The 109,433-nt window shown below is 68.2% G+C and carries 103 protein-coding genes and 1 other RNA gene (1 of these 104 running past the window's edge); 42 read left to right on the forward strand and 62 right to left on the reverse strand.

Going from position 1 to position 109,433, the window contains the following annotated elements; translation table 11 throughout:
• The 3 genes in view from pdxA to MKD38_RS20740 are tightly spaced (at most 49 nt apart) and all read right to left on the reverse strand, a layout consistent with a single transcriptional unit that may run on beyond the window.
• A protein-coding gene (gene pdxA, locus MKD38_RS20730) for a 4-hydroxythreonine-4-phosphate dehydrogenase PdxA (protein WP_252679546.1) crosses the window boundary here: on the reverse strand, positions 1 to 630 show its 5' portion. Its footprint begins 459 nt before the window's first position; the window shows 630 of its 1,089 coding nt (coding positions 1-630); its start codon is at positions 628 to 630; its stop codon lies off the left edge, out of view.
• A gap of 49 nt (positions 631 to 679) precedes the next feature.
• Positions 680 to 2,161, reverse strand: coding sequence for a peptidylprolyl isomerase (locus MKD38_RS20735; RefSeq protein ID WP_252679548.1), 1,482 nt, complete (start codon positions 2,159 to 2,161; stop codon positions 680 to 682).
• A gap of 9 nt (positions 2,162 to 2,170) precedes the next feature.
• Complete coding sequence (locus MKD38_RS20740) at positions 2,171 to 4,612, reverse strand: LPS-assembly protein LptD (RefSeq protein WP_252679550.1); 2,442 nt, start codon at positions 4,610 to 4,612, stop codon at positions 2,171 to 2,173.
• 252 nt (positions 4,613 to 4,864) lie between these two features.
• Between MKD38_RS20740 and MKD38_RS20745 the strand changes: the two genes are divergently transcribed.
• The 17 genes from MKD38_RS20745 to MKD38_RS20825 all read left to right on the forward strand — a co-directional run bounded on the left by MKD38_RS20745 (position 4,865) and on the right by MKD38_RS20825 (position 20,266).
• Complete coding sequence (locus MKD38_RS20745) at positions 4,865 to 5,899, forward strand: aminoglycoside phosphotransferase family protein (protein WP_252679552.1); 1,035 nt, start codon at positions 4,865 to 4,867, stop codon at positions 5,897 to 5,899.
• 4 nt (positions 5,900 to 5,903) lie between these two features.
• Positions 5,904 to 6,707 carry an AzlC family ABC transporter permease gene (locus tag MKD38_RS20750; RefSeq protein ID WP_252679554.1) on the forward strand — a complete coding sequence of 268 codons (804 nt, stop codon included), beginning with the start codon at positions 5,904 to 5,906 and terminating at the stop codon, positions 6,705 to 6,707.
• Complete coding sequence (locus MKD38_RS20755) at positions 6,704 to 7,030, forward strand: AzlD domain-containing protein (RefSeq protein ID WP_012351792.1); 327 nt, start codon at positions 6,704 to 6,706, stop codon at positions 7,028 to 7,030. Before MKD38_RS20750 ends, MKD38_RS20755 begins: the two co-directional genes overlap by 4 nt.
• Complete coding sequence (gene murU / locus MKD38_RS20760) at positions 7,027 to 7,752, forward strand: N-acetylmuramate alpha-1-phosphate uridylyltransferase MurU (RefSeq protein WP_252679556.1); 726 nt, start codon at positions 7,027 to 7,029, stop codon at positions 7,750 to 7,752. The genes MKD38_RS20755 and murU overlap by 4 nt, the downstream gene beginning before the upstream one ends.
• Positions 7,753 to 7,835: 83 nt before the next feature.
• Positions 7,836 to 9,248 (forward strand): aminopeptidase P N-terminal domain-containing protein, encoded by a 1,413-nt coding sequence (locus MKD38_RS20765; protein ID WP_252679558.1) that lies wholly within the window; start codon positions 7,836 to 7,838, stop codon positions 9,246 to 9,248.
• Positions 9,245 to 9,724: a hypothetical protein gene (locus tag MKD38_RS20770; RefSeq protein WP_252679559.1), complete on the forward strand. Its 480-nt coding sequence runs from the start codon at positions 9,245 to 9,247 to the stop codon at positions 9,722 to 9,724. Before MKD38_RS20765 ends, MKD38_RS20770 begins: the two co-directional genes overlap by 4 nt.
• Entirely contained in the window at positions 9,705 to 10,943 is a 1,239-nt protein-coding gene (locus MKD38_RS20775) for a UbiH/UbiF/VisC/COQ6 family ubiquinone biosynthesis hydroxylase (RefSeq protein ID WP_252679560.1), read from the forward strand. The genes MKD38_RS20770 and MKD38_RS20775 overlap by 20 nt, the downstream gene beginning before the upstream one ends.
• Before the next feature lie 321 nt (positions 10,944 to 11,264).
• Positions 11,265 to 12,326, forward strand: coding sequence for a tRNA dihydrouridine synthase DusB (dusB, locus tag MKD38_RS20780; protein ID WP_252679711.1), 1,062 nt, complete (start codon positions 11,265 to 11,267; stop codon positions 12,324 to 12,326).
• Positions 12,323 to 12,556, forward strand: coding sequence for a Fis family transcriptional regulator (locus tag MKD38_RS20785; RefSeq protein WP_010813887.1), 234 nt, complete (start codon positions 12,323 to 12,325; stop codon positions 12,554 to 12,556). Before dusB ends, MKD38_RS20785 begins: the two co-directional genes overlap by 4 nt.
• A gap of 22 nt (positions 12,557 to 12,578) precedes the next feature.
• Positions 12,579 to 14,153 carry a bifunctional phosphoribosylaminoimidazolecarboxamide formyltransferase/IMP cyclohydrolase gene (purH, locus tag MKD38_RS20790; RefSeq protein ID WP_252679561.1) on the forward strand — a complete coding sequence of 525 codons (1,575 nt, stop codon included), beginning with the start codon at positions 12,579 to 12,581 and terminating at the stop codon, positions 14,151 to 14,153.
• 165 nt (positions 14,154 to 14,318) lie between these two features.
• Positions 14,319 to 14,864 carry a crossover junction endodeoxyribonuclease RuvC gene (ruvC, locus tag MKD38_RS20795; RefSeq protein WP_018008809.1) on the forward strand — a complete coding sequence of 182 codons (546 nt, stop codon included), beginning with the start codon at positions 14,319 to 14,321 and terminating at the stop codon, positions 14,862 to 14,864.
• A 51-nt stretch (positions 14,865 to 14,915) separates the two neighbouring features.
• On the forward strand, positions 14,916 to 16,157 hold the full coding sequence (locus MKD38_RS20800; RefSeq protein ID WP_252679566.1) for a glycerophosphodiester phosphodiesterase: 1,242 nt from the start codon (positions 14,916 to 14,918) through the stop codon (positions 16,155 to 16,157).
• Between the two features lie 69 nt (positions 16,158 to 16,226).
• The gene (gene ruvA, locus MKD38_RS20805; protein ID WP_252679570.1) at positions 16,227 to 16,808 is read left to right on the forward strand and encodes a Holliday junction branch migration protein RuvA; all 582 of its coding nucleotides are present in this window, start codon (positions 16,227 to 16,229) and stop codon (positions 16,806 to 16,808) included.
• Between the two features lie 58 nt (positions 16,809 to 16,866).
• Positions 16,867 to 17,931, forward strand: a complete 1,065-nt coding sequence (gene ruvB, locus MKD38_RS20810; protein ID WP_252679577.1) for a Holliday junction branch migration DNA helicase RuvB — start codon at positions 16,867 to 16,869, stop codon at positions 17,929 to 17,931.
• Positions 17,932 to 18,127: 196 nt separating this feature from the next.
• Complete coding sequence (locus MKD38_RS20815; RefSeq protein ID WP_252679579.1) at positions 18,128 to 18,721, forward strand: hypothetical protein; 594 nt, start codon at positions 18,128 to 18,130, stop codon at positions 18,719 to 18,721.
• Between the two features lie 44 nt (positions 18,722 to 18,765).
• On the forward strand, positions 18,766 to 19,350 hold the full coding sequence (locus MKD38_RS20820) for a BPSL1445 family SYLF domain-containing lipoprotein (RefSeq protein WP_252679580.1): 585 nt from the start codon (positions 18,766 to 18,768) through the stop codon (positions 19,348 to 19,350).
• Between the two features lie 190 nt (positions 19,351 to 19,540).
• Positions 19,541 to 20,266, forward strand: coding sequence for a queuosine precursor transporter (locus MKD38_RS20825; protein ID WP_252679581.1), 726 nt, complete (start codon positions 19,541 to 19,543; stop codon positions 20,264 to 20,266).
• An 8-nt stretch (positions 20,267 to 20,274) separates the two neighbouring features.
• Here MKD38_RS20825 and MKD38_RS20830 read toward each other — a convergent pair whose 3' ends face one another.
• From MKD38_RS20830 to tyrS, 4 genes are all read right to left on the reverse strand, one after another.
• Complete coding sequence (locus MKD38_RS20830) at positions 20,275 to 20,949, reverse strand: histidine phosphatase family protein (protein ID WP_252679582.1); 675 nt, start codon at positions 20,947 to 20,949, stop codon at positions 20,275 to 20,277.
• Positions 20,950 to 21,032: 83 nt separating this feature from the next.
• Entirely contained in the window at positions 21,033 to 21,692 is a 660-nt protein-coding gene (locus MKD38_RS20835) for a YbhB/YbcL family Raf kinase inhibitor-like protein (RefSeq protein WP_252679583.1), read from the reverse strand.
• A gap of 52 nt (positions 21,693 to 21,744) precedes the next feature.
• Positions 21,745 to 22,206 (reverse strand): D-aminoacyl-tRNA deacylase, encoded by a 462-nt coding sequence (dtd, locus tag MKD38_RS20840; protein WP_115708196.1) that lies wholly within the window; start codon positions 22,204 to 22,206, stop codon positions 21,745 to 21,747.
• 7 nt (positions 22,207 to 22,213) lie between these two features.
• Complete coding sequence (gene tyrS / locus MKD38_RS20845) at positions 22,214 to 23,455, reverse strand: tyrosine--tRNA ligase (protein ID WP_252679584.1); 1,242 nt, start codon at positions 23,453 to 23,455, stop codon at positions 22,214 to 22,216.
• Between the two features lie 263 nt (positions 23,456 to 23,718).
• Here tyrS and MKD38_RS20850 point away from each other — a divergent pair, with 263 nt between their 5' ends.
• Both MKD38_RS20850 and MKD38_RS20855 read left to right on the forward strand, forming a co-directional pair.
• Positions 23,719 to 25,110, forward strand: coding sequence for a M23 family metallopeptidase (locus MKD38_RS20850; protein WP_252679585.1), 1,392 nt, complete (start codon positions 23,719 to 23,721; stop codon positions 25,108 to 25,110).
• A gap of 50 nt (positions 25,111 to 25,160) precedes the next feature.
• A complete protein-coding gene (locus tag MKD38_RS20855; protein ID WP_252679713.1) occupies positions 25,161 to 26,261 on the forward strand; it encodes an anhydro-N-acetylmuramic acid kinase in 1,101 nt (366 codons plus the stop codon).
• Here the strand turns inward: MKD38_RS20855 and MKD38_RS20860 are convergent.
• Positions 26,249 to 27,166, reverse strand: coding sequence for a LysR substrate-binding domain-containing protein (locus MKD38_RS20860; RefSeq protein ID WP_252679587.1), 918 nt, complete (start codon positions 27,164 to 27,166; stop codon positions 26,249 to 26,251). The two genes, MKD38_RS20855 and MKD38_RS20860, sit on opposite strands and share 13 nt — an antisense overlap.
• A gap of 89 nt (positions 27,167 to 27,255) precedes the next feature.
• On the opposite strand from MKD38_RS20860, the gene MKD38_RS20865 reads away from it, so the two are divergent.
• Positions 27,256 to 28,053: a phytanoyl-CoA dioxygenase family protein gene (locus MKD38_RS20865; RefSeq protein ID WP_252679588.1), complete on the forward strand. Its 798-nt coding sequence runs from the start codon at positions 27,256 to 27,258 to the stop codon at positions 28,051 to 28,053.
• A gap of 60 nt (positions 28,054 to 28,113) precedes the next feature.
• Here the strand turns inward: MKD38_RS20865 and erpA are convergent, their stop codons facing one another.
• From erpA to rplM, 4 genes are all read right to left on the reverse strand, one after another.
• Entirely contained in the window at positions 28,114 to 28,482 is a 369-nt protein-coding gene (erpA, locus tag MKD38_RS20870) for an iron-sulfur cluster insertion protein ErpA (RefSeq protein WP_010813904.1), read from the reverse strand.
• 100 nt (positions 28,483 to 28,582) lie between these two features.
• Complete coding sequence (locus MKD38_RS20875) at positions 28,583 to 29,071, reverse strand: bactofilin family protein (RefSeq protein ID WP_252679590.1); 489 nt, start codon at positions 29,069 to 29,071, stop codon at positions 28,583 to 28,585.
• A gap of 260 nt (positions 29,072 to 29,331) precedes the next feature.
• Complete coding sequence (gene rpsI, locus MKD38_RS20880; RefSeq protein WP_012351769.1) at positions 29,332 to 29,724, reverse strand: 30S ribosomal protein S9; 393 nt, start codon at positions 29,722 to 29,724, stop codon at positions 29,332 to 29,334.
• Positions 29,725 to 29,736: 12 nt separating this feature from the next.
• Positions 29,737 to 30,165 (reverse strand): 50S ribosomal protein L13, encoded by a 429-nt coding sequence (gene rplM / locus MKD38_RS20885; RefSeq protein ID WP_010813907.1) that lies wholly within the window; start codon positions 30,163 to 30,165, stop codon positions 29,737 to 29,739.
• Here rplM and MKD38_RS20890 point away from each other — a divergent pair.
• Together MKD38_RS20890 and MKD38_RS20895 are read left to right on the forward strand one after the other, a co-directional pair.
• Entirely contained in the window at positions 30,164 to 30,445 is a 282-nt protein-coding gene (locus MKD38_RS20890; RefSeq protein WP_252679592.1) for a hypothetical protein, read from the forward strand. The two genes, rplM and MKD38_RS20890, sit on opposite strands and share 2 nt — an antisense overlap.
• Before the next feature lie 436 nt (positions 30,446 to 30,881).
• A complete protein-coding gene (locus tag MKD38_RS20895; RefSeq protein WP_252679594.1) occupies positions 30,882 to 31,304 on the forward strand; it encodes an OsmC family protein in 423 nt (140 codons plus the stop codon).
• Between the two features lie 55 nt (positions 31,305 to 31,359).
• On the opposite strand, the gene rnpB is transcribed toward MKD38_RS20895, so the two are convergent.
• From rnpB to MKD38_RS20920, 5 genes are all read right to left on the reverse strand, one after another.
• Positions 31,360 to 31,700, reverse strand: an RNA gene (gene rnpB / locus MKD38_RS20900) — RNase P RNA component class A.
• Between the two features lie 44 nt (positions 31,701 to 31,744).
• Positions 31,745 to 32,581 (reverse strand): DUF3025 domain-containing protein, encoded by an 837-nt coding sequence (locus MKD38_RS20905; RefSeq protein ID WP_252679596.1) that lies wholly within the window; start codon positions 32,579 to 32,581, stop codon positions 31,745 to 31,747.
• A 4-nt stretch (positions 32,582 to 32,585) separates the two neighbouring features.
• Complete coding sequence (pyrC, locus tag MKD38_RS20910) at positions 32,586 to 33,620, reverse strand: dihydroorotase (protein WP_252679597.1); 1,035 nt, start codon at positions 33,618 to 33,620, stop codon at positions 32,586 to 32,588.
• Between the two features lie 46 nt (positions 33,621 to 33,666).
• Complete coding sequence (locus MKD38_RS20915) at positions 33,667 to 34,974, reverse strand: glycerate kinase type-2 family protein (RefSeq protein ID WP_252679598.1); 1,308 nt, start codon at positions 34,972 to 34,974, stop codon at positions 33,667 to 33,669.
• Positions 34,971 to 36,044, reverse strand: a complete 1,074-nt coding sequence (locus tag MKD38_RS20920; RefSeq protein WP_252679599.1) for a tartrate dehydrogenase — start codon at positions 36,042 to 36,044, stop codon at positions 34,971 to 34,973. Before MKD38_RS20920 ends, MKD38_RS20915 begins: the two co-directional genes overlap by 4 nt.
• Before the next feature lie 136 nt (positions 36,045 to 36,180).
• On the opposite strand from MKD38_RS20920, the gene MKD38_RS20925 reads away from it, so the two are divergent.
• Positions 36,181 to 37,011 carry a class II glutamine amidotransferase gene (locus MKD38_RS20925; protein WP_252679600.1) on the forward strand — a complete coding sequence of 277 codons (831 nt, stop codon included), beginning with the start codon at positions 36,181 to 36,183 and terminating at the stop codon, positions 37,009 to 37,011.
• A gap of 63 nt (positions 37,012 to 37,074) precedes the next feature.
• Here the strand turns inward: MKD38_RS20925 and MKD38_RS20930 are convergent, their stop codons facing one another.
• The 7 genes from MKD38_RS20930 to MKD38_RS20960 all read right to left on the reverse strand — a co-directional run bounded on the left by MKD38_RS20930 (position 37,075) and on the right by MKD38_RS20960 (position 44,872).
• On the reverse strand, positions 37,075 to 37,809 hold the full coding sequence (locus MKD38_RS20930; protein ID WP_252679602.1) for an amino acid ABC transporter ATP-binding protein: 735 nt from the start codon (positions 37,807 to 37,809) through the stop codon (positions 37,075 to 37,077).
• Positions 37,806 to 38,489: a glutamate/aspartate ABC transporter permease GltK gene (gene gltK / locus MKD38_RS20935; RefSeq protein WP_018008787.1), complete on the reverse strand. Its 684-nt coding sequence runs from the start codon at positions 38,487 to 38,489 to the stop codon at positions 37,806 to 37,808. Before gltK ends, MKD38_RS20930 begins: the two co-directional genes overlap by 4 nt.
• Before the next feature lie 9 nt (positions 38,490 to 38,498).
• Positions 38,499 to 39,227, reverse strand: a complete 729-nt coding sequence (locus MKD38_RS20940; protein ID WP_112773771.1) for an amino acid ABC transporter permease — start codon at positions 39,225 to 39,227, stop codon at positions 38,499 to 38,501.
• Between the two features lie 63 nt (positions 39,228 to 39,290).
• Positions 39,291 to 40,190, reverse strand: coding sequence for a glutamate/aspartate ABC transporter substrate-binding protein (locus MKD38_RS20945; protein ID WP_252679604.1), 900 nt, complete (start codon positions 40,188 to 40,190; stop codon positions 39,291 to 39,293).
• A gap of 266 nt (positions 40,191 to 40,456) precedes the next feature.
• Positions 40,457 to 41,764 carry a Glu/Leu/Phe/Val family dehydrogenase gene (locus MKD38_RS20950; RefSeq protein ID WP_252679605.1) on the reverse strand — a complete coding sequence of 436 codons (1,308 nt, stop codon included), beginning with the start codon at positions 41,762 to 41,764 and terminating at the stop codon, positions 40,457 to 40,459.
• Between the two features lie 117 nt (positions 41,765 to 41,881).
• A complete protein-coding gene (locus MKD38_RS20955; protein ID WP_111518352.1) occupies positions 41,882 to 42,826 on the reverse strand; it encodes a LysR family transcriptional regulator in 945 nt (314 codons plus the stop codon).
• Positions 42,827 to 42,973: 147 nt separating this feature from the next.
• Complete coding sequence (locus tag MKD38_RS20960; protein WP_252679607.1) at positions 42,974 to 44,872, reverse strand: ABCB family ABC transporter ATP-binding protein/permease; 1,899 nt, start codon at positions 44,870 to 44,872, stop codon at positions 42,974 to 42,976.
• 114 nt (positions 44,873 to 44,986) lie between these two features.
• Between MKD38_RS20960 and MKD38_RS20965 the strand changes: the two genes are divergently transcribed.
• A complete protein-coding gene (locus MKD38_RS20965; RefSeq protein ID WP_062796782.1) occupies positions 44,987 to 45,391 on the forward strand; it encodes an acyl-CoA thioesterase in 405 nt (134 codons plus the stop codon).
• Between the two features lie 44 nt (positions 45,392 to 45,435).
• On the opposite strand, the gene MKD38_RS20970 is transcribed toward MKD38_RS20965, so the two are convergent.
• From MKD38_RS20970 to clsB, 7 genes are all read right to left on the reverse strand, one after another.
• Positions 45,436 to 46,212 (reverse strand): enoyl-CoA hydratase, encoded by a 777-nt coding sequence (locus MKD38_RS20970; RefSeq protein ID WP_252679609.1) that lies wholly within the window; start codon positions 46,210 to 46,212, stop codon positions 45,436 to 45,438.
• A gap of 20 nt (positions 46,213 to 46,232) precedes the next feature.
• Positions 46,233 to 47,189, reverse strand: coding sequence for a DegV family protein (locus tag MKD38_RS20975; protein ID WP_252679611.1), 957 nt, complete (start codon positions 47,187 to 47,189; stop codon positions 46,233 to 46,235).
• 112 nt (positions 47,190 to 47,301) lie between these two features.
• Complete coding sequence (locus MKD38_RS20980) at positions 47,302 to 48,501, reverse strand: acetyl-CoA C-acyltransferase (RefSeq protein WP_252679715.1); 1,200 nt, start codon at positions 48,499 to 48,501, stop codon at positions 47,302 to 47,304.
• 19 nt (positions 48,502 to 48,520) lie between these two features.
• The gene (locus MKD38_RS20985; RefSeq protein WP_252679613.1) at positions 48,521 to 50,944 is read right to left on the reverse strand and encodes a 3-hydroxyacyl-CoA dehydrogenase/enoyl-CoA hydratase family protein; all 2,424 of its coding nucleotides are present in this window, start codon (positions 50,942 to 50,944) and stop codon (positions 48,521 to 48,523) included.
• A 76-nt stretch (positions 50,945 to 51,020) separates the two neighbouring features.
• Positions 51,021 to 52,808, reverse strand: coding sequence for an acyl-CoA dehydrogenase C-terminal domain-containing protein (locus MKD38_RS20990; RefSeq protein ID WP_252679615.1), 1,788 nt, complete (start codon positions 52,806 to 52,808; stop codon positions 51,021 to 51,023).
• Between the two features lie 75 nt (positions 52,809 to 52,883).
• Positions 52,884 to 53,474: a TetR/AcrR family transcriptional regulator gene (locus tag MKD38_RS20995; protein ID WP_025583452.1), complete on the reverse strand. Its 591-nt coding sequence runs from the start codon at positions 53,472 to 53,474 to the stop codon at positions 52,884 to 52,886.
• Between the two features lie 347 nt (positions 53,475 to 53,821).
• Entirely contained in the window at positions 53,822 to 55,168 is a 1,347-nt protein-coding gene (clsB, locus tag MKD38_RS21000; protein ID WP_252679617.1) for a cardiolipin synthase ClsB, read from the reverse strand.
• Between the two features lie 92 nt (positions 55,169 to 55,260).
• Here clsB and mobB point away from each other — a divergent pair, with 92 nt between their 5' ends.
• The gene (mobB, locus tag MKD38_RS21005) at positions 55,261 to 55,791 is read left to right on the forward strand and encodes a molybdopterin-guanine dinucleotide biosynthesis protein B (protein ID WP_252679717.1); all 531 of its coding nucleotides are present in this window, start codon (positions 55,261 to 55,263) and stop codon (positions 55,789 to 55,791) included.
• 12 nt (positions 55,792 to 55,803) lie between these two features.
• Here mobB and MKD38_RS21010 read toward each other — a convergent pair whose 3' ends face one another.
• The 17 genes from MKD38_RS21010 to MKD38_RS21090 all read right to left on the reverse strand — a co-directional run bounded on the left by MKD38_RS21010 (position 55,804) and on the right by MKD38_RS21090 (position 75,773).
• Entirely contained in the window at positions 55,804 to 56,586 is a 783-nt protein-coding gene (locus tag MKD38_RS21010; RefSeq protein WP_252679620.1) for an endonuclease/exonuclease/phosphatase family protein, read from the reverse strand.
• The gene (gene nudB, locus MKD38_RS21015; protein WP_252679622.1) at positions 56,583 to 57,101 is read right to left on the reverse strand and encodes a dihydroneopterin triphosphate diphosphatase; all 519 of its coding nucleotides are present in this window, start codon (positions 57,099 to 57,101) and stop codon (positions 56,583 to 56,585) included. The genes MKD38_RS21010 and nudB overlap by 4 nt, the downstream gene beginning before the upstream one ends.
• Before the next feature lie 103 nt (positions 57,102 to 57,204).
• Positions 57,205 to 58,116 carry a hypothetical protein gene (locus tag MKD38_RS21020; RefSeq protein WP_252679719.1) on the reverse strand — a complete coding sequence of 304 codons (912 nt, stop codon included), beginning with the start codon at positions 58,114 to 58,116 and terminating at the stop codon, positions 57,205 to 57,207.
• 209 nt (positions 58,117 to 58,325) lie between these two features.
• Positions 58,326 to 60,131, reverse strand: coding sequence for an aspartate--tRNA ligase (aspS, locus tag MKD38_RS21025; RefSeq protein WP_252679627.1), 1,806 nt, complete (start codon positions 60,129 to 60,131; stop codon positions 58,326 to 58,328).
• A 65-nt stretch (positions 60,132 to 60,196) separates the two neighbouring features.
• The gene (locus MKD38_RS21030) at positions 60,197 to 60,919 is read right to left on the reverse strand and encodes a DUF502 domain-containing protein (protein ID WP_252679630.1); all 723 of its coding nucleotides are present in this window, start codon (positions 60,917 to 60,919) and stop codon (positions 60,197 to 60,199) included.
• 14 nt (positions 60,920 to 60,933) lie between these two features.
• Entirely contained in the window at positions 60,934 to 61,281 is a 348-nt protein-coding gene (locus MKD38_RS21035) for an FmdB family zinc ribbon protein (protein ID WP_252679632.1), read from the reverse strand.
• Positions 61,282 to 61,445: 164 nt separating this feature from the next.
• The gene (locus MKD38_RS21040) at positions 61,446 to 62,882 is read right to left on the reverse strand and encodes a high affinity choline transporter 1 (protein ID WP_252679634.1); all 1,437 of its coding nucleotides are present in this window, start codon (positions 62,880 to 62,882) and stop codon (positions 61,446 to 61,448) included.
• 292 nt (positions 62,883 to 63,174) lie between these two features.
• On the reverse strand, positions 63,175 to 63,795 hold the full coding sequence (locus MKD38_RS21045; protein ID WP_252679635.1) for a methyltransferase domain-containing protein: 621 nt from the start codon (positions 63,793 to 63,795) through the stop codon (positions 63,175 to 63,177).
• A 36-nt stretch (positions 63,796 to 63,831) separates the two neighbouring features.
• The gene (ubiB, locus tag MKD38_RS21050; protein WP_252679638.1) at positions 63,832 to 65,409 is read right to left on the reverse strand and encodes a ubiquinone biosynthesis regulatory protein kinase UbiB; all 1,578 of its coding nucleotides are present in this window, start codon (positions 65,407 to 65,409) and stop codon (positions 63,832 to 63,834) included.
• Between the two features lie 67 nt (positions 65,410 to 65,476).
• Complete coding sequence (locus tag MKD38_RS21055) at positions 65,477 to 66,175, reverse strand: ubiquinone biosynthesis accessory factor UbiJ (RefSeq protein ID WP_252679640.1); 699 nt, start codon at positions 66,173 to 66,175, stop codon at positions 65,477 to 65,479.
• 127 nt (positions 66,176 to 66,302) lie between these two features.
• On the reverse strand, positions 66,303 to 67,274 hold the full coding sequence (locus MKD38_RS21060; RefSeq protein WP_252679642.1) for a Tim44 domain-containing protein: 972 nt from the start codon (positions 67,272 to 67,274) through the stop codon (positions 66,303 to 66,305).
• A 62-nt stretch (positions 67,275 to 67,336) separates the two neighbouring features.
• A complete protein-coding gene (ubiE, locus tag MKD38_RS21065; RefSeq protein ID WP_252679644.1) occupies positions 67,337 to 68,068 on the reverse strand; it encodes a bifunctional demethylmenaquinone methyltransferase/2-methoxy-6-polyprenyl-1,4-benzoquinol methylase UbiE in 732 nt (243 codons plus the stop codon).
• Positions 68,069 to 68,099: 31 nt separating this feature from the next.
• Positions 68,100 to 68,516, reverse strand: coding sequence for a gamma-butyrobetaine hydroxylase family protein (locus MKD38_RS21070; protein WP_252679646.1), 417 nt, complete (start codon positions 68,514 to 68,516; stop codon positions 68,100 to 68,102).
• 79 nt (positions 68,517 to 68,595) lie between these two features.
• Positions 68,596 to 70,461, reverse strand: coding sequence for an ABC transporter ATP-binding protein/permease (locus tag MKD38_RS21075; RefSeq protein ID WP_252679648.1), 1,866 nt, complete (start codon positions 70,459 to 70,461; stop codon positions 68,596 to 68,598).
• 131 nt (positions 70,462 to 70,592) lie between these two features.
• Entirely contained in the window at positions 70,593 to 71,030 is a 438-nt protein-coding gene (locus MKD38_RS21080) for an HIT family protein (protein WP_252679649.1), read from the reverse strand.
• 9 nt (positions 71,031 to 71,039) lie between these two features.
• Positions 71,040 to 75,014 (reverse strand): DUF3683 domain-containing protein, encoded by a 3,975-nt coding sequence (locus tag MKD38_RS21085; protein ID WP_252679650.1) that lies wholly within the window; start codon positions 75,012 to 75,014, stop codon positions 71,040 to 71,042.
• Between the two features lie 180 nt (positions 75,015 to 75,194).
• The gene (locus MKD38_RS21090; protein ID WP_252679651.1) at positions 75,195 to 75,773 is read right to left on the reverse strand and encodes a YqaA family protein; all 579 of its coding nucleotides are present in this window, start codon (positions 75,771 to 75,773) and stop codon (positions 75,195 to 75,197) included.
• A 319-nt stretch (positions 75,774 to 76,092) separates the two neighbouring features.
• Between MKD38_RS21090 and MKD38_RS21095 the strand changes: the two genes are divergently transcribed.
• The 8 genes from MKD38_RS21095 to MKD38_RS21130 all read left to right on the forward strand — a co-directional run bounded on the left by MKD38_RS21095 (position 76,093) and on the right by MKD38_RS21130 (position 84,255).
• Entirely contained in the window at positions 76,093 to 76,581 is a 489-nt protein-coding gene (locus MKD38_RS21095; protein WP_252679652.1) for a (2Fe-2S)-binding protein, read from the forward strand.
• Between the two features lie 11 nt (positions 76,582 to 76,592).
• Positions 76,593 to 78,974 carry a xanthine dehydrogenase family protein molybdopterin-binding subunit gene (locus MKD38_RS21100; protein WP_252679653.1) on the forward strand — a complete coding sequence of 794 codons (2,382 nt, stop codon included), beginning with the start codon at positions 76,593 to 76,595 and terminating at the stop codon, positions 78,972 to 78,974.
• A 26-nt stretch (positions 78,975 to 79,000) separates the two neighbouring features.
• Positions 79,001 to 79,801, forward strand: coding sequence for an FAD binding domain-containing protein (locus MKD38_RS21105; RefSeq protein ID WP_252679654.1), 801 nt, complete (start codon positions 79,001 to 79,003; stop codon positions 79,799 to 79,801).
• Between the two features lie 97 nt (positions 79,802 to 79,898).
• Positions 79,899 to 80,795, forward strand: a complete 897-nt coding sequence (locus MKD38_RS21110) for an AAA family ATPase (RefSeq protein WP_252679655.1) — start codon at positions 79,899 to 79,901, stop codon at positions 80,793 to 80,795.
• A 9-nt stretch (positions 80,796 to 80,804) separates the two neighbouring features.
• The gene (locus tag MKD38_RS21115; protein WP_252679721.1) at positions 80,805 to 82,064 is read left to right on the forward strand and encodes a vWA domain-containing protein; all 1,260 of its coding nucleotides are present in this window, start codon (positions 80,805 to 80,807) and stop codon (positions 82,062 to 82,064) included.
• Positions 82,055 to 82,621, forward strand: coding sequence for an SRPBCC family protein (locus MKD38_RS21120; RefSeq protein WP_018008751.1), 567 nt, complete (start codon positions 82,055 to 82,057; stop codon positions 82,619 to 82,621). Before MKD38_RS21115 ends, MKD38_RS21120 begins: the two co-directional genes overlap by 10 nt.
• A complete protein-coding gene (locus tag MKD38_RS21125) occupies positions 82,594 to 83,631 on the forward strand; it encodes an XdhC family protein (RefSeq protein ID WP_252679659.1) in 1,038 nt (345 codons plus the stop codon). Before MKD38_RS21120 ends, MKD38_RS21125 begins: the two co-directional genes overlap by 28 nt.
• An 18-nt stretch (positions 83,632 to 83,649) precedes the next feature.
• The gene (locus tag MKD38_RS21130) at positions 83,650 to 84,255 is read left to right on the forward strand and encodes a nucleotidyltransferase family protein (RefSeq protein ID WP_252679661.1); all 606 of its coding nucleotides are present in this window, start codon (positions 83,650 to 83,652) and stop codon (positions 84,253 to 84,255) included.
• Positions 84,256 to 84,272: 17 nt separating this feature from the next.
• Here the strand turns inward: MKD38_RS21130 and MKD38_RS21135 are convergent, their stop codons facing one another.
• The 4 genes from MKD38_RS21135 to otsB all read right to left on the reverse strand — a co-directional run bounded on the left by MKD38_RS21135 (position 84,273) and on the right by otsB (position 88,821).
• On the reverse strand, positions 84,273 to 84,629 hold the full coding sequence (locus tag MKD38_RS21135) for a 4a-hydroxytetrahydrobiopterin dehydratase (RefSeq protein ID WP_252679663.1): 357 nt from the start codon (positions 84,627 to 84,629) through the stop codon (positions 84,273 to 84,275).
• A gap of 32 nt (positions 84,630 to 84,661) precedes the next feature.
• Positions 84,662 to 86,053 carry an alpha,alpha-trehalose-phosphate synthase (UDP-forming) gene (gene otsA, locus MKD38_RS21140; RefSeq protein ID WP_018008747.1) on the reverse strand — a complete coding sequence of 464 codons (1,392 nt, stop codon included), beginning with the start codon at positions 86,051 to 86,053 and terminating at the stop codon, positions 84,662 to 84,664.
• A gap of 82 nt (positions 86,054 to 86,135) precedes the next feature.
• Positions 86,136 to 88,001: a glycoside hydrolase family 15 protein gene (locus MKD38_RS21145; RefSeq protein WP_252679665.1), complete on the reverse strand. Its 1,866-nt coding sequence runs from the start codon at positions 87,999 to 88,001 to the stop codon at positions 86,136 to 86,138.
• 13 nt (positions 88,002 to 88,014) lie between these two features.
• Positions 88,015 to 88,821 carry a trehalose-phosphatase gene (otsB, locus tag MKD38_RS21150; protein WP_111518286.1) on the reverse strand — a complete coding sequence of 269 codons (807 nt, stop codon included), beginning with the start codon at positions 88,819 to 88,821 and terminating at the stop codon, positions 88,015 to 88,017.
• A 302-nt stretch (positions 88,822 to 89,123) separates the two neighbouring features.
• Between otsB and ilvA the strand changes: the two genes are divergently transcribed.
• The 7 genes from ilvA (at position 89,124) to MKD38_RS21185 (ending at position 97,113) form a co-directional block, all read left to right on the forward strand.
• Positions 89,124 to 90,662: a threonine ammonia-lyase, biosynthetic gene (ilvA, locus tag MKD38_RS21155; RefSeq protein WP_252679666.1), complete on the forward strand. Its 1,539-nt coding sequence runs from the start codon at positions 89,124 to 89,126 to the stop codon at positions 90,660 to 90,662.
• A gap of 16 nt (positions 90,663 to 90,678) precedes the next feature.
• Positions 90,679 to 91,512, forward strand: coding sequence for an NADPH-dependent 7-cyano-7-deazaguanine reductase QueF (gene queF / locus MKD38_RS21160; RefSeq protein WP_018008743.1), 834 nt, complete (start codon positions 90,679 to 90,681; stop codon positions 91,510 to 91,512).
• Between the two features lie 262 nt (positions 91,513 to 91,774).
• Positions 91,775 to 92,512 carry a TetR/AcrR family transcriptional regulator gene (locus MKD38_RS21165; protein ID WP_252679667.1) on the forward strand — a complete coding sequence of 246 codons (738 nt, stop codon included), beginning with the start codon at positions 91,775 to 91,777 and terminating at the stop codon, positions 92,510 to 92,512.
• A complete protein-coding gene (locus tag MKD38_RS21170; RefSeq protein WP_252679670.1) occupies positions 92,509 to 93,498 on the forward strand; it encodes an HlyD family secretion protein in 990 nt (329 codons plus the stop codon). Before MKD38_RS21165 ends, MKD38_RS21170 begins: the two co-directional genes overlap by 4 nt.
• Positions 93,495 to 94,466: an ABC transporter ATP-binding protein gene (locus MKD38_RS21175; RefSeq protein ID WP_252679672.1), complete on the forward strand. Its 972-nt coding sequence runs from the start codon at positions 93,495 to 93,497 to the stop codon at positions 94,464 to 94,466. Before MKD38_RS21170 ends, MKD38_RS21175 begins: the two co-directional genes overlap by 4 nt.
• Entirely contained in the window at positions 94,463 to 95,608 is a 1,146-nt protein-coding gene (locus MKD38_RS21180) for an ABC transporter permease (protein WP_252679674.1), read from the forward strand. The genes MKD38_RS21175 and MKD38_RS21180 overlap by 4 nt, the downstream gene beginning before the upstream one ends.
• A gap of 11 nt (positions 95,609 to 95,619) precedes the next feature.
• A complete protein-coding gene (locus MKD38_RS21185; RefSeq protein WP_252679675.1) occupies positions 95,620 to 97,113 on the forward strand; it encodes an efflux transporter outer membrane subunit in 1,494 nt (497 codons plus the stop codon).
• A 20-nt stretch (positions 97,114 to 97,133) separates the two neighbouring features.
• Here the strand turns inward: MKD38_RS21185 and MKD38_RS21190 are convergent, their stop codons facing one another.
• The 6 genes from MKD38_RS21190 to MKD38_RS21215 form a co-directional block, all read right to left on the reverse strand.
• A complete protein-coding gene (locus MKD38_RS21190) occupies positions 97,134 to 100,349 on the reverse strand; it encodes a pilus assembly protein (RefSeq protein WP_252679723.1) in 3,216 nt (1,071 codons plus the stop codon).
• 131 nt (positions 100,350 to 100,480) lie between these two features.
• A complete protein-coding gene (locus MKD38_RS21195; RefSeq protein ID WP_252679677.1) occupies positions 100,481 to 101,032 on the reverse strand; it encodes a pilus assembly PilX family protein in 552 nt (183 codons plus the stop codon).
• 38 nt (positions 101,033 to 101,070) lie between these two features.
• Positions 101,071 to 102,132, reverse strand: coding sequence for a PilW family protein (locus MKD38_RS21200; RefSeq protein ID WP_252679679.1), 1,062 nt, complete (start codon positions 102,130 to 102,132; stop codon positions 101,071 to 101,073).
• Entirely contained in the window at positions 102,129 to 102,749 is a 621-nt protein-coding gene (pilV, locus tag MKD38_RS21205) for a type IV pilus modification protein PilV (protein WP_252679681.1), read from the reverse strand. The genes MKD38_RS21200 and pilV overlap by 4 nt, the downstream gene beginning before the upstream one ends.
• Positions 102,746 to 103,240 (reverse strand): GspH/FimT family pseudopilin, encoded by a 495-nt coding sequence (locus MKD38_RS21210; RefSeq protein ID WP_252679683.1) that lies wholly within the window; start codon positions 103,238 to 103,240, stop codon positions 102,746 to 102,748. The genes pilV and MKD38_RS21210 overlap by 4 nt, the downstream gene beginning before the upstream one ends.
• Before the next feature lie 2 nt (positions 103,241 to 103,242).
• Positions 103,243 to 103,659: a type IV pilin protein gene (locus MKD38_RS21215; RefSeq protein WP_252679692.1), complete on the reverse strand. Its 417-nt coding sequence runs from the start codon at positions 103,657 to 103,659 to the stop codon at positions 103,243 to 103,245.
• A 399-nt stretch (positions 103,660 to 104,058) separates the two neighbouring features.
• Between MKD38_RS21215 and MKD38_RS21220 the strand changes: the two genes are divergently transcribed.
• Entirely contained in the window at positions 104,059 to 104,976 is a 918-nt protein-coding gene (locus tag MKD38_RS21220; RefSeq protein WP_252679694.1) for a MurR/RpiR family transcriptional regulator, read from the forward strand.
• A gap of 33 nt (positions 104,977 to 105,009) precedes the next feature.
• On the opposite strand, the gene MKD38_RS21225 is transcribed toward MKD38_RS21220, so the two are convergent.
• From MKD38_RS21225 to MKD38_RS21240, 4 genes are all read right to left on the reverse strand, one after another.
• Positions 105,010 to 105,369, reverse strand: coding sequence for a hypothetical protein (locus tag MKD38_RS21225; protein ID WP_252679695.1), 360 nt, complete (start codon positions 105,367 to 105,369; stop codon positions 105,010 to 105,012).
• Between the two features lie 48 nt (positions 105,370 to 105,417).
• The gene (locus MKD38_RS21230; protein WP_252679703.1) at positions 105,418 to 106,863 is read right to left on the reverse strand and encodes an HdeD family acid-resistance protein; all 1,446 of its coding nucleotides are present in this window, start codon (positions 106,861 to 106,863) and stop codon (positions 105,418 to 105,420) included.
• A 107-nt stretch (positions 106,864 to 106,970) separates the two neighbouring features.
• On the reverse strand, positions 106,971 to 107,480 hold the full coding sequence (locus tag MKD38_RS21235; protein ID WP_252679705.1) for an ion channel: 510 nt from the start codon (positions 107,478 to 107,480) through the stop codon (positions 106,971 to 106,973).
• A gap of 216 nt (positions 107,481 to 107,696) precedes the next feature.
• Positions 107,697 to 108,701: a collagen-like protein gene (locus MKD38_RS21240; protein ID WP_252679707.1), complete on the reverse strand. Its 1,005-nt coding sequence runs from the start codon at positions 108,699 to 108,701 to the stop codon at positions 107,697 to 107,699.
• Between the two features lie 444 nt (positions 108,702 to 109,145).
• Here MKD38_RS21240 and MKD38_RS21245 point away from each other — a divergent pair, with 444 nt between their 5' ends.
• Entirely contained in the window at positions 109,146 to 109,394 is a 249-nt protein-coding gene (locus tag MKD38_RS21245) for a PA2433 domain-containing protein (protein ID WP_116381887.1), read from the forward strand.
• Positions 109,395 to 109,433: the final 39 nt, after the last annotated feature.

Raw genomic sequence — 109,433 nt, forward strand, 5'->3', positions numbered from 1 at the left:
GCCGAAGCAGCGGCGCAGGTCGGCATCGATGATCGCCAGGGTCTCCACCAGCAGCGGCACCGACAGCGCATCGGGCACCGCGCGCAGCGGCAGGTGGGTGGTGGCCAGCGCCACGCGCAGCATGGCGTCGTCGTGCGCCGGCTGCGGGCCGGCCAGCATCATCACCACGCGCGGCACGCCGGCGCTGTCGGCAAGGTATTCGGTATGGCCGGTGAAGGGCACGCCGGCGTCGTTGATGGTGCTTTTCTGCACCGGCGCGGTGACCATCGCGGCATAGCGGGGCGCGGCGCCGCCGTGGGCGCGGCAGCCGTCGATGGCGGCATCGAGCAGCTTCAGCACATAGCGGCCGTTGCGCGCGTCGAGCCGTCCGGCCTCGCACGCCACCGCCAGCGCGATGTCCTCGACCACCACGCCGCCGTCGGCAAGGCGCCGCTCCCAGGCGTGGGTGACGCCCAGCGCCTCGGCCCGCTCGGCCAGCAGGCGGGCATCGCCCAGCACATGGAAGCGGTAGGCTCCGCCGTCAAAGCCATGGTTGGCGCCCGCCAGCTGCAGCAGCGCCGCGATGGTGATGTCGGGGCCGATGCCGGCGGGTTCGCCGGTGGAAATGGCCAGGGCTAGCGGGTCGGGCATGTCGGCTTGGCGCTGAGGGGCTGACGGGCGGGCGGACGGGACCGGCGCGTCAGCGCTGCCGGTTGACCCGGTACTCCACGTACGCCTGCGAGCGCAGCTGGCGCACCCAGTCATCATAGGCGGCGCGCAGCTTCTGTTCGCGCACTTCGGCACGGGCGAAGTCGCGCTGCTTCTCCGGCGACAGCTCGGTCTCGCGGCGATTCAGCACCTGGATCAGGTGCACGCCGAACTGCGTGACCACCGGCTCGGAAATCTCGTTCGGGCGCAGCCGGCTCATGGCCTGCTCGAACTCGGGCACCAGCTCGCCCGGCGACACCCAGCCCAGATCACCGCCGTTCTGCGCCGAGCCGTCCTGCGAGAAGCGCTTGGCGGCATCGGCAAAGTCGCCGCCATGGGTGATGCGGTCGCGCAGCGTGCCGAGCTGGCGGCGCGCCTCGGCCTCGGGCATGTTGGGGCCGGTGCGGATCAGGATGTGGCGCACTTGGGTCTGCGTGATCTTGCCGGCCGCGGCCGGGCTCGAGGCCGGCGCCGCGCGCTTGGCCACCAGCTTGACCACGTGGAAGCCGGCGGCGCTCTCGACCACCTGCGGCGCCACCGCGCCCGGCTGCAGGTCGACCACGGCATTGGCGAACAGCGCCGGCAGGCGGCCGATTTCGCGGAAGCCCATGGCGCCGCCCTGGGCCGCTTCCGGGCCTTCGGAACTGGTTTGCGCCAGTTGTGCGAAGTCGGCACCGCCCTGGGCCTGCTTGAGCAGCTCCTCGGCCTTGGCGCGCAGCGCCTGCTTCTGCGCGTCCGAGGCATTCTCGGGCACGCGCACCAGGATCTGCGCCATGTTGTATTCGGTCGGGCCGCCGGCCGCGCCCTGGCCGCCGCGCGCCGCCAGGTAGTTGTCGATCTCGCCGTCGTAGACCTGCACCTTGGAGTCGACCTCGCGCTCGCGCAGGCGGATCACCTGCACCTGCTTGCGCAGCTCGTCGCGGTACTTGGTCCAGGTCATGCCGCTGCCCTCGACCCGGCGGCGCAGCTCGGCCGCGTTCATCTGGTTCTGCTGCGCCACCGATTCGATGGCGCGGTCGACTTCCTGGTCGGTCACGCGGATGCCGGCGTCCTGCGCGGCCTGGGCCTGCACGCGCTCCATCACCAGGCGCTCGAGCACCTCGCCCAGCAGGTCAGCGCGCGCGGGCACCGGACGGCCGCCGGCACGCAGCTGGCTCTCGATCTCGTCGGCCCGGTCAAGCAGTTCGCGCCGCGTGATCACGCTGTTGTTGACCACCGCCACCACTTCGTCGATCAGCTGCGAGCGCTTCTGGCCGCCGGCCTGCGGCACGCCGAGCTTGGGCTGGCTGGACGGCGCGGTGACGTCGGACGCCTGCGGCACGAAGATGCCGCTGGCGCGCGGCGCCCCCGACGATCCCGGCGCCTTCAGTTGCGCGGCAGCCGGCACCGCCATCGCGGCCAGCACGGCCGGCAGCAGCAGCCGGTGCCAGGACGTCAGCAAAAAGGAAAACACGGCGAATTCTTGACGTTTCATCGTAATCCGTCATTCATAGTGATCGAACTGGGTCGTCGGCACCGGCTTGGCCGAGACCGGCTCGTAGCCCGGCACGTTCAGGCGCAGGATGTTCAACGGGTTGGACCCGATCTTGGAAAGGCCACGGAACTCCACCTGCAGGAAGACCCGCCCGGTGTAGCCCTGGGTGGTGTTGCGGAAACGCTGGTAGACCACGCGGCCGACCCAGCAGTCCGCGGCGTACTCGACGCCGGCGAGCGCATCGACCATCTGGCTGGCGGTCAGGTCGAAGGCGAAGCGCGCGATGCCGTAGGCCCGGCGCGTGATCGGCCACTGGCTCGACAGCTCGAACTGGTCGATCGCGGTATTGTCGGTCACCGAGGTCGGCCGGCGGTAGCGGTAGCCGGCGTTGAACACCTTGCGCGACTCGGGGCGGTAGGTAAACGCCACGTTGCCGTAGCTGATCCGGTCCGAATCGGGGTTGTACTGCACCCCCGCATCCAGATAGTAGCCGCGGAACAGCTGGATGGTGGTGGCGGCGAGCAGGTCCGACGAGCCCGACTTGGGATCGGCCAGCGTGCCGTTGAGCTGCACGCGCTGCCCGGTGAAGTCATAGCGCTGCGCAATGGTGCCGCGGAAGCGTTCGATGCCGGTATCGGACTCGATCAGGCGCGTGGTCACGCCGCCGGTCAGCTTGTTGTTGTCGGCAATGCGGTCGTAGCCGGTGAACGGGTTCTCGCTGAAGATCTGCCCGTAGCCGAAGTCGGACTGCACCGTGTCGAACAGCGGGAACTGGCTCTGGTCGCGGAACGGCGTGTAGACGTAGAACAGGCGCGGCTCCAGCGTCTGCACGTAGTTGACCCCGAACAGGCGGCTGATGGTCGGCGCGTCGCGCTCGAAGGTCATGCCCGAATCCAGGCTGACGGTCGGGATCGCGCGCGACAGGTTGTTCTGCGCGGTCGGCGTATTGGTGGCCGCTTCCATCTGGTACTGCGCGGCGTTGAACGACACCTTGGGCGTCACGTACCAGCCCGCGCGCACGATCGGGTAGCTGATGCTCGGCTGGAAATACATGCGCTCGCCCTGCGGCTGCTGGAAGCCGGTGGACGTCAGCGGGATGCGGAAGCGGGTGTAGTCGGCTTCCATCTGCACGTCGAAGCCGCCCAGGTCATAGCGGATGTACTTGCCGTTCAGCTGCGGCACGCGCTCGTACGAGGGCTCGCTGGGCCGCAGCGTCTGGAACTTCTGCACCCGCGCCAGCAGGGTGAAGTCCTGCCAGTTGTAGGTGACGCCACCCTCCTGCGTGTACTGCCGCAGCGTCGATTGCGACACGCTGCGGTTGAAGTCGTCCGGGTAGCGGTCGTCGGACACCCGGTTCAGGTTCAGGTAAGCGGCCAGGCCCGGCGCCAGCCGCTGGGTGTGCTGCAGCGAATAGGCCCAGCGGTTCGAGTTGGTCTTCTTGTCGTCCGGCAGGAACTCCGCGCGCAGGCGCCCGGAGTAGGTCTCGCTCAGGTAGCGGTATTCGCCGCCGAGCTGCAGCCCGCGTTCGGTCATCAGCCGCGGGTAGATGGTCAGGTCGCGGTTGGGCGCGATATTGACGTAGTACGGCGCGGTCACGTCGAAACCCGACTTCGAGCTGTAGCCCATCAGCGGCGGCAGGAAGCCGCTGCGGCGGTCGTCGTTCAGCGGGAAGCTGAACGCGGGCGCGGCCGCGACCGGCACGCCGAAGAAGTTCAGCACGCCGCCGTAGGCCACGCCCACCTGGCGGTCGCTGTCCAGGTCGATCCGGTTGGCGCTGAAATACCAGTCGGCATTGTCGGGCGAGCAGGTGGTGTACGACGCCTGCCGGGCCATGCTGCGGTTCTGGTCGAGGAAATCGATGCGCTCGGCCTTGCCGGTGCCGCCGGTCTGCTGGAAATAGTAGTCCGGCGACAGCATGTAACCTTCGTTGGCCTCGACCCTGAGCCGCGCTTCCGGGCCCACCGCCAGCGTGCCGCCGCGCGACATGCGCACATTGCCCTGCGCGAAGGCCTCGTCGGTGTCCTGGTCGTAGCTCAGCTTGTCGCCCTTGACCACGCCGCCGTCGCGGCGCAGTTCGGCATGGCCTTCGAGTTCGACGCCGCGCTCGCTGTAGCCGGTCATGCGGTCGGCTTCGATGAAGGTGGGGGCGTCGGGATCGGACTCGCCCCTGGCGGCGGGCTCGGCCAGGCGCGGCACCAGTTCGCCGGACTCCACCGGCAGCGGCGGCGCCGGCGGCGCGGCTTCGAACACCGGCTCGACCTGGTCGAGGTCGGGGATCGCCGAGCCGGTCATCTGCCCATGGGCGCCGGCCGACAGGCCGGCCATGGCCAGCACCAGCGGGCGCAGCGCGCCCGCGTGCAGGCCGCCGCCGCGCCTGGCTCGGGCCGGGGCGCGGGAGAAAGCAGGCGAAGGCAAGGCCCTGTTGTTCGGTGATCGTTGTGATTCGGTCATTCGCACGGGTGGTCAGTCTCGGCACGGGCAGCGGCTCGCCTGCAGGCCGCCAGGCCCCCGCCGGGGCAGGCTGCGGGGCAACGCGGCCCCTCCCGGAGGCCACCGGCGCCCCGGTCTGGTCGGGTATTATACGGGGCAACCCGGGGTGCTCTTGCCGCTTACTTCCGGTTTCATTTCCGGTGTCATCGAGGGCTTTCACTTTCGTTCCGCCCCCGCGCCCCATCCCCACACGTACCTCCGACAAGTACCTGTATGGCAGCTCTTCCCCACGACCCGCGCCTGGACCAGCTCAAGGCCTGGGTGGCCGGACTCGGACCGGCATGGTCCGCCGATCCCGATTCCTGCGTCCCGGCCTCGGCCGATGCCAGCTTCCGGCGCTATTTCCGCGTCCGCACCGGCCATCGCGCGCATCCCACCGCAATCGTGATGGACGCCCCGCCCGCGCACGAGGACTGCCGCCCGTTCATCCATGTCTGCGGGCTGTTCGGCGCCGCCGGCGTGACCGTGCCGACGGTGCTGGCGCAGGACCTGGACCAGGGCTTCCTGCTGCTGGCCGACCTTGGAAGCCAGACTTACCTGTCGAAGCTGGACGATTCCTCCGCGCACGGCCTCTACACCGACGCCGCCGCCGCGCTGGTCCGGATCCAGGCGGCCACGCGCCCCGGCGAGCTGCCCGCCTACGACCGCGCGCTGCTGCAGCGCGAACTCGACCTGTTCCCGCAGTGGTACGTGGCCAGGCACCTCGGCGCCACGCTATCCGAGGCTCAGCAGGCCGACTGGCACGAAGTGGCGGAGGCGCTGCTTGCCAACAACCTCGCCCAGCCCCGGGTCTACGTGCACCGCGATTTCCACTCACGCAACCTGATGGTGCTCGAGGGCACCGCCAACCCGGGCGTGCTGGACTTCCAGGACGCGGTGACCGGCCCGATCACCTACGATGCGGTGTCGCTGTGGCGCGATGCCTATATCGAATGGGATGAAGAGCAGCAGCTGGACTGGCTGATCCGCTACTGGGAACGCGCGCGCAAGGCCGCGCTGCCGGTCAACGCCGATTTCGGCGAGTTCTACCGCGACTTCGAGTGGATGGGGCTGCAACGCCATCTCAAGGTGCTGGGGATCTTCGCCCGCCTGTACCACCGCGACGGCAAGGACGGCTACCTCGCCAACCTGCCGCTGGTGATGAAGTACACGCGCCAGGTGGCCGGGCGCTATACCGAACTGCGCAAGCTGATCCGCCTGCTGGACGCGCTCGAAGGCGTGTCCAGCCCGGCCGGCTATACGTTCTGACGCCATGCGCGCCGACGCTTCAGGTGCGGACCAGCGGCCTGCGCCCGCCATCACTGCCGCCGGCGAATGGCTGGCGGGTGCGCGCGCGCTCGCGCCGATGCTGCTTGGCGTGGTGCCGTTCGGGCTGATCTACGGCGTGCTGGCGGTCGGCGCCGGCATGCCCGCGTGGCTGGCCTGCGCCATGAGCGCGATCGTGTTCGGCGGCGCCTCGCAGATGATCCTGACCCAGCTGTGGACCGCCGGCACCCCGGCGGTGGTGATCACGCTGACGGTGGCGATGGTCAACCTGCGCCACGCGCTGTACTCGGCCACCATCGCGCCGACACTGGCGCACCTGCCGCGGCGCTGGAAGGCGCTGATCGCCTACCTGCTGACCGACGAGGCCTTTGCCGCGATGACGCACCGGCTGGGCGACACCGGCCCGCGCGCCCGCTACCGCCACTGGTATTACTTTGGCGGCGGCTTCGCGCTGTGGGCCAGCTGGCAGCTATCGACGCTGGCCGGCGTGCTGGTGGGCGCCCAGGTGCCGCGCCACTGGCCACTGGACTTCTTCCTGCCGCTGACCTTTATCGGCATCATCGTGCCGGGCCTCCGGCACCGCTCGCATGTGGCCGCGGCGCTGGCGGCCAGTGCGCTGGCGGTGGCCTGCTACAGCCTGCCGCACAAGCTTGGCCTGATGGTGGCGGCGCTGGGCGGCATCGCCGTCGGCATGCTGGTGCTGGGACGCGGCAACCGCCCGGGGCCCCGCGCCGCCAGCCACGCCGCGGATACCAGCACTGCCAGCACCGCCGGCAAGGAGGCCGCATGAGCGCGCTGACGCTGCTGTGGGTGTTCCTGGCCGCGGGCCTGGCCACCTTTCTGATCCGCCTGTCGTTCATCGCCGTCGAAGGCCGGGTGCGGCTGCCGTCGTGGTTCCGCACCGCGCTGCAGTTCGTGCCGGCCGCGATGCTGTCGGCGCTGATCGCGCCCGACCTGCTGATGCAGCAGGGCGAACTCGCCCTGACCCCGACCAACGCCAGGCTGGTGGCCGGCGTGGTCGCCATCCTGATTGCCGCACGTACCCGCAGCGTGGGCTGGACCATTGCCGGCGGCATGGCCACGCTGCTTGCCCTGGAGGCCCTGTTCCGATGAAGGTGATGATTTTTGCCGCCGGCCGCGGCGACCGCATGCGTCCGCTGACCGATGCCTGTCCCAAGCCGCTGCTGGCGGTGGGCGGCAAGCCGCTGATCGTGTGGAAGATCGAAGCGCTGGCGCGCGCCGGGCTGCGCGACATCGTCATCAACCACGCCTGGCTGGGCGCGCAGATCGAGGCGGCGCTGGGCGACGGCAGCCGCTTCGGCGTGCGCATCGCCTACTCGGCCGAGGGCGAGGCGCTAGAAACCGCCGGCGGCATCGCCAAGGCCCTGCCGCTGCTGTCGCACGACCCGGTCCGCGGCGAGATCTTCCTGGCGGTGTCCGGCGACATCTTCTGCGACTACGATTTCCGCGCGCTGCTGCCGCGCGCGCAGGCGCTGGCGGGCGCGGCGGCACCGCACATGCATCTGGTGATGGTGCCGAACCCGCCGTTCCATCCGCGCGGGGATTTCGCGCTGGACGACCACGGCCGGCTCTCGCTAGAGGCCGAGCCGGCCAGCGGCGCGCGCCTCACCTTCGGCAATATCGGGCTGTACGACACCCGGCTGTTTACCGATATCGTGCCGGGCACGCGGCTGGCGATGACGCCGATCTACCATGCCGGCATCGCCGCCGGCACCGCTACCGGCGAGCGCTTCGACGGGCGCTGGGAGAACGTCGGCACGCCGGCGCAACTGGCGGACCTCGACGCGATGCTGTCGGCCGCACCAGGGCGCTAGCGCGCGCGACTTTGGCGCCACTGGCGCAGCGGCGCCGCCAGCGGCGGTAGAATCGGCCTGATCCCCCTTATCAGGCCAGACCAATGTCCGCACCCGATCACGCCCACCTCGCCGCCCTCCTCGCCGCCTGCCGCGAACGCCGCGCCCGAGTGCTGCAGCACCTGCGCGCCGGCGGCGGCGGCGTGGCGATCCTGCCCACGGCGCCGGAAGCCATGCGCAACCGCGACAGCGACTATCCGTACCGGCACGACAGCTATTTCTATTACCTGAGCGGCTTCACCGAGCCCGAAGCGGTGCTGGTGCTGGTGGCCGGCGCGCCCGGCGAGCCGGCCGAGGCCGACCGCAGCATCCTGTTCTGCCGCCCCAAGCATGAAGAGCGCGAGATCTGGGACGGCTTCCGCTTCGGCCCGGAAGGCGCGCGCGCCGCGTTCGGCTTCGACGAGGCGCATTCGGTCGAAGAGATCGACGCCACGCTGCCGCCGCTGCTGGCCAACCGCGCGCAGGTAGCCTACCCGCTGGCCGATTCGATCCGCACCGACATGCAGATGCGGCGCTGGCTCGACGCGGTGCGCATGCAGGGCCGCGCCGGCGTGGCCGCGCCGTCGGTGGCGCTCGACATCCGCACCCTGCTCGACGAAATGCGGCTGTTCAAGGATGCCGGCGAGCTGGCCATCATGCGCCGCGCCGCGGCGATTTCCGCCGGCGCCCATGTGCGCGCGATGCAGGCCACCCGCGCCGGCCTGCGCGAATACCACCTCGAGGCCGAGCTGCTCTATGAATTCCGCCGCCATGGCGCGCAGAGCGTGGCCTACAACTCGATCGTCGCCACCGGGCCCAACGCCTGCGTGCTGCACTACCGCGCCGGCCCGGCCGAACTGAAGGACGGCGACCTGTGCCTGATCGACGCCGGCTGCGAGCTCGACGGCTACGCCTCGGACATCACCCGCACCTTCCCGGTCTCGGGCCGCTTCTCGCCGGCGCAGCGCGAGCTGTATGACCTGGTGGTAGCCGCGCAGCAGGCCGCCATCGCCGAAACCCGCGCCGGCGTGCCTTACAACGTGCCGCATGACGCCGCCGTGCGCGTGCTGGCCCAGGGCATGCTCGACACCGGCCTGCTCGACCGCAACCAGGAAGGCACGCTCGACGACGTGCTGGCCAGCGGCAGCTACCGCCGCTTCTACATGCACCGCACCGGCCACTGGCTCGGCATGGATGTCCATGACGTGGGCGAGTACCGCGTGGCCAGCCACAGCGGCGAGGGCGAGCGGCCGTGGCGGCCGCTGCAGCCCGGCATGGTGCTGACCATCGAGCCAGGCATCTACGTGCGTCCGGCCGAGGACGTGCCCGAACGCTACTGGCATATCGGCATCCGCATCGAGGACGACGCCGTGGTCACCGAGGGCGACTGCGAGCTGATCACGCGCGGCGTGCCGGTGCTGGCCGACGAGATCGAAGCGCTGATGCGCGACCGCGCCAGCGCCGGAGGCCAGCGATGATCAGCTGGCTGCGCAAGATCCTGCCGGGCCAGGGCGGCGCCCGCGACCAGGCCGGCAGTGCCCGGCGGCCCGACCCTTCCGAACCGTTCATCGTCAACCTGTACGACGACCGCGTGGTGGTGCACCGCCCCGACGGCCAGCGCGAGGAGCTCGCCTGGAACGCGCTCGAGCGCGTGGTGGTGCGGGTCTCCGACCGCGCGCCCTGGGCCGGCAGGGCCTGGCTGATCCTGATCGGCGCGCCCGACTCGGGCCAGGGCTGCGTGGTGCCGTTCGATGCCGCCAACCATGCCGCGCTGCTGGAGCAGCTGCGCGCGCTGCCGGGCTTCGACCAGCAAAAGCTCGACAAAGCGCTGCGCGACGCCGCGGCCGGCAAGTCGCGCTCTGACGCGATCTGCTGGAAGCGCGGCGCGCAAGCACAAACCGGAACCGATGCAGATCACGCAGGAGGCAGTGACGATGCCGGCCCCGCAGCCTGATTCCGAAGGCCCCGCCGATATCGCCATCGTCGGCGGCGGCCCGGTCGGGCTGGCGCTGGCCTGCCAGCTGTTGCGCACCACCGGCTGGCGCATCTTGCTGGTCGACGCCGCCACGCCGGCGCGCGCGGCGCGCGACCCGCGCGCGATCGCGCTGTCGCACGGCAGCCGCCAGCTGCTGGAGCAGATCGGCGCATGGCCGGTGCCGGGCAGCCCGATCGAGCATATCCATGTGTCGCAGCGCGGCCGCTTCGGCCATGTCCGCCTGCACCATGACGACTACGGCGTGCCCGCGCTCGGCTACGTGGTGCGCTACGGCGAGCTGTGCAACGTGCTCGAGCGCGCGCTGGCGCAGGCCGCGCAGGCGGCCGGCGAAGGCCAGCTGCGGCGGGTCTTCGAAACCCGCATCGAGCGGATCGAGCAGGATCCGGTGCCGCGCGGCGCGGACGTGGCGGACGCCGGCATCGTGCATCTGGAGGGCACCGGCCACGACGGCCAGGCGGCACGGTTTGCCGCGCGCGTGGCGGTGCAGGCCGAGGGCGGGCTGTTCCATGAACAGGCCGCGCACCAGGGCCGCGGCGCGCGCACGCGCGACTACCGCCAGACCGCGGTGATCGCCCATGTCACCTGCTCGCGCCCGCAGCCCGGCTGGGCCTGGGAGCGCTTTACCGAGGAAGGCCCGCTGGCGCTGCTGCCGCACGAGGAACATGGCACGCCCGGCTACGCGCTGGTGTGGTGCTGCCCGCCCGAACAGGCCGCGCGCCGCATCGCGCTGCCGGACGCGCAGTTCGCGGCGGAGCTGGGCCGCGCCTTCGGCGACCGCATGGGCCAGTTCACGCTGGCCGGCAAGCGCCATGCCTTCCCGCTGGGGCTGAACGCCGCGCCGGTCACGGTCAACGGGCGCGTGGTGGCAGTCGGCAATGCCGCGCAGACGCTCCATCCGGTGGCCGGACAGGGGCTGAACCTGGGCCTGCGCGATGCGTTTGCGCTGGCCGACTCGCTGCGCGGCGCCTGCAGCCCGCAAGCGCTGCAGGCGTTTGCCGGCCGCCACCGCCTCGACCGCGCCGTCACCATCGGCGTGACCGACCTGCTGCCGCGCGTGTTCGGCGTGGCCTACCCGCTCGCGGCCCATGCCCGCGGCGCGTCGCTGGCGGCACTGGCATGCCTGCCGCCGCTGCGGCACGCGCTGGCGCGCCACATGATGTTCGGCATGCGCCGTTGAACGGCTGGCCGCACGCTGCCAGTGGCGCTTGCGCCACTGGTAGTGTGGCATGGCGCCACAGTCAAATCCGCGCTGCGCCGCGGATGCTCAAATCTTGGGCAACCGCGACCGATTGGCGGTAGAATCCTGCCCTCGCACATGTCCCGATCCACCGCCGGCAGTAGTTTCGGCAGGGGCATGTTTTTCCGTTTCGTCTCTGTTTCCTTCCCGCCCCGCACAGACTGTCCCGATCCGTCGCGGCGCATGTCGTGCGGCGACGCCGGGGCCACCGGGACGGGCCACCAGAATCGCCGCTTCACCGCCACAACCGCCACCACCGCCGTGCAGATCGGACCTCACCAACTCCGCAACAACCTGTTTGTCGCCCCGATGGCGGGCGTGACGGACCGGCCCTTCCGCCAGCTGTGCAAGCAGCTGGGCGCGGGCTACGCGGTGTCGGAAATGGTCGCGTCCAACGCCCAGCTGTGGAAGAGCGAGAAGACCATGCGCCGCGCCAACCACGCCGGCGAGGTCGAACCCATCTCGGTGCAGATCGCGGGCGCCGAGCCGTCGATGATGGCCGAGGCGGCGCGCTACAACGTCGACCGCGGCGCGCAGATCATCGACATCAATATGGGCTGCCCGGCCAAGAAGGTGTGCAACGTCGCCGCCGGCTCGGCCCTGCTGCAGAACGAGCCGCTGGTGGTGCGCATCGTCGAGGCGGTGGTCGCCGCGGTCGGCGAGCGCGTGCCGGTGACGCTGAAGATCCGCACCGGCTGGAACCGCGAAAACCGCAATGCGCTGCGCATCGCGCGCATGGTCGAGGACGCCGGCATCAGCATGCTGACCATCCACGGCCGCACCCGCGCCGACCTGTATCACGGCGACGCCGAGTACGAGACCATTGCCGCGGTCAAGGCGGAGCTGTCGATCCCGGTGGTCGCCAACGGCGACATCACCACGCCGCAGAAAGCCAGGGAGGTGCTGGCGCTGACCGGCGCCGACGCGCTCATGATCGGCCGCGCGGCGCAGGGCCGGCCCTGGCTGTTCCGCGAGATCGAGCACTTCCTGAAGACCGGCGAGATGCTGCCGTCGCCGGAAGTGGCCGAGATCCGCGCCATCATGAACGCGCACCTGGAAGACCATTACGACTTCTACGGCGAGTTCACCGGTGTGCGCACCGCGCGCAAGCACATTGCCTGGTACACGCGCGGGCTGCGCGGCGCCAACCTGTTCCGCCACCGCATGAACACGCTGGAAAGCACCGCCGAGCAGCTGGCGGCGGTCAACGCGTTCTTCGACGAGCAGGCGCAGATTTCCGACCGGCTGGTGTATGTCGACGACGCCGCGCAAGACAAAGACGAAGCGAACAACAACAAAAACGGGGAGTTGCTTGCCGCATGAGCCGCAACGCTATCGACCAGTGCATCCGGGAAAGCCTGGATACCTACTTTCGCGACCTGGACGGCGAAGAGCCGTCGAACATGTACAACATGGTGCTCGAGGCGGTCGAACGGCCGCTGCTGGAAGCCGTGATGGTGCGCGCCGAGCGCAACCAGTCGCTGGCGGCCGCCTACCTGGGCATCAATCGCAATACGCTGCGCAAGAAGCTGCAGCAGCACGGTTTACTTTGAATTTGAAGCGTTTCCCACTGCCATGATCAAGCAAGCCCTACTCTCCGTTTCCGACAAGACCGGCATCGTCGAATTCGCGCGCGAACTGAACGCGCTCGGCGTCACGCTGCTTTCCACCGGCGGCACCGCCAAGCTGCTGGCCGACAGCGGCCTGCCCGTGACGGAGGTGGCCGACTACACCGGCTTCCCGGAAATGCTCGACGGCCGCGTCAAGACGCTGCATCCGAAGGTGCACGGCGGCATCCTCGCGCGCCGCGACCTGCCCGAGCACATGGCCGCGCTGGCCGAACACCATATCCCCACCATCGACCTGCTGGTGGTGAACCTGTACCCGTTCCAGCAAACCGTGGCCAAGGATGACTGCACGCTGCCGGACGCGATCGAGAACATCGACATCGGCGGCCCGACCATGCTGCGCTCGGCGGCCAAGAACCACCGCGACGTGACCGTGATCGTCGACCCGGCCGACTACGCCGTGGTGCTCGGTGAAATGCGCGCCAACGGCAACAGCGTCGGCTACGACACCAACTTCCGCCTGGCCACCAAGGTGTTCGCGCACACTGCGCAGTACGACGGCGCCATCACCAACTACCTGACCAGCCTGGGTGCCGACAAGTCGCACCAGGCGCGCAGCGCCTACCCGCAGACGCTGAACCTGGCCTTCGACAAGGTCCAGGAAATGCGCTATGGCGAGAACCCGCACCAGTCGGCGGCGTTCTACCGCGACCTGAAGGCGGTCGACGGCGCGCTCGCCAACTACGTGCAGCTGCAGGGCAAGGAGCTGTCGTACAACAACATCGCCGACGCCGATGCCGCGTGGGAGTGCGTGAAGTCGTTCGACGCCGCCGCGGGCGCAGCCTGCGTCATCATCAAGCATGCCAACCCGTGCGGCGTGGCGCTGGGCGCCAACGCGCTGGAAGCGTATGACAAGGCCTTCAAGACCGACTCGACCTCGGCCTTCGGCGGCATCATCGCCTTCAACGTCGAGCTGGACGAAGCCGCCGCCCTGGCCGTGGCCAAGCAGTTCGTCGAAGTGCTGATCGCACCGGCGTTCAGCGCCGCCGCGCGCGCGGTGTTCGCGGCCAAGCAGAACGTGCGGCTGCTGGAGATTCCGCTGGGCAAGGGCATCAACCAGTTCGACTTCAAGCGCGTCGGCGGCGGCCTGCTGGTGCAGAGTCCCGACGCCAAGAACGTGCAGCCGTCCGAGTTGCGCGTGGTGACGCGCCGCCACCCGACGCCGAAGGAAATGGACGACCTGATGTTCGCCTGGCGCGTGGCCAAGTTCGTCAAGTCCAACGCCATCGTGTTCTGCGGCGGCGGCATGACGCTGGGCGTAGGCGCCGGCCAGATGAGCCGCGTCGATTCGGCCCGCATCGCCAGCATCAAGGCGCAGAACGCCGGCCTGACCCTGGCCGGGTCGGCGGTGGCGTCGGACGCGTTCTTCCCGTTCCGCGACGGCCTGGACGTGGTGGTCGATGCCGGCGCGACCTGCGTGATCCAGCCGGGCGGCTCGATGCGCGATGACGAAGTGATCGCCGCCGCCGACGAGCGCGGCATTGCCATGGTGCTGACCGGCACGCGGCATTTCCGCCACTAAGCACGGCACGCTCGCGGACTTGCGCAGCAAGGCCGCCGGCAAACGAAGCGGTTTCGCTCCCATGCGGGCAGCGAAACCGCTTTTTGCTTGGTGCGCCAGCGATGCCGGCGCGAACACCCGCGCAAAAAGCAATACACTAGCAGCGCCATCCACCCTACCCACCTAATGCGAATCCTAGGCATCGACCCCGGCCTGCGCACCACCGGCTTCGGCGTGATCGAGAAGCAAGGCAACAAGCTTGCCTACATCGCCTCGGGCACGATCAAGAGCGACGGCAATGCCAACCTGCCCGAACGGCTGAAGACGTTGTACGACGGCATCAGCGAGGTCTCGCGCACCTATGCGCCCGACTGCGCGGCGATCGAGAAGGTCTTCGTCAACGTCAACCCGCAGTCCACGCTGCTGCTGGGCCAGGCCCGCGGGGCGGCGATCTGCGGGCTGGTCGGCTATGGGCTGCCGGTGTTCGAATACACCGCGCTGCAGCTCAAGGTGGCGGTGGTCGGCTATGGCCGCGCCAACAAGGCGCAGGTACAGGAAATGGTGACGCGGCTGCTGATGCTGCCCGGCCAGCCCGGCAGCGATGCGGCCGATGCGCTGGGCGTGGCGATCTGCCATGCCAACGGCGGCGATACCCTGGGCACGCTGGCCGGCCTGGCGCCTGAGCTGGTGCGCAAGGGCATGCGCGTGCGGCGCGGACGCCTGGTCGGCTGAGCGCGACGAGTCTTTTACAATCGGGGCTTGGTCCCACCACAGGAACGCTGCATGCCTAGCCAGTCCCGACTGCGCGCGCCGCGCCCGCGCGCCGGCCTCTTCCCTGTTCTTGCCGCCCCCGGCCGATGGCTGTTCCCGGCCGCTGCCGCCGCGGCGTGCGCCGTGCTGATGGCGGGCTGTGCCACCGCACCGCGCCCGAAGCCGGCCACGCCCCCCGCGCCGCCGGCGCCCGCGCCCGCCCCAAGCGCCGCGCCTGCGGCCGCCGCCCAACCCAGGCCGCTGGTGATCGCGCATCGCGGTGCCAGCGCGCTGCGTCCGGAACATACGCTGGCAGCCTACGCCAAGGCGATCGAGGATGGCGCCGATGCGATCGAGCCCGACCTCGTCATGACGCGCGACGGCGTGCTGGTGGCGCGCCACGAGAACGACATCACCGGCACCACCAACGTCGCCGAACTGCCGCAGTTCGCCGAGCGCAAGCGCACCAAGGTGATCGACGGCGAGCGCCTGACCGGCTGGTTCACCGAGGACTTCACGCTGGCCGAACTGAAGACGCTGCGCGCGCGCGAGCGCATCCCGCGCCTGCGCCCGGCCAATGCGCGCCTGAACGACCAGTTCGAGGTGCCGTCCTTCGAAGAGATCGTGCGCCTGGCCGAGCAGGCCGCGCTGCGCACCGGCAAACCCGTCGGCATCTATGCGGAACTGAAGCACCCCAGCTATTTTCGCGGCATCGGCCTGCCGCTCGAGGACAAGCTCGCAGCGGCGGTGCGGGCGCAGGCCTATCTGCGCAATGCGCCGGTGTTCATCCAGTGTTTCGAGAGCGGCAGCCTGCGCGCGCTGCGGCGCACGCTGGGCCACGGCCTGCCCAACGTCAGGCTGGTCCAGCTGATCGGCAACCCGCGCAAGGGCCCGGCCGACTGGAAGCTGGCCGGCGACGGCCGCACCTTCGGCGACATGCTGAGCACGACCGGCCTGCGAGAAGTGGCGGCCTACGCCGACGGCATCGGCCCCGAGAAAAGCAGCATCGTGCCCCGCGATGCGCAGGGCGCGCTGGGCGCGCCGACGGCGGTGGTGCAGCAGGCCCATGCCGCCGGCCTGTTCGTGCATCCGTACACCTTCCGCCCGGAAAACAGCTTCCTGCCCAAGGCCCTGCAGAGCGGCGGCGACGAGGCCACGCGCAGCCCGGCGGGCATGGAGCGCGAGGTGCAGGCCTTCGTCGCGGCCGGCATCGACGGCTTCTTCACCGACGACCCGGCGCTGGGCCGGCGCGCTGTCGATACACCTGCACGCTGAGCCGGCCGGGCGGCCGCCGCGATACACTGGCGGCCGCCTCTTTCCTGACCTCCTGTTTTTTCCCGCACCATGATCGGACGCATCGCCGGCACCCTTATCGAGAAGAATCCCCCGCACCTGCTGGTCGACTGCCACGGCGTCGGCTACGAGGTCGACGTGCCGATGAGCACCTTCTACAACCTGCCGGCGATGGGCCAGCCGGTAACCCTGCTGACACAGCTGATCGTGCGCGAGGATGCGCACCTGCTGTACGGCTTCGGCAGCGCGGCCGAGCGCAACACCTTCCGCGAGCTGATCAAAATCACCGGCATCGGCGCGCGCATGGCGCTGGCGGTGCTGTCGGGCATGTCCGTGCCCGAGCTGGCGCAGGCGATCACGCTGCAGGAAGCCGGGCGCCTGACGCGCATCCCCGGCATCGGCAAGAAGACTGCCGAGCGCCTGCTGCTGGAGCTCAAGGGCAAGCTGGGCGCGGAACTGGGTCACGCGCCCGGCGCGCCGGCGGTGCCCGACAGTGCCGTCGACGTGCTCAATGCGCTGCTGGCGCTGGGCTACTCGGAAAAGGAGGCCGCTGCGGCGATCAAGCAGGTGCCGGCCGGCACCGGGGTGTCCGAAGGCATCAAGCTGGCGCTCAAGGCGCTGTCCAAGGCTTGAGCTTCGGATTGGCGCGTAGAATGGCGCATTGTTGCCGCTGTCCGGGCCCCTGACCACCATGATCGAAACAGACAAGCTTGCCGCCCCCGCCCGCGTGATCGCCGCCACCCCCGCCTCGTCGCACGAGGAGGCATTCGAGCGCGCACTGCGGCCCAAGCTGCTGGACGAGTATGTCGGCCAGGAAAAGGTGCGCGGGCAGCTGGACATCTTCATGCATGCGGCGCGCAAGCGGCGCGAGGCGCTCGACCACGTGCTGCTGTTCGGCCCGCCCGGGCTGGGCAAGACCACGCTGGCCCACATCATCGCGCGCGAGATGGGGGTGAACCTGCGCCAGACCTCCGGCCCGGTGCTGGAGCGCCCCGGCGACCTCGCCGCGCTGCTGACCAACCTCGAAGCCAACGACGTGCTCTTCATCGACGAAATCCACCGGCTCTCGCCGGTAGTCGAGGAAATCCTGTACCCGGCGCTCGAGGACTACCAGATCGACATCATGATCGGCGAAGGCCCGGCGGCGCGCTCGGTCAAGCTGGACCTGCAGCCGTTCACGCTGGTGGGCGCCACCACGCGCGCCGGCATGCTGACCAACCCGCTGCGCGACCGCTTCGGCATCGTCGCGCGGCTGGAGTTCTACACCGCCGATGAACTGGCCCGCATTGTCAGCCGCTCGGCCCAGCTGCTGCAGGCCCGCATCGATCCGCAAGGCGCGCTCGAAATCGCCCGGCGCGCGCGCGGCACGCCCCGCATCGCCAACCGGCTGCTGCGCCGGGTGCGTGACTATGCCGAGGTCAAGGGCGACGGCACCATCACGCGCGAGATGGCGGATGCCGCACTGGCCATGCTCGACGTCGACCGCGTCGGCTTCGACCTGATGGACCGCAAGCTGCTCGAGGCGGTGCTGCACAAGTTCGGCGGCGGCCCGGTCGGCGTGGACAACCTCGCCGCCGCGATCGGCGAAGAGCGCGACACTATCGAGGACGTGCTCGAACCCTACCTGATCCAGCAGGGTTACCTGCAGCGCACCCCGCGCGGGCGCGTGGCCACCGCGGCGGCTTACCGGCATTTCGGCCTGGCCAGCCCGCAAGGCATGGCCGGGGGCGCTGACGAACTGCTCGGCGACGCCTGAACCCGCGCCCGCGACGTGAGCCATGGCGCACACGTCGCAATCAATTAAACGTTTTAAATTCCCACCCCAAATTTTTTCGAAGTGGATTGCTGGCTGGTGGCCGGTTGTCCACAATGGCTTCATCGGCACCTGCCCGGTGCCATGACGGCTGTGTCCGCCGGGGCACGGCTCCTTTGCAAACCTGTCAAGGAAAGCCATGATCCGCCAGTGTTCCAGCCTGCTCGCCGCACTTCTCGCCGTGGCCGCGTTCAGCGCCGGCAGTGCCAACGCCCAGCGCCCGCCGGCGCCGGTCGGCGTGGCCGAAGAAGCGGTCATCAGCGGCAAGATCGTCGATATCGATCCCGAAACCAAGGCGGTGCTGGTGCAGGGCCCGCGCGGCAATGTGGTCGAGCTGGTGGGCGGCGACGAGGTCCGCAATTTCGGCCAGATCCGCAAGGGCGACATCCTGACCGTGGCGCGCGGCGCCGCGCTGGTCGCGGCGCTCGAGCCGGTCGACAGCAAGGCGACGGCACTGGCCGAATCGGTCGACCGCACCACGCGTGCGGCCGAGGGCGGCAAGCCCGGCATCATGCGCGAGATCACCACCACGGTGACCGCGCAGATCACCAAGATTGACCCGGCCAAGCGCCAGCTCACCTTCCGCGGCCCGCGCGAAACGCTGCGCACGGTCAAGGTCCAGGACCCCGCCATCGATCTGAATGGCATCAAGCAAGGCCAGATGGCCAAGATCGTCTACCGTGAAGTCGTGGCCATTACGGTCAGGGCGCCAGCGGCAGCCGCAGCAAACTGAGCCACTGAATCAGGCGCGGTACTTTTCCCATCAGGAGGTTACCTATGAATCGTCGCCACTTTGTTACCCGGGTTGCCGGATCGGGCCTGCTCGTTGCGACCGCGATGGCCGCGGGCTGTACCACCACCGGTACCGGCACGTCCAAAGACCCGGTCGCCAAGAAGCAAGAGATCGACGCGGGCGTCGACGGCGCGCTGAACCGATTGTTCTCCTCGGCCAATGGCTCGCGCGAGCTGGCGCAGCGCGCGCAGGGCATCCTGGTGTTCCCGCGCGTACTGGCAGGCGGCTTTATCGTAGGCGCCGAATACGGCGAAGGTGCGTTGCGCTCGAAGGGCGCGACGGTCGGCTACTACAGCACGACACAGGCCTCGGTCGGGCTGACCGCCGGCGGACAATCCAAGGCCGTCATCATCATGTTCATGACACCCGAGGCTTACAACAAGTTTGTGTCCAGCAAGGGCTGGACCGCGGGTGCGGATGCCAACGTGGCGGTGGCGAAGATCGGCGCGGACGGCAGGCTCGACACGCTGACCAGCCAGCAGCCGGTGATTGCCTTCGTGCAGACCAACGCCGGCCTGATGTTCGACGTCTCGGTGAACGGGTCCAAGATCAGCAAGCTGGATATCTGACATCGCGGCGCTGCCAACCTGGGAGGGTCCGCCCCTCCTGGACACGGTTCCCGGCTCAGGCCGGGAATTTCTTTTGTGGAGCACCCTATCGCTGCGCCACGCTGCGCCGCCCGGCGTGCGCGAACGCGCCGCGTGCTGGCATAATCGCGCCCAACCCACTGCGCCAGCGCGCACGCGACCGGGAGCCCCCATGTCAGCCATACCCGCCAGCCCGGCCCACGGCGGCCGCGTCTATCGCTACTACGACTTCGTCATGGTGGCCTTCGTCACCGTGCTGCTGTGCTCGAACCTGATCGGCGCGGCCAAGGCGGCGCAGGTGACGCTGCCGCTGATCGGCACGGTCACCTTCGGCGCGGGCGTGCTGTTCTTCCCGGTCTCATACATCTTCGGCGACGTGCTGACCGAGGTCTACGGCTACGGGCGCGATCGGCGCGTGGTCTGGGCCGGCTTTGCCGCGCTGGCCTTCGCCACCTTCATGAGCCTGGTGGTGCTGAACATGCCGGTCGCGCCGTTCATGGCGGATTACCAGAAGAGCCTGCAGGACGTATTCGGCAACACCTGGCGCATCGCGCTCGGCTCGCTGATCGCGTTCTGCTGCGGCAGCTTTGCCAATAGTTACGTGCTGGCCAAAATGAAGCTGTGGACCGCCGGCCGCTGGCTGTGGACGCGCACCATCGGCTCGACGCTGGCCGGCGAGCTGGTGGACTCGTCGCTGTTCTACGTGATCGCTTTCTACGGCATCTGGCCGCTGGAGCAGGTGGTCCAGGTGGCGGTGGCGCAGTATGTGCTGAAGACCGGCTGGGAGGTGGTGATGACGCCGGTCACGTACAAGGTGGTGGGCTTCCTGAAGCGCGCCGAGAACGAAGATTATTTCGACCGGCACACCAACTTCACGCCGTTCCGCGTCAGGGTCTAGCGCCGCGGCTAGGGCACGCGCCGGTCCACCTCGTCCAGCGCCAGGTTCTCCAGGTGGCTGACGTCGCCCCACTGGGCCAGCGTCAGATGGGTGCTGTCGCTGCGCAGGCGGTTGACGCTGGCATTGAGCAGTTCGTGCTGGCGTGGCGCTTCCAGCGTCATGCCGGTGGCCTCGCGGTAGAGGCAGTCGAGCACGCCGCCGTGCGCGACCAGCGCGATGCGCTCGCCCGGATGCCGGCGCGACAGCGCCAGCACCGCGTCGACCGCGCGTTCGTGGAAACCCAGCAGCGACTCGCCCGCGGGCGGCGCGTAATCGGGCACGCGCGCCTGCCAGCGGGCAAAGTCTTCCGGCAGGTGCTCGGCGACCTCGGCGTAGGTCTTGCCCTGCAGCGCGCCGTAGCTGCGCTCGCGCAGCCGCGCATCGGCGCGCACCTGCAGCCCCAGTGCCTCGGCCAGCGGCGCGGCGGTTTCCAGCGCGCGCGACAGGTCGCTGGAATACACCGCATCGATCGGCTCGCCCGCCAGCGCATCTGCCAGCGCGCGAGCCTGGGCATGGCCGGTCTCGTTCAGCGGAATATCGAGCTGGCCCTGCAGCCGGCGCTCCCGGTTCCAGGCCGTTTCGCCATGGCGGATCACGATCAGGTGGGTAAAGGCCAGCGAATGCGGCCCGGGGCTTTGCGACATGCCGTTTCCTTCGGGGTTGCTGCGGGTGCTTGCTTGGGGCCATGCCGGCCCGGCACCGCGCGGGACGCGGCACCGGCCCGGCTTCAGGCCGCCGACGACTTTGCCAGCGTCGGGTTCAGCGTATAGGTGCCGGTCAGGCTGGCCTGCGCCAGCACGTGGCCCTGGATCGCGTCGCGCACCTGGGTGCCGGTAAAGGTGCCTTCCAGCGGCAGCCGGTCGAGGTCCAGCGCATACAGCGTGAACACGTAATGGTGCAGCAGCGCGTCGTTCCACGGCGGGCACGGGCCGTCATAGCCGTAGTAGTCGCCCTTCATGTCGGCATCGCCGGCGAACCAGCCGGTGTAGTCGTTGATGCCGTGGCGCAGGCCGCCCGCGGTGGCGGTGCCGCCGGTGGCTTCCGGGCCCGGCTTGCCGCGCGCGATCACGCCGTCGCTGTGCGAGCCCGCGGCGATCGAGGTCAGGCCGGGCGGGATGTCGACCAGCACCCAGTGGAAGAAGTCCACGCGCGGTAGCGAGGCCGGCACTTCGCGGCCTTCCTGGTTGACGTCGTCGCCCTTGCTGGGGACGTCGCGGTCGTGGCAGATCAGCACGAACGAGCGCGTCTCGGCCGGCGCGTCTTCCCAGTGCAGGTCGGGATTGCGGTTGTTCGACAGGGCCACGTGGGCGGCGGCGTCGGGCACGCAGAAGGCGAACTCGCCGGGGATCGGCGCGTTGTCGTTGAAGGACTTGCTCCAGAGTTTCATTTGTCTCTCCTGTCTTGATGCCGCGCCGGGGACGCGGCAGCTTGGAATTGGTTCAGGCCGGTGCCACGCGCAGCCAGAACGTGACCGGACCGTCGTTGACGAGGCTGACCTGCATCATCGCGCCGAACTCGCCGGTCTGCACCTGCGGATGCGCCGCGCGCGCGCGCGCCACGAAATGCTCGTACAGGCGCCGGCCATCCTCGGGCGAGGCCGCGGGCGTGAAGCTCGGCCGCGTGCCGCTGTTGGTATCGGCCGCGAGCGTGAACTGCGACACCACCAGCAGCCCGCCCGGATTGCCGTTGCCGTCCATGTTCTGCACCGGCAGGTTCATCTTGCCGTCGGCATCGGAAAACACCCGGTACGACAGCATCTTGGCCAGCAGCCGCTCGGCCTGCGCCTCGGTGTCGCCGCGCTCGGCGCAGACCAGTGCCAGCAGGCCGGCGCCGATCTCGCCGGTGGTGCGGCCTGCGACCGTGACGCGGGCCTGGGCCACCCGCTGGATCAGCGCGATCATCGCCGCCTCAGGCCAGCGTCACGCGCGCGAAGCGGCGCTTGCCGACCTGCACGACGTAGGTGCCCGCGGCCACCTTGGTGGCCTTGTCGCTCACGGTGGCGCCGTCGATCTTGACGCCGCCCTGCTCGATATTGCGGTTGGCTTCCGAGGTCGACGGCACCAGGTTGGCCTGCTTGAGCAACTGCGCGATGCCCAGCGGCGCACCTGCCAGGCTCACCGCCGGGATGTCGTCCGGCACGCCGCCGCGGGCGCGGTGGTTGAAGTCTTCCAGCGCCTTCTCGGCATCGGCCTGGCTGTGGAAGCGCGCCACGATCTCCTGCGCCAGCAGCACCTTGCAGTCGCGCGGGTTGCGGCCGGCGGCGATCTCCTGCTTCATCAGGTCGATCTCGCTCATCGGGCGGAACGACAGCAGCGTGAAGTACTGCCACATCAGGTCGTCCGAGATGCTCATCAGCTTGCCGAACATCTCGTTCGGGGCCTCGGTCACGCCCACGTAGTTGCCCTTGGACTTGGACATTTTCTCGACCCCGTCCAGGCCCACCAGCAGCGGCATGGTCAGGATGCACTGCGGCTCCTGGCCGTATTCCTTCTGCAGCTCGCGCCCCACCAGCAGGTTGAACTTCTGGTCGGTGCCGCCCAGCTCCAGGTCGGACTTCAGCGCCACCGAGTCGTAGCCCTGCATCAGCGGGTAGAGGAACTCGTGCACGGAAATCGGAATCCCGGAGCGGAAGCGCTTGGTGAAGTCGTCGCGCTCCATCATGCGCGCCACGGTGTACTTGGCCGCGAGCTGGATCATGCCGCGCGCGCCGAGCGGGTCGCACCATTCGCTGTTGTAGCGGATCTCGGTGCGGGCCGGGTCGAGCACCAGGCTGGCCTGGCGGTAGTAGGTCTGGGCGTTGGCCTCGATCTGCTCGCGCGTGAGCGGCGGGCGCGTGCTGTTGCGGCCCGACGGGTCGCCGATGGTCGAGGTGAAGTCGCCGATCAGGAAGATCACCTGGTGGCCGAGGTCCTGCAGCTGGCGCAGCTTGTTCAGCACCACGGTGTGGCCGATATGGATGTCGGGCGCGGTCGGGTCCAGGCCCAGCTTGATGCGCAGCGGCACGCCGGTGGCCTCGCTGCGGGCCAGCTTCTGCGCCCACTCCGCTTCGATCAGCAACTCGTCGCAGCCGCGCCTGGAGACTTCCAGGGCCTGCATCACCGAGGGCGTCAGGGGGTATTTGGCCGGTGCGGCCGAGGCAACTTCAGTCATCACGTAAGTCTTTGAAATACTTGAAATTTTAGGAAATCTGCCGACAGCCGCCAGGGCCGGATTTTGGTATAATCCGCGTTTCCAGGCGCCAGCGGAAGCCTTTCCGGTGCGCCACTCGTCACTTTGCACAGCACTTTGCGCAGCAAGGCAGGCGGGCCAAAATTACTGAATACTGAACAGCACGCGCCGCACCTCGGGGGAGGAAGGCAGACGAGACACATCGTCCCCGGCAGCGGGCTCAGACCAAGGTTGAATTTTACGTGATGTGGTCCAGACTCCGCGAAGTTTTCGCGCGTGAGCTGGTGGTGCTGGTCGATCCGACCAACCCCCAGCATGCGCGGCGGCGCAAACAACTGACGGCCTCGGTCGGTGCGATCTTCACGCTCGGCATGGCCGCGGCCATGGGTGTCGCACCCCGCAGCGCCTACGACGATCCGCGCGCGCCCCGCACCCAGCAGGCCCTGCGCATGCCCGACGTGCGCGAACAGCTCGACCAGCTTACCGACAGCCAGGCCGTGTACGTGCGCGAAGAGCGCATGCAGCGCGGCGACACCATTGCCACCCTGCTCAAGCGGCTGGGCGTGGACGATGCCGACGCGCAGGCGTTCATCGTCAAGAACCCCACCGCGCGCGGCCTGTTCAACCTGAACCCGGGCCAGGCGGTGCAGGCGGAAATCGACGAGAGCAACACGCTGGTGTCGCTGCAGGCCAACCTCGGCGGCGACGCCGCGGCCTCGCGCGAGCTGGTGATCGAGCGCGTGCGCGCCGCCAGCGGCGACACCGCCGCCGCCTACAAGGCCAAGGTGCTGCGCGTCGACAACGACGTGCACTACGAGATGGCCTCGGGCGCGATTTCCTCCGGTGGCTTCTTCAAGGCCATGGACGCGGCCAACGTGCCCGACGAAGTGGTGCAGCAGATGCTGTCGATCTTCTCCGGCGTGATCGACTTCCACCACGACATCGCCGCCGGCGACCGCTTCCGCATCATCTATGAAGCGGGCTTTCGCGACGGCACCTTCGTGCGCAACGGCCGCGTGGTCGCGCTCGAGCTGATCAACCGCAACCAGCTGCACCAGGCGTTGTGGTTCGCGCCAGAGGGCAGCAAGGACGGCGGCGCCTACTACACTTTCGACGGGCGCAGCATGAAGCGGCCGTTCCTGCGCTCGCCGGTGGAGTTCTCGCGCGTGTCGTCCGGCTTCGGCGGCCGCGAGCATCCGCTGCATCACGACTGGGCCCAGCACAAGGGCGTCGATTTCGCCGCCCCCACCGGCACCAAGGTGCTGGCCACCGGGGACGGCGTGGTCGAGTTCGTCGGCCAGCAGAACGGCTACGGCAACATCGTCATCCTGTCGCATCCCAACGGCTACTCCACCTACTACGCGCACCTGTCGGGCTTTGCCGGCATGCGCCAGGGGCAGACGGTGCGCCAGGGCCAGCTGATCGGCTATGTCGGCGCGACCGGCTGGGCCACCGGCCCGCACCTGCACTATGAGTTCCGCTTCAATGACGTGCCGCAGAACCCGCTGACCATCACGCTGATGGAATCGCCGGCGCTGACCGGCAAGTCGCGCCAGGAATTCCTGACCTACACCAGCGGGTTGCTCAGCCGCATCAATGCGCTGCGCACCTACAACGTCCTGACCGCCGCCAACTGACCGCGTCCACCGTGATTCCCGTGCCCGGCAGCGAACGCTATATCGGCATCATGTCCGGCACCAGCATGGACGGTGCCGACGCGGTACTGGTCGATTTCAGCGGCGCCCGTCCCGCGGTGCTGGCGGCCGCCAGCCAGCCCTTCCCCGACACGCTGCGCGCCGCCTTCGGCGCGCTGCAGCAACCGGGCGAGGACGAGATCCACCGCGAGGCGCTGGCGGCCAATGCGCTGGCGCAGGTCTACGCCGACTGCGTCGCCGCGCTGTTGCGCGAGGCGGGCATCGATGCCGCCTCGGTCGCCGCCATCGGCGCCCACGGCCAGACCATCCGCCATCGTCCCGGCCTCTACGACGGCATCGGCTATACCCGCCAGAGCCAGCATCCGGCGCGGCTGGCGGAGCTGGCCGGCATCGACGTGGTGGCGGACTTCCGCAGCCGCGACCTCGCCGCCGGCGGACAGGGCGCGCCGCTGGTGCCGGCGCTGCATCACGCGCTGTTCGGCAGCGACGCCGAGACCCGCGTGGTCTGCAATATCGGCGGCATCTCCAACATCAGCATCCTGCCGGCAGCGGACGGCCCTGTCAGCGGCCCCATCAGCGGCTTCGACTGCGGGCCGGGCAATGCGCTGCTCGACTACTGGATCGGCCGCCACCGCGGCCTGGCTTTCGACCGCAACGGCGACTGGGCCGCCAGCGGGCGGGTCGACGCCGCGCTGCTGGCGCAGTGCCTGGCCGAGCCCTATTTCAGCGCGGCGCCGCCCAAGAGCACCGGGCGCGACCTGTTCCATCCCGGCTGGCTGGAAGCGCGGCTGGCGGCATTCCCGCAGCTCGCGCCGGCCGACGTGCAGGCCACGCTGGCGGCGCTGACCGCCGAGGCCATCGCGCGCGACGTGCGCGCCAGCGCGCCCGCCGCGCGGCGGCTGATCGTCTGCGGCGGCGGCGCCCGCAATGCCTTCGTGATGGCGCGGCTGGCGCAGGCCCTGCCCGGCGTGGCCATCGAGACCTCAGACGACTACGGCGTGCCGGTGTCGCAGGTCGAAGCCATCGCCTTTGCCTGGCTCGCGCGCCAGTGCCTCTTGCGCCTGCCCGGCAACGTCCCCACCGTGACCGGCGCCGCCGGGCAGCGCGTGCTGGGTGCGATCTACCCGCGCTGAACCGCGCCGCCGCCGCCCTCCCCTGCATCGACCCAATCCATGAACGCCTGCGCCAGCGGCGATGCCCGCATGGCCGGCGAGTGCGCCAGCACCACACGCTGCGGCGTCACCGGCTCGCGCAGCGGCCGGCAGGCGATCGGCACGCCGTCGTAGCTGTGGTCGCCCGCGGGCCGCGTGCACGACAGCGCCACCCCATAGCCGTGCGCCACCAGTCCGCGCTGCATCTCGAAGGTCTGCGTGTACTGGTGCAGCACCGGGTGCAGCCCGTGGGCCCAAAACAATGACAGGAAGTATTCGCGGGTCTGTGGGATGTCCTCGAGGATCAACCGCTCGGCGGCCAGGTCGGCCAGGCTGACCTCGGCGCTGCTTGCCAGCGGATGGTTGACCGGCAACAGTGCATAGGGCGCCAGTTCCGCCAGCGTGCGGCGCTCGGTGCGGGCGTCGAGTCCCAGTTCATAGGTCAGCGCCAGCTCCGCCTTGCCGGCCTGCAAGGTGCGATGGACGGTGGCGAGGTCGGCCTCGAACAGCGTCACCGAGATGCCGGGATGGCGCTGTCGCAGTCCCGCCAGCAGGCGCGGCACGAAGTACGGGCCCAGGTCCTGGAAGCAGGTCAGCGACAGCTGGCCGCTCAGGCCCCTGCCTGCACCATCATCGACGGCAAGCCCCGCCGCCAGCGCCAGCACGTCGCGGGCCTTGCCCAGCAGGCGCTGCCCGGCCGGGGTCAGCGACAGCCCGCGGCTGACCTGCCGCCTGAACAGCGGCTCGCCCAGCGAGTCCTCCAGCTGGGCGATTGCAGTCGATACCGACGGCTGCGACACATGGCGCGCCCGGGCCGCGGCGCTGATACTGCCGTGCTCGGCGGCGGCGACGAAGTACTCGAGCTGCCGGAAGGAGAAAGGGATCATGATTTCCTATATCGCAACATAGGAAATATATGCTTTTCCTATCCTCTGCGCATGGCGATACTGGCGCCATCGCCCCGACACCTATCGCCATGGACATCACCCGGGAACAGATCGACACCTACCAGCGCGACGGCGTGCTGGTCTTGCGCGGCGCCTTTACCGACTGGGTCGAGCGCTTGCGCGAAGGCTTCGCGCTGAACCTGGCCGAGCCCGGTCCCTTCGCCATCGAGAACGTGCGCGCCGGCGAGACCGGGCGCTTCTTCGAGGACTATTGCAACTGGCAGCGCATCGCTCCGTTCGCCGCCTTTATCCGCGAATCGGCCGCGGCCGGTATCGCCGGACGGATCATGCAGTCGCAGGCGGTGCAGGTGTTCCACGAGCACATCCTGGTCAAGGAACCCGGCACCGCCAAGCCGACGCCATGGCACCAGGACCTGCCCTACTACTGCGTCGACGGCACCCAGACCGCGAGCTACTGGATTCCGCTGGACCCGGTCACGCAGGCGAACACGCTGCGCGTGGTGGCCGGCTCGCATCGCTGGCCGCGGCTGGTGCGGCCCAAGCGCTGGGCCAGCAACGAAAACTTCTATGGCGGCGACGATGCCTTCATGGAGATGCCCGACGTGGAGGACGGCAGCCACACGCTGCTGGCGCCGGAACTGGAACCGGGGGATGCGGTGGTGTTCGACTTCCGCACCGTGCACGGTGCCGCCGGCAATACCGGCACCGGACGGCGGCGGGCGTTCTCGGCCCGTTTTCTCGGCGACGACGTGCGCTTCATGCAGCGGCCCGGGCGCACCTCACCGCCGTTCCCGGGCATCGGCCAGCAGACCGGAGAGCGCCTGCGCGAAGACTGGTTTCCGGTGGTCTGGCGCGCCGCGCAGTAAGCTGGCTCGGCAAACAAAAAACGCACCCGAGGGTGCGTTTTTTTGTAAAACCGGGATCGCTCAGACCGAGAACGACGAGCCGCAACCGCAAGTGGTCGAGGCATTCGGGTTCTTGATCACGAACTGCGCGCCGTTGATGTCTTCCTTGTAGTCGATCTCGGCGCCGACCAGGTACTGGTAGCTCATCGAGTCGATCAGCAGGGTGACGCCGTTCTTGACCATGGTGGTGTCGTCTTCGTTGACTTCCTCGTCGAAGGTGAAGCCGTACTGGAAGCCGGAGCAGCCGCCGCCCTGCACGAACACGCGCAGTTTCAGCTCGGCATTGCCCTCTTCCTCGATCAACTGCTTGACCTTGTCGGCGGCGCTGTCGGTAAAGACGAACGGTGCCGGCACGTCCTCGGTAACGGGTGCCTCTGCGACTGCGTTCATGGGGTGTTCTCCTGTTTAGATACGCCTGTATTCTAAGCGCTACTGGGAAATCGTGCCGAAACCTTGTGTTTTCAAGGGGTTCCCGGCATCGAAGTCGCCGCTACGCGGCCTTTTTAGTGGGACTGGCTGCGGCCGCGGGAGTTTCGCCGGTGGTGGCAGCCTCGCTATCGGCCGCTTCGGTCACTTCGGCCAGCGGCGCCGCCTCGACCAGGTTCGGCAGCACCTTGACCTCGGCCTGCACCAGCGGCATCAGGCGGCCCTCGACGAGCGCGCCCTGGTGCATTTCGAGCGCGGCATAGCGCACGTCGCCCAGCACCCGCGCCTGCGGCTGCAGCTCCAGCAGGTCGCCGGCGTGCACCGGGCCCTTGACGGTGCCGTTCAGCACCAGATGGCCGACGCTGATCTCGCCCTCGACCATGCCCTTCTCGCTGACCACCAGCATGCTGGGCTTGCCCGCCGCGGCGGTCACATTGCCGCGCACGCGCCCGTCCAGGCGAAGGCCGCCGGCAAACACCAGGTCGCCGTCGATGGCGGTGTCTTCGCCGATCAGCGTGTCGATCGAAAGGCCTTTCTTCTTGGAAAACAGCATGACTCTCACTCCTCTCTCGTTCGTGCCAGGCTGGCCTGCCCATGGCGCAACTATGCCGGCAAGCCGGACTTGCCGTCGGCGACAGGGCGTGATTGTAGCCGCGTGCGGCCGGATACCCCACAAAAGTATGGCGGCCTGCTCACTATGACGGCAGCACCGTGCCGGTTCCGTAGCCCGCCGGGCGAAAAAAAACCGCACGGCCAGCGTGCGGTTTTTCTGGTCTCGCAAAGATCCGGCAGGGCCGGACCCGCGAAAACGCATCAGCGCTTCGAGAACTGCTTGCGACGACGCGCCTTGTGGAAGCCGACCTTCTTACGCTCGACTTCACGTGCATCGCGCGTGACGTAGCCAGCCTTCGACAGGGCCGACTTCAGGGTCGCATCGTAGTCGATCAGGGCGCGGGTGATGCCGTGGCGCACTGCGCCGGCCTGGCCGGTTTCGCCGCCGCCGGTGACGTTGACCTTGATGTCGAACGTTTCAGCGTGAGCGGTCAGTTCCAGCGGCTGGCGCACGATCATCAGCGAGGTTTCGCGAGCGAAATACTCTTTGATGGGCTTGCCGTTGACGACGATGTCGCCCTTGCCCGACTTGATGAAGACACGTGCCACAGCGCTCTTGCGGCGGCCAGTACCGTAATTCCAGTTACCGATCATGGATTGGCCTCCTTAGATTTCCAGCGCCTTGGGCTGCTGCGCTTCGTGCGGATGCTCGGCTTCGGCGTAAACCTTCAGCTTCTTGATCATCGCGTAGCCCAGCGGACCCTTCGGCAGCATGCCCTTGACAGCCTTTTCCAGGGCACGGCCCGGGAAACGCTGCTGCATCTTGCCGAACGTCGTTTCGTAGATACCGCCCGGGTAACCCGAATGGCGATAGTACTTCTTGTCCGTTTCCTTGGTACCCGTGACACGCAGCTTGGCTGCGTTGACGATGATGATGTAATCACCGGTGTCGACGTGCGGAGTGAATTCCGGCTTGTGCTTGCCGCGCAGACGGCGTGCCACTTCGCTGGCAACACGGCCGAGGACTTTGTCCGTCGCGTCAATCACGTACCAGTCGCGCTTTACCTCATGAGGCTTGGCGGAAAAGGTCTTCATGATTTTTCCTGACTATTGGTTCGTGCCCGTAATCCGACTCGCGAAGGCTTGTGCTCGCCCCTGCAAGTCTTGTGGCCCCCCTGAAGGTGGCCGGGTGCTGCTGTCTTCTTCCGCGGGCATGACGGAAAAGCCCTCGATTATACTGGCGGGCGTGGCGAGCGCACAAGCAAAGACTGAAGTTTTCGTCAAGACCGACGCCGATCGCCGCGGTTCTGGGGCCGCCCAAGGCACTTGCAGGCCAACGGCATTTGTTCAGGCGAAAAAAAACCCAAGCGTTTGAGCTTGGGTTTGAATCCACCAAAGGAGGAGGGTGGAGGAGACACCTGGAGATCGACGGAGGACTTGCGGGCGGTGCGGCGGGCTTGGCCGGGGCTTCAATTTCGCACTCTGGCGCGCTGTCTGCGCCGTCGTTCAATGATTGGAATTATACCTAGGGTTTGCCCGGATGCAAGGGAAATTTGCACTGCGAAATATGATTTCGTATTACGAAACGTTACCGGGGACTGCTCGGCTTGAATCGATACCTTAAAAATCAATTACTTACAGAACAAAGGAAGGTGTCATCCCAACGACATACTAGAGGAAACCCTCAGGTTTTCTAAGGTTATCGGCGCCGATGCCCCGAACTTGAGCTTGCCATATACTGGGAAAAGCAAGATTCGAGATCACGCGCTTGTGATCACAAACCGACAAAACGAAGCACAGGAACGAACAAAATGGAATGCAAAGTAACATGGATGGGCGCCGACGGCATGAGCTTCGTTGCCCAGACCGGCAGCGGCCATATCGTTGCCATGGACGGCGCTCCCGAAGGTGGTGGCCACAACCTGGCCCCGCGACCCATGGAAATGGTGCTACTGGGCACCGGCGGCTGCACCGCCTATGACGTGGTGCTGATCCTCAAGCGCGGCCGCCAGGACGTTACCGGCTGCAGCGTGCAGCTGCAGGCCGAACGAGCCGGCGAAGATCCCAAGGTGTTCACCCGTATCAACTTCCATTTTGTGGTCACCGGCAAGAATCTCAACCCCGCCACGGTCGAGCGCGCGATCAAGCTGTCGCACGAGAAGTACTGCTCGGCGTCGATCATGCTGGCCAAGACGGCCGAGATCACGCACACGCTGCAAATCGTCGAAGGCTGATGGAAGTTTGGCCGGCCCGGTGCGCCGCGCGGGCGCCGGGTCGTGCCGATGACTGAAGCAAAGCAGGCCGATAAGCCGGATTCTGTGCGCCCCGCCCGCCTTGCGGCGCGCGGCGCGTGACAACCATTCCTCTAGGCCGGCTGTTACCAGCCGGCTCCAGCTCCCTACCCGCAGACTCAGCGGGCCGCTTCATCGCCTGCCTATTTGGGATTGCTCCAGGTGGAGGTTACCGCGTTTCACCCTTCCCGCCGGGCGAACCCGGCGGCAAGACTCGTCTCTGTGGCCCTATTCCGCACGTTGCCGTGGATGGCTGTTAGCCAACACCCTGCCCTGTGGAGTCCGGACTTTCCTCCCCCTGCACCTTGCGGTGCAGGCAGCGGTTGCCTGGCCTGCTTTGCGGCCCGCAGTCTAACACCGATTGCTGCCGCTTGCCGGCCGCTTCAGCCGGCCTCGCGGTCGCGGCGCCGGCCGGGACGGAATACGGTGGCATCGGCGTAGAAGTCCGGGTCCGCGTTGTCCTCGCACCAGCCCGGGATGCCCATCACCGGCAGCGGCGCAAAGCTGCGTCCGCCCCGCAACGTCCCGGCATCGGCGGCGGACTGCAGTGACCCGGCAAGCACCGCATCGAGCGCGGCATCGCCCGGCACGAGCGGCAGTGTCCACGCATGCGCCGTCACCGACTTGTACGGCTGCACCAGTTTTTCAAGCAAGGCGTGGCCGAACGGCACCACCGCGCAGCCGGCTTCCCACGCGAAGCGGGCATCAACAAACAGTGACTTCCAGTCAAAGCCCCTGAGCGCCGTGCTCATGCCGGCGTCCGTGCTGAGGAACAGCACCGCGTTCTCGTCGAACAGCGTCGCCGCGTCGCGCACGCCACCGCGCGTGGTCTGTACGCCGTCGCGGGCGATGACATCGGACTGGATCTGGTTGAGCGCGCGCTTGGCCTGGGGAAAATGCAGCCAGATCAGCGCGTTGAAGAAATCGTGGAGATTGTCGCGGGTGGGGACTGCGCCGGTGGCGTCGATATGCGCTTCATAGGCGCTGCCGGCCGGCAGCGCCTGCTGCGCGATAAAGCGCAGCGGCAGCCCGCGCGCAGTGCGCAGGTCCAGTGCCGCGGCGCGGGCATCGAGCGCGCTGCGCAGGTCGGCACCACCCTGCACTGCCGCCGCCAGCGCGGCGCCGTGTGCGGCAAAAGGCCGGAACCACGGCCGGGACCAGTCGATCCCGGCCAGCGCGCCGGCGAAGTGCTCGCCGGCCGCGGTCTGCTGGGTGCGCAAGGCGTCAGCGTGCCTTCCAGCGCAGTGTCTCGCCGCCGCGCAGCGGCACCAGCGTGGTGTCGCCGTAAGGCAGCTCGGCCGGCAGTTGCCAGTCTTCGCGCTCCAGCGTCAGCGTGCCGGTGTTGCGCGGCAGGCCGTAGAAGGCCGGGCCGTTGAAACTGGCGAAGGCTTCCAGCTTGTCGAGTGCGCCGGCGGCGTCGAAGGCTTCGGCATACAGCTCCATCGCATGCAGCGCGGTATAGCAGCCGGCGCAACCGCAGGCGTGCTCCTTCAGGCCGCGCGCGTGCGGCGCGCTGTCCGTACCCAGGAAGAAGCGCTCGCTGCCGGAGGTGGCGGCCGCCACCAGAGCCTCGCGGTGGGTTTCGCGCTTCAGCACCGGGAGGCAGTAGTAGTGCGGGCGGATGCCGCCGGTGAAGAGGGCGTTGCGGTTGTAGAGCAGGTGGTGCGCGGTGATGGTGGCGCCGACCGGGGCGCTCGCGTCGCGCACGTACTGCGCCGCATCCTTCGTGGTGATGTGCTCGAACACCACCTTCAGCTCGGGCATGTCGCGGCGCAGCGGCGTCATCACTTGCTCGATGAAGACGGCCTCGCGGTCGAAGATGTCGATGGCCGGGTCGGTGACTTCGCCGTGCACCAGCAGCGGCAGGCCGGCGCGCTGCATCGCTTCCAGCGCGGGATAGCAGCGGCGGATATCGGTCACGCCGGCGTCGCTGTTGGTGGTGGCGCCCGCCGGGTACAGCTTGACGCCGTGCACGAAGCCGCTGGCCTTGGCGGCCGCGATTTCCTCTGCACTGGTGTTGTCGGTCAGGTACAGCGTCATCAGCGGCTCGAACTGCATGCCGGCCGGCAGCGCCGCCAGGATGCGGGCGCGATAGGCCTGTGCCTGCGTCACCGTGGTCACCGGTGGCTTCAGGTTGGGCATGACGATGGCGCGGGCGAACTGGCGGGCGGTGTCGGGCAGCACGGCAGCCAGCGCCGCGCCGTCGCGCAGGTGCAGGTGCCAGTCGTCCGGGCGGGTGATGGTGAGCTTCTGGGTCATGGCTAGCTTGGGGCCGGCCGCGGGCGGCGGCGGGCGTTCGTCGAAATCAGAGAATCAGGATGGCGCGGTAGTCGTTGACGTTGGTGCGGGTCGGGCCGGTGACCACCAGGTCGCCGATGGCATCGAACAGGCCCCAGGCGTCGTGCGCGTCCAGCTGGCGCTGGCCCGGCAGGCCGGCGGCTTCAGCCCGCGCCAGCGTGGTCGGGTCGGCCAGCGCGCCGGCGTTATCTTCCGAGCCGTCGATGCCGTCGGTGTCGGCGGCGATCGCATGCACTTCGGGCATGCCTGCCAGTTCGACCGCCAGCGACAGCAGGAACTCCGAGCACCGCCCGCCGCGCGCCTTGGTGGCGCCGCCACCGGCCGGCAAAGTGACCGTGCACTCACCTCCGGAAATCAGCGCCACGGGCGTGGCGAACGGCGCATTGTACGCGCGAATCTCGCGCACCAGCGCCGCATAGACGCGGGCCACCTCGCACGCCTCGCCCGTGACCGTGTCGCCCAGCACAACCGGCGTGATGCCGCGTTCGCGGAACAGCGCGGCGGCGGCCTCGAGACTGCCGTGCGCGGTGGCGATCATGATGTTGTCGACACGATCGAACAAGGGATCGCCGGGCTTGGGCGTTTCCGCCACCTCGCCACGCGCGCCGCGTTCCAGGTGGGACTGCACGCTGGCCGGCACCTGCGCGCCATAGCGGCGCAGGATCTGCAGCGCGTCATCGAACGTGCTCGGGTCCGCCACGGTCGGGCCCGAGGCAATCGCGCTGGGATCGTCGCCGGCCACGTCCGAGACGATCAGCGTGGTCACCGGCGCCTGGCTCGCCTGCGCCAGCCGCCCGCCCTGGATGCGCGAGATATGCTTGCGCACGATGTTCATGTCGGTGATCGGCGCGCCACAGCGCAGCAACTCCCGGGTGGTCGCCTTCAGGTCGGCCATCGGGATGCCCTCGGCCGGCAGCGACAGCAGGCTCGAGCCGCCGCCCGAGACCAGCACCAGCAGCCGGTCCTGCGGCGTCAGCGACTGCACCGCCCTCAGGATCTCGGCCGCCGCCTGCTCGCCCGACTCGTCGGGCACCGGATGGCCGGCCTCGATCACGCGGATATGGTCGGTCGGCATGCCGTGCGCGTAGCGCGTGACCACCAGCCCCTCCAGCGTGGCCTGGCCGGCGTAGGCGCGCTCGACCGCCGCGGCCATCGACGCCGCGGCCTTGCCCGCGCCCACCACCAGCGTGCGCCCGCCGGCGTGCGGCGGCGGCAGGTGCTGCGCGACGATCTGCAGCGGGTCGGCCGCCGCCACCGCGGCGTGGAAGGTCTCGAGCAGCAGTGCGCGGGCGTCCCCCGCGAACGCGGCGCTCACAGCGCCTCCGCGATGGCGCGGCCCAAGTCGGCGGTACCGGCCTTGCCGCCGATGTCGCGCGTCAGCGGCGCGTGCTCCGGCCCGGCCGCCAGCACCTGTTCGATCGCGCCCAGCACGGCGGCGCCGGCCTCGTCATGGCCAAGGTGCTCCAGCATCATGGCGCCGCACCAGATCTGCCCGATCGGGTTGGCCACGCCGCGCCCGGCAATGTCCGGGGCCGAGCCGTGCACCGGCTCGAACAGGCTGGGGAAGGTGCGGTCCGGATTGATGTTGCCGGACGGCGCGATGCCGATGGTGCCGGTGCAGGCCGGGCCCAGGTCGGACAGGATGTCGCCGAACAGGTTGCTCGCCACCACCACGTCGAACCAGTCCGGATGCTGGACGAAATGCGCGGTCAGGATGTCGATGTGGTACTTGTCGACCTGGATGCCGGGGTAATGCGCCGCCATCGCCTCGACCCGCTCGTCCCAGTACGGCATCGTGATCGAGATGCCGTTGGACTTGGTCGCCGAGGTCAGGTGCTTCTTCGGACGCTTCTGGGCCAGTTCAAAGGCGAACTTCAGGATGCGGTCGACGCCGGTGCGGCTCATCACGGTTTCCTGCACCACGATCTCGCGCTCGGTGCCGGGGAACATGCGACCGCCGATGCTGGAGTATTCGCCCTCGGTGTTCTCGCGCACCACGTAGAAATCGATGTCGCCGGGCTGGCGGCCGGCCAGCGGGCTGCGGATGCCCGGCATCAGCCGCACCGGGCGCAGGTTGACGTACTGGTCGAACGAACGGCGGAACTGCAGCAGCGAACCCCACAGCGAAACATGGTCGGGCACCGTGTCCGGCCAGCCGACCGCGCCGAAGTAGATGGCGTCGTACCTGACCAGCGTGTCGAACCAGTCGTCCGGCAGCATCTTGCCGTGGCGGGCGTAGTAGTCGCAGCTGGAAAAATCGAAGTGATCCCACTGGAAATCGATGCCGAAACGGCGCGCCGCGGCGTCCATCACGCGGATGCCCTCGGGCATGACTTCCGTGCCGATTCCGTCTCCGGGAATCACGGCAATCTTGTATTGGCTCATCGTTCTCGGGATTGCTAGCAGGTAGGGTGGCGCCGGGGTTGGTTCCCTTCGGCTTGCTTGGCAGCGGCGCGGGCGCGCGGGATAATGCCTGCATTCTATTGCAAAGCGGCAGCCCCCTGCCGACCGGTGCCCCGACATGTGCCAGCTGCTAGGCATGAACTGCGCCACGCCGACCGACGTGACGTTCTCCTTCACCGGCTTTGCCGCGCGCGGAGGCCTGACCGACCACCACGCCGACGGCTTCGGTGTCGCCTTCTTCGAAGACAAGGCCTGCCGCCTGTTCATCGACAACCAGTCCGCCGGCACCTCGCCGGTGGCGGACCTGATCAAGCGCTATCCGATCAAGTCCAAGAACGTCATCTCGCACATCCGCAAGGCCACGCAGGGCACCGTGCTGCTGGAGAACTGCCACCCCTTCATGCGCGAGCTGTGGGGCCGGCACTGGATCTTCGCCCACAACGGCGACCTGCACGGCTTCACCCCGTTCCTGTCCGGCGTCTACCAGCCGGTGGGCGACACCGACAGCGAACTGGCCTTCTGCACGCTGATGCAGGGCTTGCGCAAGCGCTTCCCGGGCTCGCAGCCGCCGCTGAACGAACTCGGCCACGCGCTGGCCGACATCACCCGCGAGATCACGCTGCACGGCGTGTTCAACTACCTGCTGTGCAACGGGCAGGCGCTGTTCGCGCACTGCTCGACCCGCCTCTACTACATCGTGCGGCAATGGCCGTTCTCGACCGCGCACCTGATCGACGCCGACCTGTCGATCGACTTCGCGCAGGTCACCACGCCCGACGACCGCGTCGCCGTGATCGCGACCGCGCCGCTGACCGACAACGAGACCTGGACCCAGTTCGCCCCGGGCGAGCTGATCATGTTCGAGCACGGGCGTCCGACCATGACGCTTGCCGTGCCGATCCCGCCCGAAGTCCAGGCCAAGAACGCTGCCAATACCGCCTGTACCTGAGCCATCCGGCACAAAGGAAAAAGGGACGCCGAGGCGTCCCTTTCCATATGGCTCGCAGTTCGTTCAGTGATGCAGGATCTTCGACAGGAACTGCCTGGCGCGCTCCGAGCGGTGCTCGATATCGCCGAAGAACTCTTCCTTGTCGGCGTCCTCGACGATCTTGCCCTGGTCCATGAAGATCACGCGGTTGGCCACCTTGCGCGCGAAACCCATCTCGTGGGTCACGCACATCATGGTCATGCCTTCCTGCGCCAGCTGCACCATCACGTCCAGCACTTCGTTGACCATCTCCGGGTCCAGCGCCGAGGTGGGCTCGTCGAACAGCATGCAGATCGGATCCATCGACAGCGCGCGCGCGATCGCCACGCGCTGCTGCTGGCCGCCCGACAGCTGGCCGGGGTACTTCTCGGCCTGGCTCTTCAGGCCCACGCGCTCCAGGTACTTCATGCCCTTGGTCATGGCCTCTTCCTTGGAACGGCCGAGCACCTTCATCTGCGCGATGGTGAGGTTCTCGGTGATCGACAGGTGCGGGAACAGCTCGAAGTTCTGGAACACCATGCCGACGCGCGAGCGCAGCTTGGGCAGGTTGGTCTTGGGATTGCCCACCGAGGTGCCGTCGACCAGGATGTCGCCCTTCTGGAACGGCTCGAGCGCATTGACGGTCTTGATCAGCGTGGACTTTCCCGAGCCCGACGGGCCGCACACCACCACCACTTCACCCTTGGCAACCTTGGTGGTGCAGTCGGTCAGCACCTGGAAGGAGCCGTACCACTTGGAAACGTTATTGATTTCGATCATACAGCCACCTTTTTCTGGTAACGCTTGACCAGCAGCGAAGCGGAGAAACAAATGATGAAGTACACCAGGCCGGCGAACAGCAGCATCTCGACGATACGGCCGTCGCGCTCGCCAATGCCGTAGGCCTGGCCGAAGAAGTCAGCCAGCGCGCTCACGTACACCAGCGAGGTATCCTGGAACAGGATGATGCCCTGCGTCAGCAGCAGCGGCACCATGTTGCGGAACGCCTGCGGCAGGATCACCAGCCGCATCGACTGTCCGTAGGTCATGCCCAGCGCCTGCGCAGCGAACATCTGCCCGCGCGACACGCTCTGGATCCCCGCCCGGATGATCTCGGAGTAATACGCCGCCTCGAACAGCGCGAACGCGACCAGCGCCGAGGTCATGCGCAGGTCGGTCGCCGGCGACAGGTTGAAGATGCCCTGCAGCACCTGCGGGATGATCAGGAAGAACCACAACAGCACCATCACCAGCGGGATCGAACGGAAGATGGTCACGTACCCCTGCGCGAACCAGTTCAGCAGCCGGAACGACGACAGCCGCATCATCGCCAGGATGGTGCCCCAGATGATGCCGACCACCACCGCGGTGACGGTGATCTTCAGCGAGACCATCATGCCCTCGCCCAGGACATGCAGCGTGGCCGGGTTGATCGAGGTGAAATCGAAGGAATAAGCCATGGCGCCCCCTTACTTGCCGCCGATAAAGCCGGGCACGCGCGTGCGGGCCTCGACCCAGCGCATCACCAGCATGACCGTGACGTTGATCAGCGCGTACATCAGCGTGACCGCGATGAACGATTCATACGGACGCGCGGTGTAGTCCACCAGCTGGCGCCCCTGCGCGGCCAGCTCCAGCAGGCCGATGGTCGACGCCACCGCCGAGTTCTTGAAGATGTTCAGGAACTCGGAAGTCAGCGGCGGCACGATCACGCGGAACGCCATCGGCAGCAGCACGTGGCGGTACGTCTGCGGCAGCGTGAAGCCCATCGCCAGGCCCGCGTTCTTCTGCCCGCGCGCCAGCGAGTTGATGCCGGAGCGCACCTGCTCGCACACCCGCGCGGCGGTAAACGTCCCCAGGCACAGCATGGCGGCCAGGAACTGCTGCGCGAACGGGTTCATCTGCTTGATCGCCTCGCCGCCGGGCAGCAGCTCGGGCGCGACGAAGTACCAGATGAACAGCTGCACCAGCAGCGGGATGTTGCGGAAAATCTCGACATAGGTGGCGGCAATGCCGGCCAGCCATTTGTTCGGCACCGTGCGCAGCACGCCGAGCACCGAGCCGATGGCCAGGGCAATGACCCAGGACGAAAGCCCCAGCGCGAGCGTGACCTTGAGGCCGGAGATCATCCAGTCCAGGTAGGTCTCGTTCTGGGCGGCCTGTTCGAGGAAAACTCCCCAATGCCAGTTGTAGTTCATGTTGCGTCCTCAAAAAGAAACGGAAGGACGAGCCTTCCGTTTCGCAGTGCTGTCAACGGCAGGTCAGTCCAGCGCCTTGTCGTTAGGCGCCTTGATCAGCGTCTTCATGTCTTCGGACAGCGGGAAGTCCAGGTTCAGGCCCTTGGGCGGAACCGGTTGCATGAACCACTTGGTGTACAGGGTGTTGATCGAGCCGTCCTTCATCATGCCGGAGATCACGGTATCGGACAGCTTCTTGAACTGCGGGTCGTCCTTGCGGATCATGCAGCCGTAGGACTCGCGCGATTGCGGCTTGCCCACCACGATCCAGTCGGCCGGGTTCTTGGCCTTGGCGCGTTCGCCGTAGAGCAGCGCGTCGTCCATCATGAAGGCGACCGCGCGGCCCGATTCCAGCGTCAGGAACGACTGGCCGTGGTCCTTGGTGCTGATGATGTTCACGCCCAGCTTCTGGTCGTCATTCATCTTGCGCAGCAGGCGCTCCGACGTGGTGCCGGCGGTGGTGACGACGTTCTTGCCCTTCAGGTCGGCCCAGTCCTTGATGCCGGCATCCTTCTTCACCATGATGCGCGTGCCGATGATGAAGATGGAGTTGGTGAAGGCGACCTGCTTCTGGCGTTCCAGGTTATTGGTGGTCGAGCCGCACTCGATATCGATGGTGCCGTTCTGCAGCAGCGTGATGCGGTTCTGCGAGGTGATCGGGATTTCCTTGACCTGCAGGTTCGGCAGCTTCAGCTGGTCCTTGATGGCTTCCACGATCTTCATGTTGATATCGTAGGAATAGCCGACCTGGCGCACGCCGCCGAGGTTGTAGTTGAACGGAATCGACGATTCACGCACGCCGAGCGTGATGACGCCGGTGTCCTTGATCTTCTTCAGCGTGCCCGTCAGTTGTTCGGCTGCCTGTGCCGTCCCGCACATTACGCCCCCGGCAATCATCAGGGCAGCCAACTTGGCGAAATTCATAACATCTCCTTGACCATGAAGAGAAAGCGGGATTCTAAGAATAAAACCCCCACTGGTGAAACAGTATTGCGCAGCATCCGCCGCAATACAACTGGGTTTTCTCCTAGAACCCCACTTCGGGGCAATCCGTGCGCAGCGCGTCCGGATACGACAACGCGGTCTCCGGCGCTTGCCGGAGACCGCGTCTGACGGTCATGAAGCCGGGGTCCGGGACGATTATTGCGCCGCACCATACGAGTGCCTCGCCCCGGTCCTGCCTGCCCCGATCAGGGGTACAGGCCGCGCATTTCGCGCGCCTGCAGGATCCGCGTACAGGCCACGATGAACGCCGCCGTGCGCAGCGTCACCTTGTTTTCCTGTGCCACTTGCCAGATTGCCCGGAAGGCTTCTTGCATGATCCGTACCAGGCGCTGGTTGATCTCCTCCTCGGTCCAGAAGAAGCTGGAGAAATCCTGCACCCATTCGAAGTAGGACACGGTCACACCGCCGGCGTTGGCAATCACGTCGGGGCAGACCAGGATATTGCGCTCGCGCAGGATGTCGTCGGCCTGCGGCGTGGTCGGGCCGTTGGCGCCCTCGATCACCAGCTTTGCCGTGATCTTCGGCGCGTTTTCGGCGGTAATCTGGCCTTCCAGCGCGGCCGGGATCAGGATGTCGCAATCGACTTCCCAGAATTGCTCGCTCCGCAGGACTTCGCCGCGGAAGCCGTCGATGGTGCCGCTGTGCGAGGCGTATTCCATCATCGCCGGCACGTCCAGGCCGGCCGGGTCGAACAGCGTGGTGCGATGGTCCTGCACCGCCACCACCTTGGCACCGGCCTCATGGAACAGCTTGGCGGCGACGGCGCCGACGTTGCCGAAGCCCTGCACCGCCACGCGCGCGCCCTTGACCTCGAGGCCGATATTGCGCGCGGCCTCGGAGCCGACCACGAACACGCCGCGGCCGGTGGCCTCGTGGCGGCCCAGCGAGCCACCCAGCGAGATCGGCTTGCCGGTCACGACGCCGGTCGCGGTGCTGCCCGAGTTCATCGAATAGGTGTCCATCATCCACGCCATCACCTGTGCGTTGGTGTTGACGTCCGGCGCCGGGATGTCCTTGCTCGGCCCGATGATGATGTTGATTTCGCTGGTGTAGCGGCGCGTCAGGCGTTCCAGCTCGGCGTGCGACAGCGTGCGCGGGTCGACGCGGATGCCGCCCTTGGCACCGCCGTACGGCACGTTGACCGCTGCGTTCTTCACCGACATCCAGGCCGACAGCGCCATCACCTCGGACAGCGTCACGTCCTGGTGGAAGCGCACGCCGCCCTTGCCCGGGCCACGCGACAGGTTGTGCTGCACCCGGTAGCCCTCGAAATGGGCGATGGTGCCGTTATCGAGCTCGATAGGAACGTCGACGATCATCGCGCGCTTGGGGCGCTTCAGGGTCTCGACCCAGCGCGCCAGCGAGCCCAGGTAGGGCGTGACGCGGTCGACTTGCTGCAGGTAGATGCCCCAGGGGCCGAGGTTGTCGGCGTTGAGGTAGGACGGGAGTGCGTGCTTTTGGCCAGCAGTGTTGGTCGGTGCTGCGGAGGACATCGGGGTGGGTTCCGGGGTGGAAGATGGGCGCAAGCTTAGGCTTGGCGGCCGCTCGGAATCCAATGCCGTTTGTTCATCGGGTTATGCAAGACGCGCATAACGTTGGGAAAAACATCGCTACGCCGAGGTCAACGTCCCCCACACCTGGTCCACCAGTTGCCGCTTGCGCCGCGCCCCGGCGCGCCGTTCTCCGCCGTTCTCGCCCGGCTTCTCCCGATACAACCGGATTTCCATGTCGATCGACAGCGGCAGGCCACGCGCCGACTCGGCCCGCACCAGCCGCCCCGCCGCGACGTCGTCGCGTACCGCGCTTTCGGGCAGGAAGGCCATGCCGTGGCCGGACAGCGCCATCACCTTGAGCGCTTCGGCCATGTCGGTCTCGTAGCATTTGTCCAGCTTGAGCGCCTCGGCGGTTTCGGCCAGCAGCAGGTCTACCATGCGGCCGAGGAAGGCGTTGGGCGTATAGCTGAGGAACGGCACCGGCTTCTTGTCGGTGCCCGGCAGCCGGAATTGCGGCTTGCCGGCGGGGTCCGGCACGCTATAGGGCGAGAGCCGTTCGGTGCCCAGCACCAGCATGTCGTAGCGCGCGGGATCGAGCTGGATGGCCTGGCGCGCGTGGTGGTAGACCATCACCAGGTCGCAGCCGCCTTCGACCAGCATCAGCACCGCGTCATGGACATTGAGCGCGCGCAGCCGGCATGGCAGCGTGCCGAGCTTGCGCTCCAGCGCCTTGAGCCATTCCGGGAAGAAGGTCAGCGACAGCGTATGCGGCACCGCGAATTCCAGCACCTGCGCATTGGCCGAGCGCTGGCCGCGCATCAGCGCGCGGGTTTCGCTGACCTGCGCCAGCATCGCCAGGGCCTGCTCGTAGAACACCTTGCCGGCCGGGGTCAGGCTGGTGGGATAGCTCGAGCGGTCGATCAGCTCGGTGCCCACCCACGCCTCCAGCGACTGGATCCGGCGCGAGAAAGCCGGCTGCGTGACGTGGCGCAGTTCGGCCGAGCGCGAGAAGCTGTGCGTCTCGGCCAGGCTGACGAAGTCTTCAAGCCATTTGATTTCCATGACGCGGATTATCCACCGGCGCGCGGCGCTTCGCCAGCCGCCGCCTAGCCCCGGTGGGCCCAGCCGGTCATGCGTTTCTCCACCACCGCGAACAGTTCGGACATCGCCATGATCGCAACGGGTCAGGCAAGGCCAACGGCATCTCGCTCAGGCGTCCTGGGTGGCGTCGCCCACGTCGAGCGCGAGCGCCTCGCCGCCGACGGCGTCGCCGCCCCTAGCGGCGGCGCGCGCCTGGATGTCCCACATCTCGGCATAGCGCCCGCCAGCGCGCATCAGCTGCGCATGGGTGCCGCGCTCGACGATGCGGCCGTGATCCATCACCAGGATCTGGTCGGCATGGACCACGGTGGAAAGCCGGTGCGCGATCAGCAGCGTGGTGCGGTTCTGCGCCAGGCGCATCAGCTCGGCCTGGATCGCCTGCTCGGTGCGCGAATCCAGCGCCGAGGTCGCTTCGTCGAACACCAGCACCGGCGGGTTCTTCAGCAGCGTGCGCGCGATCGCCACGCGCTGCTTCTCGCCGCCGGACAGCTTCAGGCCGCGCTCGCCCACGGGCGTGTCGTAACCCTGCGGCAGCTCGCGGATAAAGGCGTCGATCTGCGCCGCCTGCGCCGCGGCGATGACCTCGTCGCGGGTCGCGTCGGGACGGCCGTAGGCGATGTTGTAGTAGATGCTGTCGTTGAACAGCACGGTGTCCTGCGGGACGATGCCGATGGCGCGGCGCAGGCTGTCCTGGGTGATCGCGCGGATGTCCTGGCCATCGATCTCGATCGCGCCGCCGCCGACGTCGTAGAAGCGGAACAGCAGCCGCGCCAGCGTCGACTTGCCCGAACCGCTGTGCCCCACCACCGCGGTGGTGCTGCCCGCCGCAATGGTGAAATCCACGCCGTCCAGGATCAGGCGGTCGGACTCGTAGCTGAAGCGCACGTCGCGGAAGCGCACCTGCGCGCCGCCGACCCGCAGCGCCGGCGCGTCCGGCACGTCGGCCACCTCCTGGTGCGTGCCGAGCAGCACGAACATGCGGTCCATGTCGGTGGTGGCCTGCTTGATCTCGCGGTAGATCACGCCGAGGAAGTTCAGCGGGATATAGAGCTGGATCATCAGCGTGTTGACCAGCACCAGGTCGCCCAGCGTCAGCTTGCCGTCAACCACGCCCACCGTGGCGCGCCACAGGATCAGGATCAGGCCGATGGCGATGATGGCCTGCTGGCCGAAGTTCAGGAACGACAGCGAGTTCTGCGAGCGGATCGCCGCCGTGCGGTACTTGCGCAGGTTTTCGTCGTAGCGCTGCGCCTCGTAGGCTTCGTTGCCGAAGTACTTGACGGTCTCGAAGTTCAGCAGCGAATCGATCGCCTTCTGGTTGGCGCGCGAATCGAGCTCGTTCATGCGGCGGCGGAAGTGCGTGCGCCATTCCGTCACCACGATGGTGAAGACGATATAGCCCACCAGCGCGCAGCCGGTAATGGCGGCGAACCAGATGTCGTAGTGCAGGATGAAGAAGCCGATCACCAGCGCCATTTCCACCAGCGTGGGCAGGATGCTGTACAGCGAATACGAGATCAGCGACTGGATGCCGCGCGTGCCGCGCTCGATGTCGCGGCTCATGCCGCCAGTCTGGCGGTCCAGGTGGAAGCGCAGCGACAGCGCATGCAGGTGCTGGAACACCTGCAGTGCAATCTCGCGCACGGCGCTCTGCGTGACCTTGGAAAAGAGGATTTCCCGCAACTCGGTGAACAGCGTCGCGGACAGGCGCAGCATGCCGTAGGCGACGATCAGCCCGACCGGCACCACCAGCAGCGCGCGCGGATCGCCCGCGGTGATGTTCATGCTGTCGATCAGCCGCTTCATCAGCACCGGCACGCCCAGGTTGGCCACCTTGGCCGCCACCAGGCAGGCCAGCGCCAGCATCACGCGCCACTTGTAGTGCCAGACGTAGGGCAGCAGGTTGCGGACGGTCTGCCAGTCGCTGCGGGGCGCGCGCTGGCCGGGAAAGAGCTTGACCGAGGCAGCGTCGGGAGCCTGCTCGGCGGTCGTGGAATAGCGGCGCATACGTTAGAATCCGGGCCAATGCGCGATTGTCGCAGAGATCGCGTTGCGCGGCTGGCGAAGGGTCTTTCGCTGCCACGCCCATCCCCATCCCTCAGCAGTCCACCGCATACCGCCATGAACGCTCCCCATACCGTCCCCGCCCTGCCCGCCGGCAAGAATCCCGCGCTGCGCGTGGTACCGATGCCCGCGGACGCCAACGTACATGGCGACGTGTTCGGCGGCTGGATCATGTCGCAGGTGGATATCGCCGGCTCGATCCCGGCGGTCGAACGCGCGCAGGGGCGCGTCGCCACCGTTGCGGTCAATTCCTTCCTGTTCAAGCACCCGGTGTTCGTCGGCGACCTGGTAAGTTTCTACGCCGATATCGTCAAGACTGGCCGCACCTCGATCACGGTCGAGGTCGAGGTCTATGCGCAGCGCATGCGCCACAGCAACGAGATCGTCAAGGTGACGGAGGCCACACTGACCTACGTGGCCACGGACGAGTCGCGCCAGCCGCGCGTGTTGCCGACGGCTTGAGGGCGCGGTCGACCTTGCTGGCGGTTTGCGCCTCTCTCAGCCCCTTACACAAACTTCATAAAATCCGGCTTCCGCTTCTCGAAGAACGCGCTGAACGCCTCCTTCGCCTCCGGCGCCACCAGCATGCGCCGGAACACCGCGCCCTCGTCGGCCATCTGCTTCTCCACTTCCGCCAGCGCCCCCGCCTTCATCAGGCGCTTGGTCTCGCGCAGCGACGACGCCGGCAAGGCCGCCAGCTTGCGTGCCTGCGCCAGCGCGAAGTCGTGCAGCTCGGCCACCGGCAGCACCCGCGTCACCAGCCCGATCTCCAGTGCCTCCTGCGCGCTGAAGGCCTCGCCCAGCAGCAGCTTCTCGGCCGCACGCTGGTAGCCGACCAGGCGCGGCAGCAGCAGACTGCTCGCGGCCTCGGGGCACAGCCCCAGCTGCACGAACGGCAGCGACAGCTTGGCGGTGTCGGACGCGTAGACCAGGTCGCAGTGCAGCAGCAGGGTGGTGCCCACGCCCACCGCCGCGCCGCTGACCGCTGCCACCACCGGCTTGCTGGCATGGCTGATCTGGTACAGGAACTGGAACACCGGGGCGGCTTCGGCGCCCTCGCCCGCGCCCGGCGGGCGCTGCATGAAATCCTCGAGGTCGTTGCCGGCGGTGAAGATCTCGGGCTTGCCGCGCAGCAGGATGGCGCGCACGGCGGGATCGGTGTCGGCCGCGCGCAGCGCGTCGGCCAGCGACTGGTACATCGCCGCGGTGATGGCGTTCTTCTTGTCGATGCGGTCGAACTCGAGCGTCAGGATGCCTTGCTCGATGCTGGTACGGATGCTCATGGTGTCCTCGTCTGTGGGAATTATTCGAAAGGCGTCGGCGACTCGGCAAGATAGCTGAGCCCGAACGCGCGCGCGCCGACATTCAGCGCCACCGTCAGGCTCATCGGCGCCAGCATCAGCTCGACGCCGTGGCTGCGCGCGGTATTCGCCAGCGACTGGTAGGCCGGCATCGCGCGCACCTCGTCCAGCGGGCCCGCGTAGCACGCCGCGATCGCCGGCACCAGCAGGTCGCCGGCGCGCAGGCATTGCTCGGCATGCTGCAGCACGCGGCGCCTGCCCTCTTCGGAGCCGCGCGCCCTGGCGATGGCTTCGGTCTGGCCACGATGCATATGCACCACGGGGCGGAGGTTGAACGCGCTGCCCATCACGTAGCGGCCCCAGGTGATGCTGCCCTCTCCCTTCTGCCGAGCGCGGGTGTACAGGTAGAGCAGTTCGTCCGGCACCAGGAACATGTGGGCGGCATCGCGCAGGCGCGTTTCCACGGCCTCGCGTACGACTTGCGGACTGGCACCGTCCAGCGCCATGCGCGCGGCTTCGCGCACGATCAGCGCCTGGCCCGGACCGATCGCGCCGGTGTCGACCACGGTCAGGTCGAACAGCCCCGATCGTCCCGCTTCCCTGCGCAGCCGCACGCTGCGCGCCACGGTGCCGATCACCGCGCCGCTGGCATGCGCATACAGCTTGCTGCGCGTGCTGGCGATGGTGAACAGGATGGCGCGGTCGCACTGCGCGACCACGTTGCGCAGCAGGTGCTCCTCCAGCTCGCGCTCGACCATCGGCACCGATTCGGCATAGTGGTCCTGGCGGCCGACCAGGTATTGCTGGTAGAGCCGCGGCAGCGCGTCTTCGTCGCGCGTGTCGGCGACGAAGTGCTCGCCGGCGCGGATGCGGAACGGAATGGTGTGGACCTTCAGCGCGGCCATGACATCGCGTGGCAAGTCGCACGCGGCGTCGGCCAGGATGGCTGTCTCCTGCATATTGTGTCTCCTCCCCTGCTGGTGACCCGCGTCGCGGGCGGCAGCCCCCGGTACTGCTTTCTTCACCTGATGCAGAAGGGCGGGATGGCCCCGGGCCATCCCGCAGGCGCGTTTATACGCGCTCGAAGATGCCTGCGGCGCCCATGCCCGTGCCGACGCACATGGTGACCATGCCGTACTTCAGGTTGTGGCGGCGCAGCGCGTGCACCACCGTGGCCGAGCGGATCGCACCGGTGGCACCGAGCGGGTGGCCCAGCGCGATCGCGCCGCCCATGCGGTTGACCCGGGCGGGATCCAGCTGCAGGTCGCGCATCACCGCCAGCGACTGCGCGGCGAAGGCTTCGTTCAGCTCGATCCAGTCCAGCTGGTCCTGGCTCAGGTCCGCCGCCTTCAGCGCCGCCGGGATCGCCTCCTTGGGGCCGATGCCCATGATCTCGGGCGGCACGCCGCGCACCGCGAACGAGACGAAGCGCGCCAGCGGCACCAGGTTGAACTGCTTCAGGATCTTCTCCGAGACCAGGATCAGCGCGCCGGCGCCGTCGGAGGTCTGCGAGCTGTTGCCGGCGGTGACGCTGCCCTTGTTGGCAAACACCGGGCGCAGCTTGCCCAGCCCCTCGAGCGAGGTATCCGGGCGCGGGCCTTCATCCAGCGCGATGGTGCGGGTCTTCACGCTGACCTGGCCGCTGGCGAGGTCGGGGAAGCGCTCGATGGTCTCGACCGGCGTGATCTCGTCGCGGAACTCGCCCGCCTGCTGCGCGGCGATGGCCTTCTGGTGCGACGCCAGCGAGAACGCGTCCTGGTCCTCGCGGCTGACCTGCCACTGCTGCGCCACCTTCTCGGCGGTCAGGCCCATGCCGTAGGCAATGCCGACGTTCTCGTCGCGGGTAAAGATTTCCGGCGACATCGACGGCGTGTTGCCCATCATCGGCACCATGCTCATCGATTCCACGCCGGCGGCGATCATCACGTCGGACTCGCCCACGCGGATGCGGTCGGCGGCCATCGCCACCGCGCTCAGGCCCGAGGCACAGAAGCGGTTCACGGTGATGCCGCCGACCGTGTTCGGCAGCCCCGACAGCAGCGCGCCGATGCGGGCCACGTTCAGGCCCTGCTGGGCCTCAGGGATGGCGCAGCCGACGATGGCGTCTTCGATCAGTTTCGGATCCAGGTTCGGCACCTGTGCCACCGCGGCCTTCAGGATGGTGGCCAGCAGGTCGTCCGGGCGCGTGTGCTTGAACGCGCCCTTGGGGGCCTTGCCGATCGGCGAGCGGGTGGCCGCAACGATGTATGCGTCTTGCAGTTGTTTCATGATGTCGGTTCCTCGCTTGCCTTTAGTTGCGCACCGGCTTGCCGGTCTGCAGCATGCCCATGATGCGCTCCTGCGTCTTGCCGGTACCCAGCAGGTCGACAAAAGCCTTACGTTCGAGCGCCAGCAGCCATTCCTCGCTGACCAGCGCACCGGCGTCGACGTCGCCGCCGCACACCACTTCGGCGATGCGGGTGGCGATCAGGAAATCGTGCGCCGAGATAAAGCCGCCGTCGCGCATGTTGACCAGCGACGCCTTGATGGTGGCCACGCCGGAACGGCCGGCAACCGGGATCAGCGTCGGCAGCGGCGCGCGGTAGCCAGCGTCGGCCAGCGCGCGCACCGCGTTCTGCGCCACGTACAGCAGCTCATGCACGTTGAAGACGATCTGGTCGGACGGCTGCAGGTAGCCCATCTGGCGCGCTTCGAGCGCCGAGGCCGAGACCTTGGCCATGGCCGCGCTCTGGAAGCGGCTGGTCAGGAACTGCAGATAGTTGGTGCTGCCCGCGGCCTGCGCTGCGCGCGCGGCCGCCAGCGCGGATTCCTTCAGGCCGCCGCCGGCCGGCACCAGGCCCACGCCCACCTCGACCAGGCCGATATAGGTTTCCAGCGCGGCCACGCGCGCGGCCGAGTGCAACATCAGCTCGCAGCCGCCGCCCAGCGCAATGCCCGACGCCGCCGATACCACCGGCACCGCGGCGTACTTCACGCGCATCATGCCGTCCTGGAATTTCTTCACGAACGGCTCGATGCCCTTGGCGCCGCCCATCATGAAGGCGGGCATCGCCGCTTCCAGGTTGGCGCCCGCCGAGAACGGGCCGCCCGGCGCGCCCAGCTGCAGCGAGGTCGGCTGCCACACCACCAGGCCCTTGTAGCCGGCCTCGGCCAGGTCGATGGCGCGGGTCAGGCCGTCGATCACGTCAGGCCCGATGGTGTTCATCTTGCTCTTGAACGAAACCACCAGTACGTCGTCCTGGCCCTCGCCCACCCAGATGCGCACCGCGTCGTTCTCTTCGACGGTGCGGCCGGCCTTGCGCGGATCGGCCGCGGCGGTGCCCTGGAGGGCGGCGCGGAAGGCCTGGCGCTGATACACCGGCAGCGTGCTGCGCGCGACGAACGACTGCGTCGCGGGCGACCACGAACCGGCCGCCGCGTGCACGCCCTGGTTGTCGGCGACCGGGCCGGAGAATACCCACGCCGGCAGCGGCGCGCCCGACAGCGCCTTGCCGCCCTCGACGTCTTCCTTGACCCACTCGGCCACCTGCTTCCAGCCGGCCGCCTGCCAGTCCTCGAACGGGCCCGAGTTCCAGCCGAAGCCCCAGCGGATCGCCAGGTCGATATCGGCGGCCGAGCCGGCGATCTGCTCCAGGTACACGGCGATGTAGTGGAACACGTCGCGGAACACCGCCCACAGGAACTGCGCCTGCGGGTTGGTCGACTCGCGCAGCAGCCGGATGCGCTCGGCCGGTTCCTTCTTCAGCATGCGCACCACGATCTCGTCGGCCTTCTTGCCGGCATCGACATACTGGCCGGTGCTGGCGTCGAGCACCTTGATCGCCTTGCCTTCCTTCTTGTAGAAGCCGGCGCCGGTCTTCTGCCCGAGCGCGCCCGCGTCGACCAGGCCCTTGAGCACGGCCGGGGTCTGGTACACCGGCGCGAACGGGTCGTCGTGCAGGTTGTCCTGCATGGTCTTGATCACGTGCGCCATGGTGTCCAGGCCGACCACGTCCGCGGTGCGGAAGGTCGCGGACTTGGCGCGGCCCAGCTTGGCACCGGTCAGGTCGTCGACCACGTCGAACGGGATGCCGAACTTCTGGGCCTCGGCGAACACCGCGAGGATCGAGAAGATGCCGACGCGGTTGGCGATGAAGTTGGGCGTGTCCTTGGCCCGCACCACGCCCTTGCCGAGCGTGGTGGTCAGGAAGGCTTCCAGCTGGTCGAGGATCTGCGGCCGCGTGGTCGCGGTCGGGATCAGCTCGACCAGGTGCATGTAGCGCGGCGGGTTGAAGAAGTGCACGCCGCAGAAACGCGACTTCAGGTCATCATCGAACCCGTCGGACAGCGCGGTGATCGACAGGCCCGACGTATTGGTGGCGAAGATCGCGTGCGAGGCCAGATGCGGCGCGACCTTCTTGTACAGGTCGTGCTTCCAGTCCATGCGCTCGGCGATCGCCTCGATCACCAGATCGCATTCCTTGAGCAGGGCGATATCGTCTTCGTAATTGGCCGCCTGAATCAGGCCGGCCTCTTCCTTCAGACCCAGCGGCGCGGGCGACAGCTTCTTCAGGTTATCGATGGCGCGCAGCGCGATGCCGTTCTTAAGGCCTTCTTTCGCAGGCAGGTCGAACAGCACCACGGGCACGCGCGCGTTGATCAGGTGGGCGGCAATCTGCGCGCCCATGACGCCGGCACCCAGCACGGCGACTTTCTTGACGATGAAATTGGACATGCTCGCTCCTGGATTAGTGAGCGTTAGACAGATGCGAGGCCGCCGTTCCCGGAGCGGAACGGCGGATAGAGTCGACTCAGAACAGGTCTGCGTCCAGCGCCATCAGCGACGCCGAACCCGCGCGCGCCTTGCGGATCTCGCCGGCGGTTTCCGGCAGCAGCTTGGCAAAGTAGAAGCGCGCCGTGGCCAGCTTGGCGGTGTAGAACTTGTCGCCGCTGGCTTCCTTCTCCAGCGCGACCTTGGCCATGCGGGCCCAGAAGTAGGCGAACACCAGGTGGCCCACCACGCGCAGGTACGGCACCGCGGCGGCGCCGACTTCGTCGGCGTTGCCCATCGCCTTCATGCCGATTTCCATGGTCAGCTTCTGCACCTTGTCGCCCAGGTCGGCCAGCGGGTTGACGAACTCCTGCATGGCTTCATTGGTGCCTTCGGCCTCGACGAATTCCTGCACGATCTTGCCGAAGGCCTTCATCCTGGCGCCCATGTCGCCCAGGATCTTGCGGCCCAGCAGGTCCAGCGCCTGGATCGTGTTGGTGCCTTCGTAGATCATGTTGATGCGGGCGTCGCGCACGTATTGCTCCATGCCCCATTCGGAGATGTAGCCGTGGCCGCCGAACACCTGCATGCCCTCGTTGGTCGAGGTGAAGGCGTTGTCGGTCAGGAACGCCTTGATCACCGGCGTCAGCAGCGCGACCAGGTCCCCGGCCTGCTTGCGCACGGCCTCGTCCGGGTGCGACAGCTCGCGGTCGATCTGCAGCGCGGTCCAGTAGCTGAAGGCGCGGCCGCCTTCGGCGTAGGCGCGCTGGGTCAGCAGCATGCGGCGCACGTCGGGGTGCACGATGATCGGGTCGGCGGCCTTCTCGGGTGCCTTGGGGCCGGTCAGCGCGCGCATCTGCAGGCGGTCCTTGGCGTAGGCCACAGAGTTCTGGTACGCCACCTCAGTCAGGCCCAGCCCCTGTGCACCGACACCCAGGCGCGCGGCATTCATCATCACGAACATGGCGTTCAGGCCCTTGTTGGGCTCGCCCACCATCCAGCCGCGCGCGCCATCCAGGTTCATCACGCAGGTGGCGTTGCCGTGGATGCCCATCTTGTGCTCGATCGAGCCGCACTGGATGCCATTGCGCTCACCCGGGTTGCCGCTGGCATCGGGGATGAACTTGGGCACCACGAACAGCGAGATGCCCTTGGTGCCGGCGGGCGCGTCCGGCAGGCGCGCCAGCACCAGGTGGATGATGTTCTCGGCCAGGTCGTGCTCGCCGGCGGAGATGAAGATCTTGGTGCCGGTGATCAGGTAGGAGCCGTCGGCCTGGGGCTCGGCCTTGCTGCGCAGGATGCCCAGGTCGGTGCCGCAATGCGGCTCGGTCAGGCACATGGTGCCGGTCCACACGCCGGACACCAGCTTGGGCAGGTAGGTCTGCTGCAGCTCGGGGGTGCCGTGTGCGTGCAGGGCCTCATAGGCGCCGTGCGACAGGCCGGGGTACATGGTCCAGGCCTGGTTGGCCGAGTTCAGCATCTCGTAGACCACGTTGTTGACCACGATCGGCAGGCCCTGGCCGCCGAAGGCCGGGTCGCACGCCAGCGCCGGCCAGCCGGCCTCGACGTACTGCTGGTAGGCTTCCTTGAAGCCGGTGGGCGCCTTGACCACGCCGTCGCCGACATAGGTGCAGCCTTCGCGGTCGCCCACCTGGTTGAGCGGGAACACCACGTCCGAGCAGAACTTGCCGGCTTCCTCGATGACCTGGTTGATGGTGTCCGCGTCGATGTCCGCGTGCGGCGGCATCGCCTTGAGTTCGGCTTCGGCGCCGAGCAGTTCATGGAGCACGAACTGCATGTCGCGCAACGGTGCGGTGTACTGGCCCATCAGAGACTCCTTGGAGTTGTGCGATGCCGCCACGCCGCCCGTCCCGCTTGCGCGCGACGGCCCGACCGGGCGACCTCAGGTACGGTAAGACTGAATCAGTTTGTTGAGCGCGACCATGGCAAGCTCGGCGCTGTCAGGCAGGCGCAGGAAACGGGCGTCATGATGCAAGCCTAGTTCAAGGCTGTACATCTCGAACAGCATCAGGCGCGGATCGCAGTCCGCACGCAGGTGCCCCTCTTCCTTGGCCTGGTTGATGGCGCGGGTCAGCGCTGCCCGCCAGATGGTGACGCTCTTGACCAGCTCGTCACGCACCAGGCTGCCGGCACGGTCGTCGTACTCCACCGCGCCGCTGATGTAGATGCATCCCGTCGTCACTTCCTGGATGCGCTTCTCCATCCAGCGCCGCACCATCGACCACAGCCGGGGCAGTCCGCGCGGCTCCTGCAGCGAGGGATAGAACACCTCCTGCTCGAACCGGCGGTGATACTCCCGCACCACCTCCACCTGCAGGTCCTCGCGCGAACCGAAATGCGCGAACACGCCGCTCTTGCTCATCTGCATGCGTTCCGCGAGCAGCCCGATGGTGAGACCTTCGAGCCCGTCGCGGGACGACAATTCCAGTGCGGCATCCAGAATCGCCACGCGCGTCATCTCGCCCTTGCGCATGGGCGAGGGGGACGAAGCGGCGGATTCGAGACGGGCTGACTGGTGTCGCATGTTTTTTCTCCGTTCTGCGGGGCCTTCTGCGGCCCTGCGTATGACCCTGACGTTGCATTCATTGCTTGCGGGCGGCCGGCGGATTTGCCGGTGCATACCGCGAATGCACGCAGTCTAAGCCAAAAAAGAACGGTCGTTCAGATTATTCTGGCGCGACACCTGCCCATCAAGCTTTTAATTAGACCGCTGTTTCTAAACGGACTGCATTGCAGCATGTCCGCCAGCGGCCGCGCTGCCACCGGTTGCAGCGTGAGCGTTGCGGCATGGCAGCAAACGCACACCATACGTGCGCCGCTTCAGTAGCGGCCGGTGACGCCGGCGATGATCACGCCCAGCCGCAGCAGCATGTAGGCCGCCCAGTTGGCCAGGCGGTGCAGCGGCGAGCGCCGTGCATGCGCGTCGGGCAGCACCCGTACGCTGCGGTGCGCAATGGCTCGCTCCAGCGCTTCGCGCAGTTCAGCGGCGAAGGCCGCATCATAAACGGCAACGTTGGCCTCGCGCGCGAGCAGCAGGCTGAAGGGGTCCATGTTGCTCGACCCAACCGTGGCCCAGGCCTCGTCGACCACGCCGACCTTGGCATGCAGGAAGCTCTCGGCGTACTCGTAGATCTCGACGCCGGCCTCGAGTAACGAGGCATAGAGCGCATGGGTGGCGTAGTGTTGCAGCCGGTATTCGACCATGCCTTGCAGCAGCAGCCGCACGCGCACGCCGCGCTCGCGGCAGGCCAGCAAGGCGCGCCGCATCTTGTGGCCGGGCAGGAAGTAGGCGTTGGCCAGGATCACGTCGTGGCGCGCGGCACCCAGCGCGCGCAGGTATTCGCGCTCGATGGTGCGGCGGTTGCGCAGGTTGTCGCGCAGCAGCAGCGCGGCGCGGATGCCGCCGGTCGCTTCCGGGCGCGGCGGCAGGTCGGTCACCAGCGGGTAGTCGGCGACCGCCGCGGCGCGCTCGCTGCCGCGCGTCTCGCGCAGCGACAGCCGCCACCACAGCCGCTCCGACGACAGCGCGATGCGGTCCACCAGCGGCCCGCTGACCTGCACCGCGAAGTCATAGCGCGGCCCCAGGTTGGCGCCTTCGAAGGGTCCGTGGTTGTGATCGTCGATGATGTTGATGCCGCCGACGAAGGCGACATGGCGGTCGATCACGGCGAGCTTGCGGTGGAGCCGGCGCAGGTGGCGCCGCGCCAGGCGGAAACCGCGCAGGGCGCGGTAGACCCGCAGCCGCACGCCGCCCGCGCGCAGCCGCTCGGCCAGTTCGGCGGGCATGTCGCCGGCGCCGAAGCCGTCCACCGTCACGCGCACCGCGACCCCGCGCGCGGCGGCACGGATCAGCGCGTCGGCGACGGCGCGGCCGACCTCGTCGTCGGCATAGATGTAGGTTTCCAGAATGACCTGGAACGCGGCCTGGTCGATCGCGGCGATCAGCGCCGGAAAAAAGTCCTGGCCGCCGTGCAGCAGCCGAACGGTATTGCCGGTGGTGGGCTTGCCGCGACGCCAGGCCCAGCGCAGCATGTGGTGGCGATAGGTCGGCTCGCCGGTGGTGGCGGAGTCGTGCACCGGGGCGTCCTCGGCCTGGGCGGAGTGGGAGATCCGTGACATGCCGTGATTATCGGACAGTTTGCGGCGTGCAAGGCGCCGCCTGCACATTGGCCCGCGGATCTCTGCTATCGTCGATGCCGATGCGCTGCGCGCCGATACCGGCGACCAGGCAGACTCCCGACGCCCCTACGGAAACCATGGTGAAGGTATTCGGCATTACCGGTTCGTCCGGCAGCGGCAAGACCACGCTGCTGGACCAGCTCATCCCCTGCTTCGTCGGCGCCGGCCTGCGCGTGGCCGGCGTCAAGCACACCCACCACGGCTTCGATCCCGACACGCCCGGCAAGGATTCGTGGCGCATGCGCGCGGCCGGCTGCGCCAACGTCGTGCTGGTCGGCGCGCGCCACCTGACGCTGATGCGCCATTACCCCGAGTCCCTGCCTTCGCCCGAGCTCGACGATGCGCTCGCGGTGCTGCCGCCCGATACTGACCTGGTGCTGGTGGAAGGCTACAAGCGCAGCGATTTTCCCAAGCTGGAGGTGTTCCGTCCCGCGCTGGGCCGCGCGCCGCTGTGGGACGAGGTGCCGGGCGTGGTGGCCGTGGCGAGCGACGATCCCGCTACCGTCGCCGCCATGACCACGCTGCCGGTGCTGGACCTGAACGATGCGCTGGCGGTGTTCGCCTTTATCCGCGACTATCCCCTCCCCGGCCCCGAGAGCGGCGCGGGCTGACCTCGGGCGTCCTCAGGCGGCCTTGTCCGCGGGCGCGTCCCGCTCCACCATTTCGCCCAGCGGATGGCCGAGCTCCGCCACCAGCGGCACGTGGTCGGAGCGTTGCGCCCAGTCGCGGCCGGTCAGCGCGTGGGCGCGCTCGATCTCGTAGCCGCGCACATAGATGCGGTCGAGCTGCCACCACGGCATATGGCTGGGAAAGGTATGCAGCCGCGCGCCGCGCGCGTGCGAGGCCTCGACCGCGCCCAGCGTATTGCAAATCTGCGCGTCGAGCCGGTGGTTCCAGTCGTTGAAGTCGCCGGCGATCACCAGCGGCACGCCCGCCGGCACCACATTCTGCACCCGCTCCACCAGAGCCTCGGCCTGGCGCGCACGGCTGCGCGCAAACAGGCCGAAATGCACGCAGATCAGGTGGGTCTCGACGCCGTGCACGTCCGCCACCGCATGTAGCAGCCCGCGCTGCTCGAAGCGGTGGTCGGAAATGTCGAGGTTCTCGGACATCAGGATCGGATGGCGCGACAGGATCGCGTTGCCGTGATGGCCGTAGTCATAGACCGCATTGCGGCCGTAGACCGAATGCGGATAGGCGTCGGTGGCGAGGTAGTTGAGCTGGGTGTGTTCCGGGTCGAACAGCGCCGCGGCCACCAGCCGGTCGTTGCGGTCCTGCACTTCCTGCAGGAAGACGATGTCCGCGTCCATCGCGTGCAGGCCGGCACGCACGTTCTGGATGCGCGGGCGCCGCGCGAAGCCGGTCACTCCCTTGTGGATGTTGTAGGTGACCACGCGCAGCTTCATGGCTGCCCTCCTACGGCGGCGTGGCGGCCGGCATCGCTGCCCGTCGCTTCCACTGCGCCCGGCGCGACGGCACCGGCGGCGCGCCACGCCAGCTGGTGGATGGCGTCGGCATTGCTGCTGGAAAAGCATTGCTGCGCCGCCTGTTGCCACGGCAGCCACTTGTATTGCAGGTGTTCGCGTGGCGCCAGCGTCACCGGCAGCGCCTCGGCCACGCGCAGGCCGAACCAGTGCTCGGTATTGCGCGTGACGCCTTCGGCGTAGCGGTGGCGCCACTGCGGGTAGATGTCGTACTGGATGGCATGGCCCCAGTCGGTGAGCTGGTGTTCGCCGGCGATGATGCCGGTTTCTTCCGCGACTTCGCGCGCGGCGGTCAGGGCCAGGGGTTCATCGAGGGTATCGAGGCTGCCGGTGACGGACTGCCAGAACCCGGGGCGATCGGCGCGTTCCAGCAGCAAGACTTGAAGATCTGGCGTGTAAATCACCACCAGCACGGATTCCGGGATCTTGTGTGACATGGGTCTGGGCCAAAGGACAAACCCAAGGATAGCGCAGGCGCGCGCGCTTGCCACGGGAAAGCGCCGCGGCGCCTGTGCGCGGGCGCCGCAACTTCCGGCCGGATCAGGCGGCGCTGCGCGCGCCCTGCATGCCGTGCGGGGCCAGGTAGGGCTCGCTGCTGCCGTGGCGCTGCCAGGTGTCGAACACCTGCGGCGATTCGCCATGGCCCCAGGCCGCGCGCAGTTGCTCCATCAGCGGCGCCAGCGCGTGGCGGTAGCGCCTGGAGGCGGCATGCGCGTGGGTGGCCAGGGCCTCGGCGCGCTGGCGCGCTTCGCCCTGCAGCCGCATGCGTTCCTGCGCGATTTCCTTCTCGCGCTGGCCCAGCGTGTTGTACTTCTGGATCAGGAAGCGCTGGTAATCGCCGCCATCCATGCCCTGCGCCGCCTGCGCGTTGACCTGCTCGAAGCGCAGCACGATGCTGCCGGTTTCCTGCTCGATATGGGCGGCCTCGCCGTCCAGCGCCTGCAGCGCCTCGTGTACGCGCTGGGCGTCGCGGCGCAGCGCCTGCACCTGCGCGGCCTCGTCCTCGAACACGCGCTGCGCATCGAGGTAGGCCTGCACCACCGGTTGCGGCGCCACCACCAGCAGCGGATCGGCGCCGTCGGCGCGCTGGCCGGCAAGCAGGGCATCGTCGGCCAGGCGCAGGTTGCCCAGTTCGTCGAGCCAGCGCCCGCGCGTCATCACCACGCCGACGGTGTCCAGCGCCAGCCGCCGCAAGGCCTCGGCGCGCTGCATCTCGACCGGCTCGGCCGCCGCCTGGGGCGACGCCGCCTGCACGGCATGGGCGATATCGGGCACGCAGGCGGCGACCGTGGTCGCCACGGATTCGGACATCGCCTGCGCCGCGCGGCGCTGGGCGCGGCGCAGCTCGAAGCGTGCCAGCAGCATCATGATCAGTCCGGCCGCCAGCCAGGTCAGGATGGTTTCCTGGTGGGCCAGCAGGAACTGGCGGATCAGTTCGGTATCCAGGTTCAGGTTCACGAATTTCCTCCCGAGTGCCGGGAACCTTCATGACAGGGCCCCTCGGCAAATTGCGTGTCAAAGGAAGGAGACCGACCCGCCGCCGCCTTCGTTCCGACCGGTAACAAATCGAAACCAATGCGCCGCTCCGCCAGCATTGCGCATAAAGAAAGAAAGCCGCGCAATCGCGCGGCTTTCTTGCGGATCGAACCACCCGGACCGGGTCAGGCGTTGGGCTTGGGCTCGGCGGTGCGCAGGCGGATATGCAGCTCGCGCAGCTGCTTCTCGTCGACCGAGCTCGGCGCCTGCGTCAGCAGGTCCTGGGCGCGCTGGGTCTTGGGGAAGGCGATCACGTCGCGGATCGAGTCGGCGCCGGCCATCATCGTGACGATGCGGTCCAGGCCGAAGGCCAGGCCGCCGTGCGGGGGCGCGCCGTACTGCAGCGCGTCGAGCAGGTAGCCGAACTTGGCGCGGGCTTCGTCGTCGTTGATCTTGAGCGCGCGGAACACCTTGCTCTGGATGTCCGAGCGATAGATACGGACCGAGCCGCCGCCCATTTCCCAGCCGTTCAGCACCATGTCGTAGGCCTTGGCCACGCACTTGCCCGGATCGGTCTCGAGGTATTCCAGGTGCTCGTCCTTGGGGCTGGTGAACGGGTGGTGCATCGCCACCCAGCGTGCGTCTTCCTCGTCGTATTCGAACATCGGGAAGTCCACCACCCACAGCGGCTTCCAGGCGTCTTCGAACAGGCCGTTGGCCTTGCCGAAGTCCGAATGGCCGACCTTCAGGCGCAGCGCGCCGATCGAGTCGTTGACCACCTTGGCCTTGTCGGCGCCGAAGAAGATGATGTCGCCGTCCTGCGCGCCGGTGCGCTTCAGGATCTCGGCAATGGCGGCGTCGTGCAGGTTCTTGACGATCGGCGATTGCAGGCCGTCGCGGCCCTTGGCGACTTCGTTGACCTTGATCCAGGCCAGGCCCTTGGCGCCGTAAATGCCGACGAACTGGGTGTAGGCGTCGATCTCGCCGCGCGAGATGGCGCCGCCGCCCGGCACGCGCAGGCCGACCACGCGGCCGTTGTCGCTGTTGGCCGGGCCCGAGAACACCTTGAAGTCGACGTCCTTCATCACCTCGGTCAGCTCGGTGAATTCCAGCTTGACGCGCAGGTCAGGCTTGTCCGAGCCGAAGCGGGCCATGGCTTCGCGGAATTCCATCACCGGGAAGGCGCCGAGGTCGACGTCGATGGCGTTCTTGAACACCGTGCACATCATGCCCTCGAACAGGTCGCGGATCTCCTGCTCGCTCAGGAACGAGGTCTCGCAGTCGATCTGCGTGAACTCGGGCTGGCGGTCGGCGCGCAGGTCTTCATCGCGGAAGCACTTGGTGATCTGGTAGTAACGGTCGAAGCCCGACACCATCAGCATCTGCTTGAAGATCTGCGGCGATTGCGGCAGCGCGAAGAAGTGGCCCGGGTTCACCCGCGACGGCACCAGGTAGTCGCGCGCGCCTTCAGGCGTGCTCTTGCCCAGCATCGGGGTCTCGATGTCGATGAAGCCCTGTGCATCGAGGAACTTGCGCACTTCCATCGCCACCTTGTAGCGCAGGCGCAGGTTGTATTGCATCTGCGGGCGGCGCAGGTCGAGCACGCGGTGCGTCAGGCGCGTGGTTTCCGACAGGTTGTCGTCGTCGAGCTGGAACGGCGGCGTGACCGACGGGTTCAGCACGGTCAGCTCGTGGCACAGCACCTCGATCTTGCCCGAGGTCAGGTTGGCGTTCTCGGTGCCGGCCGGACGCGGGCGCACCTTGCCGGTGATACGGATGCAGAACTCGTTGCGGATCTCTTCCGCGGCCTTGAACATCTCGGGGCGATCCGGGTCGCACACCACCTGCACCAGGCCCTCGCGGTCGCGCAGGTCGATGAAGATCACGCCGCCATGGTCGCGGCGGCGCTGGACCCAGCCCGTCAGGGCCACTTCCTGGCCCGAGAATTGTTCGGTCACCAGACCGCAGTAGTGAGTACGCATGGAGGACATAAGGAGATTCCCGGTAAAACGCGGCTGCCCGATTGCATCGCGCAGCCCGTGATCAGTTTGGAGGCTCAAGGATCGGTCGTCTGGACCGGCTCCTCGCTGCTGGACCTGCCGGCCGCACTCGCCGCGCTGGACGGAGCTGCCGGCCGGGGCGCGGTGCCGTTCTTGCGCGGCAATTCCGCCGGTGCCACCACGCCCATCGAGACGATGTACTTGAGCGCGGCGTCGACGGTCATGTCGAGTTCGATGGTGTCGGCCTTGGGCATCATCAGGAAGAAGCCCGAGGTCGGATTGGGGGTGGTCGGCACGTAGACGCTGACGTATTCGCCTTGCAGGTGGTTCTGCACGTCGCCGCCGGGGCGTCCGGTCAGGAAGGCGATGGTCCACGAGCCCTCGCGCGGGTACTGCACCAGCAGCGCCTTGCGGAAGGCATTGCCCGACGACGACAGCAGCGTGTCCGAGACCTGCTTGACGCTGGTGTAGATCGGGCCCACCACCGGGATATGGCCCAGCAGCGCTTCCCACCAGCGCACCAGGCGCTGGCCGATGAAGTTATGCGCCAGCAGCCCGACCAGCAGGATGAACAGCAGCGTCAGGATCGCGCCCAGGCCGGTCACGCGCTTGCCGAACATCAGCCGGTCCGGCCGCCAGGCCTCGGGCAGCAGCGCCAGGCTCTGGTCCATCGTGCCGATGATCAGGCTCAGCACCCACAGCGTGATGCCCAGCGGCACCAGTACCAGCAGCCCGGTCAGGAACCAGGTTTTGAGGGCGGAAGTCTTCTTGGCTACCACGGGGCGGGTCCGGCTCAGTGGCAGGCGCAGGCGCTGCCGCAACCGCCGGCGGCCGGCGCCGAGGTAGCCGCAGCGGTGCCGGTCGACGACGATTCAGCCGCCGCCGGCGCGCTGGCCGCAGCCGCAGTGCCGCCAGTTGCGCCGGTTGCAGCAGGCGCACCGGCGCCGCCGCCGCTGCCACCGCGGAAGTCGGTCACGTACCAGCCCGAGCCCTTGAGCTGGAAGCCGGCAGCGGTCAGCTGCTTCTTGAACGCGCCGGCGGCGCCGCAGGACGGGCAGTCCGTCAGCGGGGCATCGCTCATTTTCTGCAGCACATCGCGCCCGTGGCCGCAGGCGTCGCAACGGTAGGCATAGATCGGCATGGTGTTATTTCGCGAGAGAACTTGGGAATCGGTACCAGGGCGGACATCGCCGCGCGCCGGGGCGGCTGCGGGAATATCCCGCGCGGCGATGCAAAGCCTTGAATTATAAACCGTTCCGGGGCTGCCTGATCGGCGGAAATAAGGGGGTGGGCGCCCCCGCGCGCTCAGGCGATATGGACTTCCTTGACCGGCGCGTGATCTGCAATCCACTGCGGCAGCAGCGAACCGATCACCATGCCGCTGACCGAGAACAGCAGGCCCACCATCTGCGGCGGCACCACGGCATCGGCAAAGGCGACCTCGCAGGTCAGCCAGGACGACAGCCCCAGCAGGATCGCGGCCAGCCCGCCCTGGCGGGTGGCGTGCTTCCAGAACATGCCGAAGGCCAGCGGCACGAACGACGACACCAGCGTGACCTTGTAGGCATTTTCGACCATATGGAAGATCGACAGGTGCGAGTTCAGCGCGAACAGCGTCACCAGCGTCGTGAACACCAGCACCACGGCCTGCATCACGCGCAGGAACTGCTTGTCGTCGAGATGGCGGAAGTACGGCCGCAGGATGTTTTCGGCAAAGGTCACCGACGGCGCCAGCAGCGTCGCCGAGGCGCAACTCTTGATCGCCGACAGCAGCGCGCCAAAGAACATCACCTGGGCGAACATCGGCGCGTGCTGCAGGATCAGCTGCGGCAGGATCAGCTGCGAGTCGGTGTCGATGTATTTCGCCACCATGCCCGGATCGATCAGCGTGGCCGAGTATGCCAGGAACATCGGGATAAAGGCGAAGCAGAAGTACAGCACGCCGCCCAGCACCGAAGCGCGCCCGGCGATCTGCTCGGTGCGCGACGAGGTCACCCGCTGGAACACGTCCTGCTGCGGGATCGAGCCCAGCATCATGGTGAACAGCGCCGCGGCGAAGCCGATGATCTGCACGAAATCGAGCGACGGCAGGAATTCGAACTTGCCGGCCGCGGCCGCGTGCGAGACCACCGCCGTCACGCCGCCGGCCTGGCCGCTGACCTCGTAGCCGATATACATCATGCCGATCACGATGATGATCATCTGGATGAAGTCGGTGATCGCCACCGACCACATGCCGCCGAACAACGTATAGACCAGCACGCTGGCGGCGCCGATCATCATGCCGGCCTCCTGCGACAGCGCGCCGTCCGACACGGTATAGAACACCAGCCCCAGGGCCTTGATCTGCGCCGCGACCCAGCCCAGGTAGGAGACCACGATGCACAGCGTGGTCAGCACCTCGGCCAGCCGGCCATAGCGGTTATGGTAGTAGTCGCCGATGGTCAGCAGGTTCATCCGGTACAGCGGCCGGGCAAAGAACAGGCCCACCAGGATCAGGCACAGCGACGACCCGAACGGGTCGGACACCACGCCCGACAAGCCTTCCTTCAGAAACACGGCGGGGATGCCCAGCACGGTCTCCGAGCCGAACCAGGTGGCGAAGACGGTGGCGGTGACGATATGGAACGGCAGGCTGCGCCCGGCGACGGCGAAATCGGTGGTGTTGCGCACGCGCAGCGCCGCCCACAGGCCGATGCCGACCGAGATTACCCAGTAGATGATGACAAACCAGATCAGCATGCCGCTGCCCTATGCAGAAGGTGCCCTTGTGGCGAGAAACCGAATGCCGGGCGGCTGGGCGCTGGCGCGCGCGCGGTAGCCCGGAGTCCAATTCATCGGTCGGGGCCGCATATCGGGGTGCCTGGCGCTGTCCCGACGAGGCGGGCAACGCGGCGGGGGCCCGCGGTCGTAGCCGAATCAAAACGCGGATTATAGCGACGCAGACCCGCACGGGCGAAAAAAATTCCCCGCTGGCGCGAATGCGCCACGCGGGGCACCGCCTGCGCCACAGCGCGGCCGGCCGGAGGCGGCTTCAGGCGCCGCGCCGGCGCCATACCTGCCAGCGCTCCTGCCCCTGGAACACCGGCAGCGGCGCGGCCGAGGGGCGGTCCTCGATGCGCTCGAAGGCCGGCCCGAGCAGCGCATCGAGCTCTGCTTCCGGCATCGCGAACGGCGGTCCGCCACGGTTCTCGCCCAGGTAGAAGTAGCCAGCCAGCAGCCCGCCCGGCGGCAGCAGCTCGGCCACGCGGGCGCCATAGGCCGCGCGCAGCGCCGGCGGCAGCGCGCACAGGAAGGCGCGCTCGTAGATCAGCTCGCACGCCGGCTGCGGCGTGAAGGCGAAGAAATCGCCCTGCTGCACCACCGCCCCGGCCGGCCCTAGCGCGCGTCGCGCCGACGCCACTGCCTGCGGCGAGAAGTCGATCGCCGTCACCGGCCAGCCGCGCTCGAACAGCCACGCCGCCTCCCAGCCGTTGCCGCAGCCGGGCACCAGCGTGGGACACGGCTGGCGGCCCTCGATAAAGCTGCGGAATTCCTCGGGCACGCCGCCCAGGTCCCAGGGCGTGAAGCCCTCCCTGAAGCGCTCGTCCCAGAACGCCGGGTCGCCGGCATTGCGCGTGGTAAAGCCGGGCACCGGCCTGGTGGTATCGCCCATGGGTCTGTCTCCGTCCTTTGTGGTATTGGCCTGCGCCTACCAGTAGCCCGCCCAGCCCAGCACGTGCGTGAGCACGATGCCGGCGACGAAGCCGCCCACCAGCAGCACCGCGGTGCCGAGCAGCCGGTTGGTGCGGCGCTGCTCGGCCACCAGCTGCGCCAGCAGCTTGTCCTGCTCGCCGTTGCCGGCCAGCGCGCGCCGCTCCAGGAACTGGTGTGCCAGCCGCGGGAAGTCCGGCAGCATCTTGGCCCATTGCGGCGCTTCGACCTTGACCCGTTCCCAGGCGCCCTTCCAGCCCACCTGCTCGTACATCCAGCGCTCCAGGAACGGCTTGGCGGTCTTCCACAGGTCCAGGTCCGGATCGAGCTGGCGGCCCAGACCTTCGATATTGAGCAGAGTCTTCTGCAGCAGCACCAGCTGCGGCTGGATCTCAACGTTGAAGCGGCGCGAGGTCTGGAACAGGCGCATCAGCACCATGCCCAGCGAGATTTCCTTGAGCGGCTTGTCGAAGTACGGCTCGCAGCAGGCGCGCACCGCGCTTTCCAGTTCCTCAACCCGGGTCTCGGGCGGGACCCAGCCGGATTCCACGTGCAGCAGCGCCACACGGTGGTAGTCGCGGCGGAAGAAGGCGATGAAGTTCTGCGCCAGGTAGTTCTTGTCGAACTCGGACAGCGCGCCGACGATGCCGAAGTCGAGCGCGATATAGCGGCCGAAGGTCTCGGGCTGCACTGACACCAGGATGTTGCCCGGGTGCATGTCGGCGTGGAAGAAGCCGTCGCGGAACACCTGGGTGAAGAAGATCTCGACGCCCTCTTCCGCCAGCTGGTGCATGTCGACGCCGGCGGCCTTGAGCGATTCGGTGCGCGAGATCGGGATGCCGTGCATGCGCTCCATCACGAACACCGTGCTGCTGCACCAGTCCCAGAACACCTCGGGCACCAGCAGCAGGTTGGTATCGGCAAAGTTGCGGCGCAGCTGGCTGGCGTTGGCCGCCTCGATCATCAGGTCGAGTTCGTCGTGCAGGTATTTGTCGAACTCGGCCACCACCTCGCGCGGCTTCAGGCGCTTGCCGTCGGCCCAGAAGCGCTCGAGCCAGGTGGCCATGTCGCGCATCAGCGCCAGGTCGCTGTCGATCACCGGCAGCATGCCGGGGCGCAGCACCTTCACCGCGACCTCGCGCCCGTGGCTGGGGCCGCCCTTGAGCGTGGCGAAGTGAACTTGCGCGATCGACGCGCTCGCCACCGGCTGGTGCTCGAAGGTCTCGAACAGCTGCTCCAGCGGCCGCCCGAGCGAGCGCTCGATGATCCTGACCGCCACCGCCGAATCGAACGGCGGCACCTGGTCTTGCAGCTTGGCCAGCTCGTCGGCAATGTCCGGCGGCATCAGGTCGCGCCGGGTCGACAGCACCTGGCCGAACTTGACGAAGATCGGGCCCAGCCGCGTCAGCGCCAGCCGCAGCCGCACGCCGCGTGGCACGTCGAGCTTGCGCCCGATGGTGATGACCCGTACCAGGAAGCGGATCCTGCGGCTGCTGAAGCCCGAGAGCACCAGCTCGTCCAGGCCGTAGTAGAGGATGACGAAAAGGATCTTGCCAAGGCGCAGGAGGCGGGTCATTCGGGAGTCTTCACGGAGCCGGGCAGGCAGTCGGTGGATGGTCGGAAGGAAGCGCGGCTGGGCCGGCTCAGCGGTGCGGCGACGGCAGCTTGCCGGACGGGCCGGCCTGGCCGGACGGGCCCGGCGCGGGCGGCGTGCCGCCGCGCTCCAGGCGCTCGAGCCGCTTCTCCAGCCGCGCCAGGCGGTCGCGCAGCCGGCCCACGTCGGCGCCGAACTCGTCCAGCGCGGCGTGGCGCACCAGCGTCGGCTGCTCGTCGAGCAGGTAGTCGGTGACGTTGTCGACCAGCGCCCGGCCCACGCGCGTGGCCTGCTCATGGACCTGGCGCGCGCCATCGACCACGCGCTGCGCCACGCTGTCGCTGACCGGCCCGCCCAGGATGCCGCGCAGCGCGCGCGACAGGTCCTCGGCGGCGTCCCAGCGCAGGTTGCGCGCCAGCGTCGAAACCGTGTTGGCCAGCTCGGCATCGCCCTCGATGCGCACATGGCGCATGGCGGCGGCCTGGCCGCCTTCGGCCACGTCGGCGGCCACCAGCGGCCACTGCTGCACCGGCACGCGCAGCGTCACCGCGGGCGCCTCGGCCGCGGGCGCCAGTTCGGTGCAGCCGTGCTCGGTCACCTTCAGCGACAGCTCGAAGGCGGCGGCATCGAAACGGATCACGCGTCCGGCAAACGGCGCCAGCTGGTTGCGGGCCCACGGCTCCTGCTCGAGCAGGTGGTTCAGTGCCGAGACGGCAGGCGTGGCCAGGGCGGAAGGCAGAGTATTCATGACAGCGCGGTAGGCGGGCAGGCGGCGACGCGCGGGACCGGCGTCGCAAACAAAAAGGCCCACGCTTTCGCGTGGGCCTCCATTCTAAGCTACTCCCCCCGGCGCATCACCGCCGCGGGGTGCGGCATCAGGACTCTTGCTGGATCCCGGCCAGCAGCCAGCCGCCGCTGCCGGAGACCGGCTTGGCCAGGTTCCAGACCTCGCCGAACGGCTGCGCCGCCTCGCCCGCCTTCTCGCGGATCATGCCCGAGAAACGCACGCTGGCAACGTGCTGGGCCGGCGACGACTCGATGCCGAGCAACTGGGCTTCGAGCGTGACCACGTCGGTCTTGTTGACCTCGACGCCGCGCTCGGCCAGGTCCATCTTGATCTCGGCGAACATCTCCGGCGTGGTGAACTCGCGGATGTCGTCCAGGTTGCCGGCATCCCAGGCGGCCTGCAGGCGCACGAAGTGGACCTTGGCGTTGCGCAGGAAGGAATCGGCGTCGAAGTCGGCCGGCACGCCCCACGGCTGCTGCGCCACGGAACCCGCAACAGCGGCGCCAGCGGCGGCACCGGCGGCGGGCAGAACCGGGCTGCCCGACACCGGCGGCGTCGGCTCACCGCGGAACATCGGCTCCGCGTTGCGGCCGAGGTTCGGCGCGCCACCGGCACCGGCGTAGGCCGGCTGCGCGGTGCGCTTGCTGCCGCCGCGGAACTTGCGGATCAGCCAGATCGCGGCAAAGGCCACCAGCGCGATCAGGATCAGGTTGGACAGGAAGGTCAGCGCCGCGCCGCCCAGGCCGAAGTGCGACAACAGCCAGCCAATGCCCAGGCCGGCAGCGATGCCGCCCAGGATGCCGCCCCAGTTGCGCTTGGGCGCCGCGGCCGCGGCCGCGCCGGCTGCCCCGGCGGTGGCCGGTGCCGCCTGCTGTGCAGGTTGCTGCGCCTGCTGCGTGGGCGAGGTGGGCTGGGTCTGCTGGCGCTGGGTCACCGACTCGGACTGCTTGCCGATGCTGCGCGAGCCGCCCATGCGCTTGGCCTCGGCGTCGAACGCCATGCCGACGGCCAGCGCCGTGACCAGCGACCCCACCAGGAATTTTCCACGAATTGACGACATATGCTGTTATCCCCTGTCAGTTTCACCCCAGATGTGGGTGAGCATGGCGAATTCAAGTGTTCTTAATACTTGCGCCCGACGTGGAGCGCCACCACTCCGGCCGTCAGATTGAAGTATTCGACATTCTCCAGGCCCGCATGTTCCATTAAGCGTACAAGCGAAACCTGGTCTGGATGCATTCTGATCGATTCCGCGAGATAGCGATAGCTCGGGGCATCCCCTGCCACGCGCTCGCCCAGCCACGGCAGCACCTTGAAAGAATAGACGTCGTAGGCCTTCTCCAGCGGTTTCCAGACCTTGGAGAACTCCAGCACCATGACCTTGCCGCCCGGCTTGACCACGCGGCGCATCTCGGCCAGTGCGGCTTCCTTGTGCGTCATGTTGCGCAGGCCGAAGGCGACCGTGACCAGGTCGAAGTAGTTGTCGGGGAACGGAATCTTCTCGGCGTCGCACAGCGCCACCGGCGTGACGATGCCTTTGTTGAGCAGCCGGTCGCGGCCCACGCGCAGCATCGACTCGTTGATGTCGGTCAGCCAGACCTGCCCGGTCGGGCCGGCCTGTTTCGCGAACGCCTTGGCCAGGTCGCCGGTGCCGCCGGCGATGTCCAGCACCTTGTGGCCGGGGCGCACCCCGGCCTGCGCGATGGTGAACATCTTCCACAGCCGGTGCATGCCGCCCGACATCAGGTCGTTCATCACGTCGTACTTGCTGGCCACCGAATGGAACACGCCGGCAACCTTGCCGGCCTTTTCCGTTTCGTCGACCTTTTCGAACCCGAAGTGGGTTTCACTCATCTTTCAAGACTCCAGGATTGTCGGGGGCGGCTCAGTGATGGCCGCAGCCGTGCCCGCCGCCGGAGGCGGGCATCGGGGTGTCGCGATCGGCGCCGGCGGCTGCCAGGCGCTGCAGGTAGTCCTGCCACAGCGCGTCCTGGTTGTCGCCCAGGCGGTACAGCAGGTCCCAGGAATAGATGCCGGTGTCGTGGCCGTCGGAAAAGCGGATCTGGATGGCGTAGTTGCCGACCGGCTCCACCGCGTCGACGCCGACCTCGCGCTTGCCGGTCTGCAGCACCTCCTGCCCAGGGCCATGGCCCTGGACTTCGGCGGAGGGCGAATACACGCGCAGCAGCTCGAACGGCAGCCGGAAGCTGCGGCCGTTGTCGAAGCCGATCTCGAGCACGCGTGATTGCGTGTGGACCGTCAGCGCGGTGGGATGGGGGGTGTCTTTTTCCAGGCCTGCCATGGTGATCGCGGCCCGGTGACGGGCGCTTGTGAGGGTGATTGCCGCATGATGCCGCGCCGGCTGCCGCGGCAGCCCCGCATCACGCTTCGCATACGACCCGATAGCTTACCCCAGGCTCGCCGGCTTGCGCAGCCCGGGCCGCTTCGCCATCCTGCGGCACATAGCGCAGCCGGCGCTGGTGGAAGGCCGCCACGGTGCTGCGGTGCGCAATGCTGACGATCGCCGTCTGCGGCAGCTGCTCCACCATCAGCTGGTACATGGCGCGTTCGGTGTCTTCGTCCAGCGCGCTGGTGGCTTCGTCGAGAAACAGGTAGTCCGGCCGCTGCAGCAGCGCGCGCGCAAAGGCCAGGCGCTGCTGCTCCCCCGGCGACAGCCGCAGCGACCAGTTGTCGAACACGTCGAGCTGGTCCGCCAGCGCCGCCAGCCGGGTCTGCCGCAGCGCCGCCTGCAGCACGTCCTTGCCGTGTTCGGTGCCGGCGTCCGGGTAGGCCAGCGCATCGGCCAGCGTGCCGATCGGCAGGTAGCTGCGCTGCGGCAGGAACAGCCGGCGCGCGCCCTCCGGCATGGTCACGGTGCCGCTGCCGTACGGCCAGATCCCGGCCAGCGCGCGGAACAGCACGCTCTTGCCGCAGCCCGACGGGCCGCTGACCAGCCAGCGCTCGCCCGGCGCCACCGCCAGCGAGAACGGCGCCACCAGCGGCCGCTGGCCCACCGCGGCGCCGCGCGCGGCGCGCACCGGCAAGGCCAGCGCCAGGCTGTCGATGGCGATGCCGTCCTGCGGCTTGCCGTGGTACGCCACCTCGATATCGCAGCTGCCGTCCTGCGACGCCTCCTGCCGCTCGGCCACGCGGATCGCTTCCTGGAAGTCGATCAGGCGGTTGGCCGCCGCCTTCCAGCCCACCAGCGTGGCGTAGTTGTCGACGAACCATGACAACGCACCCTGCACCTGTCCAAACGCGGAACTGATCTGCATCAGCCCGCCCAGCGTCATCTTGCCGGCAAAGTAGCGCGGCGCCGCCACCAGGATCGGGAAGATAATGGCGAACTGCGCGTAGCCCGAGCTGACGAAGTTCAGCCGCCGCGTGTACAGCATCAACTGGTTCCAGTTGGCCCGAATGCGGTCGAAGCGTGCGCGCAAGCCGGCCTTTTCAGTCGGTTCGCCTCGATACAGCGCCACTGGCTCGCTGTTCTCGCGCAGGCGCACCAGCGTGAAACGGAAATCTGCCTCGTACTGTTCTTGCTGGAAGTTCAGGCCGATGAGCGGACGCCCGACGAAGTGCGCCACCAGCGATCCCACCACGGCATAGGCCCCGGCAAACCAGACCATGTAGCCCGGGATCACGACCTCGCTGCCGCCAAGCGCCAGACTGATCGGACCGGACAACGTCCAGAGGATCCCGACAAAGGAAATCAGCGTCACCACCGAGTTGAGCAGCCCCAGCGACAACGACAAGCCTCCATCGGTGAACAGGCGCAGGTCGTCCGCTATCCGCTGGTCGGGGTTGTCGGTCGTATGGGTCTGCTCGATGCGGTAGTAGGCCTGGTGAGCGAGCCACCGGTCCATGAACCGCCCGGTCATCCAGGTACGCCAGCGCATCTGCAGCATCATCGTGTAGTACTGCCGGGACAGGAAGGCCACGATATAGAAGCCGGCAATCCACGAGAAGCGCAGCAGCAGCACCTTGAACGAGGCATAGTCGCGCTGCTCCAGCGCGTTGTAGAACACGCGGTTCCATTCATTGAGCAGCACGTTGATATAGACGATGCCCAGGTTGAGCACCACCACCAACGCCAGCAACCCCAGCCCGGCGAGGCGGTCTTCGGATTTCCAGTAGGGCTTGATCAGCGCCCAGGTCGCGGCCATGCGCAGCCGGCTCTGGATCTTGAGGGCCCGGGCGGGAATGGCCGGGCCCGGTACGGTGACGGAAGTCGGGGTCGAGGACATAGCGGCAGCTTTCTGGCCCGCCAGCGCGCTTGCCTGGCCGGGCCTGTTGTTCTGGTGCCGCGGCGCAGGCGCGACCGCGGCGGCATCAGCATTCAGACGGTTGCCTGTCGGCGCAGGTTCCGCGCCTGGCCTCAGGCGTCGTCCGCTTCCACCAGCGCAAGCGCCGTACGCAGCGCCGGCAGCCGGCTGGCCAGTTCCTGCACGCGCACGGGGTCCGCCGCGCGCTGCGGCGCGGCCCAGATCGCCTCGGGGAAATGCGTGTCCCAGCGGTAGCGCGGGATGATGTGCCAGTGCAGGTGCGGCACCATGTTGCCGAACGCAGCCAGGTTGACCTTGTCGGGCGCCATCACCTCGCGCACCACCCGCTCGACGCGCGCCACCAGGCGCATCAGCCAGGCCTGGTCGCCTTCGTCCAGGTCGCTCAGCTCGGCCACATGGTCGTTCCAGACGATGCGGCAGAAGCCGGGAAAGCGGTCATGCTCGACCAGGATCAGGCGGGCGCGGTCGCCCATCCAGACCAGTTCGCCGCCGTCGGTTTCGCACAGGGGGCAGTTGGGGGAACGCGTCATGGCGATGGCTTACACCAGCACGCGCTCGATGCCACCCGCATTGGCCTTCGCCACATACTCGGGCATCCAGTTCTCGCCCAGCAGGTGCTTGGCCATCTCGATCACGATGTAATCGGCCTGCACCGACGCATCTTCCTTGTAGCGCGACAGCCCCTGCAGGCACGACGGGCAGCTGGTCAGGATCTTGACGTCGCCGGTGAAGCCGTCGGCGCGCAGCTTGTCGGCGCCCCTGGTCATTTCCTCTTCCTTGCGGAAGCGGACCTGCGTCGAAATGTCGGGACGCGTCACCGCCAGCGTGCCGGACTCGCCGCAGCAGCGCTCGTTCTTCTCGATCTTGCCCAGGCCGGCGTTGCCGCCCATCAGGTCGTTGACCAGCTTGGTCGGATCGACGGTCTTGATCGGCGTGTGGCAGGGATCGTGGTACATGTAGCGCGTACCGGTCACGCCTTCCAGCTTGACACCCTTCTCGAGCAGGTACTCGTGGATGTCGATGATGCGGCAGCCCGGGAAGATCTTGTCGAATTCATAGCCGGCGAGCTGGTCGTAGCAGGTGCCGCAGCTGACCACCACGGTCTTGATGTCGAGGTAGTTCAGCGTGTTGGCCACGCGGTGGAACAGCACGCGGTTGTCGGTGACGATCTTCTCGGCCTTGTCGTACTGGCCGTTGCCACGCTGCGGATAGCCGCAGCACAGGTAGCCCGGCGGCAGCACGGTCTGCACGCCGACATGCCACAACATCGCCTGCGTTGCCAGCCCCACCTGCGAGAACAGCCGCTCCGAGCCGCAGCCCGGGAAGTAGAACACCGCTTCCGTTTCCGGCGTGGTCGCCTTGGGGTCGCGGATGATCGGCACGATCTCGTTGTCTTCGATGTCGAGCAGCGCGCGCGCGGTCTTCTTGGGCAGGTTGCCCGGCATCTTCTTGTTGATGAAGTGGATCACCTGCTCGCGCACCGGCGGCTTGCCCACCGTCGCGGGCGGATGCGCGGTCTGCTTCCTGGCGATCTTCTTCAGTACGTCGTTGCCCAGGCGCTGCGCCTTGTAGCCCCAGTCGATCATGACCTTGCGGGTCAGGTTGATGGTCTCGGGATTGGTGGCGTTGAGGAAGAACATCGACGCCGCGGTGCCAGGGTTGAATTTCTTCTGCCCCATCTTGCGCAGCAGGTTGCGCATGTTCATCGACACGTCGCCGAAGTCGATCTTGACCGGGCACGGCGTCACGCACTTGTGGCAGACCGTGCAATGGTCGGCCACGTCGGAGAACTCGTCCCAGTGCTTGACCGAGATGCCGCGGCGGGTCTGTTCCTCGTACAGGAAGGCCTCGACCAGCAGCGAGGTCGCCAGGATCTTGTTGCGCGGGCTGTAGAGCAGGTTGGCGCGCGGCACGTGGGTGGCGCACACCGGCTTGCACTTGCCGCAGCGCAGGCAGTCCTTGACGCTCTCGGCGATGGCGCCGATGTCGCTCTGCTGCATGATGATCGACTCATGTCCCATCAGTCCGAACGACGGCGTGTAGGCATTGCGCAGGTCGGCGCCGGGCAGCAGCTTGCCCTTGTTGAAGCGGCCCTGCGGGTCGACCTTCTGCTTGTAGGCGCGGAAGTCGCCGATCTCTTCCTCGGTCAAAAACTCCAGCTTGGTGATGCCGATGCCGTGCTCGCCCGAGATCACCCCGTCCAGCGAACGCGCCAGGTCCATGATGCGGGCCACCGCGCGGTGCGCGTCCTGCAGCATGTCGTAGTCGTCGGAGTTGACCGGGATGTTGGTGTGCACGTTGCCATCGCCGGCGTGCATGTGCAGCGCGACGAAGACGCGGCCGCGCAGCACCTGCTTGTGGATCTTCTGGGCTTCATCCAGGATCGGCTTGAATTCGCCGCCGTTGAAGATCTTGCGCAGCTCGGCGCGGATCTCGGTCTTCCACGAGACGCGGATGGTGCGGTCCTGCAGCAGGTGGAACACGGTCGCGTCCGGCTGCTGCTGCAGCCGCGCCTCGAACTCCTGCCCCAGCAGGCCCAGCCCGTGCCCGATCAGCGAGGCCCTGGCCTGCGCCAGCGGCGTATCGAGATGGCCTTGCAGGTAGCCCCAGCGCGCGCGGATCTCGCGCAGCAGCGTCAGCGCGTGCTGCACACGGTCTTCCAGCAGCTCGGCGCTGGGGATCTCGTTGGCGTCGTCGCTGCGGCCCAGCGGCAGGTTGCCGCGGGCAAAGAACGCTTCCAGCGTGTCGACCAGCTGCAGCTTGCTCTTGATCGACAGCTCGATATTGATGCGCTCGATGCCGTCGGTGTACTCGCCCATGCGGTTGAGCGGGATCACCACGTCTTCGTTGATCTTGAAGGCGTTGGTGTGCTTCGCGATCGCGGCGGTGCGCGAGCGGTCCAGCCAGAACTTCTTGCGGGCCTCGGGACTGACGGCGATAAAGCCTTCGCCGCTCTTGCCGTTGGCCATGCGGATCACTTCCGAGGTGGCGCGCGCCACGGCGTCTTCATCGTCGCCGACGATATCGCCGATCAGCACCATCTTCGGGAAGGCGTTGCGCTTGCTCTTGGTGGCGTAGCCGACCGCGCGCAGGTAGCGCTCGTCCAGGTGCTCGAGGCCGGCCAGGATGGCGCCACCGGGCTTTTTGGTCTCGGCGTCGAGATAGTCCTTGATCTCGACGATGCTCGGGATGGCGTCGCGCGCCTGGCCGAAGAACTCCAGGCACACAGTGCGGATGTGCTTGGGCATGCGGTGCAGGGTCCAGCGCGCGCTGGTGATGATGCCGTCGCAGCCTTCCTTCTGCACGCCGGGCAGGCCGGCCAGGAACTTGTCGGTGACGTCCTTGCCGAGGCCTTCCTTGCGGAACTTGCGGCCTTCGATGGCGAGCGTCTCGGTGCGCAGCACCTTGTCGCCCGGGGCGCGGTTGCCGTCCGACCACTTCAGCTCGAAGGTGGCCACCGGCACGTCGTGGATCTTGCCAAGGTTGTGGTCCAGCCGGGTGATTTCCAGCCAGTTCCCTTCCGGGTCGACCATGCGCCACCAGGCCAGGTTGTCGAGCGCGGTGCCCCACAGCACGGCCTTCTTGCCGCCGGCGTTCATGGCGACGTTGCCGCCGATGCACGAGGCGTCGATCGAGGTCGGGTCGACCGCGAACACCAGGCCGGCGCGGTCCGCAGCGTCAGCCACGCGGCGCGTCACCACGCCGGCGCCGGCGAAGATGGTCGCGACCTTGTGCGGCACGCCCGGCAGGTCGGTCTGCTCGACCGGCCCGAGCTGCTCCAGCTTCTCGGTATTGATCACCGCGCTCATCGGCGTCAGCGGTACGGCGCCGCCGGTGTAGCCGGTGCCGCCCCCGCGCGGGATGATGGTCAGGCCCAGCTCGAAGCAGCCCTTGACCAGGCCGGCGATCTCTTCCTCGGTGTCCGGGGTCAGCACCACGAACGGGTATTCGACGCGCCAGTCGGTGGCGTCGGTCACGTGCGACACGCGCGACAGCCCGTCGAACTTGATGTTGTCCTTCTGCGTGACGCGGCCCAGCACGCGCTGCGCGCGCTTGCGCAGGTCGTAGGCGGCGGCGAATTCGTTCTTGAAGTCCTCGATCGCCTGCTTGGCGAAGGCGACCAGCTGCTCCACGCGATGCGAACGGTCCTCGGCGGCGGGCTCGGCGTGCTCGGCACGGTCGGCGGCGCGGCGCTTCTCGATCTCGTTCAGGCGGTGGTGCAGCGCGCTCACCAGCATCTGGCGGCGCTTGGGATTTTCCAGCAGGTCGTCCTGCAGGTAGGGGTTGCGGCGTACCACCCAGATATCGCCCAGCACCTCGTACAGCATGCGGGCCGAGCGGCCGGTGCGGCGTTCGCTGCGCAGCTCGTCCAGGATGCGCCAGGCTTCCTCGCCGAGCAGCCGGATGACAATCTCGCGGTCCGAGAAGGACGTGTAGTTATAGGGAATTTCACGCAGGCGCGGCGGGGCGTCCTGCGCGGCGAGCTTGGCGTCGAGCACGAGTGGGGCGTTCATGGGGGGACCGCTTCCTGCTGCGCACGGGGACAGTGCGCGAATCGTTCAGTAAAGGGCGATTGTACTGCAAGCCCTGCTTTCGCCGCACCGCAGCATGACGGAATCCTTGTCGGAACAAGGGATTAGCGCTGCCTGGCGAGCCAGATCCGCCGCAGAAACGGCGCCGGCGCCGCCTGGCGATCAGAACCAGGCCTTCACGGTGTGCGCAATGTTCTGCCAGAAAGTGTCCGGGATCCACATCAGGCCGGCGGTCATGACGAGGTAGCGCAGGAACTTGCCGACCGCCATCCAGGCCAGGCTGGGCCAGAACGACAGGCGCAGCCAGCCCGCCAGAGTGCACAATGGATCACCAACGCCGGGCAGCCACGACAGCAGCAGCGTGGGCGGGCCCAGCCGGCGCATCCAGCGGAAATAACGCGCATCGAGCTTGGGCTTGGGGGGCTTGCGCGCGTGGGCGCGGTGCTCCAGGTGTTCGGCCTCGTGCTCGCGCGCGCGGCGCCGCTTGTGGTAGCGCACCAGCGCCAGCTTGGCGGCGTAGCCCAGCCACCAGTCGATCGCGCCGCCGACGGTATTGCCGGCGGTGGCCACCAGGATCGCCGGCCAGAACATCTGCGGATTGAGCTTGACGTAGCCGAACACGGCGGGCTCGGAGCCGAGCGGCAGCAAGGTGGCCGACACCAGGCTGACCACGAAGATCGCGGGCAGGCCTACCTTGGGCAAGGCAACGGTTTCGAACAGCCAGTCGAAGAAGGCTTCCATGTAAGGGGACAGGGCCGGTGGCGCGGCTCATTCTAGCGGGCCGTGCCCCAAACGGGGCGCGGGCAAACCACATGGCACCTGTGCGGGATTTGTGATTAACTGTTAGAGCCTGTCGCGGCCAAACGTTCGCCGGCCGTGCCGATGCGCCGGCCGCAAGGTTCGCTGGCGCACCAACAGCAGTTGCAGCGGCAGCACCAATATCACGAATTAGCCGTCCTATAGCCGTCTTAAGCGGCAGTACCGCGTCGTGGCCAGTCCCGCGCTTTGCTTTGGGGATCTGGGTATTGGTCATGCGCGTCCACCCCACATGGAGACAAGCATGGCGATTCCGATCCGCCTGACGGTCAACGGCAAGCCCGTTGACGCGCAGGTAGAACCCAACACCCTCCTGGTCCAGTTCCTGCGCGAACAGCTGCGCCTGACCGGCACCCACGTCGGCTGCGACACCGCGCAGTGCGGCGCCTGCACGGTCCACCTGGATGGCCGGGCGGTCAAGTCGTGCAACATCCTGGCGCTGCAGGCGGACGGCGCCACCGTGACCACCATCGAAGGACTGGCCGGGGACAAGGGTGGCAACGGCCTGCACCCGATGCAGGAGGCTTTCCGCGAATGCCACGGGCTGCAATGCGGCTTCTGCACGCCGGGCATGGTGATGAGCGCCACCGCACTGGTCCAGGAACATCCCGACGCCGACGCCGCCACCATCCGCAAGCACCTGGAAGGCAACCTGTGTCGCTGCACCGGCTACCACAACATCGTGCGCGCGGTGCAGCAGGGCCAGGCGGGCATGCAGTCCAGCGCTGAATAAAGGAGGCCGCCATGAACGCACCCGAAAACCAGCGCCTGGTGGGCGCCTCCGTCAAGCGCAAGGAAGACTACCGCTACCTGACCGGCAACGGCCAGTACACCGACGACATCGTGCTGCCGCAGCAGAGCTACGGGTACTTCCTGCGCTCGCCGCACGCGCACGCGCGCATCCGCGCCATCGACAAGAGCGCGGCGGAGGCCGCGCCCGGCGTGATCGCCGTGCTGACCGGCGCCGAGCTTGCCGCCGACAAGGTCGGCGGCCTGCCCTGTGGCTGGCTGATCCACAGCATCGACGGTACGCCGATGAAAGAGCCGCCGCACCCGGTGATCGCCCACGACAAGGTGCGCCACGTCGGCGACCAGGTGGCGCTGGTGATCGCCGAGACCCTGCAGCAGGCGCGCGACGCCGCCGAGCAGATCGACGTCGACTACGAAGAGCTGCCGGCCGTGGTCGGCGCCGCCGATGCCGCATCGGCGTCGACGCTGGTGCATGACGAGGTGCCGGCCAACACCTGCTACACCTGGGGCCACGGCGACAAGGCCGCCACCGACGCCGCCTTCGCCCGGGCCGCGCACGTGACCACGCTGGAGATCGTCAACAACCGGCTGATCCCCAACGCGATCGAGCCGCGCGCGGTCAACGCCAGCTATGCGCGCCAGGACGACAGCTACACCGTCTACGTCGCCAGCCAGAACCCGCACGTCGAGCGCCTGCTGATGGGCGCATTCGTGCTGGGGCTGCCGGAATCGCGGCTGCGCATCATCGCGCCCGACGTCGGCGGCGGGTTCGGCTCCAAGATCTTCCTGTACCCGGAGGACGTGGCGCTGACCTGGGCCTCGAAAAAGGTGGGCCGGCCGGTCAAGTGGACCGCGGATCGCAGCGAATCCTTCCTGACCGACGCGCACGGCCGCGACCATGTCACCAGGGCCGAGCTGGCGCTCGACGCCGACGGCAAGTTCCTGGCGCTGCGGGTGCATACGGTCGCCAACATGGGCGCCTACCTGTCGACCTTCGCCAGCAGCGTGCCGACCATCCTCTATGCCACCCTGCTGGCCGGCCAGTACGCCACGCCGGCGATCTATGCCGAGGTGCAGGCGGTGTTCACCAACACCGCGCCGGTCGACGCGTATCGCGGTGCCGGCCGGCCCGAGGCCACCTTCGTGGTCGAGCGCCTGGTCGAAACCGCCGCGCGCGAACTGAACCTGGATCCGGCCGAACTGCGCCGCAAGAACTTTATCCGCCAGTTCCCGTACGCGACCCCGGTGGGCCTGACCTACGACACCGGCGACTACGAGCCGTGCCTGGCGCGCGCGCAGGAGCTGGCCGACGTCAACGGCTTCCCCGCGCGGCGCGACGAGGCGAAGCAGCGCGGCAAGCTGCGCGGCCTCGGTTATTCCTGCTACATCGAGGCCTGCGGGCTGGCGCCTTCCAACATCGCCGGCGCGCTTGGCGCACGTGCCGGCCTGTTCGAGGTGGGCGAGATCCGCGTGCACCCGACCGGCACGGTGACGGTCTTCACCGGCTCGCACAGCCACGGGCAGGGGCACGAAACCACCTTCGCGCAAGTGGTGGCGGACCGTCTCGGGCTGCAGCTCGACCAGGTCGAGATCGTCCACGGCGACACCGGGCGCGTGCCGTTCGGCATGGGCACCTACGGCTCGCGCTCGCTGGCGGTGGGCGGCTCCGCCATCGTCAAGGCGCTTGACAAGATCGAGGCCAAGGCCAAGAAGATCGCCGCGCACCTGCTGGAGGCGTCTGACAGCGACATCGAGTTCAGCAACGGCGTGTTCCGCGTGGCCGGCACCGACCGCACCAAGACCTTCGGCGAGGTCGCGCTGAGCGCCTACGTGCCGCACAACTACCCGCTCGACAAGCTCGAGCCGGGCCTGAACGAAAACGCCTTCTACGACCCGACCAACTTCACCTACCCGTCCGGCGCCTATGTGTGCGAGGTGGAGGTCGACCCCGACACCGGCGCGTCGCAGGTGGTCAAGTTCACCGCGGTCGACGACTTCGGCAACATCATCAACCCGATGATCGTCGAGGGCCAGGTGCATGGCGGCATCGGCCAGGGCTTGGGCCAGGCCATGCTGGAGCAATGCGTCTACGACAACGACAGCGGCCAGCTGCTGACCGGCTCGTACATGGACTACGCCATGCCGCGCGCCGGCGACCTGCCCGACTTCACCGTCGAGACCGCCAGCGGCACGCCATGCACGCACAACCCGCTGGGCGTGAAGGGCTGCGGCGAGGCCGGCGCGATCGGCTCGCCGCCGGCGTTCATCAACGCGCTGGTCGATGCGCTGTCGCCGCTGGGCGTGAAGGACGTGCAGATGCCCGCCACGCCGCACCGCGTGTGGCAGGCGATCCAGGCCGCGCAGCCCCAACCCTGAGCCACCGCACCGCAAAGGAAACCGACATGTACGCATTCAACTTTGAACGCGCCGCGGATGCCAAGGCGGCAGTGGCCAAGATCAAGGCCGATCCCGACGCCAAGTTCCTCGGCGGCGGCCAGAGCCTGCTGGCGGCGATGAAGCTGCGGCTGGCATCGCCGTCGACGCTGGTCGACGTGGCGCGCATCCCCGGCATGGCCGAGATCCGCGTCGAAGGCAAGGAGATCGTCATTGGCGCCGCGGCGCGCCATGCCGACGTGGAAGCCAACGCCGAGGTACGCCAGCGCATCCCGGCGCTGGCGGCGCTGGCCGGCGGCATCGGCGACCGCCAGGTGCGCGCGATGGGCACCATCGGCGGCGCGCTGGCCAATGACGATCCCGCTGCGGACTACCCGGCCGGCGTGCTGGGACTGGGCGCGACCGTGGTCACCGACCGCCGCAGCATCGCGGCCGACGACTTCTTCAAGGGCCTCTATGAGACCGCGCTGGAAGCCGACGAGCTGATCACCGCGGTACGCTTCCCGATACCGGACCAGGCCGCCTACGCCAAGTTTGCCAACCCGGCGTCGCGTTTCGCGCTGGTCGGCGTGCTGGTGGCGCGCACCGGCAACGCGGTGCGCGTCGCAGTCACCGGCGCGGCGGACAGCGTGTTCCGGTGCCAGCCGCTGGAGCAGGCGCTGTCGGCAAACTTCACCGCGCAGGCGGCGCGCGGGGTGAAGGTCGATGCGGGCCGGCTGAACAGCGACCTGCATGGGTCGGCGGCGTACCGGGCGCATTTGATTCCGGTGCTGGCGGCCAGGGCGGTGGAGGTGGCGCTGAAGGGTTAGCGTTTCTCCATTGCCGCATGTTGTCTCCCCTCTCCCGCTCGCGGGAGAGGGAAGCAAAACGCTGGCGCGCGAGGCACGTCGGCAAACAAGAACGTCCATGCTCCCCACCTCCATCGACGACACCCTCGCCCAGCTCGCACGCCAGCAATACTTCGCCGACCGCGAAACCGCCACGGTGCTCTACCTCGCGCTGCGCATGCAGCGCCCGCTGTTCCTCGAAGGCGAGCCGGGCGTCGGCAAGACCGCATTGGCGCAGGCGATGGCGGGCGTGCTCGGCACGCGGCTGCTGCGGTTGCAATGCTATGAAGGCCTCGACGCCGCCAGCGCGCTGTATGAATGGGACTACCCGCGCCAGATCATGGCGCTGCGCCTGGCCGAGGCGCGCGGCGAGCGACCCGAGGCGCAATCGCTGTACCACGACGACTACCTGCTCAAGCGCCCGTTGCTGGAGGCGCTGCTGCCCGACCCCGCCGCGCCGGAAGTGCCGCGCGTGCTGCTGATCGACGAGATCGACCGCGCCGACGAGCCCTTTGAAGCGTTCCTGCTCGAAGTCCTGTCCGAATTCCAGGTCTCGATTCCGGAGATCGGCGTGATCCGCGCCGAGCGCCCGCCGCTGATCGTGATCACCTCCAACCGCACGCGCGAAGTCCATGACGCGCTCAAGCGCCGCTGCCTGTACCAGTGGGTTGGCTATCCGGAGCGCGAGCGCGAGCTGCAGATCGTCGCGGCGCGGGCGCCCGAGGCCGCGGCCGCGCTGCAGGCGCAGGCGATCGATTTCGTGCACCGGCTGCGCGGCATCGACCTGTTCAAGGCGCCCGGCATCGCCGAGGCCATCGACTGGTGCCGCGCGCTGGCCGCGCTGGGCACCACCGAACTCGATCCGCAATCCGTGCGCGATACGCTGGGCGTGCTGCTCAAGTACCAGGATGACCTGGCGCGCGTGGACGGTCCCACCGTGGCGGAACTGCTGGCGGGCGCCACGCCGGGAGGCTGAGCCGTGCCGATGCTGCACGCCGGCGCGCGCAGCGGCGGTCCGCCTGCCGGACTGCCGGTGCTGGCGCGCAACGTCACCCACTTCATGCGGCTGCTGCGCGATGGCGGCTTTGCGTTGTCACCGGCGCACGCGGTCGACGCGCTGGCCGCGCTGCGCCTGGTCGATATCGGCCAGCGCGACGAGGTGCGCGCCGCGCTGGCGGCGCTGGTGCTGTCCGGCCCCGACCAGCGCCCGCTGTTCGACGCCGCCTTCGACCTGTTCTGGCGCGATCCCGACTGGGAAGGCAAGCTGCGCGCGCTGCTGCTGCCGCGCGTCGAGGCGGGCGCGCCGCCGCCGAAGCGCAGCAACCGGCTGGCCGATGCGCTGGCCGCGCGCCAGCCAGAAATGCCATTGCGCCCGGCGCAGACCGAGGCGGAACGCATCCACGTACCACTGACCTTCTCCGCCCAGGAACGCCTGGCGCAGCGCGATTTCGAGACCCTGACCGCGCAGGAATGGCGCGCGCTGCAGCACCTGGTGCGCACCCGCCGCACCCATCTGGCCCTGCAGCGCACGCGCCGGCTGCGCGCCGCCACCTGCGGCACCCACGCCGACCTGCGCGCCAGCGCGCGCCTGGCGGTGCGCCAGCACGGCGAGTGGCTGCGCTGGAAATTCCGCAAGCATGCCGAGCGCAAACCGCCGCTGGTGCTGCTGCTCGATATCTCCGGCTCGATGAGCCAGTACTCGCGCGCGGTGCTGTACTTCTGCCACGCACTGATGCAGTCGCGCGAGCGGCTGGCGGTGTTTCTGTTCGGCACCCGGCTGACCAACATCACCCGCTCGCTGCGCGAACGCGACCCGGACGAGGCCGTCGCGGTCATCACCGGCCAGGTGCGTGACTGGGCCGGCGGCACCCGCATCGGCGCGGCGCTGGCGAGCTTCAACCGCCACTGGGCGCGGCGCACGCTGTCCGGGCGCGCCACCGTGCTGCTGGTCACCGACGGCCTCGACCACGAGCAGATCGACCTACTCGGCGAGGAGATGGCGCGGCTGCGCCGCTTTGCCCACCGCATCGTCTGGCTCAACCCGCTGCTGCGCTACCCCGGCTTCACGCCGCAGGCGCGTGGCGTGCAGGCCATCCTGCCGCACGTCGACGCGCTGCGGCCGGCCCATAACCTGGACAGCCTGCTGGCGCTCGAGACGCTGCTGTCCGACCACGGCGGGCCGGCCCGGGCTGCCAGATCCGCCACTCCCGCCACGCCCAACAAGGAAGCCCCGCCATGGAAATGAACCAGAGCCAGCGCCTGCCGGTCCCGCAGCAGGTGGCATGGGAAGCGCTCAACGATACCGAGCTGCTCAAGCAATGCATCCCCGGATGTGAGAGTATCGAGCCCGACGGCGACCACGCCTACCTGCTGGCCATGACGGCCGCGGTGGGCCCGGTCAAGGCGCGCTTCAAGGGTCGCATGGCGCTGGAAGACATCCAGGCGCCCGACAGCTACACCATCCGTTTCGACGGCCAGGGTGGCGCGGCGGGCTTCGGCAAGGGCAGCGCCCGGGTCCGGCTGGAACCAGACGGCGACGAAACTGTCCTGACCTATACCGTCAATGCCCAGGTGGGGGGCAAGATCGCCCAGATCGGCTCGCGGCTGGTGGACGCCGCGGCACGCAAGATGGCTGACACCTTCTTTGCGCGCTTCACCGAGGCCGTCACCCCTGACGCCACAGACAGCACGCCAGCGGCCGAGGGCGCCCCCGCCGCAGCCGCCGGCGATAACTCCGATAACGAACCGACAGAACAAGCGAAGCGGAAACGATCATGGACAGCGTGGATCTCGAAGTCCTGAAAAACAGCGTGCAGTGGCAGCAGCAAGGCCATCGCGTGCTGCTGGTGACGGTAGTGCGGACCTGGGGCTCGTCGCCCCGGCCCGAGGGTGCGATGCTGGCGGTGCGCGACGACGGCCTGGTGGTGGGCTCGGTCTCGGGCGGCTGCATCGAGGACGACATCATCGACCGCGTGCGCCGGCAAGGCATTACGTCGGACCGTCCCGAAGCGATCAAGTACGGCATCAGCGCCGAGGAGGCGCACCGCTTTGGCCTGCCGTGCGGCGGCACCATCGAGCTGGTCGCCGAACCGCTCAAGCCGGCCAGCGGCATTGCCGAACTGCTCGATGCCGTGGAGAATGGCCGCCTGGTCGCGCGCACGCTGGACATGACCACGGGCGCGGCCACGCTGGGCCCGGCCAACGCTACCGACGGGCTGGCGTTCGACGGCAAGACCCTGCTGACCATCCACGGCCCGCGCTACCGCATGCTGGTGATCGGCGCCGGGCAGTTGTCCAAATACCTGTGCCAGATCGCCGTCGGCCTGGGCTTTCAGGTTACCGTGTGCGACCCGCGCGAGGAGTACACCGAGACCTGGGACATCCCCGGCGTCGCCATGGTGCGCACCATGCCGGACGACACCGTCACCGACATGAAGCTGGACGAGCGCTGCGCGGTAATCGCGCTGACGCACGACCCGAAGCTGGACGACCTGGCGCTGATGGAGGCGCTGCGCACGCGCGCCTTCTATGTCGGCGCGCTCGGTTCACGCCGCAACAACCAGGCGCGCCGTGAACGGCTCAAGGAATTCGACCTGACCGAGCTGCAGCTGGCACGGCTGCACGGCCCGGTGGGCATCTATATCGGCAGCCGCACGCCGCCGGAGATCGCGATCTCGATCCTGGCCGAGGTGATCGCGGCCAAGAACCATGTGTCGCTGCCCGACATCCTGCAGGTGGAAGGCGCCAAGGCCGCGCGCGAAATGGCTGCCAGCACCGGCAGCAGCTGCGACGTGGCGCCCGATCCTGCCTGACCACCCGCGAGTGCCGCCATGACCGCCGCCCCCAACGCTCCCCTGCTCCGCACCGACCTGCCCACCGGCATCCTGCTGGCGGCGGGCTTCGGCCGCCGCTTCGATGCCGCCGGCCAGCGCAACAAGCTGCTGGAGGTGCTGCCCGGCGGGCGCTCCGTCGCCTGGCGCAGCGCCCGCACGCTGGCCGCGGCGCTGCCGGAGTCGATCGCCGTGATCCGCCCCGGCAATCCGGCGCTGGCGGAAGAACTGCGCCGCGGCGGCTGCCGCGTGCTGGAAGCGCCCGAGGCCGAAGCCGGCATGGGCGCGGCACTGCGCGCCGCCGTGGCGGCAACGCCGGAAGCGCGCGGCTGGGTGGTGGCGCTGGCCGACATGCCGTGGCTGCCGATGGAGCTGATCCGCGCGGTGGCGCTGACCATCACCACGCCCGACACCATCGCCGCGCCGTGGCGCAACGGGCAACGCGGCCATCCGGTGGGCTTTGGCGCGGCCTGGCGCGAGGCGCTGCTGGCGCTGGACGGCGACGAAGGCGCGCGCGCGCTGCTAAAGGACAAGCCGGTGACGCGGATCCTGACGGAGGACGAGGGCGCGTTCCGGGATATCGATACGCCGGCGGATTTGCGCTGAGGCTGACGCAACCCGACTCAGCCGCCGCCCTGCTGCGCCTCGGCCAGCTCTGTGGTCTTCACCGCCATGATGAAATCATTGCGGTGCAAGCCCTTGATCTTCTTGGTACGCCACGACACCGTCGCATGTCCCCAGCCGAAGCTGATCTCGGGATGATGCCCCTGCGCCTCGGCCAGCTGGCCGACGCCGGTCACGAACGCCAGCGCCTGCGCGAAATTGCCGAAGCTGAAACGCCGCTCGAGCCGCGTCGCGCCATCGGCCAGTTCCCAGCCGGGCGCCTGCTGCAGCAGGGCCTCGGCCTCGTCGGGCGTCAGCGGTGGCACGCCGCCGCGGCAAGGCGTGCAGGATTGCGTTGCCAGGTTTTCTTCGCTCATGGTCTTGCTCCCCGACCGCAACGCGCCCTGCCTTATGCGCCTTCGGTCTCGGTCAGTGCGCGCAGGTACTCTCGGCTCCACCAGTGCACATCCTGCGCGCGGATGCGCTCCAGCAGTTTCTGGTGGCGCTGCTGGCGCTCGGCCAGCGGCATGTGCAGCGCCTGCTGGATCGCCTGCGCGGTGGCGCGCGTGTCGTAGGGATTGACCAGGAGCGCCTCGCGCAGCTGCTCGGCCGCGCCGGCAAAGCGCGACAGCACCAGCACGCCCGGATCCTCCGGGTCCTGCGCGGCGATGAATTCCTTGGCCACCAGGTTCATGCCGTCGCGCAGCGGCGTCACCAGCGCCACGCGGCTGGCGCGGCACAGCCCGGGCAGCCGCTTGCGCGCGGTAGTGCGATGGATATAGCGCACCGGCATCCAGTCGAGCTCACCGAACTCGCCGTTGATCGAGCCGCTCAACTGCTCCATCTCGCGGCGCAGGTCGACGTAGGCGTCGACCGATTCGCGCGACGGCGCGGCGATCTGCACCAGCGTTGCGCTCGAGCGGTTCTCGGGGTACTCGGCCAGCAGCCGGTAGAAGGCCTTGAGCCGCTGCGGCAGGCCCTTGGAATAGTCGAGCCGGTCGATGCCCAGCAGCAGCCGGCGGCGCGCGTATTGCGCGCACATCATCTCGTAGGTTTCCTGCGCTTCCTCGCCGCGGCCCAGTTCCATGAACTCGTCGACGTCGATGCCGATCGGGAACGCCTGCGCGCGTACCGTGCGGTGGAAGGCGCGGTAGCGGTGCTCGCCCATCGGCTCGGCCTGCGCTTCGGCCTGCACGTAGCGCGAGAAATGCTCGACGTCGGCATGGCTCTGGAAACCGAGCAGGTCGTAGGCGAACAGCGCGCGCATCAGCCACTCGTGCTGCGGGATCGCGGCCAGGATCAGCGGCGGTGGCAGCGGCACGTGCAGGAAGAAGCCGATCTTCTGCCCGCAGCCGATCGCGCGCAGCTCGGACGCCAGCGGGATCAGGTGGTAGTCGTGGATCCAGATGATGTCGTCGGGCTGCAGCAGCGGCGCCAGCTTGCGCGCGAACAGTTGGTTCACGCGCCGGTAGCCGTTGAGGAAGTTGGAATCGAAATCGGCCAGGTCGAGCCGGTAGTGGAACACCGGCCACAGCACGCCGTTGCTGTAGCCCAGGTAGTAGGCGTCGTGGTCCTCGCGGCTCAGGTCGACGGTGGCCAGCGTGACGTTGCCGGCCTGCTGCAGGTGCAGGTCGCCTTCGCCGGGCGTGCCACCCTGGGCGGTTTCCAGCGCCTTGCCGCTCCAGCCGAACCACAGGCCGCCGGTCTGCCGCAGGGCCTCGGACAGCGCGACCGCCAGGCCGCCCGCGGCGACGTTGCGTGGATCTGCGACCCGGTTGGATACCGCTACAAGTCTTGGCATAGATGTTTTTCTTCAGTTCCTTGTTCTTGGTGCCGGCACTGCGTGCCGTGCGCGGATGCCGCCCCCACTCGTCCCGCGCCGCTCAGATCACCGTATCCCACGGCGCCGACAGCCGCATGGCGCCATTGATCAGGCCGACCATCGAATAGGTCTGCGGGAAGTTGCCCCACATCTCGCCGGTCACCGGGTGGGTATCCTCGGACAGCAGCCCGAGCGGGTTGCGCGCGGCCAGCATGGCCTCGAAGATTTCGCGCGCCTGGTCGCGGCGGCCGATGCGCGCGAGCGCATCGATGCGCCAGAAGGTGCAGATATTGAACGCAGTCTCGGGCTTGCCGAAATCGTCCGGGGCCTCGTAGCGGCGCATGTAGGGGCCATCGCACAGCGAAGTCTCCAGCGCCTTGACGGTGGCGATGAAGCGCGGGTCGCGCGGGTCGATGAAGTTGACCTCGGCCATCAGCAGCACGCTCGCGTCCAGTTCCCGCCCGCCGAAGCTTTCGGCGAAAGCCTGGCGCGACTCGCTCCACGACTCGGCCAGGATGCGCTCCTTCATGCGGTTGGCGTGGCCGTGCCAGTAGGCGGCGCGCTCGGGCAGGACCAGCTTTTCGGCCACCTTGGCGAGCCGGTCGCAGGCGGCCCAGCTCATCAGCGCCGACGAGGTATGCACGCGCGCCCGCGTGCGCAGCTCCCACATGCCGGCGTCGGGCGTGCCGAACACCCGCACCGCCTGCTCGCCGACCGCTTCGAGGCGGCCGAACTCGGCCGGGCCGCCGCGATGCAGCAGCCGGTGGTCATGGAAGGCCTGCGCCGCGCCCAGCACCACGTTGCCATAGACGTCGTGCTGGAAGTGCTCCTGCGCCTGGTTGCCGACGCGCACCGGCCCCATGCCGCGGTAGCCGGGCAGGTGGTCGAGCATGCTTTCGGGCAGTTCGCGCTCCAGGCCGATGCCGTACAGCGGCTGGATATGGCCGTCCTGCGACTGCATCACCACGTTGGAGAGCCAGCGCAGGTAGTCCTCCATGGTGCCGACCTCGGACAGGCTGTTGAGCGCGCGCACCACGAAGAAGGCATCGCGCAGCCAGCAGAAACGGTAGTCCCAGTTGCGGCCGCTGCCCGGCGCTTCCGGAATGCTGGTGGTCATGGCCGCGACGATGGCGCCGGTCTCTTCGTACAGCGACATCTTCAGCGTGATGGCGGCGCGGATCACCGCATCCTGCCATTCGCGCGGCACCGCCAGGCGGCGGCTCCACAGCCGCCAGTAGGCGGTGGTCTCCTGCTCGAAATCGCGCGCGGTCTCGTCCACGCCGTGCGCCAGGGTCTCGTCCGGGCCCAGGATGAAGTTATGCCCGCGCGTGACCAGGAACGGCGTATGCGACAGCACGTAGGCGAGCGGCGCGTCGGTGGTCATGCGCAGGGTCATGTCGTCGCCGATGTAGCGCACGTGGCTGCTGCCGCGCGTGATCTGCGGCGCCTTGCGGCCCCATTCGAAGCGCGGTGCCACCACCACGCGCACGCGCGGCGCGCCGCGCACCGGGCGCATGCGGCGGATCAGCGTGGTCGGGCGGAAAAAGCGCCCGAGCCGGAAAAAGCGCGGGGCGAAATCGGTGATCTCCAGGCAGTTGCCGTGGATGTCCGTCAGCCGCGTGCGCAGCACCGCGGTATTGGGCTCGTACCACTGCCGCGACGAGTGGAAGTCCTCGATCTCGATCGAGAAATGGCCGGCGTTCTCGCTCGGGTCCAGCAGCGCATTGAACACCGGGTCGCCGTCGAAGCGTGGCAGGCAAGACCAGACGATGCGGCCGCGGCAATCGACCAGCGCCGAGATGGCGCAGTTGCCGATCATGCCAAGCGACAGCGACGGGTTGGCGAAGCGCGTGCCGCCGTCGACGGTTCGGTTCACGCCTTCGGTCGGCGGCTTGCCCAGCTCGGCCGGGCTGCTCGGGTTGGTCACGGCAGGTTCTCCGTTACGATGTCGTGGGGCGCCGGCCCCGGCCTGGCCCGGCTTCGTGTGGCACGGCGCGCGGTGCGCCGGCGCTTGCGGATGACGCCAGCGCATGCGCCGAGCGGTGCAGCCAGCTGCGCAGCGCCGCCGGACCGGGCACGCTCACCGCGGCGACGGTCTCGCGCTGGCCCACCAGCACGCCCAGCCCGCCCAGCTTGCGCACCGCGGCGAAGCCGGGCTCATCGGTCATGTCGTCGCCGGCAAAGAGCGGCACACGCTCGGCAAACGGCGCAGCCTTCATGAAGGCCGCGATGGCATCGCCCTTGTCGACGCCGGCCGGCTTGATCTCGACCACCATCTTGCCGGGCAGCGCTTCCAGGCCGACGGCATGGCGCAATACGTCAGTGACCGCGGCATCGACAATGCCGGCGAGCTCGGGCGCCTGCCGGTAATGGATCGCGACCGCGACCGACTTGCGCTCCAGCCGCAGCGCCGGATAGGCGCGCACCAGCGCTTCCAGGTGGGGAATCAGCGGTTCGAGCCCGGGGGCGTGGGTCTTGGACACCATGCCGCCGTCGGTGCGGAATTCGGCGCCGTGGATGCCGGCCGCGGGCAATTGCAGCGGCTGCAGGAAGTGGTCGAGTTCGATGATGGGCCGCCCGGAGATGACGGCCAGCGCGCCGTCCAGACGCTGGTACAGCGTGCGCAGCGTGCCGACCAGTTCTGGTTCGACCTGCACCAGTTCGGGCCGCGGGGCCAGGTCGGCCAGCGTGCCGTCGAAGTCGAGAAACAGGGCGGTATTGGGTTCGATTAGCGGTAGCTGTGGCATCGCGTGAAACCGTAACACGTCGTTTTGACCGGCGTCCACCGGGCGCCGTCCTACATGGCGCAAGCGCAACCCGGCGCCGATGCAAGTCCGGCGCCAGCCCGGCCGGCCTACGCACCCTGCGCGAGTGAATGCCGCTCCACTCCGCCGCATCGCCTGCTGCGTCGCGCTTCGGCCGCCAGGCGGCGACTGCGCCGCCCCGCCCCGGTACGCCAGGCCGGCATCCTTTATCATTGACGGTTTCCGCCAGAATTTCCCGGCTTTTTTGCGCGCCTGCCGCGCGCGCGCCGGCCAGCCCCGAGACCATGACCCGCCAGTCCGCCGCCCGACCCGATTATTTGAAGAAAATCCTGACCGCCAAGGTCTATGACGTGGCACAGGAAACCGAACTGACCTATGCGCACCAGCTGTCGGCGCGCACCGGCAACTCGGTCTGGTTCAAGCGCGAGGACACCCAGCCGGTCTTCTCCTTCAAGCTGCGCGGCGCGTACAACAAGATGGCTTCGCTGTCGCCGGAAGAGCTCAAGCGCGGCGTGATCGCCGCGTCGGCCGGCAACCACGCCCAGGGCGTGGCGCTGGCGGCGGCCCGGCTGCAATGCAAGGCCATCATCGCCATGCCGGTGACCACGCCGCAGGTGAAGATCGACGCCGTGCGCGAGCGCGGCGGCCAGTGGGTCGAGATCATGCTGCACGGCGAGTCCTACAGCGACGCCTACAACCACGCCGCGGTGCTGGAGAAGAAGCACAAGCTCACCTTCATCCACCCCTTCGACGACCCCGAGGTGATCGCCGGCCAGGGCACCATCGCCATGGAAATCCTGCGCCAGCACCCGGGCCCGATCCATGCCGTGTTCGTCGCCATCGGCGGCGGCGGGCTGATCTCCGGCGTCGCCGCGTACATCAAGGCGGTGCGCCCGGAGATCAAGGTCATCGGCGTGCAGACGGTCGATTCGGACGCGATGAAGCGCTCGGTCGATGCCGGCAAGCGCATCGAGCTGAAGGAAGTGGGCCTGTTCTCGGACGGCACCGCGGTGAAGCTGGTCGGCAAGGAGACCTTCCGCGTCACGCGCGAACTGGTCGACGACATCATCCTGTGCGATACCGACGCGATCTGCGCGGGCGTGAAGGACGTGTTCCAGGACACCCGCAGCATCCTCGAGCCGGCCGGCGCGCTGGCGGTGGCGGGCCTGAAGGCGTACGCCGAGCGCGAGAAGCTCAAGGGCGAGCACCTGGTGGCGATCGCCTGCGGCGCCAACATGAATTTCGACCGCCTGCGCTTCGTCGCCGAACGCGCCGAGGTGGGCGAAGCGCGCGAAGGCGTGTTCGCCGTGACCATCCCGGAAGAGCGCGGCAGCTTCAAGCGCTTCTGCGAGCTGGTGGGGACGCGCAACGTGACCGAGTTCAATTACCGCATCGCCGACACCAGCATGGCGCATATCTTCGTCGGCGTGCAGATCGCCAGCCGCGCCGAGAACGACAAGATCGCCGCCAGCTTCCGCAAGCACGGCTTCGACACGCTCGACCTGTCCAATGACGAACTGGCCAAGCAGCATATCCGCTACATGGTGGGCGGGCGCTCGGCGCTGGCGCATGACGAACTGCTGTATCGCTTCGAGTTCCCGGAGCGCCCGGGCGCGCTGATGAAGTTCCTGTCGAGCATGAGCCCGAACTGGAACATCAGCCTGTTCCACTACCGCAACCAGGGCGCCGACACCTCCAACATCTTGGTCGGCATCCAGGTGCCCAAGAACGAGAAGCGCGCCTTCCGCGCCTTCCTTTCGACGCTGGGTTACGTACACTGGGACGAGACCGACAACCCGGTGTACAAGCTGTTCCTGTCCTGATCCCGCCGAGCGCCCCATGAGCCTTCCCGAACACTCGCCGCTGGGCAAGCCCTCGGCCTACAAGACCGAGTACGACGCCACCCTGCTGTTCCCGATCCCGCGCCAGCCCAAGCGCACCGAGATCGGCCTGCCCGAGGGCAGGCCGGTGCCGTTCTTCGGCGTCGACATCTGGAACGCGTACGAGCTGTCGTGGCTGAACCTGAAGGGCAAGCCGCAGGTGGCGCTGGCCACCTTCATCATCCCGTCGGACACGCCCAACATCATCGAGTCCAAGTCGTTCAAGCTCTACCTGAACTCGTTCAACCAGACCCGGATTGCCTCGCCCGAAGCGCTGCAGCAGCTGCTGCACCACGACCTGTCCGAAGCCACCGGCGGCACCGTGCAGGTGCGGCTGGTGACCGAAGCGGAGCTCGGCACGCAGAAGATGGGCGAGCTCGACGGCCTGCTGCTCGACCGCCTCGACATCGAGGTGGACCGCTACGAGCCCGCGCCGGAACTGCTCAGCGCCGACCAGGAAGAAACGCCGGTGGAAGAAACGCTGGTGTCGCACCTGCTCAAGTCCAACTGCCTGGTGACCGGCCAGCCGGACTGGGGCAGCGTGCAGATCCGCTACGTGGGCGCGCCGATCAACCAGGAAGGCCTGCTCAAGTACCTGATCTCGTTCCGCAACCACAACGAGTTCCACGAGCAATGCGTCGAGCGCATCTTCATGGACGTGATGCGCCAGTGCAAGCCGGTCAAGCTGGCGGTGTATGCGCGCTATACGCGCCGCGGGGGCCTGGACATCAATCCGTTCCGCACCAACTTCAATACGGCGTGGCCGGATAACAAGAGGAATGCGCGGCAGTAGGCTGCGTTTCCTCTTAGGTAATTCGCGACGGCCGGTTCTCTACCGCGCCGGTTTTCTCCCCCTCTCCCGCAAGCGGGAGAGGGGACCGTCCTGCGCCACGTGCAGCGGCAACGTTGCTTGCTGGCCTCGTTCAGAAAATCCCCGATACAGCACCCCTGACAACGCCGGCCATCCGTCCGCGCCCGAAGTTGTAACCGTCCTTGAATTAATTAACGCAAAAATTAATATGAGCTGAAACCCCAGTTCCGCCGAGCCAACCGCCATGCCCCGCAAACCCGCCTCTCCCAAGCCCGCCAGGCGCAGCCCGGGCCGACCGGCGGCGGGCCAGCCCGGCCAGCGCGAGCGCATTCTCGACGCGGCGACCGAGCTGTTCTCGCGGCAGGGCGTGGCCGGCACGCCGGTCAAGGCCATCGCGGCGCGGGCTGGCGTCACCCCGGCACTGGTGCACTACTATTTCAGCGACCGCGACCTGCTGCTCGATGCCGTGATCGAAGAGAAGGTGCAGCCGCTGGTGGCCCGCTTTTTTGCCGGCAGCGAGCCCGGCGATGAGCCGCTGGAGATGCTGGTCGGCATCGCCACCCGGCTGATCCTTGCGGTCGCCGAGGCGCCCTGGTTTCCCGGCCTGTGGATCCGCGAAGTGGCCAGCGATGACGGCGCGCTGCGCGAGCGCGTGCTCAAGCGCTTCGCGCTGGAACGCGCCGGCGCGCTGATGGCGCCGCTGGCGGCGGCGATTGCGCGCGGCCAGCTCAACTCCGGCCTGGAGCCGGCGCTGGTGGTGCCGTCGTTGATCGGGCTGACGCTGCTGCCGCTGGCCACCACGCATATCTGGCGCCGGCTGCCCGGCGCGGAAGCGGTCGATACCGATGCGCTGGTGCGCCATGTCACGGCGCTGTTGACGCATGGGCTGTCCGCGGCGCCGGCAACGGCGCAGCCAAGCACGCCCTCAGGCGCCGCCAAACGGAAGGGCCGCACGGCCCGGCATTCTCCGGAGTCCGCATGAACCAAGCTGCTTCCATCCATCGTCCGCGCCTGCGCACAGTGCTGCGCGGTACTGCGCTGCTCGGCGCCGCGCTGCTTGCCGCCGCTTGCGGCAACCCGCGCACCGATAGCTGGCAGGGCTACGTCGAAGGCGAATTCGTCAGCGTGGCCTCGCCCTTCGCCGGGCGCCTCGACGCGCTCTCGGTGCAGCGCGGCCAGCAGGTCGGCCAGGGCGCCGCGCTGTTCGCGCTGGAAGCCGACGACGAGCGCGCCGCGCGCCAGCAGGCCGAGGACCAGCTGCGCGCCGCCGAAGCCACGCTGCAGGACCTGAAGACCGGCAAGCGCCCGCTCGAAGTCGAGGTCAGCCGGGCCCAGTTGGCGCAGGCGCAGGCCCAGGCCCAGCGCAGCGCCGCGGCGTTGCGGCGCGACCAGCGCCAGTACGAGATCGGCGGCATCGCCCAGGCGCAGCTCGACGAATCGCGCGCGCAGGCCACAAGCGACGCCGCGCGCGTGCGCGAGCTGCAGCGCGATATCGACGTGGCGCGCCTGCCGGGCCGCGAGGCGCAGCAGGCGGCCCAGGCCGCGCAGGTGGCGGCCGCACGCGCCGCGCTGGCGCAGGCGCAGTGGAAGCTGTCGCGCAAGACCGTGGCCGCCACGCAGGCCGGGCTGGTCTACGACGTGCCCTACCGCCTGGGCGAATGGGTGCCCGCGGGCAGCCCGGTGGTGCGCATGCTGCCGCCGGGCAACGTCAAGGTGCGCTTCTATGTGCCGGAAACCGTGGTCGGCGCACTGCGCAACGGCCAGGCGCTGCAGGTGCGCTGCGACGGCTGCGCCGCGCCGGTGGCCGCCACCATCAGCTATGTCGCCAACGAGGCCGAGTACACGCCGCCGGTGATCTACAGCAACGAGACCCGGCGCAAGCTGGTGTTCCTGGTCGAGGCGCGCCCGTCGGCCGCCGACGCGCCCAAGCTGCGGCCGGGCCAGCCGGTGGAGGTGGTGCGGCAATGAACACGACCGCCAACCGCAACGGCAACAACCTCGGCCTCGCCATCGACGTGCGCGGCCTGAACAAGCACTTCGGCGACAAGCATGTCGTCAATGACCTCAGCATGCAGGTCGCGCGCGGCGAGATCTTCGGCTTCCTCGGCCCCAACGGCAGCGGCAAGACCACCTCGATCCGCATGATGTGCGGGCTGCTGACGCCTGACTCTGGCCAGGGCACCTGCCTGGGCTACGATATCCTGACCGAGGCCGACGAGATCAAGCGCCGCGTCGGCTACATGACGCAGAAGTTCTCGTACTGGGACGACCTGTCGATCCGCGAGAACCTCGACTTCGTCGCGCGCGTCTACGGCATGCCCAAGCGGCGCGAGGCGGTCGAGCGCGCGCTCGAAGAGCTGGGCCTGGCGACGCGCTCGGCGCAGCTGGCCGGCGCGCTGTCGGGCGGCTGGAAGCAGCGCCTGGCGCTGGCCGCGTGCCTGCTGCACGAGCCCGAGCTGCTGCTGCTCGACGAGCCCACCGCCGGCGTCGATCCCAAGGCGCGGCGCGACTTCTGGGAGCAGCTGCACCGGCTGGCCGCGCGCGGCATCTCGGTGCTGGTCAGCACGCACTACATGGACGAGGCCGAGCGCTGCCACAAGCTCGCCTATATCGCCTACGGCAGACTGCTGGCGCAGGGCACCGCCGATGAAGTGGTGGCGAGCCAGCGGCTGTCGACCTGGAGCGTGGAAGGCGACGACCTCGCGACGCTGTCGGCGCAGCTGCAGGGCGCGCCGGGCGTGGAGCAGACCGTGGCCTTCGGCACCGCGTTGCACGTGACCGGGCGCGATGCGCAGGCGCTGGCCGACACCCTCGCGCGCCTGGCGGGCCCTGGCCGGCGCATCGAACAGGCCCAGACCAGCCTGGAAGACGTGTTCATCCACATGATGAGCGGCGCCGAGGACAACATGGCGCGCAAGACCAGGGAGGCGTCATGACGCCCGCGTCGGCACGCTTCTCGCTGCAGCGCTGGTGGAGCATCGTGCTGAAGGAATTCCTGCAGCTGCGGCGCGACCGTGTCACCTTCGGCATGATCGTCGGCCTGCCGATCATGCAGCTGCTGCTGTTCGGCTTTGCCATCAATACCGATCCGCGCCAGCTGCCGACCGCGGTGATCGCTGCCGACCAGAGCGAGTTCACGCGTTCCTTCATCGCCAGCATGGAACAGTCGACCTACTTCAAGCTGGTCGGCACGCTGCCCGACGAGCAGGCCGGGCGCGAAGCGCTGATGAAAGGCGAGGTGCAGTTCGTGCTGACCATCCCGCCCGACTTCACGCGCCGGCTGCTGCGCGGCGAACGGCCCGCGCTGCTGGTCGAGGCCGACGCCACCGATCCGTCCGCCACCGGCCAGGCCATCGCCGCGCTGCCGCAGCTGCCCTACCGCGTGGCCACGCATGACCTGAAGGGCTCGCTGGCGCCACTGGCTGGTGGCAGGCCGCCTTTCGACGTGCAGGTGCAGCGGCTCTACAACCCGGAAGGCATCACCCAGTACAACATCGTCCCTGGCCTGATGGGCGTGATCCTGACGATGACGATGGTGATGATGACCGGCCTGGCGATGACGCGCGAACGCGAGCGCGGCACCATGGAGAACCTGCTGGCCACGCCGGTGCGGCCGCTCGAGGTGATGACCGGCAAGATCGTGCCGTACATCTTCATCGGCCTGATCCAGTCGACCATCGTGCTGCTGGCCGCGCGCTGGGTCTTCAGCGTGCCCTTTGTCGGCTCGGTGCTGGCGGTGTACCTGGCGGCGCTGCTGTTCATCGCGGCCAACCTGACCGTCGGCATCACGCTGTCGTCGCTGGCGCAGAACCAGCTGCAGGCGATGCAGCTGACCTTTTTCTACTTCCTGCCCAACATCCTGCTGTCCGGCTTCATGTTCCCGTTTGCCGGCATGCCGGGCTGGGCGCAGGCGATCGGCAACATCCTGCCGATGACGTACTTCCACCGCATGGTGCGCGGCATCCTGCTCAAGGGCAACGGCTGGTTCGAGCTGTGGCCCAATCTGTGGCCGATGGCACTGTTTATCGTGGTGGTGATGGCGATCGCGGTGCGCTTCTACCGGCGCACGCTGGATTGAAGGGGCTGGCCATGCAACGTCTTATCTTCCTGCTCGCCGCCGCGCTGCTGTGCGGCTGCGCAGTCGGGCCCGATTTCCACGCGCCGGCGCTGCCGGACGATGCCGGCTACGTGCCCGGTCCGCAGCCGGTGGCAACGGTTGCGGCGGACAGCGCCGACGCGCCGGGCCAGGCCCACGCGCAGACGCTGGCCACGGGCGCCGATGTCCCGGCGCAGTGGTGGACGCTGTTCCGCAGTCCGGCGCTGGACACCACCATCCGCGCCGCGCTCGCCGCCAGCCCGACCCTGGCGCAGGCCCGCGCGCGGCTGACGGAAGCGCAGGAGAACCTGGCCGCCCGCACCGGCGCGACGCGCTGGCCGGCCATCGACGCGAAGCTGGACACCGCGCGCCAGCAGGTCGATTTCCAGTCGCTGGGCATCACCGCCATTCCCAGCCCCGGCCCGTTCACGCTGTACGGCGCGACGGTGCAGGTGTCCTATGCGCTGGACCTGTTCGGCGGCCAGCGGCGCGAGCTGGAAGGCCTGCAGGCTGCGGTCGACTACCAGCGCTACGAGCTCGAGGCCGCGCGCCTGGCGCTGGCCGCCAACATCGCCACCGCGGCCATCCGCGAAGCCGGCCTGCGCGCGCAACTGGCCGACACCGCCGCGATGGTAGCGGCGCAGCAGCGCCAGCTCGGCATCACCGCGGCCCGCCTGCGCGCGGGCGGCGTGGCACGCGTCGAGGTGCAGCGCCGGCGCGCGGAGCTGGCGCAAACCCAGGCCCTGGTGCCGGCGCTGCAGCGCCAGCTCGATGCCACCCGGCACCAGCTCGCGGTCTACACGGGCCAGACCCCGGCCGCGGCCGCGCTGCCGGAATTCCATCTCGATGCCATGCACCTGCCCGACACGCTGCCGGTGAGCCTGCCCGCCACGCTGGCGCGCCGCCGGCCCGATATCCGCGCGGCCGAGGCGCTGCTGCACCAGGCCTCGGCCAATATCGGCGTGGCCACCGCCAACCTGTATCCGCAGGTCACGCTGAGCGCCAGCGGCGGCACCCAGGCCACCGCGGCGCGCGACCTGTTCAGCAGCCTCAACGTCTGGAGCCTGGCTGCCGGCCTGGTGCAGCCGGTATTCCGCGGCGGCGAACTGCAGGCCCGCAAGCGCGCGGCGGAAGCGGCGTATGAGCAATCGCTCGCCGCATACCGGCAAGCGGTGCTGCAGGGCCTGCAGAATGTCGCCGACGCCCTGCGCGCGCTCGAGGCCGACGCCGCCGCGCTGCGCGAACGCGCCGACAGCGCGCGGCAGGCGCGCGATACGCTGGCGGTGGTGTCGGAACAGTACCGGCTCGGCGGCGTCAGCCAGCTGGCGCTGCTGGACGCCGAGCGGCAGTCGCGCCAGGCCGCGCTGGAACTGGCGCAGGCGCGCGCCGACCGGCTGGCGGATTCGGCGGCGCTGCTGCAGGCGCTGGGGGGTGGGTGGTGGCAGGAGCCGCCAGACACGAACACGGCGGCGCTGTCATCACGCTAGCGCGGCAGCGCCAATGGCATTCACTTCCTGTCGGTCTGGGTGTACCAGTAGGTACGCTTGCGCTTGCCGATGCCCGGCGGCGAGATCTTCTGCGCGCCCAGCGACGAAGTATTGTCGCCGCCCCCGGGACCGGTCTGGTTGCCGCCGCCGATCAGCACCGGCACGTTGCTGGTGTTGCCTGACTGGTCCGTGACGGCAACCACGCCGAACACCGGCGACGGCGGCAAGCCACCATTGTTGAACACCACGTGGCGGTTGTTGTTGATGCCCTTGCCGGTCAGGAACGACACCGCATACCCGCGGGCGGTGCCAAGGTCGGGATAGCAGGCGCCGGCCTTGGGAACGCTTGGCTGGTTGGTCCCGAAGTAGGTATAGCCGGCCACGGTGAGGGGTGCGTTGACCACCTTCTCGCCGGCGCCCAGGGTCAGGTAGAACCCTTTTGCGGTGGTCGCATCGGCATATTCGGTGGTGGTGGCGTCGAACAGGCTGCTCTCGGTCAGCGGCGTCCAGGTCGATGGCAAACCGCCGGTGAGCGCGGTGTCCTTCAGCATGTAGAACCGGTTGACGACGTTGTAGGCCAGTCCCGGCGTGGTGCTGGTGGTGTATAGCGGATGCTCGCGGTCGCCACTGCCGATCATCACCGCATCGTAGGCCCCGGTGGTGATGACGTCGGGCGGGTACATGAACTTGCGCGCGTCATTGGTATCCTGTGCGCCGCCCAGCGCGGCGAACTTGCCCAGCGTCCACGCCGCCGGCCCGGTGCCGGCCGCCGTCTCGAAATCGAGCCGCCAGATATTGCCGCCGACGTCGCCGACATAGCCCTTGTCGATCAGCGCGTCGCCGTTGCGATCGACCACCGCCACGTCGGACGGGATCGCGCGGCTCATGCCGGCCGGCGTGCTGCAGACCGTGTCGGCGAGGCCGGAGCAATTCGCCAGCCAGGCGCGCACCACATTCCCTTCGAACGCGTCGAAGACAATGACACCGCGCCCCTGCGCGCCGCTGCTGCCGCCCATCGACGGCTCCGCGTCCTCGCCCGGATCGTAGCCGGCACCCATCACCACCAGCGGGTTGTCATAACCCTTGACGCGGATCACGCGCGGTTGCGACCAGGTCTGGCCGAGTTCGGCAATCGCGCTGCTGTCGGATTTCCACAAGAACTGCGGCGCCATCGGATCGGTCACGTCCAGCGCATAGACCAGCCGCCCGCCGCGGCGCGCGGTCAGGTAGATCACCACACGCGGCTTCGACGGGTCGCGCAGGTCCTGGTACACCGTAGTGGTGCCGTCGAAAAAGTAGTCGCGCGGCCTGGCGCCAGAGCCCGTCGGCGATCCGCTCAACTGCACCTCCGGCGCGTTGGTATAGAGCCGGCCGAGCTTGCCGTAAAACTCCGGCGGGACGAAGCCCCACAGTTCCCCGCCCGGACGCACGCCGCCGATGCCAGTGCCCTGGTTGCCGTTGACCGCATGGAACACGCCATCGTTGGCGCCGTAGAACACCACCACGCCGGTACTGCCGCCGTAGTTGATCACCACCGGCCGTGAATGCAGTACGTCGCCGTGGATGGAACCGCGCACCGTCACGTCCCCGCCCGGACCCGCCTGGAGTTCCTTGCCGGCCACCGTGCTTTCCTTGAGCGCATACACGTCGCGGCCGCGCACCCAGTTGATGAGATTGGCGACATCGCCCGCGGTGCTGTTCAGCGCCGACTGCCCGGTCGCGCCGGTCAGCGCGGCATTGCCAGTATCGAACGACACCAGCGCCTTGCTGGTCTTGCTGCAGCCACCGCTGGGGCAGGTATAGAGCTTGCGCGCCGACTGGTCCCTGATGATTTGCGCACGCAGCATCTCGCCCGCGCCGCCCTTCTCGACGATCTCGCCGTCGCCGCCAACGGTGCCGCTGACACCGTCGGCTGAATCCAGCGCGCCCGCGGCGCCCGATGGACTATTGACCCAGAAGCCCTTGGCCGGCCACCCCGCCACGGCGCTGCCGGTATAGCTGTTGCCGCTGAATCCCTGGGGCGGCTCGGCGGTCCAGAAGCTCTTGGCGTTGGGCGAGATGAAACCCGTACCGGCACTGCTGATCGCACTCTGCTGGTTTGGCCCGGGCGGATTGGCGTCCAGCACCACGATCTGGTTCTTGTTGTCGTAGCCGAGCTTGTACTGCTTCAGGTTGCCCATCCACCGCGGCGCCGCGGTGGCGTCGGGCCGGAACATGCCGATATAGATCTGGTTCAGGTACGAACCCTGCCCGTTGACGCTGACCGGCAGGCTCACCGACGAGAACACGTTGTTGATCGCCTGCATCTCGTTGAAGATCTGCAGCAAGGCGTCGACCATTGCCTGGACATCGCCGAGCTCGACCACATAGCGCTTGCCGCCGGCGTTGTCGGCCATGCTGCGGGTCGATTCGACATAGTCCGGGTTCCTGCCGTCGGTGACCGCAATCGTGTAGGTGATGATGTTCTGGTTGTTGTCGAGATTGCCGTTGATGTCGGTCTCGTACATGAACCGTGCCCACTCATCGCCCCAGTTGCTGGCGTACTTGTCCTTGCCGGCCTCGAGCTTGAGCGGGGTCAGCTGCCTGGTCGTGGCACCGGCCGACACCAGCGCGTCGTAGGCCACCGACCCGGTGTCCTGCGGCTTGCCGTTGTTGACCGCATTGGCGATATAGATGACGAAGTTCTTCTGGCACGGATTGGTGATGGGCGAGGTGTACTGCGTGCCCGACAAGCCCCTCCTGCCTCCGAAGAAGGCCCACGCCTCCTGCATGCCGGCGCCGACCTGCGAATTGTTGGAGTTGTCGGCCTGGCGATCGATGGTCGTGATGTACTTGAGGAATTCGGCGCCGTTCGTGGCGTTCATCACCGGCAGCGTGTACGGGGCCGCGGCAGGATAGCTAAACCTGCCACCGACATTGTTGCCGATGCCGAACATCATCAGCCCCATATTGATGTTGCCGGTCAGCTGCGGGTTGGTCACCAGCGTGTTGACCGCGCGGTACAGCGCGCACTGGATGGCGCCGACATCGGTGCCCGCGTTGTTGGCGCTGACCACGCTGGCGCCGTTCGCGTCGACGGCATCGCATCCCTTGATGGTGGTCGATGCATTCCACGTCGAGGCATTGTCCAGCAGCAACAGGACATTGGGCTTGGTGCCGGCATTGGTCTGCAGGCCGGTGAACAGGTCAATGTCTTCCGCCTGTGCGCCTTGCCATCCGGCGAAGGTCAGCAGCATGGCAAAGCCGGCATGCGCGAAACAGGTGCGCAGGCGAAGGGTCATGTTCGAGGCGCAACGGCGGCGGGCAGGGTTCGTCATGCGGATTCCCGTGCAAGGCATGGTGAAAGGGTGGCGCTGCGGCTTCGACGTCACGGGCATGCCGAGCCGGTCGGCATCCGCACCGCCACACCCTGGTGGACGGTGGCCGCGGCACCCGTGCCGGCGGCGTCGTTCACCGTGGCGGCGACGTCCCACTGGGTGGCATTGCACAGCGAATTGCCGGCGTTGTTGCCGGCCGTGACGATGCCGGTGTTCTGCACGTTGCTGCCGACGAAGCAGGACACGTCGTCGGGGTCGGCCAGGTCCAGCTCGACGTTCTTCATCGGCTTGCTGGCTACGCACTCCGGCTTGACTACCTGGGCGACGTAGTCGGCCTTGCCGTCGGCGCTGACGTCCACTGGCACACTGAGCGCCGTGGGTGCCTTGGTGAAGTCGTCCGAGATCACCTGTTCAATGGCCTGCTGTGCGACGTCGCGCGCCTCCATCGCGTTTTGCTGGTTGGCCGCCACCTTGACGTTGATCAGTCCGGAGTTGACCATCGCCACCGCGATCAGCAGGAACAACACCATGAACACCAGGGTCACGACCAGCGTGACCCCGGTTTGCCTGCGGCGCGGCGCCGTGCCGGATGACCTTTTCATTGCATGCCTTGACGATATCGGATGATGACGGGCTCGCCCTATTGCTCGCGCAGCCCGGCGACGTTGACCACGCGCGCCACCTGGGCGTAGACATGGCGCTTGTAGCCGTCATTGAAGGGGCCGCTCGCCACCGCGCGGCCCAGGTCATAGGTGCGGTTGTCCGCCTGGCCGCCGGACGGCCGCAGCGTGCGGGCCAGCACGTCGACACGCACGGTCGTGACGTTGCCCCAGTTGGCTTGCGCATTGGTCCAGTCGTAGCCCGGCACGACCGCACAGGTGGCGGCGTTGTTGGCGCCGGGGTCTTCCACATAGCAGTCGGCCGAGCCATTGCTGTCGAGATCCATGCCGTAGCGGACGTGCATGTCCTGCACGCCCTGCGCGACGGAGCGCGCCTGGAATGCGCCATTGACCAGCTCTGCCATCTTCAGGGTAGGAATGCCGTCGCCGCCGTTGGTGCAACGGTCACAACCGGCGAGGTAGAAGACGCGCACCACGGCCTGGCGCAGTTCCGCGGGCATGCTGGAATCGCAAGCCTTGGTGCGCAGCGGGAAGGCCGCGGCCGCACTGGCGTCGAAAACAAAAGACACACTGTCCTCGGGACAGGCGGAAACCTGCAGGTAGGGCACGCCGGGCACCGGCGCCCCCACGGGGGTGGTCGACACGCGCCGTACCACCAGCACTTCCGAGTTGGCCGACATATCCGGCAGGCACGGAGCCACCACGCCCGGGGCATAGCCGGCAAGGGCCAGCGGCACGGTGGTGCCCGCAACGAATCCCAATGCCGCTGGATCGGTCGCGCACAGCGCCGGACCCGCAAGGGTCGCGCCGCGCGCAATGCTGCCCACGCCGAAGAACCCCGCCAGCTCCACCTCGCGCCGGATCTGCTCCAGCGCATAGCGCCCGTTTTCCACCTGTTCGGCCGATTTGGCGAACTCGGTGCGCGACAGGCTGTTGGCGTAATACAGGCTGGCCAGCGCGGTCAGCAGCACCAGGCCAATGGTGATGCCGATCATCAGCTCGATCAGCGAGATGCCGCGCTGGCGGCGCAGGCGCGTGGCGCGGGCCCGGGATGATGGCACGGAAAAATGCGGCGCGGTCATGACACGGTCCCGAGGGTGCCGATGCGGATCTGCGTGCTGACCGCGCGGCGATAGGCGTCGTTGCCGTACTGGTCCTTGCCGCAGCCGAGCGCCGGCGCGGCGGTGGTGGCCAGCCCCTGCCACGCCACGGTAATGCGGTAGACCTGGTTGAGCGCGTCGACGGTCTCGATGCAGCCGCGCGCGCCGATCATCGCGCCCACGGCTTGCGCGGGATCGACTGCGCTGGCGCCCGGGCGCATCTCGGCGCTGCCGAGCAAGGCCGCGTTCCAGGCCTGCAGGTCGGCGTCGGCGGTGGCGTTCTGCGCGGCGCTGCCCTGGGTGCATGCGGCCGGCGGCGCGGCCGCGCTGCCCAGCTGCATGCCGGCGGCGCCGTTGGCATAGCACGCGGCCACCTGGCGGTTGGCGTTCAGGCGCGCGGCCATGTCCTGCAGCAGCGCCAGCGCCTGCACGCGCTGGTAGGACTCCATCTCGGTCTGGCCCGAGCGCGCCACCAGTCCGGCGGTGCCCAGCAGGGCCACCAGCAGGATCACCACCGCCACCAGCACTTCGATCAGCAGGAAGCCGGCCTGCGCGCGGCGCGCCGGCAGGCGCCGCCGCGACTTCGCGATGCGCGTCATGTGCAGGCTCCGTTGGTGGAGGCGATGCGGCCGGTCTCGCTGACCTGCACGCACACGCGCGTGGTGGCCGAGGTATCGCCGCCGGGCGCGAACTCGAACGTCATCGCCGCGCCGGTCAGCCGGCCGTCGTTGCCGACTGCCAGGCCGCCGGCCGCACTGGGCGTGATGGTCAGCCCGCGATAGGGCCCGAACGAACGTACCGTCTCGGCGCCCGCGCTCACCGTCCACCCTGCGGTCCAGGCGGCGCCGGCCGGTGCCAGCGAGACCGTGGCATTGCGCTTGACCGCTTCGCTGCGCGCCAGCACCAGCGCCGACGCCAGGTCGAGCGAGGCGCTGCGCACGCGCTGGCTGGCGATCAGCGCGGCGAAGGAAGGCGCCGCCGCGACTGCCAGGATCGCCAGCACCGACAACGCGCACAGCAGCTCGATCAGCGTAAAACCGCGGCGCACGCGCCGCCCCGGGTCGTTCGCATGGGAAGGGTTGGGCGGCATGGTCAGTTCCAGCAGTCGGTGCCGGCGCCCGACGCGGATTTGGCGCCGGCGCTGGTCAGCGTCAGCGTGCCGCAATCGGTGTCGCTGAGCTGGCTGCCCTTGGGCGTGGCGACGATACTGTAGCGCGGCGGCGGCGCCGCGCCCGGCGTCACCGTAACGTCGTAGCGCGTGGCCAGCCCGGCAGGCACCGACATGCCGAGCGCGCCGAGGCTGGCGGCATAGGCGCGGTTGTCGACCAGGAAGCGCTCCTGCGCGCCCGAGACCTCCAGCATGAAGGACTCGATCGCGGCGCGGTTGGAGCGCATGACGTAACGGCTGTAGTTGGGAATGGCAACGGCGGCAAGAATGGCGATGACCGCCACGGTGATCATGACTTCGATCAGCGTGAAGCCATGCGGCGGCCTGCCCCGGCATGGCATGCCGGCAGCCCCCTGAGTCCCGCCAGCCCGGATTCCTGCGTAGGATCCGACCCCCGGGATGACCCTGAATATGACCCGAAACGGCGGGTTGACCCTCCCACCGTGTCGCACTGCCGGGCTTCTATGTCCCATGCTCGCGCTCCGCTACTCATTATGTTCCGGACGACCGAATTCCGGAGGTTATGGCGCGGAGTGTAAGTCACGATCCGTTAAGTGGGTAAGGAAAATACGATGCCGGTGGACCGGCGTTGTAGCGAAGTGACAGTAGCGTGGCCGCCAGTCATCAGGGGTAAAGATTCCGGCCGGCGCGGACGTTAATCCGCCCGCCATCGCCCCGACGCGGTGCGCAGGCGACCGCGCCTGTGCAACAATCGTTACATCCTTGAAGCCGGAGCCACCATGCCGTCCGATCCAGCGCCGCCATCGCCGCCATCTTCGCCAGAGCCGCCCCATGACCTGGAGGCATTGCTGGAACTGCTGCGCCGCGGCTTTCCCGCCCTCAGCACGCAGTTCCAGGGCGGTGCCCGCTACCTGCTCGATCATCCGCAGGACGTGCCGGTGCTGTCGATGCGCAAGATCGCGGCCAGCGCCGGGGTGCAGCCCGCCACCCTGGTGCGGCTGTCGCAGCACCTGGGCTTCGAGGGCTGGCAGGCCATGCGCGAGCTGTTTGTCGACGCGCTGCGCGGCGGCACCCAGCCGTATGCGCGGCGCGCGCGCAAGGTGGTGCGCGAAAGCAGCGCCAGCCGCATGCTGGGCGAGATGCTCGAGGCGCAGCACCACAACCTGGACCGGATCGCCGCCAGCAACGAGAAGACGCTGCCGCAAGCCGCCGAGCTGCTGTCGCACGCGGCCTGCGTGCATGTGGCGGGCTTCCGCGCATGCTTCCCGATCGCCTTCACCTTCCACTATGTCTACCGGCTGTTCCGCAGCAGCGTGAACCTGATCCGCGCCGATGCCGGCACGCTCGAGATGGAGCTGCGCGGGCTGGCGCCCAAGGATGCGGTGGTGGTGGTCAGCTTCGCCCCGTACTCGCAGGAAAGCATCCGCGTGGCCGAGGCCGCGCGCGAGTGCGGCTGCAAGGTGATTGCGCTGACCGACAGCACGGTCGCGCCGATCGCGCTGGCCGCGGACTGCACGCTGCTGTTCTCGGTCGAAAGCCCGTCGTTCTTTCCGTCGATCACGGCCGGCGTGGCCGTGGTCGAGGCGCTGGTCGAACAACTGCTGGCGCGCAAGGGCAAGGGCGCCATCCGCGCACTCGAGCAGGCCGAGGGCGAATTGCATCGCACCGGCGCCTATGTGACGCCCGGGCACGGCTGAGCCCGCGGCCCGTTCGACAGCGCGGCCGGGCGCTTACTGTGTGCACTTCTCCCGGTACGCCTGCTGCAGCGATTTCTTCGGCCGGTCCCGTTCCAGCTCCGGCACCATGCGGCCCTGGGCGGTTTCGATGGCCGGCTCGGTGGCGCGGTACTCGCGCTTGGGCGCCTGCGCAATCTGCTCGGCGAGCGCGCGGCACTCGTCCGACTGGATGCTGGCCGGCGTCGCCGACGGGTCGGGACGGTAGGGGTTGGTGCCTTGCTGCACGGCTTCATCGATGGCGGCGGCGGCACCGCCCTGGTCCTGCCTCTGCGCATGCGCGCCGCCTGCCACCGCCAGGGCGCCAAGGGCGACCAGGGCGGCAATGCGGGTCAGGAATCGCTGGCGTCTTGGCATGATGCGATGTCTCCTCTGGCTCGACGGATTCTGGCAAATACCGCGAGCTTAATCGTTCCCGCGCGGCCTGGCACTACCGGCATTTGCGGCACTTGCGACATTACCAGCCTGCGGATCCTCCCCGGCTTCGGCGCGCTGCGCCGCCTCACGCCAGTCCTGGCGCTGGCGCCGCATCTGTCTCAGCGCCATGCGCGTCATGCTGGCCCACCCGGACGGCCGCGGATCGGCCAGCATGCTGAGCGCGCGCGCGTAATCCAGCGTCAGGCCCGGGGTCCAGGCCATGGTCTTGGCGCGCTTGCGGATCTGCGCCGCCACCCATAGCTCGGGTGTGGTGAGCAGGCGCCACAGCGGCCGCCAGCCCCGCGCCTGACGCCAGACCCGGGCCGATGCGCCTTCCAGCGCCGCTTCGAGCGCGTGCGAGACCGTGCTGGAGCAGTTGCGGTAGGTCAGGTTGTAGGTGGTGTCCTGCCGGTACGCGTCCCAGAAGCGGCGCAGGCGCTCGGGATCGTAGTTGCGGATGCGCACCTGTACCGTCGACGGGCACCAGGCGCGCGCCTCGGTCTGGTAGTCGGGCTGGAACTTGCCCGGCACGTCGTTCTCGCGGGTAGCGCGCAGGATGCGGGTGAATTCGTCGGGCGCGCGGTCGATCTCTTCGGCCGGGTACAGGCTGATGTAGATGCCTTCAGGCGATTCCAGCGCGGCATGGCCGGTGGAGATGACCCCGTCGCGGTCGACCGCGGCGATATAGCGGTCCACCAGCGGCTGGCGGCGCGCTTCGCCGCGGGCGGAGCCAACCGGGGTCCAGACGTGCACCGTGAGCGCATGCTCGCCGGGCCCGGGCGGGCCGTCCCACAGCGTCAGGTCGGGCGCGTCGCTGGCCGTGTGGAGCGTCTGCGCGGTATCGGCCGGCGCCGCATCGGCGGGGTCCATGCCGGGGTTGTGGTCCAGCCGGCGCAGGCGCGAGGCCAGCAGCAACAGGTTCCAGCCGCCGAAGATCAGCCCCAGGCCAAGGCAATACGGCACGGTGCCGACGTAGTGGGTCGGGTACGGCTGGTAGAAGAAGATCGCGACCAGGATCTCGAACATGCCCACGGCCATCGCCAGGCGCCAGGTGCGGAAGCGCACCACCCGCGCCGACACGATCTGCAGTAGCCCGTCGGCCAGGAACAGCGTGGCGAAGATCATCGACAGCACGAAGTGGCCGTGATGGTGGCCGGCCAGGATCAGCAAAGCGGCAAAGCAGAACGACACGCCCTTGACCTGGCGCAGCGTGCGCTGCCCGCCGATGCCGCTGCGCGCCACCACCAGCGTGGCCAGCCCTTCGAGCAGCAGCACCACCGCGAACGGCGTCATCGGGAAGTAGAGGGCGTTGTCCAGTGCATCGACGAACGCCACCACGCCCAGCAGCACGCTCACACAGCCCAGCCACAGCAGGCCGCGCCAGCGCGTGCGCAGGTAGTCGACGCCCAGCAGGATCATTACCAGTCTTGCCATGCCCGCTTATCCCCTTTTGTTGTTGGACGCCGCTTGTTGTTGGCCGCGGCCCGTGGTTTGAGCACAGACGCAATGCGCTGAGGAGGCCGGAACGATGCCGTCAGGCGCTAGCCGCGGCGATGCTCGCCGCCTTCGCCGCCCTCCTCGCGCTCCAGTTCCCAGTCGCGGCGCATCATGACGTAGGTGAACGAGGTGGACCAGCCGATCAGGATCAGGCCGACCAGCGGCTCGATACTGGCGATCAGGCGGCTGGCGCCCACCGGCACGATATCGCCCAGGCTCTGGGTGGTAAAGGTTTCCAGCGCGAAGTAGGCGTAGAGCAGCGCGTCCGGCTGCGCGCGCGCGGCCTCTACCCCGGGCACCGCCACCCCGGCCAGCCCGCCCAGCCCCAGCACGCGGTCGGCAAACCAGAAGCCCGCGGCGAACACCATCGCTTCGAGGCAATGGACCAGAATGATGCAGACGATCAGCACGCCGATATTCATGCGCCCGCTCCAGCGCCGCGGATGCATCGCGGACAGCAGGCGCAGCGCCTCGTAATGGATGCCGACCACCGTCACGGTCAGCACGGCGGCGCACAGCAGCGCCAGCGAATAATGTTCGGCGGAGGTTTCCATGCGCGGGGGCGCTCCCGTATGAGGTCAGTGCAATCGGGATGGTAAGGATCGGGCCGGGCAAAAAAAATGACGCCCTCCAAAATAACACCGGAGGGCGTGGGGGAAAACCAGGACGCGCTACGTGGCCCGCGCGCGTGGCGCGCCGGCGGCCCTGGCAGAGGGTCAGGAGACGGCCTGGCGGCCGCTGTTTTGCAGGGCGCGACGCGGCGCCGTGGTTCAGTTACCGGACTTGCACGACAGGTTCACGTACAGCCCGCCGCCCCAGTTGAAGCTGTTGTTGCCGCTGACCTGGACCTGGACCACGTCGTTGGCGGCCACCGGTGTGGTCGCCGGCGTCGAGCAGGTGCGCTCGCTGTTGTCGAGCACGCATTGCGACGCGTCGGTGATGGGCAGCACGTCGACCTGGTCCAGCGCCGTGCCGCTGGCGACACGGTGTGCCGTGACGGTGTACGCCGCCGTGGCGGGTACCTGGCCCGCCAGGATCGCGGTCAGGGTGAAGCCGCCCTCGCAGGCCACCGGCATCACCGCGCCAAAGTACGGGTCGCTGCTCTGCAGCGTCAGCCCGGTACCGGTCATGACATAGGTGCCGACGCCGCCCGGCGGCGCCGTGACGGCGAAGTTGGCGGTGTAGACGGTGGCGCCCGTGCCGGGCTCGCCGGGGTCGCCCTTGTCGCCCGTGTCTCCCTTCTCACATTGCTCGCCCTGTTCGCCCTTCTCTCCGGCAGGACCGGGCGCACCTGCAGGGCCCGCGGGCCCGACCGGGCCGGTCAGGCCGACCACCGAGATCCCCGCCGGCCACCCGTCCGCGTTCTTCGGCCCGAACAGCGTGTTGGTGGTGGTATTCAGGTAGAAACTGCCCACCGCGCCGTCCGCCGCGGTCGGATCGGCCGCGCCATGCAGCAGCGTGGCGCCCGGCGCCCCGGCCACGCCTTGCGGGCCGATCAGCGACACCCCGGCGGGCCACTCGCCGCCGGCTTTCGGGCCGTACAGCGTCGAGCTCGAGACATTAAGGTAGAAATCGCCATCGCTGCCCATGTCGGCGGTGGGCGCATTGGTGCCGGACAGGATCGTCTTGCCATCGGCGCCGGCAGGGCCGGGCGCGCTCGCGGCCGGGCCAGCCCCGGCGGTGGTGGAATCGCCACCGCCGCCGCCGCAACCGGCAAGCAGGATGGCAAGGCAGGCGAGCGGAAGCGCCGCGCGTTTCAGGTCGATCTGTTGCATGGTGGAAGCCCCCCGTTTTCATGGATTGAAGTCCCGGTGCGATGCCGGGTAGCTCCAATCTAGAAAGGGAGGCGACTGCGATAAATCGTGCATTGGCATGGGCTGTTTCAACCCTGAAGCGCCAGTCAGAACACAAAAAATGCCCTGGCCATTGCCATGCCCGTCAGTCGGGTCAGCCTGCAAAAAGGCCAGTGAAAATGCGAGACCAGACCATTGGAATGGCCCTGTGGGCGCCGGCGCCGGCTTCGGCCAAATGGTTGAATATCGGATGAATGGCGAACGGCAGGGCCGGAAAAAGGCCGGCGCGACAGCGTTCAAAGGAGAAACAAAACCGCGCGATTTACCCCTTCGAGAGGGTATATTCCGCGCCGCCCGCCGGCCTGCCGCCAATGGCGGTGCCATGCACTATGCTGAAGGCTCCAACAGTTCTGCGTGGAGGCCACCGTGCACAAGTTCCTTCCCATCGCCACCGCCATCGTGCTGTGTGGCGCCACCGGCATGGCATTCGCCCATAACTGTCCCAACGAGATGAAGGCCATCGATGCCAAGCTGTCGACCAACCCGAAGCTCTCGACCGAGGACGCCGCCAAGGTCTCCAAGCTGCGCGCCGACGGCGAGGCCTATCACAAGGCCGGCAAGCACGATGAATCGATGAAGTCGCTGCTCGAGGCGAAAAAGATCCTGGGCATCTGACAGCCGATGCCAGCCGCAAAAAAACCGCCACGCATCGGG

Origin of the sequence: Cupriavidus sp. WGlv3 (assembly GCF_023952475.1) — a bacterium.
GTDB lineage: Bacteria > Pseudomonadota > Gammaproteobacteria > Burkholderiales > Burkholderiaceae > Cupriavidus > Cupriavidus phytorum.

Excerpts from the sequence above, each read along its gene's own strand:
- MKD38_RS20735 (WP_252679548.1), bottom strand. The coding sequence starts at position 2,161 with ATGAAACGTCAAGAATTCGCCGTGTTTTCCTTTTTGCTGACGTCCTGG.
- MKD38_RS20740 (WP_252679550.1), bottom strand. The coding sequence starts at position 4,612 with ATGACCGAATCACAACGATCACCGAACAACAGGGCCTTGCCTTCGCCT.
- MKD38_RS20745 (WP_252679552.1), top strand. The coding sequence starts at position 4,865 with ATGGCAGCTCTTCCCCACGACCCGCGCCTGGACCAGCTCAAGGCCTGG.
- MKD38_RS20750 (WP_252679554.1), top strand. The coding sequence starts at position 5,904 with ATGCGCGCCGACGCTTCAGGTGCGGACCAGCGGCCTGCGCCCGCCATC.
- MKD38_RS20755 (WP_012351792.1), top strand. The coding sequence starts at position 6,704 with ATGAGCGCGCTGACGCTGCTGTGGGTGTTCCTGGCCGCGGGCCTGGCC.
- murU (WP_252679556.1), top strand. The coding sequence starts at position 7,027 with ATGAAGGTGATGATTTTTGCCGCCGGCCGCGGCGACCGCATGCGTCCG.
- MKD38_RS20765 (WP_252679558.1), top strand. The coding sequence starts at position 7,836 with ATGTCCGCACCCGATCACGCCCACCTCGCCGCCCTCCTCGCCGCCTGC.
- MKD38_RS20770 (WP_252679559.1), top strand. The coding sequence starts at position 9,245 with ATGATCAGCTGGCTGCGCAAGATCCTGCCGGGCCAGGGCGGCGCCCGC.
- MKD38_RS20775 (WP_252679560.1), top strand. The coding sequence starts at position 9,705 with ATGCCGGCCCCGCAGCCTGATTCCGAAGGCCCCGCCGATATCGCCATC.
- MKD38_RS20785 (WP_010813887.1), top strand. The coding sequence starts at position 12,323 with ATGAGCCGCAACGCTATCGACCAGTGCATCCGGGAAAGCCTGGATACC.
- purH (WP_252679561.1), top strand. The coding sequence starts at position 12,579 with ATGATCAAGCAAGCCCTACTCTCCGTTTCCGACAAGACCGGCATCGTC.
- ruvC (WP_018008809.1), top strand. The coding sequence starts at position 14,319 with ATGCGAATCCTAGGCATCGACCCCGGCCTGCGCACCACCGGCTTCGGC.
- MKD38_RS20800 (WP_252679566.1), top strand. The coding sequence starts at position 14,916 with ATGCCTAGCCAGTCCCGACTGCGCGCGCCGCGCCCGCGCGCCGGCCTC.
- ruvA (WP_252679570.1), top strand. The coding sequence starts at position 16,227 with ATGATCGGACGCATCGCCGGCACCCTTATCGAGAAGAATCCCCCGCAC.
- ruvB (WP_252679577.1), top strand. The coding sequence starts at position 16,867 with ATGATCGAAACAGACAAGCTTGCCGCCCCCGCCCGCGTGATCGCCGCC.
- MKD38_RS20815 (WP_252679579.1), top strand. The coding sequence starts at position 18,128 with ATGATCCGCCAGTGTTCCAGCCTGCTCGCCGCACTTCTCGCCGTGGCC.
- MKD38_RS20820 (WP_252679580.1), top strand. The coding sequence starts at position 18,766 with ATGAATCGTCGCCACTTTGTTACCCGGGTTGCCGGATCGGGCCTGCTC.
- MKD38_RS20825 (WP_252679581.1), top strand. The coding sequence starts at position 19,541 with ATGTCAGCCATACCCGCCAGCCCGGCCCACGGCGGCCGCGTCTATCGC.
- MKD38_RS20830 (WP_252679582.1), bottom strand. The coding sequence starts at position 20,949 with ATGTCGCAAAGCCCCGGGCCGCATTCGCTGGCCTTTACCCACCTGATC.
- MKD38_RS20835 (WP_252679583.1), bottom strand. The coding sequence starts at position 21,692 with ATGAAACTCTGGAGCAAGTCCTTCAACGACAACGCGCCGATCCCCGGC.
- dtd (WP_115708196.1), bottom strand. The coding sequence starts at position 22,206 with ATGATCGCGCTGATCCAGCGGGTGGCCCAGGCCCGCGTCACGGTCGCA.
- tyrS (WP_252679584.1), bottom strand. The coding sequence starts at position 23,455 with ATGACTGAAGTTGCCTCGGCCGCACCGGCCAAATACCCCCTGACGCCC.
- MKD38_RS20850 (WP_252679585.1), top strand. The coding sequence starts at position 23,719 with ATGTGGTCCAGACTCCGCGAAGTTTTCGCGCGTGAGCTGGTGGTGCTG.
- MKD38_RS20855 (WP_252679713.1), top strand. The coding sequence starts at position 25,161 with ATGTCCGGCACCAGCATGGACGGTGCCGACGCGGTACTGGTCGATTTC.
- MKD38_RS20860 (WP_252679587.1), bottom strand. The coding sequence starts at position 27,166 with ATGATCCCTTTCTCCTTCCGGCAGCTCGAGTACTTCGTCGCCGCCGCC.
- MKD38_RS20865 (WP_252679588.1), top strand. The coding sequence starts at position 27,256 with ATGGACATCACCCGGGAACAGATCGACACCTACCAGCGCGACGGCGTG.
- erpA (WP_010813904.1), bottom strand. The coding sequence starts at position 28,482 with ATGAACGCAGTCGCAGAGGCACCCGTTACCGAGGACGTGCCGGCACCG.
- MKD38_RS20875 (WP_252679590.1), bottom strand. The coding sequence starts at position 29,071 with ATGCTGTTTTCCAAGAAGAAAGGCCTTTCGATCGACACGCTGATCGGC.
- rpsI (WP_012351769.1), bottom strand. The coding sequence starts at position 29,724 with ATGATCGGTAACTGGAATTACGGTACTGGCCGCCGCAAGAGCGCTGTG.
- MKD38_RS20890 (WP_252679592.1), top strand. The coding sequence starts at position 30,164 with ATGATTTTTCCTGACTATTGGTTCGTGCCCGTAATCCGACTCGCGAAG.
- rplM (WP_010813907.1), bottom strand. The coding sequence starts at position 30,165 with ATGAAGACCTTTTCCGCCAAGCCTCATGAGGTAAAGCGCGACTGGTAC.
- MKD38_RS20895 (WP_252679594.1), top strand. The coding sequence starts at position 30,882 with ATGGAATGCAAAGTAACATGGATGGGCGCCGACGGCATGAGCTTCGTT.
- pyrC (WP_252679597.1), bottom strand. The coding sequence starts at position 33,620 with ATGACCCAGAAGCTCACCATCACCCGCCCGGACGACTGGCACCTGCAC.
- MKD38_RS20920 (WP_252679599.1), bottom strand. The coding sequence starts at position 36,044 with ATGAGCCAATACAAGATTGCCGTGATTCCCGGAGACGGAATCGGCACG.
- MKD38_RS20925 (WP_252679600.1), top strand. The coding sequence starts at position 36,181 with ATGTGCCAGCTGCTAGGCATGAACTGCGCCACGCCGACCGACGTGACG.
- MKD38_RS20930 (WP_252679602.1), bottom strand. The coding sequence starts at position 37,809 with ATGATCGAAATCAATAACGTTTCCAAGTGGTACGGCTCCTTCCAGGTG.
- gltK (WP_018008787.1), bottom strand. The coding sequence starts at position 38,489 with ATGGCTTATTCCTTCGATTTCACCTCGATCAACCCGGCCACGCTGCAT.
- MKD38_RS20940 (WP_112773771.1), bottom strand. The coding sequence starts at position 39,227 with ATGAACTACAACTGGCATTGGGGAGTTTTCCTCGAACAGGCCGCCCAG.
- MKD38_RS20945 (WP_252679604.1), bottom strand. The coding sequence starts at position 40,190 with ATGAATTTCGCCAAGTTGGCTGCCCTGATGATTGCCGGGGGCGTAATG.
- MKD38_RS20950 (WP_252679605.1), bottom strand. The coding sequence starts at position 41,764 with ATGTCCTCCGCAGCACCGACCAACACTGCTGGCCAAAAGCACGCACTC.
- MKD38_RS20955 (WP_111518352.1), bottom strand. The coding sequence starts at position 42,826 with ATGGAAATCAAATGGCTTGAAGACTTCGTCAGCCTGGCCGAGACGCAC.
- MKD38_RS20960 (WP_252679607.1), bottom strand. The coding sequence starts at position 44,872 with ATGCGCCGCTATTCCACGACCGCCGAGCAGGCTCCCGACGCTGCCTCG.
- MKD38_RS20965 (WP_062796782.1), top strand. The coding sequence starts at position 44,987 with ATGAACGCTCCCCATACCGTCCCCGCCCTGCCCGCCGGCAAGAATCCC.
- MKD38_RS20970 (WP_252679609.1), bottom strand. The coding sequence starts at position 46,212 with ATGAGCATCCGTACCAGCATCGAGCAAGGCATCCTGACGCTCGAGTTC.
- MKD38_RS20975 (WP_252679611.1), bottom strand. The coding sequence starts at position 47,189 with ATGCAGGAGACAGCCATCCTGGCCGACGCCGCGTGCGACTTGCCACGC.
- MKD38_RS20985 (WP_252679613.1), bottom strand. The coding sequence starts at position 50,944 with ATGTCCAATTTCATCGTCAAGAAAGTCGCCGTGCTGGGTGCCGGCGTC.
- MKD38_RS20990 (WP_252679615.1), bottom strand. The coding sequence starts at position 52,808 with ATGGGCCAGTACACCGCACCGTTGCGCGACATGCAGTTCGTGCTCCAT.
- MKD38_RS20995 (WP_025583452.1), bottom strand. The coding sequence starts at position 53,474 with ATGCGCAAGGGCGAGATGACGCGCGTGGCGATTCTGGATGCCGCACTG.
- clsB (WP_252679617.1), bottom strand. The coding sequence starts at position 55,168 with ATGTGCAGGCGGCGCCTTGCACGCCGCAAACTGTCCGATAATCACGGC.
- MKD38_RS21010 (WP_252679620.1), bottom strand. The coding sequence starts at position 56,586 with ATGAAGCTGCGCGTGGTCACCTACAACATCCACAAGGGAGTGACCGGC.
- nudB (WP_252679622.1), bottom strand. The coding sequence starts at position 57,101 with ATGTCACACAAGATCCCGGAATCCGTGCTGGTGGTGATTTACACGCCA.
- aspS (WP_252679627.1), bottom strand. The coding sequence starts at position 60,131 with ATGTCCTCCATGCGTACTCACTACTGCGGTCTGGTGACCGAACAATTC.
- MKD38_RS21035 (WP_252679632.1), bottom strand. The coding sequence starts at position 61,281 with ATGCCGATCTATGCCTACCGTTGCGACGCCTGCGGCCACGGGCGCGAT.
- MKD38_RS21040 (WP_252679634.1), bottom strand. The coding sequence starts at position 62,882 with ATGCTGATCTGGTTTGTCATCATCTACTGGGTAATCTCGGTCGGCATC.
- MKD38_RS21045 (WP_252679635.1), bottom strand. The coding sequence starts at position 63,795 with ATGGGCGATACCACCAGGCCGGTGCCCGGCTTTACCACGCGCAATGCC.
- ubiB (WP_252679638.1), bottom strand. The coding sequence starts at position 65,409 with ATGACCCGCCTCCTGCGCCTTGGCAAGATCCTTTTCGTCATCCTCTAC.
- MKD38_RS21055 (WP_252679640.1), bottom strand. The coding sequence starts at position 66,175 with ATGAATACTCTGCCTTCCGCCCTGGCCACGCCTGCCGTCTCGGCACTG.
- MKD38_RS21060 (WP_252679642.1), bottom strand. The coding sequence starts at position 67,274 with ATGTCGTCAATTCGTGGAAAATTCCTGGTGGGGTCGCTGGTCACGGCG.
- ubiE (WP_252679644.1), bottom strand. The coding sequence starts at position 68,068 with ATGAGTGAAACCCACTTCGGGTTCGAAAAGGTCGACGAAACGGAAAAG.
- MKD38_RS21070 (WP_252679646.1), bottom strand. The coding sequence starts at position 68,516 with ATGGCAGGCCTGGAAAAAGACACCCCCCATCCCACCGCGCTGACGGTC.
- MKD38_RS21075 (WP_252679648.1), bottom strand. The coding sequence starts at position 70,461 with ATGTCCTCGACCCCGACTTCCGTCACCGTACCGGGCCCGGCCATTCCC.
- MKD38_RS21080 (WP_252679649.1), bottom strand. The coding sequence starts at position 71,030 with ATGACGCGTTCCCCCAACTGCCCCCTGTGCGAAACCGACGGCGGCGAA.
- MKD38_RS21085 (WP_252679650.1), bottom strand. The coding sequence starts at position 75,014 with ATGAACGCCCCACTCGTGCTCGACGCCAAGCTCGCCGCGCAGGACGCC.
- MKD38_RS21090 (WP_252679651.1), bottom strand. The coding sequence starts at position 75,773 with ATGGAAGCCTTCTTCGACTGGCTGTTCGAAACCGTTGCCTTGCCCAAG.
- MKD38_RS21095 (WP_252679652.1), top strand. The coding sequence starts at position 76,093 with ATGGCGATTCCGATCCGCCTGACGGTCAACGGCAAGCCCGTTGACGCG.
- MKD38_RS21100 (WP_252679653.1), top strand. The coding sequence starts at position 76,593 with ATGAACGCACCCGAAAACCAGCGCCTGGTGGGCGCCTCCGTCAAGCGC.
- MKD38_RS21105 (WP_252679654.1), top strand. The coding sequence starts at position 79,001 with ATGTACGCATTCAACTTTGAACGCGCCGCGGATGCCAAGGCGGCAGTG.
- MKD38_RS21110 (WP_252679655.1), top strand. The coding sequence starts at position 79,899 with ATGCTCCCCACCTCCATCGACGACACCCTCGCCCAGCTCGCACGCCAG.
- MKD38_RS21115 (WP_252679721.1), top strand. The coding sequence starts at position 80,805 with ATGCTGCACGCCGGCGCGCGCAGCGGCGGTCCGCCTGCCGGACTGCCG.
- MKD38_RS21120 (WP_018008751.1), top strand. The coding sequence starts at position 82,055 with ATGGAAATGAACCAGAGCCAGCGCCTGCCGGTCCCGCAGCAGGTGGCA.
- MKD38_RS21125 (WP_252679659.1), top strand. The coding sequence starts at position 82,594 with ATGGACAGCGTGGATCTCGAAGTCCTGAAAAACAGCGTGCAGTGGCAG.
- MKD38_RS21130 (WP_252679661.1), top strand. The coding sequence starts at position 83,650 with ATGACCGCCGCCCCCAACGCTCCCCTGCTCCGCACCGACCTGCCCACC.
- MKD38_RS21135 (WP_252679663.1), bottom strand. The coding sequence starts at position 84,629 with ATGAGCGAAGAAAACCTGGCAACGCAATCCTGCACGCCTTGCCGCGGC.
- otsA (WP_018008747.1), bottom strand. The coding sequence starts at position 86,053 with ATGCCAAGACTTGTAGCGGTATCCAACCGGGTCGCAGATCCACGCAAC.
- otsB (WP_111518286.1), bottom strand. The coding sequence starts at position 88,821 with ATGCCACAGCTACCGCTAATCGAACCCAATACCGCCCTGTTTCTCGAC.
- ilvA (WP_252679666.1), top strand. The coding sequence starts at position 89,124 with ATGACCCGCCAGTCCGCCGCCCGACCCGATTATTTGAAGAAAATCCTG.
- queF (WP_018008743.1), top strand. The coding sequence starts at position 90,679 with ATGAGCCTTCCCGAACACTCGCCGCTGGGCAAGCCCTCGGCCTACAAG.
- MKD38_RS21165 (WP_252679667.1), top strand. The coding sequence starts at position 91,775 with ATGCCCCGCAAACCCGCCTCTCCCAAGCCCGCCAGGCGCAGCCCGGGC.
- MKD38_RS21170 (WP_252679670.1), top strand. The coding sequence starts at position 92,509 with ATGAACCAAGCTGCTTCCATCCATCGTCCGCGCCTGCGCACAGTGCTG.
- MKD38_RS21175 (WP_252679672.1), top strand. The coding sequence starts at position 93,495 with ATGAACACGACCGCCAACCGCAACGGCAACAACCTCGGCCTCGCCATC.
- MKD38_RS21180 (WP_252679674.1), top strand. The coding sequence starts at position 94,463 with ATGACGCCCGCGTCGGCACGCTTCTCGCTGCAGCGCTGGTGGAGCATC.
- MKD38_RS21185 (WP_252679675.1), top strand. The coding sequence starts at position 95,620 with ATGCAACGTCTTATCTTCCTGCTCGCCGCCGCGCTGCTGTGCGGCTGC.
- MKD38_RS21190 (WP_252679723.1), bottom strand. The coding sequence starts at position 100,349 with ATGCTGCTGACCTTCGCCGGATGGCAAGGCGCACAGGCGGAAGACATT.
- MKD38_RS21195 (WP_252679677.1), bottom strand. The coding sequence starts at position 101,032 with ATGAAAAGGTCATCCGGCACGGCGCCGCGCCGCAGGCAAACCGGGGTC.
- MKD38_RS21200 (WP_252679679.1), bottom strand. The coding sequence starts at position 102,132 with ATGACCGCGCCGCATTTTTCCGTGCCATCATCCCGGGCCCGCGCCACG.
- pilV (WP_252679681.1), bottom strand. The coding sequence starts at position 102,749 with ATGACGCGCATCGCGAAGTCGCGGCGGCGCCTGCCGGCGCGCCGCGCG.
- MKD38_RS21210 (WP_252679683.1), bottom strand. The coding sequence starts at position 103,240 with ATGCCGCCCAACCCTTCCCATGCGAACGACCCGGGGCGGCGCGTGCGC.
- MKD38_RS21215 (WP_252679692.1), bottom strand. The coding sequence starts at position 103,659 with ATGCCATGCCGGGGCAGGCCGCCGCATGGCTTCACGCTGATCGAAGTC.
- MKD38_RS21220 (WP_252679694.1), top strand. The coding sequence starts at position 104,059 with ATGCCGTCCGATCCAGCGCCGCCATCGCCGCCATCTTCGCCAGAGCCG.
- MKD38_RS21225 (WP_252679695.1), bottom strand. The coding sequence starts at position 105,369 with ATGCCAAGACGCCAGCGATTCCTGACCCGCATTGCCGCCCTGGTCGCC.
- MKD38_RS21230 (WP_252679703.1), bottom strand. The coding sequence starts at position 106,863 with ATGGCAAGACTGGTAATGATCCTGCTGGGCGTCGACTACCTGCGCACG.
- MKD38_RS21235 (WP_252679705.1), bottom strand. The coding sequence starts at position 107,480 with ATGGAAACCTCCGCCGAACATTATTCGCTGGCGCTGCTGTGCGCCGCC.
- MKD38_RS21240 (WP_252679707.1), bottom strand. The coding sequence starts at position 108,701 with ATGCAACAGATCGACCTGAAACGCGCGGCGCTTCCGCTCGCCTGCCTT.